The organism is Microbacterium sp. SL75, from assembly GCF_026625865.1.
Classification (GTDB): domain Bacteria; phylum Actinomycetota; class Actinomycetes; order Actinomycetales; family Microbacteriaceae; genus Microbacterium.
The window spans coordinates 1,250,243-1,363,396 of sequence record NZ_CP113067.1 but is presented as its reverse complement, the minus strand read 5'-3'; the positions used below and the strand labels follow the sequence as shown (position 1 = coordinate 1,363,396).

Here is a 113,154-nt window from a genome sequence, read left to right as displayed (position 1 = left end):
GTCCTCGATGCCGACGGGCAGAAGATCCCGGTGGTGACGGTGCGGTTCGCGAGCAACGGATCGGGAATGTTCGTCGGCGGCGTGTACGGCCTGACGACGGCCCGCGCGCTCACCTTCGACACGGAATCGCGGCTGACGAACCTGTCGTTCGCGGAAGGCACCCTCACTCCCGCGTTCTCGCGGGGCACCACCGCGTATACGCTGGACGTCCCCTCCGACACCACCCAGGTAACGTTCGACGCCGATCCGGCCGTGCCCAGCGGTCTGGTGAAAGTCGGGGACATCCTGATCGACGACACGAAGCCGCGCACGGTGACGCTCAACGCATCGGGCGACACTCAGGTGGCGGTGAACTCCTTCGCGCAGGATCACACGACGTCGACCTCGTACGTGGTCACCGTCAAGAAGGCCGTGGCCCCCAGCCCGACGCCGGAACCGACCCAGACGCCGACGCCGACCACCACTGCCGTGCCGACGTCGACGCCGACGGTCGCGCCGACCGGGGGTACCGGCGGTGGTGCCACCTCGGCACCGGGCGGCCCGTCCACCAGCGGACAGCGGACGGCCTCGGCATCAACGTCGTCGGTCGAGCGAGGCGGCACGGTCACGGTGACCGTTCGCGGCCTTGCGTCCGGTGAGCAGGTGACGGCCGTGCTGCGCAGCGACCCCATCACGATCACGGGCATCCCCGCGGCGGATGCCACGGGCCGGGTGTCGTTCCCCGTCGTCATTCCCGAGAACCTCGCCGTCGGTGGGCACACGATCACCGTGACGGGAGCCGATGGGACGACCGTCGCCGTTCTCCCGGTGCAGGTTTACGCGAAGGGCACGCTCGCGGCCACCGGGGCGCAGGCCCCCCTCGGTGCGGCGCTCCTCGCCTTCTCCCTGCTGATCGCAGGGGCGGGAGTCTGGGCGCTGCGGCGTCCGCGCCGTCGAGCCTGACGGTGATCACGATGATGGCAGGGCGCCCCAGCGGGTCGTCCTGCCATCATCGTCTGCCGCCTTCTGACAAGGCATCATACGTAGTACTATTGAGTCCTATCCTGTTCGGCCCCGCGGCCACTCTCAGAAGGACCCCGATGACGTGGCCTCTCGACCCCCTCTCTCGGGCACGACGTGCTCGATCTCTCCCCTGGAGAGGTCGGCGCTCCGCCGATCCGCAACTACCCGTCGCTCGGGTGCGCTGGATCTGAACCCTCCCATCCCGACACACCAAGGAGAAGCCATGCGCGCAGCCGCATACACCGGAGACGGAGTCGTCTCGGTCACCGAGGTCACCCCGGTCGAACCGCGCCCCGATGAGGTCGTCATCGATGTCGCCTTCGTGGGGGTGTGCGGTACCGACCTGCACATCATCCACGGGTCGATGGACGCACGAGTGTCGCGCCCGTTGGTCTTCGGGCACGAGATGAGCGGGACCATCCGCCAGCTCGGCTCCGCGGTCACGGGATGGTCCGTCGGAGACAAGGTCACCGTCATGCCCCTCGACTGGGACGGCACGTGTCCCGCGTGCCGCAACGGCAACCAGCACATCTGCCAGAACCTCGATTTCATCGGCATCGACTCCCCCGGCGCCCTGCAGCAGACGTGGACCGTGCCGGCATCCACTCTCGTGCCCCTCCCCGCGAGCCTGTCTCTGCGCACCGCGGCCCTCATCGAACCCGTGGCCGTGGCCGTGCACGACGTGCGCCGCTCCGAACTGCGCGCCGGCGACCGCGCCGTCATCATCGGCGGCGGCCCCATCGGCGTGCTCATCGCCTCCGTTGCCCGTCAGGCCGGCGCCGAGGTGGCGGTGCTCGAACTCGATCCCGCTCGTCGTGAACTCATCGAGCGTCTCGGCTTCGTCACCGTCGACCCGAGTGCGCTCGACGCCACCGCCTGGGTGGAAGAGTGGACCGGCGGCGCCGGCGCAGACGTGGTCTTCGAGGTGTCGGGCGCTGCGGCCGCGGTGCGTTCCGCGACGGGCCTCGCGCGGGTACGCGGCACGATCGTCATCGTCGCCATTCACCCCACCCCGCGCGAGATCGACCTGCAGCGCGTCTTCTGGCGCGAGCTCCGCCTCCTCGGCGCCCGCGTGTACCAGCGCATCGACTTCGAACGGGCCATCGAGCTTCTCGACTCGGATGCCATCGATGTCGAGGCCGTGATCACCTCGGTGTACCCGCTGCCCGACGTGACCTCGGCCCTTGCCGAGCTGAAGAGCGGTAAAGCGCTGAAGGTCCTCATCGACGTGCAGGCCGACGCATGAGCGCCTCCCCCTTCGACCTGACCGGACGCACCGCGGTCGTCACCGGAGCCTCCCGCGGGATCGGTCTCGGCATGGCCGAGGCTCTGGCCGCGGCCGGCGCCGACGTCATCGCCGTGGCATCCTCGCCCCTGCCGGAAGGAAGCGCTGTCGAGCGCGCGGTGACCGCGCACGGACGTCGCTTCGTCGGACGCCATGCCGACTTCGCCGACCTCGACGCCGTCGCTGCCCTCGGCGACGAGCTCGCCGGCCTCGACGTCGACATCCTGGTGAACAACGCCGGCACGATCGAGCGTGCCCCCGCGGTCGAGCACCCGCTCGAGTCGTGGAAGCGCGTGATCGATGTCGACCTCACGAGCCACTTCGTGCTCACGCAGAAGGTGGCGGCGCCCATGCTCGCGCGCCGCGACGGCCGTGTCATCTTCACCGCTAGCCTGCTGAGCTTCCAGGGCGGCATCACCGTTCCGGGCTACGCCGCCGCGAAGTCCGGAATCGCCGGCCTCACCCGAGCCCTGAGCAACGAGTGGATCGGTCAGGGGGTGACGGTCAATGCGATCGCCCCGGGCTACATCGCCACCGACAACACGCAGGCGCTGCAGGACGATCCGGATCGCTCGCGCAGCATCCTGGAGCGGATCCCGGCCGGCCGGTGGGGGCGCGCCGAAGACCTGGGCGGTGCCACGGTATTCCTCGCCTCGGCCGCCGCCGCCTACGTCTCCGGCATCATCCTTCCGGTCGACGGCGGGTGGCTCGCCCGATGACGCTCACGCTCGACGGGGTGGGCATCGTCCCGGTGCTCACCGCCCCCACCGTTTCGGCCGCGGTCGCGGCGGGTCGCGCTCTCGCGCGCGGCGGCATCACGTGCGTCGAGATGACCCTGCGCACGGCCGCCGGGCTCGAGGCCATCGCGGCGTTGTCACGCGAGACCGACCTGCTGGTGGGAGCCGGAACCGTGCTATCACGGAGCCAGGTCGAGGCGGTCGCAGCCGCCGGGGCGCGCTTCGTGGTGAGCCCCGGGTTCGACCAGGACGTGGTGGATGCCACCCGCGCCGCCGGCATGGCGTCGCTGCCGGGGGTGGCGACGGCGACGGAGATCCAGCGGGCCGTTGCCGCCGGCATCGACACGCTGAAGTTCTTCCCGGCCGACCGGCTCGGCGGTCTCGCCACCATCCGCGCCCTGGCCGCTCCGTTCACGGGCGTCCGGTTCGTACCGAGCGGCGGCGTGGGCGACGGCAACGCCGCGGAGTACCTCGCCCATCCGGCCATCGCGGCGGTCAGCGGCTCGTGGATCGTTCCGAACGACGCGGTGGCGGCAGAAGACGTGGACCGCATCGAGAGCCTGACGGCCGCCGCGGTCGCCGCCCTCGTGGCATCCGGTCTTCCGGCCCCCCGACGGATCGCCTGAAGCGTCAGAGGCCGTAGACGCGCGCCGCCGTTCCCCCGAGGACAGCGGCGCGTTCTGCGTCATCGAGGGATGCCAGCGCCTCGTTGACCGCGTCCCAGGCTCGCGCGTAGCCGCCGGCGAGCAGCACGACCGGCCAATCGCCGCCGTAGAGGAGGCGGTCGGGCCCGAAGAGCTCCAGGGCGTCGTGGATGAACGGCGCGACCTGCTCCGGCGTCCAGGAGTCGAGGGGACCGACCGCGGACGACAGCCCCGACACCTTCGCGGTGCTACGGGGATCGGCTGCGATGTCGGCGAGCACGGCACGCCATTCCCGCCGGGCCTGCGTGGTGCCGCCGACGGGGGGTTTGCCGAGGTGGTCGACGACGACCCGTAGCCCCGAGGTCGCCTCCATCAGGACGACCACGTCGGCGAGTTCGTCGTGCGTCGAGGTGACGACGTCCAGTGGCATACCCACAGCCGCGACGGCGGCGACATTCGCCCGCTGGTGCTCGCCGAGGATCCAGCCTCGCACGCCTTTGACGTGCATGAGGTTGCGCAGGCCAACCACGACGGGCTCCGATCGCAGTTGGTCGAACTGCGCCCCGAAGGCGGCGGGCTCGGCGCCGAGATCGGCCCAGGCGACGACGCCGCGCACACGGGCATGGCGGCGCGCCTCCTCGAGCATGTTCTGCGTATCGACCGCGGTGTCGGCCGCCTGCACGAGGACGACGGCGTCGATCCCCCGCGCATCGAGCGTGGGGGTGAGGTCGTCGAGGGTCATCGTGCGATGGAGCTGGGGCACCGACGCGTCGGGCCAGTCGTAGCCGCCGCGCGCCAGGTCCCACACGTGCACATGGGAGTCGATGATCATCATGCGCTCTCGTGGTCGGCGGCGGCGAGCGAGGCGGCACGCTCGTCGAGACGCTCCCACAGCTCTGCGGGGATCTCGACCTGGGCGCGCTCGACGCCGCTCGTGACGTGCTGGACAGTTCGCGCCCCGAGCACGACCGAGCGAACCGCCGGGTGCCGCAGAGCGAACTGCACGGCGGCGTCGGGGAGTGTCACGCCGTACTCGCGGCAGAGGGCGGCCATGTCGCGGGCGCCCTCGATGAGCGCCTCCGGCGCCTGCGAGTAGTCGAAGCGCGCGTCGGTGGGCACATCGGGCGAGCTGAGGAGCCCTGAGTTGTACACGCCCGCGGCGACGATGGCGACATCGTGCTCCACCGCCAGGGGCAGCAGCTCGCGCTCGGCTGTGCGGTCGAGGAGCGTGTAGCGGCCGGCGAGCATCACGACGTCGATGTCGCACTCACGGATGAACGCGGCGGGCATCTCGGCCTGGTTCATCCCCACGCCGATCGCGCCGAGCACGCCTTCCTCGCGCAGCTCGCGCAGCGCCTCGATGCCCGTCGTGGATGCGGCATCCCAATGCTCGTCAGGATCGTGCAGGTACGCGATGTCGATCCGGTCGACGCCGAGACGTTCCAGACTCTCGTGGATCGACCGTCGCACGCCGTCGCGGCTGAAATCCCAGACCCGCTTGGTGGTCGCCGGCACGATGAAGCCGTCGTCGTCGAGCTGTCCCTCGCCCTCGGGGTTGTCCACGAGCAGACGACCGGCTTTCGTCGACAGCACGTATTCGTCGCGCGGACGTCCGCGCAGCGCAGCGCCCATCCGGCGCTCCGAGAGGCCCAGTCCGTAGTGCGGAGCGGTGTCGAAGTACCGGATGCCGCGCTCCCACGCCGCATCCACCGCGGCGGCGCTCTCTTCGTCGGTGGTCTCTCGGAACAGGTTGCCGAACTGGGCACCGCCGACGCCGAGAGTCGTGAGGGGCAGGCCGATCAGGCGCGATGCGGTCATGGGAACTCCTTCGTTGAGAAAATCATACGTAGTATGTCTGGCATGGCAAAGGTGCAGAGAGTCGGGTCGGTCATCGGACTCCGTGAGTCCGCGGTCGAGGAGTACGAGCGGTATCATCGGGAGGTGTGGCCCGAGGTCCTCGCCGCGATCTCGGGGGCCGGCATCCGGAACTACTCGATCTATCGCTTCGGGACGCTGTTGTTCTCGTACTGGGAGTACGAGGGCGATGACTACGAAGGCGACCTCGCGGCCATCGACCGCGTTCCCGAGTGCGTTCGGTGGAACGATCTCATGGCGACGCTGCAGGTTCCCGTCGACGGCGCCCAGCCTCGGTCGTGGCTTCCCCTCCCCGAGGTGTTCCACCTCGACTGAGCGGCGGCGGCGTCAGGGGTGGAGGTGGTGGTCGCCGTCGGGGAGTCGGCGGCGGCGCCAGGACCCGAGGATGTGCTCCTCCATGGCGACACGCGCCGCGACGGGGTCGCCGGCATCCATCGCGTCGAACACCCGCTCGTGCTCGGCGAGGGTCAACTCGATGGCGTCGGCCGGGTTGTTGCCCTCCCAGCGCAGGGACTGACGCGGACGGACGAAGAACGAGCGTGCGATCGTGCCCGCGATGCGGTTGCGACTCGCCGCCATCGTCGACAAGTGGAAGAGCATGTCCGACTCGAGGAAGGCGGCATTGTCGCTCTGCCTGCCGCGCATGTCTTCGAGGTGGCCGCGGATGACGAGCAACGACTCGGGGCTCGCGCTCTTGGCGACCTCGCTCGCCATCATCCCCTCGAGAGCGGCACGGACGACGCTGACCTCATCGAGCACACCCAGAGACTCGTCATGACGAACCAGGGCATCGAAGACGTCCGGATCGAGGACGTTCCAGTCGTTGAAGTGACGCACCTGGGTTCCCCGACCCTGAGCGACGACCACGAGACCCTTTTCTTGGATTCGTTTGATGCACTCCCGAATGACTGTCCGGCTGACGCCGAACTCCTCGCACAGGGCCTGCTCCGGAGGGAGGAACTCTCCCACCCCGACCACGCCCGTCACGATCATCTCGACCATCTCATCGAGGACGCGCACGCCGATCCGGTCGATCTGACCCCGCTTCGGGTTCGCAAGGTGCGCGTCGAAGGGGGCGGAAGGCATGGTCAGCACTCTACTCCGGCCCTGCCCCCCGGGGCGGGAGGCGCACACCCAACTCCAGTCCCGCCCGGCTGTCTCGAACGTGCGGGCCGCTTTCGCCACCCCAGACGTAGGGTGCGGACCCGTCGAGCACGGAAGCGTCGAGGCTGACGCCACCGCCTGGCTCGTCGCCGAGCACGAGACCGCCGTCGGCGATCTCGTAGTCCAGTCGCACACCCGTAGGAACCCGTAGCGAGGTGACCTCGGTCAGAAGATGGTTGGGTAGGGCCGTCGCCGCGTTCGCGACGGCGGGGTTCGAGGTCATGCCGATGGGGCTGACCGGCAGATCCCGGGCATGGGCGGCGACCGCCACCCGCAGAGCGTGGGTGATCCCCCACACCGCCGACGACTGGACGATGTCCACCGCCTGCGCGTCGAACAGGTTGCGATACTGCTCGAGTCCGGTGAGGTTCTCGCCGGTCGCGACCGCGGGAGCGATGCTGTCACGCAACCGGCGCAAGCCCTGGGCGTCCCAGCGCCGCAGCGGCTCCTCGATCCAGGCGAGCTCGACCGACTCTTGTAGACGCTGGATGTACCGCACGGCCTGCGGAAGGTTCCACGACTCGTTGGCGTCGAGCATGACCAGTGGCTCGTCGGTCGCACGGCCGAGGAGGTCGCGCACGAGCGCCAGGCGCTCGGCATCGTGGCTCACATCGCGGCCACCCTTCAGCTTCGCCGCCGTGAAACCACGGTCGCTCATCTCGGAGTAGTACTCAGTGAGTCCGTCGCTATCGAGCGCGATGTCCAGGCCCGACGCGTACCCGGGCACGTGGCGACTACGCCCGCCGAGAAGACGCCAAAGCGGTTGACCCGCCTCTTTCGCCTTGATGTCCCAGAACGCGGAGTCCAGAGCACCGATTCCGCCGAATACGGCACCGCCGTGCCCATTTTTGAACATGCGGGCGATCATGCGGTCGTACAGCGATGCCGTCGCGCGGGGATCCTCCCCCTCCACGGCTTCGAAGAGTTGAGGGATGCCATCGTGCATCCCGCAACCGATGCCCTCGATGCCCTCGTCGGTCTCGACGACGACGAGGGGAAGCGCCGTCAGACCCGACGTGATGAATCCGTTGACGTCGCCGACAGGTCGACCCCAGTCGAGGGTGGTGTTGATCAGTCGGTAGCCGGTGATCTTCATGGCTGGGCCTCTTTCATCCCGGGTGACGGGGTCATTCCTTCGTTCCCCCCGCGGTCATGCCCTCGACGAGGAAGCTCTGGGAGAAGAGGAAGACGATGAGGATGGGCGCGACCGAGACAAGAGTTGCCAGGGCCATGACAGGCAGATCGAGCGTGACGGACGCGGCCGAGGTGGGGTTGAACAACGGCACGTTGGACAGCAGCTCCGCAAGTCCCACTTGGATGGGAGCCTTGCGTCCCGGCTCCATGACGAAGGGAAGGAAGTAGTTGTTCCAGTTGCCGACGAGGTTGAAGAAGCCCACGAGCGCGATCACCGGCGTCGCAAGGGGAAGCGCGACCGAGCGGAACACCCGCAGCTCTGTCGCTCCGTCGATGCGTGCGGCGTTCAAGAGATCCTGCGAGACGCTGGTCGTGAAGTAGATGTAGGTCAGGTACACGCCGAACGGGAAGAACGAGAACGGCAGGATCACCGCCCACGGGGTGCCGACGAGCTTGAGAGCGCTCATCTCGAGGAACACCGGCAGCACCAGGGCCGTGGTGGGGATGAGCATCACCACGAGGGTCACGATGAGCAGCAGCCCGCGTCCGCGGAACCTCGTCATCGCCAGGGCGTAGCCCGCCGGGATCGTCACGAGTAGCGTGAGCACGAGGGCGACGCCGGAGTAAAGGGCCGCGTTCGCGGTCCACTGCCAGATGACGCCGTTCTGGAACTCCGACAGACGCGCCCAGTTGTCGGCGATGGTGGCGAAGGAGCCGAAGCTGAACGGCGGCTGACCGGTCAGCTCCGTGGCGGACTTCGTCGGCGCCAACAGCAGCCACACGATCGGCAGGCCGAACACCAGGACGAAGAACAGGATGATGACGGTGACCAGGGCGCGGCCGAGGAACCGGGCCGGGGTCAGCGCGCGCTTAGTCGCGTTCAAAGAGTCCTCCTCGGAAGACGAAGAAGGCGGCCAAGCCCGCAGCGACGACGAGCAGCAGCAGCGAGATCGCGGCCGAACCGTTGAAGTCGTTCTGACGGAACGCGTAAAGATAAGCCACCTGATTGAGCGAATAGTCCAGGCCGACGACGCCCTTGCTGGCCTGCGAGAGCACCCGCGGCTCGACGAAGAGCTGCGTACCTGCCGCGAGGGACATGACGGCCATGTAAGAGATCCACTTGCGCAGCAGGGGGATCTGAATGTGCCAGGCCGTGGCGAGCGGGCCCGCCCCGTCGATGCGGGCAGCCTCCATCACCTCGACGCTGATGTTGTTGAGGGCGCCGTACATGATGACGATCCAGCCACCCGCACCGGCCCAGAAGGCGATGATGGTGAAGACGACCGGGAGGTTACCCTCGTTGCCGACGACGTCGACGAAGGTGTTGAACCCCATCGCACGCAACAGGCCGCTGACGGGGCTGACGGTCGGGTCGAGCATGAACAGCCAGAGCAGCACGCTCGAGGCGCCGGCGAGGGCGCCAGGGATGTAGAAGATGAAGCGCGCGGCCGACGACAGCCAGCGCACGCGGATCGCGTGCACGATGACGGCGAGGATCACGACGATGATGACGAGGCTCGTGAGCCAAATCGCGACGAAGACGGCGACGTGGCCCACCGCCGGCAGGAAACGGTAGTCGGTGACCACTCGCTGGAAGTTCTCGAACCAAACGAAGGCGCCGTCGCGGGTGAACGCCAGGAAGGCGGCGTAGAGCGTCGGGAAGACGCCGAAGGCCAGGAGCAGGAGGACGTAGCCGCTGATCATCACATAGGCGAACGTCGACTGAGCTCGGCGGAGGGAGAGCATGATCACTCCATTCGGGGAGAGGGGCTGGCCGCAGCTGCTTCGCCGCTGCGGCCAGCCCGGGTGGGGGGGTCGGACGGACGTTACTTGCCGACCGTGTAGCCCTGCACCTGCGCCTGGTTGTCCATCTCGGTCTTCCACGCGTCTTCCACGCTGGCGACCGTCTTGCCTGCGGTGATGGCGGGGAGGACGACCTTCGAGTACGCGGCCTCGATGCTGAAGCTCGGGTAGCCCCAGCCCTGCCACACCGACTTGGCGGCGGCCGAGATGCTGCCGGTGAAGTCACCGGTGTAGAAGTTGCTCGCGGCCTGCTTCTTCAGCCACGCATCCGCAGCCGACTGGTAGGCGGGCAGTCCGGAGGCGAGCTCGACCGCCGAGTCGGAGCTCGTGACGAACTCGAGGAACTGCTTCACCGCGTCGAGGTTCTTCGAGTGGCTCGAGGCGTACCAGACACCGCCGCCGACGTTCCCGGTGACCGCATCGCCATCGGACCACGTCAGAGGCGCGCCCACGCCGATCGTGCCAGCGGTGTAGTTGAGGCCCTCGGGGTTCTCGAACAGCGCACCCGCGTACCACGCCGGCCCGGGGATGCCGAGCATCTTGTCCTTGTACTTCGACACGAAGTCGGTCCCGAAGACACTGTCGGTGACGAGCGTGCCGTTGGCCAGCATGTGGTCGATCAGGTCCGTGACCTTCTTCGAGTCCGCGGCGGAGAAGTCCGACGTGAAGGTGTCACCCTCGACCTGGAAGATCGGGGCCTCACCACCCCAGTAGTAGACGTACGGCGCCTGGAACGAGTCGCCGACGGAGCCGAGGATGTACCCGGGGTGCTCGGCGGCGAGCTTGTCGCTGAGCGACTTGTAGTCTTCCCACGTCTTCGGCACGGTGTAGCCGAACTGGTCGAACAGCGTCTGGTTGTACCAGAACACAGCGGGTGCGAGGTCATTGCGGAGACCGTAGACGGTGTCATCGACGGTCATCGGGGTGAGGGCGCCGTCGGTGAAACCGTCGAGGAAGGATTGGTCGAAGTAGCCTTTGTTCAGCGGCGCGGCGAATGCCTGCACGCCGTTGTTCTCCTTGGACGCCCACGCGGTGTCGTTCTGCTGCGTCGAGAACACGACGTCGGGCCAGCCCTCGCCGGACTGGTCGAAGAGGGCGACCTTCTGCTGGAAGGACCCGGAGCCGCTGGCTCCACCGTCGTATGTCTCGATGTTGAGCTTGACGTCGGGGTTGGCCTGCTCGAACGCCTTCGCGAGGGGCTCTCGCGACGAGTCGACCCATACGGTGATGGCGCTGGAGGCGTCCTGCTCGGCGGCGGTGAAGCCGTACTGGTTGTTGGTGTCGCCTCCACCGGTCGTGCCGGGGCTGCACGCGCTCAGCGCGAGAGCCGAGACGACCGCCAGTCCACCGGCGAGGGCGATACGGCGACGAGCGCCGGAAATTTGCTGCGGCATTGCGAAACTCCTGTCTTCTTCGACGAGGTCGGGTGACCGTACGCTAGCATAGAACATACGTCATATGTTTGGTCAAACGTTCTAGATCACGAAATGACAACGGCATCCACAAGGGAGTGAAGACATGGCATCCGTGCTGACTTTCGGCGAGACTATGGGCCTCGTCCGCGGAAATGAACTCGGCGGCTGGGAGACTCTATCCCGAGCAACGGTCGGGATCGGCGGAGCAGACAGCAACGTCGCCATCGGCCTCAGCCGCCTCGGAGTGTCGTGCACCTGGGTGGGTCGGGTGGGCGATGACGCCCTCGGCCGTCGGGTGGAGCGCGAGATCCGCGCCGAGGGTGTCCGCACCCGCGCGATCGTGGACTCGACCCGTCCCACCGGGCTCATGCTGAAAGAACGGCGCACGCCCCTGCACAGCAGGGTGTCGTTCTACCGAGCCGGCAGCGCAGGCAGCGCGCTCGCGCCGAACGACGTGCAGGACGAAGACGTCGCGGCGGCGTCGCTCGTTCTGGTGAACGGCGTCACGGCATCGCTGTCGGAATCCGCGCGCGATACCGCACTGTCCGTCGTCGACCGCGCGCGTCGACTCGGCGTGCCCGTGGCTTTCGACGTCAACCACCGTCCCTCGCTGTGGCGCGACGCGGACCCCCGCCCGCTGTATCGCGAGATCGCTCGCTCGAGCGACATCGTCTTCGCGGGAGACGACGAGGCCCGTCTCCTGCTCGATAGCACTGAGGAGAGCCCCGTCGCGCTGGCCGCCGCCCTCGCGGCACTGGGCCCGCGGCAGGCCATCGTCAAAAGCGGAGCCGCAGGTGCCGTCGCCGTCGAGGACTCCGTCGTCGTCTCTGCCCCGGCGGTGCGCATCGATCCGGTCGACACCGTCGGCGCCGGCGACGCTTTCGTGGCCGGTTTTCTCGCGGGTCTGCTCGACGGTGCCGATCCGACGGGCAGACTGAACCTCGCCGTCCGTTGCGGCGCCTTCGCCTGCCTGGGCCCGGGCGACTGGGAGAGCGCACCGCGACGAGCCGATCTCGCCCTGTTCGACGCCGCGGACCCGGTCCAGCGCTGAGTATTCCTCGCCGCGGCGCTTCGGGTCGCACGTGCGCCCGCGACAGCGGCGAGTGGCGCGACCGACCGGTTCGAAAGGCGACGCACTCGCTCGCGGTCAGTGCGCTCTACCCTGGAGGCGTGCGCACTCGACTGATGTCCGCGGCCCTCGCCGCCTCCGCCCTGCTCCTGCTCGCCGGCTGCGCCGGGGGCACCACGTCCGCGCCCGCCCCCGCGGCGAGCGCGTCGAGCACGAGCGCCGCCTCGGGCGACTGCTCGTACCCGACGTCGGGGCAGCCGTCCGCGGACGTCACCCCGCCGGCCGCGGGCACCGAACGCCCCACGGGGAACGTCGAAGCGACGCTCGAGACCTCCGCCGGAGCCATCCCGATCACCCTGAACGGCGAGCGCACGCCGTGCACGGTCGAAAGCTTCGTCTCGCTCGCGCAGCAGCAGTACTTCACCACCACCGAATGCCACCGCCTCACCACGCAGGGCATCTTCGTGCTGCAGTGCGGCGACCCGACCGGCACGGGCCTCGGCGGCCCCGGCTACCGGTTCGACGACGAGCTCGACGGCACCGAGACGTACCCGGCCGGCACCGTCGCGATGGCGAACGCCGGCCCCGGGACGAACGGGTCGCAGTTCTTCCTCGTCTACGCCGACACGAAGCTGCAGCCCGACTACACGGTCTTCGGCACCATGTCGCCGGAGGGACTCGAGGTCGTCAAGAAGATCGCCGCGGCGGGCACGGCCGGCGGCGCGTCCGACGGCGCTCCCGCGACTCCGGTCACGATCACCGGCGTCACGATCGGCTGATCGCCTCGCGAGCGCGAGCGTCCGGCGCGGCCCCGGCGAGAGCCCTCGACCACAGCGCGGACATCTCATCGGCCACGAGCCCGGATGCCACGAGCACACCGCCGCCGCGGGGGAAGAGCGACGGGCGGCCGTCTTCGTCGCGCACCTCGGCCCCGGCCTCGTGAGCGATGAGCACTGCGGCGAGGTGATCGATCGGGCTGAAGCGATGCACTAGAGCGGCGCATCCGCGGCCGGCGGCCGGCCCGAGGAGCGTCAGTGTTCCCGAACCCATGACGCGCAGCGTGCAGAACGCCGCCGTGAGAGAGTGCGCGACGCCGTCCATCCCGGGCCAGGGCTCGTGGCCCGCGAGCTCGGTGCCGACCACTCCCCCGCGCAGCCCCGCCCGTTCGGGCACGCGCAGCGAAATGCCATCGCGGCGTGCGCCCCGCCCGGCGACCGCATCGAACACGGCGTCCTGCCAGGGCTCTGCCACGACGCCGACGAGCGGGCGATCATCGACGGCGAGGGCGAGCGAGAAGGCGGTCCACGGAACGCCGTTGGCGAGATTGGTCGTTCCAGCGACCGGATCGAGATACCAGGTCGGCACACCGGTCTTCGCGCTGCCCCCGTACTCCTCCCCGACGAACGCGTGGTGGGGGAAGCGCGCGAGCACGACCTCGCGCACACGTCTTTCTATGGCACGGTCGAGCTCGGTGACAAGGTCAGCCGGGTGGGCCTTCGTGTGCACCGAGGTCACCCGGTACGCGCGCGTCTCGTCGATCGCCCATCGCGCGAGTTCCACGGCCAGTTCGTGGGCCGCCGAGAGTTACGAGGGTGTCATCGGTTCGGCTCCTTGTCGATGGATGCCGAGCGCGCGACGATCATCGCCTGCAGGCGATCGAGGCGGTTGGTGGTGATGGTGTCGATCCCGAGGTCGAGCGCCCGGGTGAGATCGCCCTCGTCATCGATCGTCCACGCCGTGACCGGCAGTCCCAGGTCGTGGACGGTCTCGACGAACCGGTGATCGACGATCGGGAACGGCGCGTTGACGAGCACCGGGGACAGCTCCGCGAGGTGGGCAGCGGTGGGCGGCTCCTCCTGCCCCCAGGGCAGCCAGATGCGTGCGTCGGCATCGATCTCGCGCAGAACGCGCATGGCGGTGAGGTGACCGCACCAGTCGACGACGACGCCTGTTGCCGCGACGACCGCGTGGGCGGGCGCGGCCGGGTGGGCGGCATCCATGTCGATCACCAGCCGACTGGTGCCGGCGGCGAACAGGGGCAGTACCTCGGCGAGCAGGGGTGGCCGGTGGTCGGGCTCGACGAGGGCGAGGAGCTCGGCGGTGCGGACGCTCTCGATCTCGCGCGGATCGCCCCACAGCCGCTCGAGCGTGGGGTCGTGCAGCACGACCACGTCGCCGTCGGCGGTGAGGCGCACGTCGATCTCGACGACCGCCGCGCCCTTGGCGAGCGCCGACCGCACCGCCGGCAGGGTGTTCTCGCGCAGGACGCCCGAGTCCCCGCGATGGGCGCAGGCGCGCGCCGTCACCGTGTCACCCGGTCGACGAGCAGACCGTCGCGGTACACCAGGGCGGAGGCGACCGAGGCGTACTCGATCGCCCCGACCGCGGGCGGCGGCCCGGGCACGAAGGCGTCGAGGGTCGCATCGTCGCGGCGCACGCGCACGCGATGGAAGGGGCCGTGCGGCACGACGCGCTCCACGCGCGATACCCAACCCGTGAAGGAGTGGACGTGCTGACCCATCAACGCGAGGCGGCGATCCTCGAACGGCTCGAAGCCGTCGGAAGCGTGACCGTCGACGAGCTGTCACGTCTGCTCGACGTGAGCGGCACGACCATCCGTCGCGATCTGGAACGTCTCGAGCTGGGTGCGCGCCTGCGCCGCGTTCACGGCGGGGCGACCGTCGCCCGCACCCGCGCACCGGGCGGGGGCGGCGAGCTCGACGACGACACTCGCGAGAAAGAGGCCATCGCGCGCGCCACGGCGGGACTGATCGCCGACGGCCAGGTGGTGCTGCTCGACATCGGGATCACCACGATGCGACTGGCGCGGCACCTGCGTGGGCGACCGGTCACGGTCATCACGAACAGCCTGGCCGTGCTCGACGCCCTGCGCGACGACGACGTCGTGACGCTGATCCTGCTGGGCGGCATGCTCGGCGCCAAGACACGGACGCTGATCGGCCCGCTCACCGAAGAGGCGCTCGCCCGGGTGCACGCCGATGTCGCCGTAATCAGTAGCGCCGGGGTCAAGCCCGAGGGCGCCGTCGTGACCGACCTGACGCACGAGGCCAGCATCAAGGGCCGCATGCGCGAAGCCGCCGACCGGTCGATCCTCGTCGCGAACGCGACGAAGTTCCCCGGCACCGGCTCGTACCGAATCGCCTCGATCGCCGACTTCGACGCCGTCGTGACGACCGCTCAGGCCGATTCGAGGGCGCTCGCGACAGCGGCACGCGCCGGGGTCGAGGACGTGCGGGTCTGATCCGCCGGTGTCGCCCCCGCCCGGGAGCGAACCGTCGGCTGTCTCGCGGGCGGCCGAGCCCCGGCACCGTGCTCGCTCCACGATTCATCGGCCCGACGGGCGCGGCGCCGACCGGTCCGCGCCGTCTCACGCGTCGGCCGCGTCAGCCGTCGTAACGCTGCAGCCAGTCGAGCGCGAGCTGCCGACTGGCCTCGGCGGCGGCGGTCAGGGTGCCGTTGGTGTCGCCGGCGCCGTGCTCCAGGCCCGGGTATGCGACGTAGCGGTTTACGATGCCGCGTTCGGTCAGCAGATCCGCGAAGTCGCGGGTGCGATCGGCGAGCACGAGGTGGTCGCGAGTGCCCTGGTAGATCAGGGTGGGCGGGGAGTCCGCCGTGATGTGGGTCGCCGAGTCGGTGAAGCGGTAGCGGTCGGGGTACTGCGCGGGAGTGCCTCCGACGTACCACTGCTCGACCTGACGGGCGATCGCGGTGGCATCCCCGATCCCGGTGAGATCGACGGCGGGGTACCCCGCGACCACGGCGCGCACGGTGGGGAGCGGTGTCCCGGGCGGGGAACAGCTCGACGTGAGGGAACCGTCCGCCGACATGTACGCGGCGTTGACGGCGAGGTTGCCGCCGGACGAAAGTCCCAGCGTGGCGATGCGGTCGGGATCGAGGTGCTCTGCGCGTCCGTCACCGGCGATCCAGGCCAGGGAGCAGCCGATGTCGGCGACCTGCGTGTCCCACGCGTGAAAGGTCGACGAAGCGAGACGGTAGTCGACGTCGAGCACGGCGTAACCGTGCTCGGGGAGGAAGCCCGTGTACGCGTTCGGCCCACGGGTGCCGGTCGAGAACCCGCCGCCGTGGATCGAGACCACGACGGGCCACCCCGCCTGCGGAGCCGTGCCCGAGGGGAGGTACAGATCGGCCTGGAGCGTGGTCGTGTCCGCCGTGCCGAGCGTGACCGTGCGGCTCGGGCCACTGCCGAGACCGGTGAACGGCAGCGCGGGAAGCAGCGGGCTCACCCCGACCCCGAGCGAGCCGATCGAGGCGACCAGCAGCGCCGTGGTGGTGACGACACCGACCGTGCCGGCGGTTCCGCTGACGGTCAGCCAGAACGGGAGGTGCCGGATGCCGCGACGCGACCGCCAGAGGGTGACCGCGCAGGCGAGACCGACGACCGCGACCACGAGGTTCCAGATGCCGAGCGTGTCACGCAACAGCCCGATCAGGAGCACGACGAACTGCGTCACCTCCGTCTGGAGGATCCACATGGTCCACGACACCGGGACGATCGCCAGCAGCTGCGCCACGACCGTGTAGCCGATCGTCAGCACGGCGAGGAGGGTCAGGATGACACGGGCCGTGCGGGACCGCACTCCCTGGTGGCGGGGGGTCTTCACCTTGACAACATAACAGAACGATACGGTACCGTTCCATGAACTGCGGTGATCGTTAGAGTGGATGCGTGAACCAGGCGGTGAAGATCCGGGGAGCCGCACGGCCCCGCGCGGCAACGAGCGATGCGATCCGCGACGCCTGCGTGGCCGAGCTGACCGAACGCGGGTACCACGCGCTATCGATGGAGAGCGTCGCGAGACGCGCCGGCGTGGGGAAGGGCGCCCTCTACCGTCGATGGCCCGACCGCGCCGCGATGGTGGTGGCCGTCGTCGAAGAGATCACGCGCATCCTCCGGCCCGAGCTGGCCTTCGACGCCGACGACCTCGAGAGCGACCTGACGCTGTTCGCCGCATCGGTCGATCGGTGGTTGCACGACCCTCGCATCATCGCCGACCTGGTCTCGGTGGGAGTGCGCGACGCCGACCTCTCGGCATCCCTCACCGCCGCGGTCGTGGCGGTGCTCGGCCCTACGCGGGAAGCCCTGTGCGAGCGGGCCGCGCGACGCGGCGATCCCGATCCCGCCGATGCGATGGCCGACATCACGGGCGCTGTCTTCTGGCGGCGCGCGGTGATGCATCACAATCTGACCGACGACGACATGGCACGGCTCGCGCGGCGTGCCGCACAGGGCGCGACCGGGTCGCGAGTCGACTGACCCCGCGCCGCCCGGCACGTCAGCCTCGAGAACGAGAAGAGCGCCCCTACCTTCGCCCGCGGTTCTTGGAGAGCCGCGGCGCGGCCGGACGTCGGGGCTCGGCATCCGTCCCCAATAGAATCGAGGGCATGTCCAAGGTCTTGCAGTCCCTTCCCGTCGGCGAGCGCGTCGGCATCGCCTTCTCGGGAGGTCTTGACACCTCGGTAGCCGTCGCGTGGATGCGCGACAAGGGCGCCATCCCCTGCACGTACACCGGCGACCTCGGTCAGTACGACGAGGACGACATCGCCTCGATCCCCGGTCGCGCCACGCAGTACGGTGCCGAGGTCTCGCGTCTCGTCGACTGCAAGACGGCACTGGTCGAAGAGGGCTTCGTCGCCCTGGCGTGCGGCGCGTTCCACATCCGCTCGGGCGGACGCACGTACTTCAACACCACGCCGCTCGGTCGCGCCGTCACGGGCACGCTGCTCGTGCGCGCGATGAAAGAAGACGGCGTCGACATCTGGGGCGACGGCTCCACGTACAAGGGCAACGACATCGAGCGGTTCTACCGCTACGGCCTTCTCGCCAACCCCGCCCTGCGCATCTACAAGCCGTGGCTCGACGCCGACTTCGTCACCGAGCTCGGCGGCCGCAAAGAGATGAGCGAGTGGCTCGTCGCCCACGACTTCCCCTACCGCGACAGCGTCGAGAAGGCCTATTCGACGGATGCCAACATCTGGGGCGCCACGCACGAGGCCAAGACCCTCGAGCACCTCGACGTCTCGCTCGAGATCGTCGAGCCCATCATGGGCGTGCGCTTCTGGGACCCCGCGGTCGAGATCGAGACCGAAGACGTCACGGTCGAGTTCGAAGCGGGTCGCCCGGTCGCCATCAACGGCACGCGCTTCGCCGATCCCGTCGAGCTCGTGCGCGAGGCGAACACGATCGGTGGTCGCCACGGCCTGGGCATGAGCGACCAGATCGAGAACCGCATCATCGAGGCCAAGTCGCGCGGTATCTACGAAGCTCCCGGCATGGCGCTGCTGTTCCTGACCTACGAGCGGCTGGTCAACAGCATCCTGAACGAAGACACCCTCGCCACGTACCACGAGCAGGGGCGGCGCCTCGGTCGCCTCATGTACGAGGGTCGCTGGCTCGAGCCGCAGTCGCTCATGCTGCGCGAGTCGATCCAGAAGTGGGTCGGTTCGACGATCACCGGTTCGGTCACCGTGCGCCTGCGCCGCGGTGAGGACTACACGATCCTCGACACCGTGGCATCCGGAATGTCGTACTCGCCCGAGAAGCTCTCGATGGAGCGCGTCGGCGACGCCGCCTTCGGTCCCGTGGACCGCATCGGTCAGCTCACCATGCGCAACCTCGACATCGCCGACTCGCGCGCGCGTCTCGAGCAGTACGCCGCGATGGGCCTGCTGGGCGGTCCCACGGGTGAGCTCGTGGGCGATGTCGCCGCCGGTGGCGCGCAGGGCATCATCGAGTCGGCCGCCCCGCTCGACGCGGCCGGCGAGCGCCTGGCCGAGGCGACGGATGCCGCGGGCGAGGCCGCCGCGTTCGACTCCGGCACCGACTGACACGCACCACCTCGACGGAGCCCGCGACGCCTCGGCGCCGCGGGCTCCGTCGTTCTCGGCCGTCCCCTTCCGACACACAGCGAGCGAGGGACCACGATGCGGAGCACAGGGCCGCACCCGTGAGCGAGAGCCGACGACGATAAGTTGCACACACGCGTGCACTTTCGGCGTACACTTGCCTCCGTGAGCACCCCCACCCGCCGCGACGCCGTCGAGAACCGCGCCGGCATCCTCGACGCCGCCACGGCCGCCATCGGCCACGACCCGCGCGCCTCGATCGACACGATCGCCCGCCGCGCCGGCCTCTCGCGCCGCGCCCTGTACGGCCACTTCGACGACCGCAACGCCATCGTGCGCGAGGTCATCGCCGCCGGAGCGACCCGCTTCAACGCCATCGCCGATCGCGTCGACGACGCCGACTCCCGCGTCGCGCTCGCGCGCCTGGCATCCGAGCTCTGGCGCGAAGCCGCTCACGTGCAGGCCGCGGCCGCCCTCGCCCTCGACGACGCGCACCTCGCCGAGACCTCCGACGCTCTCGCACCGCTGCGGCGTCGCATCGACGGGATCGTGCGCCGGGGGCAGGAGGCCGGAGAACTTCGGACCGATCTTCCCGCGGCCACCCTCGCGCGCCTTCTCGAAGAGACCGGCCGCATGGTCGTGTCGCGGGTGGATGCCGGTTCGTCGACGGCCCGCTCGATCGCGGTATGCGCGGTCCTCAGCATCGCGGGACTCTCGTGGACCGAAGCCCGCACCCTGCTGGAGCAGCACCCCGACCTGGAGGCGCAGTGAGAGTCGTCCTGAACGCCGTCGCGAAGGGCCGCGCGCACAGTGCCCTTCCGGAGACGTCGACCTCGTACGAGACCGGCCGCGCGACCCTGGTCGTCGCCGAGACCGAGCAGCGCCCCACGGTGCTGGGCCTCGTGGCATCCGGTCGCATGAAGGTCGACAGCGGCACCGTGACCCTCGACGGTCGCTCCGACTCCTCGGGCATCCGCCGCCGGGTCGCGCTCGTCGATGCCCCCGTGGTCTCGGAACCCGAGTCGAACGTCACCGTCACCGGGGTCGTCGCCGAGGAGCTGATGTTCGCCGGCCACGCCCCGAATCCGTTCTCCGCCGCGCGCTGGCTCGAGGGCATCGGGCTCGAGTCGCTCGCGAACGTGGCCATCGGCAACGTCGAGCCCGCAGCCCGGGTGCGCCTGCTGCTCGAACTCGCAGCCCTCCGCAAAGACGTCGAGGGGCTCGTCCTGGTCGCCCCCGACCGCCACGGCGGCGAACCGCTCGCCTGGTGGCGTATCGCCGAGGAGTTCGCCGAGCGCGGGTACGCCGTGCTCGTGGTCGCGGGCCACGCCTCGAAGACCATGATCGACGCCCTCGACGAGACGGTGGAGGCCGCCCGATGAAGATCCCGCAGATGATCACGGCGGAGCTGCGCCGCCTCACCTCGACCCGCATGTCGGTGATCGCCCTCATCGCGTTGCTCGCGGTCCCCATCCTGTACGGCGGCCTCTACCTCTGGGCCAACCAAGACCCCTACGGCAATCTGTCGAACGTCCCCGTCGCCCTCGTGGTCGACGACCAGGGGGCCGACGTCAACGGTCAGCAGCGCAATCTCGGCGACGAGGCCGCCGAGCAATTGCTCGACAGCGACACCTTCGAGTGGCACCGCGTGTCGCCCGACCAGGCCGACGCCGGCCTGCAGGCGGGCGACTTCGACTTCGTCGTGACCCTGCCGGCCGACTTCACCGAGGCCGTCGCCTCGCTCTCGAGCTCGACGCCCCGTCAGGCCGACATCGAACTGCGCACGAACGACGCCAACAACTACCTCGCCTCCACGATCGGCACCCAGGCCGTGGCCCGCATCCAGTCGTCGGTGGCGAAGAAGGTCGTCGACGAGGCCGGTCTGACGCTGCTCGACGCCCTGAACACCATCCGGGTGAAGCTCGTGGATGCCACGAACGGGGCGACCCAACTCGTCGACGGTCTCGCGAGCGCGAAGAACGGCTCGTCGCAGCTCTCGACCGGCTCGACCACCCTCGCCGAGGGCGCCGCGAAGCTGGCCGACGGCAACGCGCAGTTGTCGGCGGGCGCGAATCAGCTGCGCGACGGAACCGCACAGCTGCGCGACGGCTCCGCCCGCGTCGCCGACGGCGCCCAGCAGGTGGCCGGAGGCGTCGACCGCCTGGACGCGGCGGCCCGCCAGGTCGGCTCCGTCGCCGGCGACGCGGCGTCGCAGCTCCCCCAGGCGCGCACCGACATCGCCAAGGCCCTGGCCGACGCGGGGCTCGACCAGGCCCGCATCGACCAGATCCTCACGCGTCTCGACCCCGTCGGAGAGCGCCTCACGGCCGCCAACTCGCGCGTGCAAGACACGGTCACGCAGATCGACCAGCTCGACGACGGCGCCCGCCAGGTCGCCTCGGGAAGCGCCACCCTGGCCACCGGTGCCGCCAGCGCCGCCGACGGCGCCTCGACGCTGGCCGACGGCGCCGCGACCGCGGCATCCGGAGCCTCCCAGCTCCGCGACGGATCCGCTCAGCTCCGCGACGGCGCGACCCAGCTCGACGATGGCATCGCCCAGCTCTCGACGGGTGCGACGCAGCTGCGCGACGGCCTCGCGGCGGGTGTGAACCAGATCCCGGACTCCGATCAGGCCACTCGCCAGGCGCAGGCCTCGGCCATCTCTGACCCCGTCGCGGTCGGCTCGACCTCGGTCACCAAGGCGCAGAACTACGGCGCGGGGCTGGCCCCGTTCTTCGCCGCCCTGGCCGGATGGATCGGCATCTACGCGCTGTTCCTCATCGTGAAGCCGGTGTCGAAGCGCGCGGTCACGGCGCTGCGTTCGCCCTTCCGCGTGACTCTCGCGGGCTGGCTCACGCCCGCGGGGCTCGGCGCCCTGCAGATGGTGGGACTGTTCACGATCCTCGCCTTCGCGTTGCAGTTCTCGTTCGCGAACCCCTGGGCGGCCCTCGGCATCCTGCTGTTCGCCTCGGCGACGTACGCGGCGATCGTTCTCGCGCTGAACGTCTGGCTCGGGTCGGTGGGGCAGTTCCTCGGACTCGTGCTGATGGTGTTGCAGCTCGTCACCGCCGGAGGCACGTTCCCGTGGCAGACCCTGCCCGAGCCCCTCGCCGCCCTGCACCACGTGCTGCCGATGGGATACGTCGTGGATGCCATGCGGCAGGTCATGTACGGCGGAGACGTCTCGCGAGTCGGCCAAGACCTGCTGGTGCTCGGCGCGTGGATGGTCGGCGGCGTGCTGATCGCGGCGATCGGCGTCACGCGGATGACGCACCACCGCACGCTGCGCGACCTGCAGCCGAGCCTCATCGGCTGACGCGTCTCGCGAACCCGTCGCGGGGCACGCCATGTGACGCCGGGACCACCTGCCTCCCCCCGGCGCCCGAGCTCACACCGGAAGCCTCACCTCGAACACCGTCCGCCCCGGCCGACTCTCCACCGAGATCGACCCGCGGTGGGCGGTGACGATGGCCTCCGCGATCGACAGTCCGAGGCCCGTGCTCCCGGCATCGCGGTTGCGGGAGTCGTCGCCGCGTGCGAAGCGGTCGAACAGCCGCCGGGCGACGCCCGGATCGATCCCCGGGCCGGTGTCGGTCACGCGCAGCACGGCTTCCGCACCTTCGCGCACGAGCGACAACGTCACCGTCGTGCCCGCCGGCGTGTGCGTCTGCGCGTTGCGGAGCAGGTTCGCGACGACCTGTCGCAGGCGGTTCTCGTCGCCCGTGACCGAGATGAGGTCGTCGTCTGCGACATCGAGACGCCACTCGTGCGTCGCATCCGCCGCCTGCGCATCGCTCACGGCGTCGACGGCGAGCAGGGTCAGCTCGACCTCTTCGCGTCTCAGGGGCTGGCCGGCATCCAGTCTCGCCAGAAGCAGAAGGTCGTCGACGAGGGATGCCATGCGCTCGGCCTCCGACTCGATCCGGTCGAACGAGCGGGCCTGGGTCGGCGTCATGGGTGCGTCCTCGCCGAGCGAGAGCTGCGCGTAACCGCGGATGCTCGCCAGGGGCGTGCGCAGCTCGTGGCTCGCATCGGCGATGAAGCGTCGCAGCTGGTCCTCGCTGTGCTGCCGCGCCACGAGGGAGGACTGCACGTGCCCGAGCAGGTCGTTCAGCGACGAGCCGACGCGTCCCACCTCGTTGTCGACGCGGGTGTCCGCCGGAGCGACCCGATCGGGGATGTCGACCGCGCCCGCGCTGAGCGACAGGGTCGACACGCGCTGCGCGACCGCGGCGACACGGTCGAGCGGTCGCAGGCTCCGCCGCACGAAGAGCGACAGCCCCAGGATCGCGACGATCAGCGTGACGGCTGACACCGCGACGAGGATGACGGTCAGCGCCGAGGTGGTCGCGGTGACATCCGCCTGGGAGCTGCCGACGAACACGGTCGCACCGTCGTTCTCGGCCGCGGCGACGCGGAACGCCCCGAGGTCGCCCCCGAGGTCGACGGTCGTCGGGGTCCGGTCGGTCGGCACCGCCGATCGCAGCAGCGCGACCTGTTCGTCCGTCAGCGCGACCACCGTGCCATCCGAGCGTGTGTAACTCGAGACGAGGACCCCGCCCGCACCGTCGACCACCGCTTGCAGGGTGCCGATGCGCGGCGCCGGGGCACCGGCATCCCGCTGAGGGGGACGCTCCCCGCCGAAGGGCCCGCCCGAGCCGTCGCGCCCCACGGCGAACGACAGACCCTCGCGCACCTGCTGGTCGAGCCGGTCGAGCGTGAAGGAGCGCAGTGCCACGACGGTGGCGACACTCATCACCAAGAAGGCGAGGCCGACGAGCACGCTCGTCCCCACGACGAGGGTGCGCCGCAGCGTCCATCGAACGCGCATCAGACGGTCTTGATCGAGTACCCCACACCGCGCACGGTGTGGATCAGCGGGTCGCCGAGAGTGTCGATCTTCTTGCGCAGGTACGAGATGTAGATCTCGACCACGCTGCCGTTCCCGCCGAAGTCGTAGCTCCACACCTGGTCGAGGATCTGCGCCTTGCTGAGCACGCGTCGCGGGTTCTGCATGAGGTAGCGGAGCAGGTCGAACTCTCTCGCGGTGAGCTTGATCGGGATGCCGCCGCGCTCGACCTCGTACGACTCCTCGTCGAGCGTGAGGTCTCCGACGCGCAGCCGCGGATCGGCGTCGGCGACGACCGCGACGTGACGGCGGGCCATTCCCCGCAGCCGCACGACGACCTCTTCGAGGTTGAAGGGCTTGGTGACGTAGTCGTCGGCCCCGGCCGAGATGCCCGCGATCCGGTCCTCCACCGCGTCTTTCGCCGTGAGGAACAGCACGGGAGCGTCGTTGCCCGCGGCGCGGATACGGGTCAGCAGCTCCATGCCGTCGAGCCCCGGCATCATGATGTCGAGAACGAGCAGGTCGGGGCCGAACTCCCGGATCGTGCCGAGCGCTTCCTGACCGTTCGCGGCGGTGCGGGCGTCCCACCCCTCGTTCTCGAGCGCCATCCGCAGCAGGTCGCTGAGGTTGGCCTCGTCGTCGACGATCAGGGCCCGGACGGGGGAGCCGTCGGGGCGGGTGAGGGGCGCGGGACGGGATGCCATGACAGCCAGCATGCACGCTTCGAGACGCCGTCGTCGCGCGACATATCTCCTTCATAGGAACGGTGAGGCAGCGGTGAGGGTGCCGTTCTTACGGTCGACGCAACGGCCGCACCCCGCGTCCGGAAGGAGAAGCATGTACGGCACCTACCTGCGGCGCGAACTCGCCGGCCGAAAGAAACAGACCGTGATCGTCGCGGTCGGGCTCGCGATCGCGATCGCCCTCGTCATCGTCGTGAACGCCCTCTCTGCGGGCGTCCGAGATGCCCAGTCGCAGGCGCTGTCGTCGGTGTACGGAGTGGGCACCGACCTCACGGTGACCGGCGCGCAGTCCGAGCCGGGCCAGGGCGGCGGCTCGCGCTTCGACTTCGGCGCCGGCGAGGGAGCGAGCGCCGACGGCACCACCACCCTCAGCCAGTCGCGGCTGATGACCGACATGCGCCGCGGCACGCTCGACGCCACCGCCGTCTCCACGGTCTCGAGCCTCGAGGGGGTGTCGGCCGCCACCGGTGCACTGGCACTGACCAACACGACCTTCTCGGGCCAGGTCCCCGATCGCAGCGCGCAGTCGGGCACCGGATCCGGCCCGGGGCAGGGCACGGGTGGAATGGGCGCTCCTCCTGCGGGCGGACCGGGTGGCGACGGCGGCAGCGCCTTCGGCGTCGACTCCTTCAGCGTTCTCGGCGTGGACCCCGCGGCATCCGTCGGCCCGCTCTCCTCGGTCACCGTGGCCGAGGGCCGCGCGCTCACCTCGGCCGACGCCGGCACCGACGTCGCTGTCGTCGACGCGACCTACGCGGCGAGCGCCGGGCTCTCCGTCGGCGGCACGGTCGAGGTCGCGGGCACGGCGATGCAGGTCGTCGGGATCGTCGCTTCCGCTTCGGCTGACGCCGACACCGCGGCGAACGTCTACCTCCCCCTCGATGTCGCACAGACCCTCGCCGGCACGGGCGATGTCGTCTCGACGGTGTACGTGCAGGCCGCGTCGGCGGATGCCATCGACGCCGTGCAGAGCGAGATCGCGGCCGCGCTGCCCGAGGCCACCGTCAGCTCGCAGTCAGAGCTCGCCTCGAGCGTCTCGGGATCGCTTTCGAGCGCATCGACCATGATCACGAACCTCGGCACCTGGCTGTCGGTCGTCGTGCTGCTGGTCGCCCTCGCCCTGGCGGTGCTCTTCACCATCTCGGGCGTCGCGCGGCGCACCCGCGAGTTCGGAACGCTCAAGGCGATCGGCTGGTCGAACGGCCGCATCGTGCGTCAGGTCGCGGGCGAGTCCCTCGTGCAGGGACTGATCGGCGGGGCCGTGGGACTGCTCTTGGGTCTCGGCGGCATCCTGCTCATCGACGTCATCGCGCCCACGATCTCGGTGGCCGCGGAGACGACCGGTCCCGGCGGCCAGGGCGGACCCGGGGGCCCAGGCCCCGGCGGCTTCGGCCAGGCCGCGGCCCAGGCCACCGACATCGTGCTCAGTGCTCCCGTCACCCCGGTGGTCGTGGTCGCGGCGGTGGGGATCGCCGTTCTCGGCGGGGTCCTCGCCGGAGCCTTCGGCGGATGGCGAGCCGCTCGCCTCAGCCCCGCCGCCGCCCTCAGATCCGTCGCGTGAGCGGCATCCCCCATCTTTCGAAAGAGACATCATGACCCTCACCGCTCCCCCCTCCGTGGCCACGGCCTACCGACTCGACGGCGTCACCCGCACCTACCGACAACGCGATCGCACGGTGCAGGCACTGGCCGGAGTCGACCTCGAGATCACCGTGGGCGACTTCGTCACCATCCAGGGACCGACCGGCGGCGGCAAGTCGACGCTGCTGCAGATGCTCGGGGCCCTCGACCGGCCCTCGAGCGGGTCGATCGTGCTGGGCGAGCTCGACATCGCGCGGGCGTCGAACGCGCAGCTGGCGAAGCTGCGCGCCGAAGAGATCGGGTTCGTGTTCCAGGGGTTCAACCTCATCCCGACGCTGACCGCAGCTGAGAACGTCGACATGGGCCTCGAGCCCCTCGGGCTGGGCCGCGACGAGCGCCGCGGCCGGGTGACGGCGGCCCTGACCCGCGTGGGCCTCGCCGACCGCGCCGATCACCGCCCCGGGGAGCTCTCGGGCGGTCAGCAGCAGCGCGTCGCGATCGCCCGGGCCGTCGCGAAGCGGCCCCGCGTGCTGCTCGCCGACGAGCCCACCGGAAACCTCGACGAACGCATGCGCGACGAGATCCTCGACGTGCTGCAGGAGCTCAACGCAGAGGGGCTGACCCTGGTCGTGGTCACCCACGACTCCGCCGTCGCTCGCCGAGCCCGCCGTCGCTTGCGCCTGGCCCAGGGCACCGTGACCGACATCACGCGGGGCTGAGAGCCCCGCACCGCGCGAGGGGCCGAGAATCGTGGCCGGGACAGTGCCTCGACGATGATTACCGGCCCCTCATGCGCGGGCAGCGCGTCAAGGGGAGCGGGCCAGAACCCCGCGGCGGCCTACAGTCGGATTCACGCCGACAGGAGGGATGCCATGGCCGCCCGCAACACGCGTCTGATGCGCTGCACGCCCGACGACCTCTTCGCCGTCCTCTCCGACGGCTGGCTCTACCCCGTGTGGGTCGTGGGAGCCGCGCGGATGCGCGACGTCGACGAACAGTGGCCGCGCGAAGGATCGCGCATCCATCACTCGCTGGGCGTGTGGCCCGTGATGATCCACGATCAGACCGAGATCGTGGAGTGGGATCCCCCTCGTCTACTGCGACTGAGGCCGGAGGCCGGCATCCTGGGGCGAGGAGTCATCCGCATCGACGCCCGCCCCCACGGCGACGGCACGGCGGTGACCATTGTCGAGGAGCCGGTGTCGGGAGCCGCATCGTTCCTGCCCCGCGCCCTGTGGAAGCCGATGCTCGTCGCACGCAACCACGAATGCCTCAACCGCTTGGCGTTCCTGGCCGAGGGGCGGCGCGAGGAGCGCGAAGCACGCGAGCTCGACCACCGCACCGAGACACCCGACCCCGCCGAGGGCGTCGCCTCACCGCAAGCCCAGCAAGACGTCCGCGAGGCCGGGATCTGAGCGGGACTCAGCTCTCGGGGCGGGACTCCGCCCCGGTCGAGCCGGGCTGCTCCGTGCTGTGGTGCAGTTCGTCGATGTAGAGGTTCTCTTCATCGGTCGTCCGGTTGCGGTAGGCCGCCCGCCCGACCATGTGCGCGGCGAGGGGTGCCGTCGCGAACTGGATGAGCACGATCGGGATGCCGAAAGCGAGCGCCTCCCACGTGCCCGTCGCCAGCGCGACCGCAGAGACGATGAGAAGCACGCCGAGCACCTGCGGCTTGGTCGCCGCGTGCAGGCGCGTGGGCACATCGCGCCACCGCAGAAGGCCGATGGTCGCGGTGAGGCAGAGGATCGCACCGAGGAGCACGAGCACGAGCGCCACGGTGTCGAGAACGCCGTCGAGGGTCATCTCGGGTTCTCCTTCCGCGCGACGAAGCGGGCCACGGCGATCGAGCCGAACACGCCCACGGCCGCGATGATCAGCATCGCGGGCAGCGAGCGCGTGTGGTGATTGATGACCATGTCGGCGCCCAGGATGCAGAGCACCTCGGTGAGCAGCACGTCGGCGGCGACCGCACGGTCGAGGATCGACGGACCGATCACGAGACGGATCAGCGCCAGCACCGCGGCGACGGCGAAGACGACGAGGATGACCACGACGAGGATGTTCACAGTAGCGTCCTCCCATCGCGCGGCGTCTCGGCCCCATGGCGGGCGTCGACGTCCGCCTCGGCGATCTTGGCGCGCAGCTCCTGCAGCTCTTCCTTCGAGCCCACGGCACGCGTGATGCGGGCTTCCCACCCGAGCACGACGCGGCGCTGGTGCTCGGCATCCGCGTCGCTGCGCACCCCGATGGTGTGCAGGAACAGCGTGCGCTTCTCGCGATCGACGTCGACGATGAGCGAGCCCGGGATGAGCGATGCCGTGACGGCGGTGTGCGCCATGATCACATCGTCGTCTACCCGAAGGGGCACGGCGATGATGGCCGCACCGGGCTGCCGCCGAAAATCGAGCACCTGCCACGCGACGATGAGGGAGCCCTTGATGACGGCGCCAAGGAAGGTGACGACGAAGACGAGGCCGTACCAGAGGTTGATGCGACCCGACAGCTCGACGGGAGGAAGGCGGAAGACGCGGGTGACGAAGACCGCCATGACGAGACCCGTGAGGAAGGCGAGCCAGGTGAACTGGCCCCACAGCAGCATCCACAGCGCGACCAGCCAGACCAGGAACGGAAGCTGGTGCAGGAAGAGCGACACCTGCGAACGGCGGGACGGGTTCATCTTTGACCCGCCTGTTCCTGGACCTGGACGAGGCTGACCCCGTCGGTGATGTCGACGCCCGCCCGCAAGCACATGTCGAGCAGCGGTCCGGCGAACACGGTGAGCGACACGGTGACGGCCACCATGCCGACGGTGGCGAGCGTCATGATCTTCGGCGTCGTGCGCCGCTCGGTCGAGATGGCGGCGGCGGGCGCGTTGCCGAGGTAGGCGATGCGCTCGGTCGTCTCGGCCGAGTCGTCGTCTTCGCGCCAGAACGAGAGGTTCCACGCGCGCATGAGCGCGTACAGCGTGAGGATCGAGGTCACGATACCGCCGACGATCAGGACCATCATCACGGGTGTTCCCACCTGAGCCGCGGCGTCGAACAGCGCGTACTTGCCGATGAAGCCCGAGAACGGAGGCAGGCCGCCCAGGTTGATCGCCGGGATGAAGTAGAGCACCGCCAGCAGTGGCGCCGCGCGCATCAGGCCCTTCACCTTCAGGATCGAGGTACTCCCCGCCCGGCGCTCGATGAGGCCCACCGCGAGGAACAGCGTCGTCTGCACGATGATGTGGTGGACGATGTAGTAGATCGTGGCGCCCACCGCGAGCGGCGTGTTGATCGCCAGACCGAAGATCATGTACCCGATGTGGCTCACCAGCGTGAACGACAGGATGCGCTTGAGCTCGGCCTGCGCGACCGCCCCCAGGATGCCGACGATCATCGTCGACAGCGCGACCATCATCAGCAGGAAGTTGAGGTCGTTGTCGACGAACAGCTGTGTCTCGGTGCGGATGATCGCGTAGACGCCGACCTTGGTCAGTAGGCCCGCGAACACCGCCGTCACCGGCGCGGGAGCCGTCGGGTACGAGTCGGGCAGCCAGAACGACAGCGGGAAGACCGCCGCCTTGATCGCGAAGGCGAGCAGCAGCATGAGGTGCAGGATCGTCTGCGTGTCCTGGGGCAGCAGCGACATCCGCTCGCTGATCTGGACCATGTTGACCGTGCCGAGCGCGCCGTAGACCATCGCGATCGCGGCGAGGAAGAGGATTGACGACACCAGCGACACGACGATGTAGACGACGCCGGTGCGGATGCGCGATTCGGTGCCGCCCAGGGTGATGAGCACGTACGAGGCGACGAGAAGGATCTCGAAACCGACGTACAGGTTGAACAGGTCTCCGGCGATGAAGGCGTTGAAGATGCCCGCGCCGAGGATCAGGTACGCCGGGTAGAAGATCGAGACCGGGGTGTCCTCGTCGTTGTCGGCCGCGCCCTGGCCGATCGAGAACAGCAGGACCGCGAGGAGGACGATGCTCGTGACGACCACCAGCAGGGCCGCGAGCACGTCGACGTAGAGCACGATGCCGAACGGGATGTCCCACGCGGCGATCGCCACCGCGATGGGCCCGCTCGTGTCGACGGTGACGAGCAGGACCGCACCCAGCACGAGGACGGCCGCGAGGGAGGCGACCGACACGACGATCTGCGTCTTCTTGCGTCGTCCGAAGATGAGGTTGATCGCGGCACCGATGAGCGGAATGCCGACGAGCAGGGGCACGAGGGCGCTCACGAGCGATCACCGTCCTGGGGGTCGCGGGGGGCGTCGAGCGGCGGCTCCGATTCACGCGACACCGCGACCCGGTCGACCGGAGCGTCGTCGACCAGCTGCGAGAGATCGCCCTGGTGCAGCACGCGGATGGGCGAGGCCACATCGCCGACGAAGTCGGTGGTGACGTCTTCGTCGTCGGAACGGGCCTCTTCGTCCATCGCGTCTTCGGGCTCGTCGGCCGCGCGGGTGCGCAGAGCCACGTCATCGGCGTCGTCGATGACCGTGTCGGCCTGACCGAGCTGCCAGGAGCGGTAGATGAGGGCGAGCAGGAACGCCGAGATGCCGAACGTGATGACGATCGCGGTGAGCGTCAGGGCCTGGGGCAGCGCGTCGGACATGTCCGCGGCATCCGTCTGCCCGCCGTCGTAGAAGGGGGCCCGGCCGGGCGCGCCCATGACGATGAGGAGCAGGAGGTTGGCGGCGTTGCCGAGCAGCAGGAAGCCGATCAGCACGCGGGTCAGGCTGCGCTCGAGCATCGCGTACACACCGCACGCGAAGAGCACGGCCATGACGATGACGAGAACGAAGGAAATGGTCATGAGGGCGCCATCTCCGCATCTTCCGGGTGCTGCGACTGCCGGTCGACCTCGGCGCCGAGGCTGCGGAGCACGTCGAGCACCAGACCGATCACCACGAGGTAGACGCCCACGTCGAAGATCGTGCTGGTGACGAACTCCCAGTGCCCGATGATCGGCAGCTCACCCTCGAAGGTGAAGCTCTGCAGCGGCGCGAACCCGAACACCATCGGCACCAGGGCGCACAGCACGGCGATCGCCATGCCCGCACCGAGCAGGCGTCCCGCGTCGGTCGGCGCGGCGGCGCCGAGCTCCCAACGTCCGCCGGCGATGTAGCGCATGACCAGGCCCATTCCCGCGACCAGGCCTCCGGCGAAGCCACCGCCGGGCAGGTTGTGGCCGGCGAAGAGCAGGTACAGCGACACGATCATGATCGAGTGGAACAGCACCCGGATGATGATCTCGAGCAGGATCGAACGATTCTCGGGCTGCACCTTCGAGCCCGAGATCAGCCACGCGCGCGGGGCGCCGGTCTCGCCCACGCGTCGAGCGCGCACGCCGCTGTCGGTCTCGACGAGGGGGCGACGGCGGCCCAGCCCGACGCGAGAGCGCGCGGTGCCCGATCGGCGCGCGAGGTTGTCGCTGCGGTTGGTGATGAAGACGAGGGATGCCACGCCGGTGGCGGCGAGGACCAGCACCGAGAGCTCGCCCATCGTGTCCCAGCCGCGCAGGTCGACCAACGCAACGTTGACGACGTTGCGTCCGTGGCCGATCTCGTAGGCGAGGGGCGGCCACTCGAGGGAGATGGGGAGGTCTTGACGTGCTCCGGTCGCCACGATCGCGACGAGGGCCATGGTGAGCCCCACGCCCGCGCCGAGGATCGCTCGGGCGATCGGGGCCACCGACTCGTTCTGCTCCCCCATGCGGGCGGGGAGGCGCCGCAGCACCAGCGCGAACACGACGAGGGTCACGGTTTCGATGAGCACCTGGGTCAGCGCGAGATCGGGGGCGCCGCTGGTCGCGAAGAGCACCACCATCCCGAGCCCCGTCACCGAGACGAGCGCGACCCCGGTGTAGCGCTTTCGGGCGCGGACGGCCAAGATGCCGGCGGCGATCATGACAGGTGCCGAGATCAGCTGCGCGGGAGACTGCCAGGCGTCGAGCTGCGCGCGCCACTCGCGCGAGGCCAGTAGGGCCGTGCCCTCGGCGACCACGAGCACCACGAAGATCGTGCCGACGTAGAACGGCAACGAACCGCGCTGGAAGCGGGCGGTCACCCACTCCGAGGTGTGGTCGATCGCGCGGAGGGTGCCGTTGTACGCGTCGTTGGCCGTGAAGGGCAGCACACGAGGACGCTTGTGCAGCTGTGTCTTGCGCACCACCCAGAACACGCCCGCGCCCAGCGCCAGGGTGCCGAGCGAGATGAACAGCGCCGGCTCGAGCCCGTGCCAGAGGGCGAGGTGGTACGGATACTCGGGCGAATCGACCCCGGCCGTCGCCTCGGGGAGTCCGTCGGCGTAGGGAGCGAGCCAGTGGTCGACGATCGGCGCGAGGAACCCGAGGGCCAGCGTGGTCGCCGACAGCAGCACGGGAGCCGACAAGAACCCGATGGGCGGGTCCGGCCACTCGGTCGTCTCGACGTCGCGCTTGGTCCCGTACGCACCCCAGAGGAATCGGATGCCGTAGGCCGCCGTGAGCGCGGAGCCCAGGACGATGCCGATCAGGGCGACGATCCCCCACACCGCTCCCCCCTCGGCCTCGTGCAGCAGAGCGGTCAGCGCCGTCTCTTTCGCGACGAATCCGAGGGTGGGGATCACACCCGCCATGGAGAAGATCGCGACGAACGACGCCGTGGCCATGACCGGCGCCTGGCGGCCGAGGCCGGAGAGCTGGCCGATGTCACGCGTGTTGAGCTGGCGGTCGATGACACCGACGACGAGGAAGAGGCACGACTTGAACAGGGCGTGGCTGAGCAGGAGCGCGACGCCGGCGAGAGCGGCATCTCTCGTTCCGTATCCCAGCATCACCGTGAGAAAGCCCAGCTGGCTCACCGTGCCGAAGGCGAGGATGCGCTTGAGGTCGCGTTCGCGCAGCGCCTGGAAGCCACCGAGCAACATGGTGAAGACCCCGAGCGCGATGAGGGTCGGTCGCCAGAACGGGGTGTCGGCGAACCCGGGAGCGAGACGGGCGATCAGGTAGATGCCGGCCTTCACCATGGCCGCAGCGTGCAGGTACGCGCTGACCGGGGTGGGCGCGGCCATAGCGCCGGGGAGCCAGAAGTGGAACGGGAAGATCGCGGACTTGCTCAGGGCGCCGACCAGCAGCAGCAGGACCGCGATGTCGACGACCGCGCCCGTGGGAGGGTCGGCGAGGATCGCCGACAGGCTGGACGTGCCCGACTGGACCACCATGAGCACCACGCCGATGAGCATGACGAGCCCGCCGAGGGTCGTGACGAGCAGCGCCTGCAGCGCGGCACGGCGACTCGCGGAACGGCTGTGGTAGTAGCCGATCAGCAGGTACGACAGGACGCTCGTGGCCTCCCACAGCATCACCAGGACGACGAGATCGTCGGTGAGGACCAAGCCGTACATCGCACCGGCGAACCCGAGCAGGACCGCCGAGAACTGCCCCACGCCCCGCGTCTTGCCGCGGAAGTACCAGCGGCAGTAGAGCATGACGAGCGCCCCGACGCCGGTGACCACCAGGGTGAGGAGCCACCCCAGCACATCCATGCGCATCGACAGCGACACGTTCAACGCGGGGATCCACCGGTATTCCTCGAAAGGAATATCGCCCGAGAAGACCGCGGGGGCAAGGACCACGGCGTGGGCGAAGGCAAGGGCGGGGAGCACCGCGGCAACGTAGAACGCGCGGGCGCCGATGCGCGAGACGAGCCACGGCAGAAGAAGGGGGACGGCCGCGAAGGCGCCGAGGAAGATCAGCACGGTCGGGCCTCCTCGGGGTCGACGGGCGGATGCCCGGGCTCTCGGGGTGTCGTGACTATTCTATGCGGAGCATGAGAGTCCCAGCATCCGCGGCGTCATGTGGTACGCGGCGGGCCGGTCGTCGTTCCCTCTCGGAAGGCGCACCGCAGGTCGAGCCCTGAGGGCGTCTCGTCCTCGAGCATCGCCGCCACGGCCTCACCGGCAGCGCGGCCCTTCGCGGTGGCGGGCTGCACCAGGGTGGTCAGCACGTGCGGGGCGAGGCCGTCGACGACGACCCCGTCGAACCCGGTTACGCTCACGTCGTCGGGCACTCGCAGACCCGCTTCCTCGGCGGCGCGGATGACCCCGGCCGCGAGCAGGTCGCTCTGGGCGATGACCGCCGTCGGGCGGTGGTCGGGATCGGCGAAGATCGCTCGACCGGCGATGCTCCCCTCGTCGATCGAGCTGGTGGCGGCGGCCACGGCGGGAGCGTCGGGGAACACCTCCCGGGCCCCGGCCAGCCGGTCGGCGGTGACGTCGACCCGGACGACGGCTTCGTCGGAGATCCAGCCGCGGCGCCGAGCCGTGTCGGTGGGCAGGGTGACGATCACGACGTCTCGGTGACCGAGCGCCTCGAGGTGGCGCGCGGCCTCGCGCTGCGCTTCGGTGTTGTCGAGCAGCACCTGGGGCACGCCCTCGCCCGCATCGCCCTCGACCACGACGACCGGGATGCCGCGGCCCTTCACGATCTCGAGGGAGTCGCGCATGCGCGGGCTGCAGCCGATCAGCACCGCGGCGTCGATGGGAGCGGTGTGCAGCGAGGGTTCGCTCACCGTCTCGCCGTCGTCGCGAAGCAGCAGCAGCGCCGCCCCCAGGCGAGAGACGCCGTCGGCCAGACCGTCCATCATGTGGGTCGTGACCGGGTCGAGGAACGCCGTACCGAGGTGCTGGTCGAAGACCACGCCCACGATGCCGGAGCGTCCGCGACGAAGGGACGCGGCGCGCGGATCGGGCCCGGTGTACCCGAGGCTCTCGGCCGCCGCGAGCACTCGCGCGCGGGTCGCCTGCGAGGTCGGCGTCTTGCCGCTGAAGACGACGGACGCGGTCGACGCCGAGACGCCGGCCTCTCGGGCGACGTCGCTGATGGTCGCGCGACGGTTGCTCACGGGCCGATCGTACTCGCCGACGCGGGCGTCGCCGAATCGATTCGATGCGTGTCGAATCGATTCGGTACAGTGGCCGCATGCACTCGACGCTCACCCGGTCCCAGCTCGTCCGCTGGCACATCGCGATCTGCGCCATCTTCCTCGCGAGCGGGCTGAGCATCTCGACGTGGGCGTCGCGGGTGCCCGCCATCCGCGAATCGCTCGGCATCGAGAACTCCGGCGTCGGGCTGCTCCTGCTCGGCATGGGCGTGGCATCCATCATCGGTCTCTCGATCGCGCCGGCTGTCATGGCCCGCATCGGCGCGCGCACCGGCATGCTCGTCGCCCTGCTGCTCGTAGGCATCGGCCTCATGATCATCGGCTTCGGGGCCGACTCGCTGCAGTTGTTCGGGGTCGCCCTCGTGGGCCTCGCCCTGTTCGGGTTCGGCAACGGCACGGTCGACGTGATGATGAACGTCGAGGGAGCAGCGCTCGAGAAGGCCACCCGGCGCACGATCATGCCGCTGCTGCACGCCTTCTTCAGCTTCGGCACCGTCATCGGCGCGGGTCTGGGATTCGTCGCCGTCAGCCTGGGCATCCCCGTGGTCGCGCACTGCGCGGCGATGGGCGTGGTCATCATGGTGGTGGCCTTCGTGTCGGTGGCCAACGTGCCGCGGGCCGAGGTAGCGATGGACGCCCCCGCCGCCGAGGAGCGCGCCCACTGGCGCGAGCGTCTCGCCGTCTCGCTGCAGGCCTGGCGCGAGCCGCGCACGTACACGCTCGGGGTGATCATGCTGGGCATGGCGTTCGCCGAAGGCAGCGCCAACGACTGGCTCCCCTCGGCCGTGGTCTACGGCCACGGAGCCCCCGAAGAGGCAGGTCCTGCGGTGCTCGCGGTATTCTCGGTCGCCATGACCGTGGGCCGCATCGCCGGGGGCCCCGTCGTCGACCGCCTCGGCCGTGTGCTCGTGCTGCGGGTGCTCGCCGGCACCGCCGCCGCGGGTCTGTTGCTGTTCATCCTCGCGCCCTACGGTCCCCTCGTCTTCGTGGGTGCGGCTCTGTGGGGCCTCGGTGCCTCGCTCGGGTTCCCGATCGGCATGTCGGCCGCCGCCGACGACCCCGCCAAGGCCGCCTCCCGCGTGGCCGCCGCGGCGACCATCGGCTACGTGGCGTTCCTGTGCGGCCCCCCGATCCTCGGGTGGATCGGCGACCACATCGGTCTGCTCAACACGCTGCTCATCGTGGTCGGGCTCATCGTGGCATCCGGTCTCTTCTCGGGCGCGGCCAAGCCGCTCGCCGTCGAGAACGAGCGGGCCGCAGAGCCGGCGCGGCGCGATTAGGCGCCACGGCCCCCAGCGGTCGCTGCTGCGTCGATGACTCCGGCCGCCTCGACGCGCATCCCGCCGTCGCGACGACGGTGCGGAACCCTCGGGGTGACGCGACCCGTCGGACGAGCTACCCGGGGGCGGCGGCGCACCGCAGCCACGGCACGGTCTCTCTCGACGGCGGTGTGACGATCGTCTCGAGTTGCGACAATGGAGTCGTGCGCCTCGTCATTGCTCGTTGCTCCGTCGACTACACCGGTCGCCTGAAGACACATCTGCCCCTCGCGACCCGACTCATCATGGTCAAGGCCGACGGTACGGTCGCGTTCCATCGCGACGTCCAACACGCGCCCCTGAACTGGATGAGCCCGCCGTGCTCGCTCACCCTCGAGCAGCCCGACGAGGCCGACATCGAAGACGGCGTGATCGAACGCTGGCGCGTGACGCACGCGAAGAGCGGCGACGCACTGCTGGTGCGCATCCACGAGGTCATGCACGACACCGCCCACGACCTGGGCCTCGACCCCGGGCTCATCAAGGACGGCGTCGAGGCCGATCTGCAGCGCCTGCTCGCCGAGCAGGTGTCGGTGGTGGGTGAGAACCTCACGCTCGTGCGCCGTGAGTACCCCACCGCGATCGGCCCGGTCGATCTGCTGCTGCGCAATGACGACGGCCACGGCACCGTCGCGATCGAGGTCAAGCGTCGCGGCGACATCGACGGCGTCGAGCAGCTCACCCGCTACCTCGAGCTGCTCAACCGCGATCCTCTGCTCGCCCCGGTCACCGGCGTCTACGCCGCGCAAGAGATCAAGCCCCAAGCGCGCGTGCTCGCCACCGACCGCGGCATCCGGTGCCTCGTCCTCGATTACGACGAGATGAAGGGCGTGCAGTCGGGCGCCCCGCGGCTCTTCTGACGCGGCGAGCGCCGCGCGCGGGCAGCGCCGGTAGCGTGGACGCATGCCTGCACGCTCTCCCTTCTCCTGCGTCCTGTGGGACGTCGACGGAACCCTCGTCGACGCATCGGAGGGCATCCTCCGCCGGTTGACGATCACACTCGAGCACTTCGGACGCACGCCCCCCGTGCGGGGAGAGCTGTCGCACTGGATCGGTCCGCCGATGTTCGAGTCGTTCCAGGTGAACGTGGGGATGACTCCTGAGCAGGCCACCGAAGCCGTCACCTTCTACCGCGGGCTGAACAAGAGCGAGGGCTACACGGTGAGCGCGCGCCTGTACCCGGGCGTCGAACAGCTGGTGCACGACCTGCACGCGGCGGGCATTCCGCAGTCGACGGCGAGCTCCAAGCCCGAAGTACAGGTGGTCGCCCTCATGGACCACTTCGGCCTCGCTCCATCACTCGAGGCCATGGTCGGAGCCACCCTCGACGAGCGCACCCTGAGCACGAAGGCCGACGTCGTGCGCGAGGCGCTGCGCCGTCTCGAAGCCGCCGGGGCCGACACCTCGCGCCCCATCCTCATCGGCGATCGACACCACGACGTCGAGGGAGGGGCGGATGCCGGGGTGCCGGTGATCTTCGTCCGGTGGGGCTTCAGTTGGCCCCACGAGGCGGACGGCGCCCAGGCTGCCGTCGACGAGATCGACGAACTGCGTGCTCTTCTGCTGATCGACGACTCGTCGGGACCGGGCACCTCCGTCGGTGTTTGAACTCGAGGGGGTTGCCCCCGCGACGATCGCCCTGCTGGCGGCCGCACTCACCGTGGCGGCCATCGTCATCGCCGTGCGGCTCTCGCGCAGATCGCCCCGTGCTCGCGCCGCGGCCGCCCAGTCCGTGAGCGATGCCGCCGAGGCGCTGCTTCGCCTCGACGACGCCGTCATCGAACTGGAGCTGGCCTTCCGGGCCGCGGACGCGGTAGATGCCATCGACGAACCGACCGAGCTCCGCCGCGCCCGGGCCGCCGCCCTTCGCACGCGCGATCGCGGGTTCGCCGACGTCTCGCGCCTCGAGACCGACACCGGTCTCGCTGTCCGGCGACGCGACGAGGCCCGCCGGTTACGCGCCCAGCTGGACGACCAGAGCGAACGCGTCGCTCGCACCCGCACGCAGCTCGAGGAGTGGGCCCGCACGCACCGGAGCGCGGCCGCGCTCCTGGCCGCCGCCCGCGGCCGCCGCGCACGACTGATCGAAACGACGGGCGATCCCGAGCCGCTCCTCATCGTGCTGCGCGAACGTTTCGCCCCCGAAGACCGCGACGATGCCGAGGCGGCCGGGCGGGCGGCATCCGACGCGCTCCGCGACGCCGACGACGCCATCGAGCGCGCCGCCTCCGAGCCGGACGGCCGCCACCTCTTGGACGCCTGCGCCGCCCTCGCCCGCGCCGAAAGACAGCTGCGCGCCGTCGAGGACGCGCACCGGGTCGCGATGCAGGCCGCCGAGAACGCGGCGACCGAGATCACCGCGGCGCGAGCCGAGATCGCGGCAGCGACGCAACTGGCGTCTCGCCGGCCCGGCGAAGCGGCACCCGACGCCGCTGAGCGCTTGGACGCCGCCGCACGAGACCTCGAAGCCGCGGCGACCGACACGGCCCGGCGACCCCGGCGCGCCATCGCCATCGTGGCCCGGGTACGCGAGCGAAGAGACGAAGCGCTGAGCGAGGCGATGACCCCGCGGCAACGCCTCGAAGCCGCACGCGCCGCTCTGCCGGGAACCCTGGCCTGCGCCCGCGCCGCCCTCGCCGTCGCCGACGCGCGCGACTCCGAGGCCCCGATCGCCGATCGCCTCCGGCTCGAAGACGCCCGCCGTCACCTCGCCGCCGCCCGCGCGGCGACCGATGCCGAGCAGGCTCTCGCCCACGCACGCGCCGCGTGGCACTCGGTGTCCCGACCGAGCTGACCACCGACCCCGGTCCGCCGTCGCGCGACCCCCGTGCCCTATCGTGAGCGGCATGGGGCAGAACACGATGCGCCGACGGGTGCCGCAGCTCGCGCGCCGCCTGCCGGCCACGATCATGCTGGTCGGCATCCTGCTCGCCACAGGCGTCGCGACCGGCGCGCTCTGGCAGCCGTTCACCGCCTCCGACGCCTTCGACACGCTTGCGTACGGCCTGCCCGCCCTCGAAGCCGGCCGGTGGTGGACGCCGATCACCGGCACCTTCGTGATCAGCGCACCGTGGCTGTACCTCATCGGCCTCCCGACCCTCGTCGGGATGGGGTTCCTCGAGGTCCGTCGCGGCACGCGCGTCGCGAGTGCGTACTTCGCCGTGGGCCAGCTGTTCTCGATCTTCGCCGCGTCCCTCTTCCTGTGGCTCACGGCCTTCTTGTCGTGGCCTTGGGCGCAGGCACAGGCGATGACGCTCGATGTGGGTCCCTCCGGCGGTGTCTTCGCCTGCGTGGCGGCGGCGCTCGCGCTCCTGCCCTCCCCGTGGCGCCTTCGCGCGTGGACGGTCCTCATCGCGGGTCTCGCCCTCACCTTCCTCTACTACGGCTCGCTCCCCGATCTCGAGCGCGTCCTCGCCGTCGCCCTCGTGCTGGGAGTCGACAGGTCGCTGCGCCCGCAGCGCGTGAGCGTACGCGAACAACGCCTGATCGCCTTCGTCGTGCTGTGCGCCCTCGGGGCGTTCGAGATCCTCGGCTATCTCGCCCCGATGACCGGTCCGTTCGGCTCGTCGGCGGCGACCTCGGGATCGTGGGTCGACGTCGCGGTCAATACGCTCGTCGTCCTCGTGGTCGCCACAGCCCTCCGCCGCGGTCGACGATGGGCCTGGGTCGTGGTGATGCTCTACAGCGCGCTGAACCTCCTGTTGGTTCTTCTGCTCTTCGGCGTCCTGCTCCTGGAGGGTCTCACCCAGATCGAAGCGGATCTGGATGCCGACTTCACCAGCGTCCTGGCCTCCTCGGCGCTGTGGCTCGTGGCATCCGTCTACTTCTTCCTGGTGCGGGCAGCCTTCCGTGCCCGTCCGCGCGCAGCGCTCGGCGACTCCCCCGCCCCGTCGGTCGCTGAGGTGAAGAACGAACTGCACACGAGCGGCGGAGGCACGCTGTCGTGGATGACGACGTGGGAGGGCTTGTCGTACGCGCGCTTCGGCCGCGGCCTCGTCGCGTACCAGCGTCGCTCCGGCGTCGCGCTCGTCCTGGGCGACCCGCTCGGGCCCGTCGGCACCCGCGCTCAGACCGTCCGCTCGTTCATCGAGGCGGCCGAGGCCGCGGGGCTCGCACCGTGCTTCTTCAGCGCGGGCGAGGCGACGGCCGATGCCGTCCCGGACGGATGGCGACGCATCGTCGTGGCCGATGACACGGTGGTCGATCTGCCCGGCCTGCAGTTCACCGGCAAGGCCTGGGGCGCGGTGCGCACCTCGCTCAATCGCGGCGAGCGCGAGGGCATGACCTTCCGCCTCTCGAGGCTCAGCGACGAGACGTGGGGGGTGCGACAGCAACTGCGTGCGATCTCGGAGAGCTGGGTCGGAGACAAGGGCCTGCCCGAGATGGGGTTCACCCTCGGCACCCTGCACGAAGCGGCCGATCCCGAGGTGCGTATCGCCCTTGCGGTCTCACCGCAGGGCGATGTGGACGGCTTCCTGTCGTGGCTGCCGATCTACGGCGAGGACGGGATCCGCGGCTGGACGCTCGACCTGATGCGCCGCCGCGACGGCGGCTTCGGGCCGGTCATGGAGTACCTCATCGGCGCATCCGCCCGCGAGTTCTCCGCCGAAGGAGCCCAGGTCATGTCCCTGTCCGGCGCCCCGCTGGCCCACGAGTATCCGGCGGATGCCGGCGCGATCGCCGACCTGCAGGACCGCATGGCCGCGATGCTCGAGCCCGTCTACGGCTTCGCCTCGTTGCACCGGTTCAAGCAGAAGTTCCACCCGCGCTACGAGACGATGTACCTGCTCTTCCGCGACGAGGCCGATCTCACGCGAATCGGTGCCGCCCTGACGCGGGCGTTCCTTCCGCACGCGACGCTGGGGCAGTTCGCCGCCGCGGGCGTCGACCTCGTGCGTCACGAACACTGAAGGCCCCGGCCGACACGCGGAACGCGCACGACCGGGGCCGGACCGACCGGAGCCGGTGGAGGATCAGAGGGGGCGGATGTTCTCCGCCTGCAGGCCCTTGGGGCCCTGGGCGACCTCGAACTCGACACGCTGGTTCTCTTCGAGCGAGCGGTAGCCGCCCGACTGGATCGCGCTGTAGTGCGCGAAGACGTCCTGGCTGCCGTCATCGGGCGCGATGAAGCCGAAGCCCTTTTCCGAGTTGAACCACTTGACCGTGCCCTGCGTGCTCATTCGTTCTGCCGTTTTCCGCTTGAGCCGGCGCCGAGCGCGCCGGTCTGTGCCCCCACGGTAACCGCCGGGGTCTGTTCTCGCACGGGTCCGTGACACAAACGTTGCGAGGCGCGAGATACGCGGAAACACGCCGTAAGCCCATACGACGCCCGGGCTGAGCAAGGCTCGAAGCCCGGGCGTCGACGGATCCCCCCGGATATGTCACGCGAGGCGTGACGGCGATCACTTTACCGGCGCGGGGGCCCGCGCGCGACACGAAAACGAAGAATCAGCAAGTTCTTCCCATGTGCTGTGGTAACCGGAGGCCCTAAAATCCGGCTGATGGATAGTCGTCGGCGTGCTTCCGCCCTCGTCGACGAGGCCTACCGGGCCCTCGGCGAGGCGATCGTCGATGGTCGACTCCAGGCCGGCGACCGCCTGCGCGACGTCGAACTGGCAACCCTGATGGGGATCTCCCGCACCCCTGTGCGCGAGGCACTCCAGCGGCTCGAGCGGATCGGACTCGTCGAGGTCGCGGCCAACAGGTACACCCGGGTTGCGGCCCTCACCGACCGTGCCCGCCACGACATGCGCGAGTACGCCGCGCACACCATCGCGGCCGCGATGCACGTCGCCCTTCCCCGATGCACCGATGAGGAGCTCCTCGACACCGCACGCTTCGTCGAAGAGATGCGTTCCGCCGAATCTTCGGAGCAGTACGTGCGTGCGGTCATGGATCTGGCCTCGCACCTCGTGGACGTTTCACGCAATGTCGTCTTCCAGAAGACCTTCCTGCAGCTCGATCTCGTCCTCCGCCGCAACCTCGAGGGGTGGACGAGCGTCTCCGACGGCACCCGCGAGACGCTCTTCCGCCATTTCCACGACCAGGTCGCGCGCCGCGACACCAATGGCGCCACGTGGACGTTCCTCGCCCTGCACGGTTTCGCCTGACCGCACAAGAGCCGCGACCGACTCCGCCCGCGCCCGTTAGCGTGACGCCATGCCCCACATCGAGCTGCGAGACCTTGGAAACCACGATCGGGATGCCGCTTTCCAGGCGGTGTCGGCGAGCACCTCCGCGTGGCCCCGAGCGGCGTTCGCGGATCGCGAGACCTTCGACGCATGGGCGGCGGACGACAAGGTCGACGCGCACGTCGTCGTCGAGGACGGCTCCGTGGTCGGGGTCGCCGCGGCGCTCGACGTCGACGGCGACCGCGAGATCCTCCTCGCCGTCTCTCCCTCCGCGCACGGCGACGCTCCCACCGAAGCCCTGGGTCTGCTCACGGCCCGCGAGGCGGAACGCCCCCTCTACGCGTGCGTGTCCGCCGACGACGAACCCTCGCACGCCGTCCTCGCCCGCATCGGTTTCGTCGAGCACGGGCGCGACGGCGACGACGTGGTCTACGTGCTGCCGCCGACGTTAGAGTGACGCGGTGCCGACGAGTGACGAAGATTCGAACCCCCGGATGGTGGATGCCGAGAGCTTCACCCGCGTCCTGAACCGTCCCCGGGCGATGGTGGCCTTCGTCGCCATCGTGTTCCTCGTCACCGTCGTCCAGGCGCTGTCCGACCCTCTCTCCGCCGTCCTCCAGGGCGACATCGTCTGGGATTACCGCATCCCGTTCGGTGTGGTGATCGCGCTCGTGATCGCCGGGTGCGCCGCGCAGAGCGCCTTCCTGCTCCTGTCCGCCCGGGTCCCCCTCGTCGCCGTGCTGGGGACGACTGCCTGCTACCTCGCTCTGGTCGCCGGGCTCGAGGTCCCGCGCTGGCTCGGCGCCCTCCCCCTCGTCGTCGGCGTGGCCGTGTTCTTCCTCGCCGCCCAGAGGCGCGCCGCGGCGGCCATCGGGTGGACGCTCGCGGTGATCGGCGTAGCCGTCGGCATCCTGTCCCTCTGGTCGACGTCCACCGGGGCGCCGCCCGCCGTCGCGTGGAGCTTCGTCCTGAGTTCCGGGCTCGCCTTCGCCGCCCCCGTGGCCGGTGCCGCAGCGCTCGGAATCTGGTGGGCTCGGCGCATGAACAGACTGCGGCGAGCGCGCGCAGAACTCGCCGCCGCCGCAGCCGAGCACGAGGCCGAGCTCGAGAGGGCGCGCATGCGCGAGCGGGCGCGCATCGCCCAAGAGCTGCACGACGTCGCCGGTCAGCATCTCGCCGGTCTCCTCTCCCTGGCTGACGCGGCGGTCGACATCGACGTGCTCGACGCCGATCAGGCCGCCGCCCTCATCGCCGAGATGCGCGCAGAGGGCCGTTTCGCCTCAGCCAGCCTCTATGCGGCGCTGCGCGACCTGCGCGCCGAGAGCGACGCGCGCGCCGAACCGACCCTCGACCTCCGCTTTCTCGACGAGCTGCTCGACTACTGGTCGTCGCGGGGGATGCACGTGGTCGCCCGCGTCCACGCGGCCGTCGACGACCTCCCCGCGATGGTCTCTACGACCGCCTACCGCGTCGTCCAGGAAGCCCTGACCAACGCCTGCAAGCACGCCCCCGGCGCGCCCGTGTCGGTCGACGTGCGCGTCTCGCCGACATCGATCAGAGTGGCCGTCGGCAACGAGGCCGGCCGGGCCTCCGCGCCCTCCGATCTCCCCGCCGGACTCGGGTGGGGCCTCACGGGAATGGCCGAGCGCGTCGACCTCCTGCACGGTTCCCTCACCGCGGGCCCCGTCTCGACGGGCGGATGGGCGGTCATCATGGAGGCACCTCTGACGGCCTACGAGCCCACGACCCCCCTTCTGACGCCGTGACGACGGCCGGCAACGACATCCGGGTCCTGATCGTCGACGACAACCGCACCGTGCGCCGCGGCATCCGGCTCCGGCTCGAGAACGCCACGGGCATTCGCGTCGCGGGCGAGGCATCCAACGGCCGCGACGCCGTGGTGCTCGCCCACGCGGAGCGCGCCGATGTCGTGCTCATGGACCTGCACATGCCCGGCATGAACGGAATCGAGGCCACGCGCCTGATCACGGCGGACGAGCAGGGCGGATGCCGCGTGATCCTGCTCACGAGCGAGGTCTCCGACGCGTTCGTCGTCGACGCCATCGAGGCCGGCGCGAGCGGCTACCTGCTGAAGGGGCACGACAGCGATCAGCTGCTGCCGGTCATCCGCGGGGCGGCGGCCGGAACGGCCACGATCTCTCCCCGCGTCGCCCCGAGACTGATCCGCGAACTGCGCGAAGCGCGCAGCGCTCCCGCCGAGCCGGAGCAGGTGGCTCTGCTGACGGCCGCGGAACGCAGGGTCGTGGGGTTGCTCAGCAGCGGAGTCACCTCGACCGACGACATCGCGAAGAGACTGAGCGTCTCAGTGAACACGGTCCGCAGTCAGACCGCCTCGGCGCTGCGCAAGCTGGATCTCGACGACCGCACACAGCTCGCCCTCTGGGGAGTGCGCAACGGGCTTCCACGCCCCCGGTCGTAGTCCGATCGGATGAAATCGCCGGACCCCTTCCCCTCCGCCACGTGTGCCCGGGCCGGCCGCGGCGAGCGCCCGATGTCGATCGGGGGCACACTGAGGGCACAGCGTGAGGGGACTCCGCTGCCGCATTCCGCGCGGGGTCGAACTTGTTGGGGGCGGCCCCGCGCGGCTCGCGGCGATCGTTGACCTCGCGGCGATGCCGTGTTGGGGTGGAGCGATGACGAGCGAATGGGCGTGGAGCATCTTCACCGTCGTCGGCGCGATCCTGTGGTTCTGGTCGATCCGGCTGACACTGCGGGCCTACCGCGACGAACGCCTGCCGATGTGGGCGAATCCCCGCAATGCTCCGGGTCGCGCCGTCGCGGCCCGTGCCTTCGGGACGGGCCTCGCGATGTTCGGGGCCGGTATGACAACGGGCGCCGTCGACACGGGGCCCTGGACCGCCGCGGTCCTGGCGGGTGCGTTCTTCGCCGTTGTTTTCGTCGCCCCCTACGCGATCTCGGTCGCCGTCCACAATTCCCGTGTGGACCGAGGTGTCACTGCGGCGTGAGCGTCGCGACGATGGGGCGGTGATCAGTGCCCGCGTCGTCGAAACCGTCGAGGACGGCGAAGCCGTTCACCCTCCACGCCGAGCCGACCAGCACATGATCGATCGGCGCGGCGAGGCCGACGGGCAGCCGCACGGGCCAGGTTCCCGCGGCGGCCGAACCCGCTTCGGCGGCGGCATCACGGCATCCGCCGATCGTCGCCCCGTCAACGCCGAGACCGGCGAAATGATCGACCGTGGAGTTGAGATCGCCCGCGACGATGACGTCGCTGTCGGTGCACCTGTCCGCGATCCATCCGAGGCCGAGCTCCCAGCGATCGGTGACGCCCGGCAGGGGTGGCATGGGGTGGGCCGCGACGAGGATCGGACCCGAGCCGTCGACCGACCTCCACACCCCGCTCGGCAGGCCGACAGTGGAACCCGCGTCGGCGTCGAGCTCGTACTCACCGAGAGCGCGGGAGATCAGAATCGAGGTGGGGATGACCTCGCCGTCCGGTGCCGCCGCGACCGTGTCGTGCGCCATCGAGATGCCCTCGCGATCCAGGATGCCGGCTACCTCGGCCGCCGCGACCGCATCGGTCTCGGGGAGGCTGACGACGTCGGCACCGGTCTCCCGAACCATCCGGGCGATGGTCTCGGGCGTGACCGAACCGCCGTACGTGTTCCAGGCGGCGATCGTGAGCTCACCCGGCTGCACGGGCGCTCCCCCGCCGCGAGCGAGCAGCACCGCCCCGTTGCCCACGGACGCCATGGCGAGCGCGATCGAGAGGGCGGCGGCCACTCCCCATCGCCGACGCCAGACCGCGACGCCTGCGACCAGCAGGGCGGCGACCCCGAAGCCCAGAGCGAGCAATGCGCGCAGCGAGATCGCGTTGGCCACGAGAGGCAGGCGATGGATGCCGACCCCCTGCGGCCACACCACGACAAACGCCGCCACCGATCCCCCCGCGAGAGCGAGGAGGAAAGGGAAGCGGCGGTGTTTCGGCATCCCGCCCAGTAAAGCGGGTGACGGCCGAAGACGCGGAAAGGCCCGGGGCGCGGTCCAATCGCCCCGGGCCTTTCGCTGCGAGGTTAGCGCGCGGCGCGACGACCCACGATGAGGCCGTAGATGAGCAGAACGATGATCGAACCACCGATCGCGAGCAGCCACGTCTGGATCGAGAAGAAGTCCTGCAGCGGAGCGTTGAAGAGCAGACCACCCAGGAACCCGCCGAGCAGAGCGCCCACGACGCCGAGCAGCAGCGTGATGAACCAGCCGCCACCCTGCTTGCCGGGGAGGATCAGCTTGGCGATGGCGCCGGCGATGAGGCCGAGGAGAAGAAATCCGAAGAATCCCATGATGTGTTCCTTTCGCGAGTGTGAACCGATGCCCGCTCGAGGCGGGACTCTCGTTGCATCCAGCTTCCTCTCAGGAACGAGATTCAGGGGGTGGGTTGCGTAAGACGCGCATTTCTGGTGCAGTCGCGCGTCCGCGCGAACGGCGTCGTCCGGCCGGCGATCGACCGAGCACGGGATGCGAGACTGGGAGAGGCCGGCGCGCCCCGTCCCGACCGGAGGACGCCCCATGAGCAGCACCACCCGACCGAATGGTTCACCGTCTCTCGGAACGACGCAACGGGACCGCGACCGTTCCGTTCGCCGACGAGAGCGTGCCGAGGTCGCTCTGATCGCCCTCTGCTGGGTCTCCGTCGTCGTCGCCGTGATGCTGTTCCTGGGGTCCGGGCGACCCGCGCAGGTGACCGATCTCGCGAGCGCGGTCACGGCCGCGGGGATCGTGACGGGCCTCATCGGCACCGACCTGCTGCTGCTCATGCTCGTGCTCGCCGCCCGCATCCCCTGGGTGGACCGCACCTTCGGGCAAGACGCCGCGATGAGGTTGCACCGCCGCCTCGGCAAGCCCGCGGTGTACCTCGTCCTGGGCCACGGCGCGCTGCTCACCGTGGGCTACTCTCTCCGAGACGGTCTGTCGCTCTGGCACCAGACGCTGTCCCTCTATTCGGGGGCCGACATGCTCCTGGCGCTGCTCGGCAGCTGCCTCCTGGTGCTCGTCGTCGTGACCTCTCTCGTCGTCGTGCGTCTCCGACTCGCCTACGAAGCCTGGCACGCGATCCATCTCGTCAGCTATGCCGCCGTTCTGGTGGCGGTGCCTCATCAGCTCTCAGCCGGCCAGGTTCTCTCCGGCAGTACGCCGCAGAGCGTGTACTGGATCTGCCTCTACGTTCTGGCGTTCGGCTCGATCGCGTGGTTCCGTTTCGCCGCCCCGCTGCTCGCCACGGAAGAGCACCAGCTTCGCGTCGCCGGCGTCGAGACCCTCGCCCCGGACGTCTTCTCGATCCATCTCTCCGGCCGCGGCCTGTCGCGGCTGAGCGCCCGAGGTGGGCAGTACGCGAACTGGCGCTTCTGGAGTCGCGGCACGTGGTGGCACGCGCACCCGATCTCGTTCTCCGCGGTGCCGACCGACACGAGCGCCCGCCTCACCGTCCGCGCGCTCGGCCGCGGAACGGAGCGTCTCGCTCAGCTGCGGCCCGGAACGAAGGTCTCCGTCGCGGGCCCGTACGGGATCTTCACGGATGCCGCCCGCACTGCCCCGCGCCTGGCCGTCGTCGCCGCCGGGATCGGCGTCACCCCCGCACGTGCGCTGCTCGAAGACACCGGACTGCGCCCGGGCGAGGCGACGGTCGTTCTGCGTGCGACCGACCGCTCGCAGACCTTCCTCTGGGACGAGACGAGCAGCCTCGTCCAGGACGCCGGCGGCGCGGTCATCGAGATGATCGGCAGCCGGCCCGCCGAGGAATCGTCGTGGATGCCGCTCGAGGCGATCGAGCGAGGGGCGACCATCGCCTCGGTCTTCCCCGAGCTGCAGGCGTCGGACCTCTTCGTCTGCGGGCCCGCAGAGTGGGCGGATCTGGTCGTCCGCGACGCGAGGGCCGCGGGCGTGAAAGACCAGCAGATCCACGTCGAGAGATTCGTGTGATCGTCACGCCCCGAACGTGCAAGAAGGGCCCCGGAGTAAATCCGAGGCCCTTCTTCGTTGTGTGCGCGAGGGGGGACTTGAACCCCCACGCCCTTGCGGGCACTGGCACCTGAAGCCAGCGCGTCTACCTATTCCGCCACTCGCGCGTTGCGCGGCATTGAGGATGCCACGCGACCAACTTCCCGAGAATATCACGGCGGCCACCAGGTCACGAAACGCGGCTCCGAAGCCCGCGTCCATGACCTCCCCAGCCGCGCTGACTACGATGTGCCTACTGGTCTGCCTGCCTGAAGGAGTCTCGTGGGGCTACTCGACAGTTTTGAGAAGGGTCTCGAACGCGCCGTCAACGGTGCGTTCGCCAAGACCTTCCGCAGTGGCATCCAGCCGGTGGAGATCGCGTCCGCTCTGCGCAGCGAACTCGACAAGAAGGCCGTCGTCGTCACGCGTGAGCGCATCCTCGCGCCGAACACCTTCGCGGTGCGCCTCTCCCCCGCCGACGACGAGAAGATGAGCGCGCTCGGCTCGACCCTGGTCGCCGAGCTCGACACCCTGGTCAAGAAGCACGCCCGCACGCAGGGCTACTCGTTCGCCGGCCCCGTCGCCATCTCGATCGAGCGCGACGGCTCCCTGTCCACGGGCACGCTGCGCGTGGACTCGCAGACCACCGAGGGCCAGGTCGCCTGGCGCGGAGTCGTCGACATCGACGGCACCCGTCACCCGCTGACATCCGCCCGCACGGTGATCGGTCGTGGCAGCGACGCCGACATCACGATCCCCGATGCCGGGACGAGCCGCAAGCACGTCGAGATCCTGTGGGACGGCGAGCGCGCCATGGTGCGCGACCTCGGTTCCACCAACGGCACGACCCTGAACGGTCGCAAGGTCTCCGAGGCCGCTCTTCCGCCCGATTCGACGATCTCGATCGGACGCACCAATATCGTGTTCCGTGTGGTCGCTCAGGCCCAGCCGCCGCGACGCTCTTCGGCGTCCGACGCCACGAGCATCTTCGACGTCCGGGAACGGGGACCCCTTTCATGAGTCAGCTGACTCTCCTCCTTCTGCAGGGCGGGTTCCTCGTCCTGCTGTGGTTCTTCGTGTTCGGCGTCGTGTACTCGCTGCGCGCCGACCTCTTCGGCGTCAAGGTGCGCAAGCTCCCCGAGCCCTCGGCATCCGCTGCCCCGGCGGCAGCCGCTCCCACCTCCTCGCCCGACGCGGTGACCACGCAGGTCAAGCGTCCCGCCGCTCCCACCCCCGCGCCCGCCGGGGGGCTCGCGACCACGTCGGCGGTCTCGCGCATCGTCATCACGAGCGGCCCCAAAGCCGGGCTCGAGCTGCCGCTGGGCACCGAGCCGCTGACGATCGGCCGCTCCAGCGAGTCGGGTCTCGTCATCCGCGACGACTACACCTCCAGCCATCACGCCCGCCTCGTGCTGTGGGGGGAGCAGTGGATGCTGCAAGACCTCGATTCGACGAACGGCACCTCGCACGACGGCGTCCGCGTGGCAGCGCCGGTACAGGTCAAGGTGGGTGCTCCGATCAAGGTCGGCGCCACGACGTTCGAGTTGAGGAAGTAACCCTCCCCCATGGTCTTCCAGGGCTCGAGCGCCGCCATCTCCCACACGGGCAAGGTGCGCTCCAACAATCAGGACTCCGGCTACGCCGGGTCCAACCTCTTCGTGGTCGCCGACGGCATGGGCGGTCACGCGGGCGGTGACGTCGCCTCGAGCCTGGCGATCGGCCGTCTGACCGAGCTCGACCAGCCCTTCGGCTCCCCCGCCCAGGCCGAGCACGCCATCCGTGATTCCCTCGCCGACACGGCAGCGGAGCTCATCGACACCGTGGCGCGCCGCCCGGAGCTGGCCGGCATGGGCACCACGGTGAGTGCTCTGGTCATGGTCGACGATTACGCCGTCATCGGCCACATCGGCGACTCGCGCATCTACCTGTACCGGGACGACACGCTCACGCAGATCACGGCCGACCACACCTTCGTGCAGCGCCTGGTCGACTCCGGTCGCATCACGCCCGAAGAGGCGCGGTACCACCCCCGTCGATCGGTGCTGATGCGGGTGCTCGGCGACATGGATCCCGATCCCGAGATCGACAGCTTCATCATGCCGACGCAGGACGGCGACCGCTGGCTCCTGTGCTCCGATGGTCTCTCGGGCGTCGTCGACGACGCGCACACGGCGAAGACCCTCGCTCTCGGACTGCCCCCCGCTCGGACCGCCGACGCTCTGCTCAAGCAGGCTCTCGATGGCGGTGCGCCCGACAACGTCACCGTCGTCCTCGTCGACGTCGGCGGGCAGCACCCGGTCTTCATCGGCACCCCGACCATCGTCGGCTCCGCCTCGAACCCCAGCGGAGTGGTCGTCCCCGCGGCGCGCCCCGGCCGATCCGGCTGGCTCCACCACGCCCGTCAGGTCGCGAACGAGCCGACGCATTTCGAGCCGGCGGCCGAGTTCCTCGAGGAGCTCATCGAAGAGGACCGCCGTCGTGCCCGCCGACGCCGTTTCGGCTGGCTCGCCGCCCTGATCCTCGTCCTCGCCGCCATCGGCGTCGGCCTGTTCGCCGGGTACAACTGGACGCAGACCCTCTACTATGTCGGCGCCGACAGCGACTCGGTCGTGATCTATCGCGGTATCCAGCAGTCCATCGGCCCGATCTCGCTGTCGACGGTCTACCAGGACACGAACATCCCGCTGGACGGACTGTCCGACTTCGATCGGCAGACCGTCAAAGCCACCATCTCGGCCCCGTCGCTCGGAGACGCCGAGAAGATCGTCGAACGCCTGCGTCCCGCGGCGGAGGGAAGCGGATGACCGATCAGAAGCTCACCCGATCCGGTGACTCCGTGTCCACCGACACGGCCGTCATGCGCGCGCTGAAGAAGATCCGCGTCCCCGCCAAGCAGCGCAATCGCGAGCTCGGTCTGCTCCTGTTCGCGATCATCGTCTACGGCGGCGCCGTCGTGCTGGTCCAGCTCGGCGTGAACAACACGGTCGAGACCGGCTACCTCACCATCGCGGCGATCCCCGCTGTGCTCGCCCTCGTGATGCACGTGGTGCTGCGCCTGCGCGCCCGCGACGCCGACCCCTTCGTGCTGCCGATCGCCACCGTCCTCACCGGTCTCGGCATCGCGATGATCTACCGCATCGACCTCGCCGAGAAGGCGAGCGGGTGGGATGCCACGGGCAACCGCCAGATCGCCTGGGCGGCCATCGCGATGGTCGCAGCCCTCGCCGTGCTGATCTTCGTCCGCAACTACCGCGTGCTGTTCCGGTACACCTACCTCTTCGGCCTCGTGGGCATCCTGCTCCTGCTGCTGCCGTTCGTGCCGGGCCTCGGCACCGACCAGAACGCCGACGTGTGGGTGTCGCTCGGCTTCGTGTCGTTCCAGCCGGGCGAGCTGGCCAAGATCTGCCTGGCGATCTTCTTCGCCGGGTACCTCGTGCGCACGCGGGAGAGCCTCACCTCGACCGGCACGCGCTTCCTCTTCATGACCTGGCCGCGCGCTCGCGAACTCGGCCCGGTGCTGATCATCTGGCTCGTCTCGCTCGGCATCATCGTGCTCCAGCGCGACCTCGGCACGGGCTTGCTGATCTTCGGCATGTTCGTGGCGATGCTCTACGTCGCCACCGGCAAGACGAGCTGGGTGCTGATCGGCCTCGTGCTGGTCGCGAGCGGTGCGTTCCTGGCATCCCGAGTCCTCCCCTACGTCAACGGCCGCTTCGCCAACTGGCTGAGCGCCTTCGACCCCGAGGTCATCAACCGCGACGGCGGCAGCTACCAGCTCGTGCAGGGTATCTTCGGCCTCGCGCACGGCGGCCTGTTCGGCACCGGGCTCGGCCAGGGTCGTCCCTACATCACCCCGCTGTCGCAGAGCGACTACATCGTGCCGAGCCTCGGCGAGGAGCTCGGCCTGGTCGGCCTGTTCGCGATCCTCGCGCTCTACATGGTGTTCACCAGCCGCGGCATCCGCATCGGCCTGGCCGGTCAGGACGACTTCGGCAAGCTGCTCGCCACGGGCTTCTCGTTCACCATCGCCCTGCAGGTGTTCATCATGGTCGGCGGCGTCACCCGCGTGATCCCGCTGACCGGCCTCACGACCCCGTTCCTCGCGGCCGGCGGCTCGTCGCTGATCGCGAACTGGATCATCGTGGCGTTCCTTCTGCGCATCTCCGACGCGGTACGCAGCCGCCCCCGGGTGGTGATCGGTTGATGAACCGCCCGTTCACCGCCGTCGACGCCCCGATCCTGGAGGAGGCACCGTGACCAAAGAGCTCCGACGCCTCAGCATCGTGATGCTGGCGATGTTCCTGGCCCTGTTCGCCTCGACGAGCATCATCCAGGTCGCTCAGGCCAACTCGCTGACCAACACCACGGGAAACACCCGCGCGCTCTACGACTCGTACCAGATCCAGCGTGGATCGATCATCGCCGGCGGCACCGCGATCGCTTCGTCCGTGCCCTCCGACGACGTCTACAGCTGGCAGCGTCAGTACACGGATGCCGCGATGTGGGCTCCCGTGACCGGCTACATGAACCCCGTGCTCGACGCGAAGACCCAGATCGAATCCGCTGAGAACAGCGTGCTCAGCGGGTCCGACTCGAACCAGTTCTTTTCCCGCATCGACCGGGCCATCACCGGTCAGGCCCCACGCGGCTCGAACGTCGAGCTCTCGCTTGACCCGAACGTGCAAAAGGCCGCCTGGGACGCGATGGGTGATCTCCAGGGCGCCGTCGTCGCGATCGAGCCGTCGACCGGCCGCATCCTCGCCATGGTCTCCAAGCCCAGCTACGACACCAACACGCTCGCCTCGCACGACACAGATGCCGTGAACGCGGCGTACGACCAGCTCGTGGCCCACACCTCGAAGCCTCTGGACAACCGTGCCATCGGGGGCAACCTCAACCCCCCGGGCTCGACCTTCAAGCTCGTCGTGGCCTCTGCCGCCCTGGCATCCGGTCGCTACACGCCCGACTCGACGTTCCCGAACCTCGCCGCGTACACGCTGCCCCAGTCGACGAACGTCGTCAGCAACGCCGGCGGCGGCACCTGCGGCGGGGGCGACACCGTGACGATCGCAACCGCTCTGCGGCTGAGCTGCAACATCCCCATGGCCGAGCTCGCCGTCGAACTCGGCGACGATACCATCCGCGCCGAGGCCGAGAAGTACGGATTCAACAAGTCGTTCAGCATGCCGCTCGAGTCCACCGCCTCCACCTACCCGGCTTCGCCGAACGCCCCGCAGACCGCGCTCAGCGGCTTCGGCCAGGGCGACGTGCGCGCGACGCCCCTGCAGATGGCGATGGTCTCGGCCGGCATCGCCAACGGCGGCGTCGTGATGAACCCGCGCATGGTCGACCGCGTGATCGAGCCGAACCTGTCGGTCAAGGGCGAGGCGAGCAGCAGTGAGTTCGGGCGGGCTCTCGAACCCTCGATCGCCGCGCAGATGGTCACCATGATGACGGCGAACGTCCAGGACGGCGCAGCATCGAATGCAAGAATAGACGGGGTCGCAGTGGCGGGTAAGACCGGCACGGCGGAGAACGATTCCCGTCCCTACACTCTCTGGTTCACCGGCTTCGCACCGGCGGACGACCCCAAGGTCGCCGTCGCCGTGGTCGTCGAAAACGGTGGAGGCCAGGGGCAGAACGGGAGCGGCAACGAGATCGCCGCCCCGATAGCGAAGAAGGTCATGGAGGCGGTGCTGGGTAAATGAGACCGACGCAAGGTGTGACCTTCGGAGGACGCTACGAGCTCGATTCGCGAATCGCGATCGGCGGTATGGGCGAGGTCTGGGAGGCGACGGATCACGTCATCGGACGAACCGTCGCGATCAAGATCCTCAAAGACGAGTACATGGGCGACCCGGGCTTCCTCGAGCGCTTCCGCGCCGAGGCCCGCCACGCCGCCCTCGTCAACCACGAAGGCATCGCCAGCGTGTTCGACTACGGCGAGGAGGACGGCAGCGCCTTCCTCGTGATGGAACTCGTCCCGGGCGAAGCCCTGTCGACGATCCTCGAGCGCGACGGCTCTCTCTCGACCGACAAGACTCTCGACATCGTCGCCCAGACGGCCGCAGCCCTCCAGGCGGCGCACGCCGCGGGTCTCGTCCACCGCGACATCAAGCCGGGCAACCTGCTCATCACGCCCGATGGCCGCGTGAAGATCACCGACTTCGGCATCGCGCGCATCGCCGATCAGGTGCCGCTCACCGCGACCGGCCAGGTGATGGGCACGGTGCAGTACCTCTCGCCCGAGCAGGCGTCCGGTCACCCGGCGTCGCCGGCCACCGACACGTACTCGCTCGGAATCGTCGCCTACGAATCCCTCGCCGGCAAGCGCCCCTTCACGGGCGAGTCGCAGGTCGCGATCGCGATGGCGCAGATCAACGAGCAGCCCGCTCCGCTCCCGCCCACCGTGGCGCAGCCGGTGCAGAATCTCGTGATGGCGATGATCGCCAAGAAGCCCGACGACCGTCCGGCCTCCTCTGCCGCCGTCTCGCGCGCCGCCACGGCCCTGCGTCGCGGCGACCTCGCCGCGGCCGCCGCGGCCGTCCCGGCGATCGCGACGGGCGCTGCCTTCGCCGACGACGCGACGCAACTGCTCACGGCCGGCGGACAGACCTCCGCCACCACGCGCCTCATGCCCGCCTCCGCGGCCGCGACCTCTCTCCTCACCGAGGAGCACACCGAAGAAGACCCCGCGCCGCAGAAGAAGAAGCGCAGCCCCTGGACGTGGCCGCTGGTCGCGCTCATCGCGCTGCTGGCTCTGGTTCTGATCGGCACGCTCTTCACGCTGCTGTCGAATCAGGGCGATCCGGACGCCGTTCCGGCGAGCCCCTCGGCCTCCGCCTCGACCCCGGTACCTCGCCCGTCGTCGCCCTCGCCTGCCCCGTCGCCCTCGAACACTCTCGTCGACGTCGACGCTCTCAACCTCATCGGCAAGACCTGCGATGAGGCCCGGGAGCTTCTGCGCGACGCGAACCTCGGCGCCACCTGCGCCACCGGCAACGCCGCAGCGAGCGCCGATCAGGTCGGCAAGATCTACGTGGTCGACCCGACCGGACGCAACCCGCAGGGCACCAACATCGAGGTCACGGTCTACGGCGAGGAGACACCGCTCTCCACGCCCGGCACTCCGACCCTGCCCGGTACCTCGGTCACGGCCGGCAGCGACATCCAGATCTCGTGGCAGCAGTACTCCTGCCCCTCGGGAACCGGATCGGTCACGTCGTACAACTTCACCGCGACCAACGGCACCTTCGACACCAACGGTCAGTCGACCGCGTCGTTCGCGCCCGACGCGCGTAACGCCAAGCTGACGGTCAGCAACGCCCCCGGTCAGACCCTCCGCGTGACGTACACCGTCAGCTGCTCGGGTACCGACCGGACGGCCGGCCCCTCGGGCGAGGCCTCCGCGACGATCTCGGGCGGCAGCTCGGCATCGCCGACGGCGACGCCCGCGGCCGTTCCGACCGTCAAGCCCTGATCCCCCATCCCCCACGCCAGGAGCTCCACCCGTGACCACTGAGACGCGCGTCCTTTCCGGGCGCTACCGCGTCGACGACCTCATCGGTCGCGGCGGTATGGCCAGCGTCTACCGCGGGTACGACCAGACACTCGGCCGCACGGTCGCGATCAAGGTCCTGAAGGCCGACCTGGCCGGCGATGCGGCATTCCGCACGCGCTTCCGTCTCGAGGCGCAGGCGGCCTCGCGCATGGCTCACCCGACGATCGTCCGTGTGTTCGACGCGGGCGAAGACGTCGAGACCGGGGAGGACGGCCACGAGCGTCCGGTGCCGTACATCGTCATGGAGCTCGTACACGGTCGCCTGCTCAAGGACGTCATCGCCGCAGGCCCCGTCCCCACCGACGACGCCCTGCGATACGTCGATGGCATCCTGGAGGCTCTCGAGTACTCGCACCGCGCCGGTGTCGTCCACCGCGACATCAAGCCCGGCAACGTCATGATCACCGACTCCGGTCGTGTGAAGGTCATGGACTTCGGCATCGCCCGCGCGGTGTCCGACTCGTCGTCGACGGTCGCCGAGACCACGGCGATCGTCGGGACCGCGGCGTACTTCTCGCCCGAGCAGGCCAAGGGCGAGTCCGTCGACGCGCGCGCCGACCTGTACTCCACCGGCGTGGTGCTCTACGAGCTGCTCACGGGGCGCACGCCGTTCCGCGGCGAGACCCCGGTGGCCGTGGCCTACCAGCACGTCAGCGAGGCCCCCGTCCCGCCGAGCGAGATCGTCGAGACGGTTCCTCGGGCTCTGGATGCCATCGTGCTCCGCGCCCTGGCCAAAGATCCGTTCCAGCGTCCGCAGGACGCCGCGAGCTTCCGCGAAGCACTCGACGAGACGGTCGACGGCAAGGGACCCACGAAGCGCCAGATGTCGGCGCTGTCCAACGAGCTGTACGGACCCAACCCGCGTCAGGCGGCCGAGACGGCCCGCTCGTTGCGACAGCTCAGCACCGACACGACGATGCGTCGCACCCAACCCGGTCCTCCGGTGGCCTGGATCTGGGCCGGCGTCACCGTCCTCGCGGTGCTGCTGGTGGCGGTGCTCATCTGGGTCATGCAGATCCAACCGAGCGACGACGTCCCCACCAGTGCCTACACGGTTCCCGACGTCGTCGACATGTCGTACGACCGTGCCGTCGAGACACTCGAAGCTCAGCAGCTGACCACCAGCCGTGTGAACGAGTCCGATGAGAAGGTCGCTGCCGGAAACGTCGTGAGCACGGTCCCCGAGGCCGGAACCAACGTCACCTCGGGTCAACGGATCACGGTGTACGTCTCCACCGGCCCCGATACGGCGAAGGTGCCGACGCTCGACGGGATCACCGAGAGCGAGGCGCGTACGTCCCTGCAGAAGGCCGGTCTCACGGTCGGTTCGATACGACGCCAGGACGACCCCGCCCTGGCCGCGGGAACGATCATCTCGTCGAGCGTCCAATCGGGCTCCGAGGTCGCGAAGGGCACCACGGTCAACCTCGTGGTCGCGAGCGGTCAGGTCGTGATCGTGGACTACACCGGCTACACCCTCGAGGCTGCGCAGCGCGAGTTGGAGTCCGACTCGAAGCAGCTGACGGTGAAGACTCAGCAGGATCCCGGATGCAAGGCGGCTACGCCCCCGACGGTCAAGACGCAGTCGCTGGCCCCGGGCGAGGTCCCCGTGCACAGCGAGATCACGCTGACGGTGTGCGCGGGTTCCTGACCCCGCGGGGGTGAAGCAGCAAGCCGCGCGCGGCGGCTCCCGGTAGCCCGGCGTTCTCGAGCCAGCGGCCGAGCAGAAGGTGGCCGCCTTCGGTGAGCACGCTCTCGGGGTGGAACTGCACCCCCTCGATCGGCGCGGTTCGGTGGCGTACACCCATCACCACGCCGCTGTCCGTCTGCGCGGTGATCTTGAGCTCGGCCGGGAGCGAGTCCGGCTCGACCGCGAGGGAGTGATACCTCGTGGCGACGAATCCCGCGGGGAGGTCCTCGAAGACGCCCTGGCCTCGATGCCGGATGACGCTCGTGATCCCGTGCAACAGCTCTGGCGCATGCCCCACACGGGCACCGAAAGCCGCCGCGATGGCCTGATGACCGAGGCAGACCCCGAGCAGGGGGATGCCGGCGCCGAACGCCGCGCGGACCACGGCGATGGAGTGCCCGGCGTCGTCAGGGTGCCCTGGCCCCGGGGAGACGAGGATCGCGTCCGCGTCCCTCGCCGCGCGCCCGGGTAGCCCAGACTCTCGCGAATCGAGGAGGACGGTCTCGGCGCCCAGGTCGCGAAGGTAGCCGGCGAGGGTATGGACGAAGCTATCGCGATTGTCGACGACGACGACGCGCCAGGGCCTCACTCGACCGTGACCTCCTGGGGGTAGACGAGGTCGCTCACCCAGGGGAAGACGTAGAAGAACAGGCCGTAGAGCACTACCGCGACCAGCACCAGGAGGATCAACAAGCGCACCCACCAGGGACCGGGGAGGACGCGCCACAGGGCTCCGTACATCAGGATGCTCCAGAGGTCAGGGACGCCGGCGGACCGGCGTCGGTCCGCGGGGTGAAGGACTCGAAGACGCCGTAGCCGATCGCACGCTCCGAGAAGCCGTAGCGCGGGCTGCAGGTGGTCATGGTGATGAGGCGGTCCGTCGCCTCGATCTGCGGCTGCTGCGGCGTGGGCAGCAGGACATTCACACCGTCGGGGCGCACGTACTCGATGTTTCGGAAGCGGTAGGTGAACCAGCCAACCTCGGTCTCGACGACGATGGCGTCACCGATACGCAGCGAAGGAAGGTCGGCGAAGGGCGCGCCGTGGCTGCCGCGGTGGCCGGCGATGGCGAAGTTGCCCACCTGTCCGGGCATCGCGGTGTCGGGGTAGTGGCCGAGACCGATCGGGTCGAGCGTGCGCGAGGAGCTGACTCCTCCGGCCACGGTGAAGTGGTAGTCGGGTCCGAGACGCGGAATGTAGACCACGCCGAAGCGTTCCGCGTCTCCCGGCTGCTCCAGGGCGGGCGGGTCCGCGGTGGGCGGTGCTGCCGGCCGCGCCGGAGTCGTCGTGGTGGCAGAGGGGGCGGGCGGCGGAGGATCGGCGTTCCATTGCTCGCTGAGCTCTTTGCCCTGATCCTTGAACTGCGCGCCGATGATGGCGTCGCCGATCCAGAGCTGCCACACGACGAAGAGGAGCACGAGGACGCCGGCGGTGACCAACACATCGCCGATCACCCCGATGACGGACACCCGGCGACGCGGCGCGCTCCCGCGCCGTGATCCCCGACGGGTCTGCGGCTGGTCGACGGTCTGCACGGGGGCAGTCTAGTTCCGCGGGATCACGCGTGCCTGACCGTTAGACTGTCCCGCATGGCTCGAATTGGCAAAGGCGAAGACCCGATCGCTGAGCGCAACGAAGGCGGATCGGCTCCGAACCCCGTGTGGTTCCTGCCCATCATGATCGGCCTCATGCTCATCGGCCTCGTGTGGGTGCTGGTGTTCTATCTCAGCAACTCGCAGTTCCCGATCCCGGGTATCGGTCCGTGGAACCTCGTCATCGGCTTCGGCATCGCCTTCGTCGGGTTCCTCATGACCACGAAGTGGCGCTGACTTACACACGTGTAATTCATCCCCACCTGTGGACGGGGCTGTGGATAACTCTCAGACGTAGAAGAGAGCCGGGATTGCCAGCAGGGCGATCAGCAGAACGCTGAACCCGACCAGCAGACCGATCTGCAGGCGCTTCTGCGCCGCCGCACGGGTGCGTGCATAGATCAGCCCCACTCCCGCTCCGGTGACGAGACCGCCGAGGTGGGCCTGCCACGAGATGCCCACCGCCGCGAGGGATCCGGCGAAGTCGCCCGACCCGATGGCACCGATGGCCGCGATCACGAACGGCCAGGCGAAGTTGATGGCGATGAGCAGGGCGATGACGCGGATGTCCGCCCCGATGTGCCTTCCGATCACCAGGAGGGCACCGAACAACGCGAAGATCGCGCCCGAGGCACCGACCGTGGACACGCCGGGGGCGAGGAGCGCGACCGCAACGGATCCGCCCAGCGCGCCGATCAGATAGAGCGCGAGAAAACGACCGCGGCCGAGCAGGGGCTCGAGGCTGCGCCCGATGAACCAGAGCGCGAGCATGTTCAGGCCCACGTGGAAGAAGCCGCTGTGGACGAGGGCGACCGTCAGCAGGCGCCACGGCTCCAGCACACCCAGTTGCGGCACGAGGTAGAGGCTGTTGAACGCAAGCAGGTTTCGCACGACCCCGCCCACACCGGGGATCAGACCGATGACGTAGGCGAGTCCGGTGACGGCGATGATGCCCAGCGTCATCTGCGGTCTGCCGGACGCGACCAACGACACGGGACGCGATGCCCAGCGACGCTGGGCCTTCTTCTGAGCAGGGGTTTGCGAGGCGCGCTGCTGCGCCATGCACTCGGGGCAGATGACTCCGACGGCGGCGGGTGTACGACACTCCGAGCACACGGTGCGCATGCACCGCTGACACAGCACGAAGCTCTGCCGGTCGGGATGCCGATAACAGAAGTTGTCGCTGTTACGACGGAACTCGTCAGTTGTGGACACCCGCCGCCGCCTGGAAGGTCAGACCGAGACGACGTCGACCGACTGGAGCACGACGGGCTCGATCGGGCGGTCGCCCGCAGCGGTGGGAACGGCGGCGATCTTGTCGACGACGGCCTTCGAGGCCTCGTCGGCCACCTCACCGAAGATGGTGTGCTTGCCCTGGAGCCACGGAGTCGGGTCGGTCGTGATGAAGAACTGCGATCCGTTGGTGCCCTCGGGCTGGCCGGTGATGGCGTTGCGGCGCAGACCGGCGTTGGCCATGGCGAGCTTGTAGGGCTGGGTGAAGTCCAGCTCGGGGCTGATCTCGTCGTTGAAGTTGTATCCCGGTCCACCGATGCCCTGACCGAGCGGGTCGCCGCCCTGGATCATGAAGTTGGGGATGATCCGGTGGAAGATGACGTCCTTGTAGAGAGGGCCCTCGCCCTTGGCGCCCGTCGCCGGGTTCGTCCACTCCTGGGTTCCGTCGGAGAGTCCGACGAAGTTGCGGACGGTACGCGGAGCGTGGTCGCCGAACAGGTTGACGACGATGTCGCCGTGGTTGGTGTGCAGGGTCGCTACGGCGGTGTGGTTGGCCATGGGTACATTCTCTCAGAGTTATCTGCAAGGGTCGGCGGTGCCGGCGACCCGTTCTGGCAAGATGAACGAACGTACATCCCATCGACAGGGAGGATGAGCCGTGGGCCTCAGCCGCAAGAGCAAGAAGGAACTGCGCAAGCTCCAGAAGCACGCCGCAAAGGTGTGGGAGTCGCAGCAGGTGCTGCTGGGCGAGAGCGGGAAGGTCGCTCGAGAAGCCGGCCACCAGCTCGGTCGCTTCAGCCGCGAAGATCTCGTCCCCGCCGTGCAGGACGGGTACAACAAGTACGCCGCTCCGTACGTCGACAAGAGCGTGAAGTACAGCAATCGCTTCCTCAGCCACAAGGTCGTTCCCGCGGCCGGTGCCGTCGTCGGCGGAGCGATGTCGGTGTGGGACGCCGCGGGTGACACCCGTGACCGCCTCGCGAAGGGCCGTGGTTTCGAGCTCGACACGCACAAGTACGCCAAGCGCGCCGAGAAGTACGGCAAGCAGGCGTCGAAGCGTCTCGCCAAGAAGCTTCCCTCGCAGCACGACGGCATCGGTGCCGGTGGCGTCATCGCCATCATCCTCGGTGTGGTCGCCGCTGCGGGCGTCGCCTACGCCGCGTGGCAGACGCTGCGCGCTGACGATGAGCTGTGGGTGGCGGACGACCCGCTGCGCGCACCCGACGCGTGAGCGATCCCACCATCAGAGTCCGAGAGGCCGCGCGAGAGCGCGGCCTCTCGGTCGATGTGCGTGAGCGTCCGGCGGCGTCGAGCCTCGACGAGGCGGCCGAGCTCCTCGGCATCCCCTCTGCATCCATTGTGAAGACGCTGGTCGTCAAGCGGTCCGACGACACGTACCTGTTCGCTCTCGTGCCCGGTGACCGTGCCATCTCTTGGCCGAAGCTGCGTGCGGTGGTCGGGGTCAACAAGCTGCGCCTCCCGGAGCCCGAGCTGGCCCTCGCCGCCACCGGCTACGAGCGAGGCACCATCGTCCCCATCGGCAGCACGACCGACTGGCCGGTCTTCGCCGACGAACGCATCGTGGGCACGCGCATCGCCATGGGGGCCGGAGCGCACGGTTACAGCGTGTTCGTCGAGGCCGATGAGCTCATCGCCTCTTACGGCGCAACCGTCGCCGACATCACGGTGGAGCGCGCCTGACGCTCAGGAGCCGAGGAGGCCTGCCATCCGCAGGGCTACGTCGACGAGCTGAACACGTCGAAGCTTCCGCGTGGCCGCGAGGGTGAACCACTCGGCCCTGTCGGTCGATCCGTCGGTCTCGAATCTCAGCCGGCCACCCACGACGCGTGCGCGGTAGACGATCCGCAACGCGTGCAGCGGACCCGTGGCTCCGCCCGCGAGCCGAGCTTCGGCCGGAATCACCCGAGAATGGATGCCGAGCAGGTCGTCGACGACGACGCGGAACCCCGTTTCTTCGCGCACTTCGCGGCGCACCGCGTGGACGGGGTCTTCACCGTCCTCGAGGCCCCCGCCGGGAAGGGTCCACGCCCCTCGCCGGCCGTCTATCCAGTGGGCGAGCAGCACACGGTCGTCGGCGTCGGTGACGACGGCGTACGCGGCCACGCGCATGTCCATGACCAGACTCTAGCGAGGGTGCTCACCCGCGTGTCGGAGTTGACGGTGAGGGACCGGTACCCGCCACGATGGTGCCATGCATACAGCGCTCTCGACGACGACGCCGGATATCTCGCGCCGCGATCTGACTCTGGATCTCGCCCGCGTCACGGCCGTGTGCTTCGTGGTCATCGTGCACTTGCTGCAGGTCGGGGTGGGGTGGGGCCCCGCCGGCTCCCTCGTCACCTCACGGCCCGCAGAGATGCAGCCCTGGTTCGATACCGCGACCTGGTTCGGACAGATCATGCCGCTCTTCTTCGTCGTCGGCGGATTCGCTTCCGCGGCGGGGTGGGCGACGTGGACGGCCCGCGGCGGTGATGCCCTCGGCTTCGTGCGTTCGCGGACGTTGCGGCTGGCGCAACCGGCCCTGCCCCTGTTCCTCTTCGTCGCGGTCGTCCTGGTCGCCGCCACCGCCATCGGGGTCGATCCGTCGCTGGTCGCCGCCGCCGTCGTCGGAGTCGGGATGCCGCTGTGGTTCCTGGCCGCATACCTGTTGTGCCAGGCGGTGGTCCCCCTCGCCGCTCAGTGGCATGCGCGGGCCCCTCGGGGAACCCTCGCGGTGCTTCTGACCGCAGTCGTGGCGGTGGACGCCCTACGGTTCCTCTCCGGGGTGGAGGAACTGGGCTACCTCAATCTCCTGTTCGTCTGGCCCCTCATCCAGCAGCTGGGATTCTGGTACCGCGACGGGTGGTTCGATCGCCGCTCGGCGGTATCTCTCCTCGCCCTCGCGACCGCCTGCTACCTCGTGGTCGGCGCCGTGGTCGTGTGGGGGCCCTACTCCGACAACATGCTGGCGAATCTCAACCCGCCCACTCTTCCCCTCGTGCTGTTCGGTCTCGCTCAGGCGTGTCTGCTGCGTCTGGCGAAGCCCGCGCTCACCGCGCTCATGCGCACGCGCCTCGCGCAGGGGGTGGTGTTCGCGGTCGGATCCCGCCTGATGACGGTGTACCTGTGGCACCTGCCCGTCATCCTCATCATCTCGGGGATCGCCCTGCTCATCCCCGGCGCAGCTCCCGCACCCGCGAGTCCGCAGTGGTGGGCGACGCGCCCCCTGGTCTTCCTGGCGACGGCGATCGTGCTCGGGTTGCTCTCGCTGATCCTGATCCGATTCGAGGCGCTGGGCGACCTTCCGCCGGCACCGGGATCGGTCATCCTGGCGATCGCGTGGTTCTGCGCATTCCTCCCGCCCTTCGCCGTGACGCTGCAGGGGATGAACACGGTCCTCGCGGTCGGCGGAGCGGTCCTGTACACGGCATCCGTCGTTCTGCTCCGAAGAGGGCGGCGACGACGCGCCTCGTGAGAGCGACGGCGGAAAAGAAGAAGAGCCGGTCCCGATGGACCGGCTCTTCTTTCTCGATTGTGGAGCCTAGGAGATTCGAACTCCTGACATCCTGCTTGCAAAGCAGGCGCTCTACCAGCTGAGCTAAGGCCCCGCGAGGGAAGGGGTGGGGCTACCAGGACTTGAACCTGGGACCTCTTCATTATCAGTGAAGCGCTCTAACCGCCTGAGCTATAGCCCCGTCTCGCTGACGTGATGTCAACCTCGAAGACTTTACCGGACTCGCGAGGTTTTGACGAATCGACGTCAGTTCGAGGTGAACCCGACGAGAAGGCCGCCGGTGACCTTGACCGCCAGGTTGTAGATGCCCGCCATCACGGCGCCCAGCACCGTGACGATGACGAGGTTCAAGATGGCGATGATGGCCGCGAACGCCATCACCTGGGGAAGGCCGACGTACTGGGACAGGGTCGCACCACCGTCGGTAAAGCTGGTGAAGAACTCATCGAGCTTCGTCAGCAGTGTCGCCGAGACAACGAGGTAGATCAGGAAGTACGAGACCACCGTGACGATGGCCAGGGCGACCGCCGCCAGGAACGACAGCTTCACCGCCGACCAGAAGTCGATGTACACCAGGCGCAGTCGGACCTGCTTGGCGGGGGTCTTGTGAGTCGACTTCTTGGCGAGCTTGTCGGCTACCGTGCTCATGCGTCAGTACTTTCCTCGGGGGTCTCGGAGGAGGAGGCGTCGGCCTCGTCCGCGGGGGAAGCGGCGGGCTCCGTGGTCGTCTCCGTCGTCTCGGTCAGGTTCCGCTCTGCGTTTCGGGCGATGGCGATGATCCTGTCATCACCTCCGGCTCGTGCGAACACGACACCCATGGTGTCGCGCCCCTTGGCGGGGACCTCGGCCACGGCAGAGCGTACCACCTTGCCGCTGGCAAGAACCACGAGGACCTCGTCGCCCTCCGACACCATCATTCCGCCCGCGAGAACGCCGCGATCATCGGTCAGACGAGCCACCTTGATGCCCAGACCACCACGGTTCTGCATGCGGTACTCGGTGACCGCGGTGCGCTTGGCGTATCCGCCCTCGGTCACGACGAAGACGAATTCGTCGTCCTTCGCCACCGATGCCGAGAGCAGGCTGTCCCCCTCGCGGAAGTCCATACCCTTTACGCCTGAGGTCGACCGACCCATCGGTCGCAGCGCACTGTCGGTGGCGGAGAACCGCAACGACTGTCCGAGGCGGCTGATGAGCAGGATGTCATCGCCCTCGTCGACCAACATGGCGCTGACCAGCTCGTCCGCACCGCCCTGTTCGGCCTCGTCGCCCTCTTCCGCGACCTGGCCGCGGAGCTTGATGGCGATCACACCGCCCTGTCGGTTGGTGTCGTACTCGTCGAGGCGGGTCTTCTTGACGAGACCGTTGCGGGTCGCGAGCACGAGGTACGTCGCGACGTTGTAGTCGCGGATGTCGAGGATCTGCGCAATCTCCTCATCGGGCTGAAGGGCGAGCAGGTTCGCGACGTGCTGACCCTTGGCATCCCGGCCGGCCTCGGGGACCTCGTAGGCCTTCGAGCGGTACACGCGACCCTTGTTCGTGAAGAACAACAGCCAGTGGTGCGTCGTGGTGACGAAGAAGTGCTCGACCACGTCGTCTGCGCGCAGCTGCGCGCCCTTCACACCCTTGCCGCCGCGATGCTGCGAGCGGTAGTTGTCGCTGCGTGTGCGCTTGATATAGCCGTCGCGGGTGACCGTGACGACCATCTCCTCTTCGGCGATGAGGTCTTCGATCGAGACGTCGCCGTCGAATCCGTGCAGGATTTCGGTGCGACGGTCGTCGCCGAAGCGATCGGTGATCGCCGTGAGCTCGTCGCGGATGATGGTGCGCTGACGGGCGGGGGTGGCGAGGATGTCGTTGTAGTCCGCGATCCGCGCCTCGAGCTCGGTGGCCTCGTCGACGATCTTCTGACGCTCGAGGGCCGCGAGTCGACGCAGCTGCATGTCGAGGATGGCCTGCGCCTGGATGTCGTCGATGTCGAGAAGCTTCTGCAGGCCCTCGTTGGCATCCTGAGCCGTCGGCGACCGACGGATGAGCGCGATGACGTCGTCGAGCGCGTCGAGCGCCTTCAGATAGCCGCGCAGGATGTGCATGCGCTCCTCGGCCTTGCGGAGGCGGTACTGCGTGCGACGCACGATGACCTCGACCTGGTGGTCGATCCACAGGCTGATGAAGCCGTCGAGAGACAGGGTGCGGGGCACGCCGTCGACGATCGCGAGCATGTTCGCGCCGAAGTTCTCCTGCAGCTGCGTGTGCTTGTACAGGTTGTTCAGCACGACCTTCGCGACGGCGTCGCGCTTGAGCACGACGACCAAGCGCTGACCGGTGCGCCCCGAACTCTCGTCGCGGATGTCGGCGACGCCCGTGATCTTGCCCTCGCGAGCGAGGTCGCCGATCTTGACGGCGACGTTGTCGGGGTTCACCTGGTAGGGCAGCTCGGTGATCACGAGGCACGTGCGGCCCTGGATCTCCTCGATGTTGACGACGGCCCGCATCGTGATCGAGCCTCGGCCGGTGCGGTAGGCGTCCTTGATGCCGCGGGTGCCGAGGATCTGCGCACGCGTCGGGAAGTCGGGGCCGGGAATGCGCTCCATCAGCGCTTCGAGCAGCTCCTCGCGCGTGGCATCCGGGTTCTCGAGGGCCCAGAGGGCACCGGACGAGACCTCGCGCAGGTTGTGCGGGGGGATGTTCGTGGCCATGCCGACCGCGATGCCGACCGAACCGTTGACGAGCAGGTTCGGGAAGCGCGCGGGAAGGACCGTCGGTTCCTGGGTCTGACCGTCGTAGTTGTCCTGGAAGTCGACGGTCTCTTCTTCGATGTCGCGCACCATCTCGAGCGCGAGAGGAGCCATCTTGGTCTCGGTGTATCGGGGCGCGGCCGCACCCTGGTTGCCGGGCGAACCGAAGTTGCCCTGACCGAGAGCGAGGGGGTAGCGCAGAGACCACGGCTGCACGAGGCGCACGAGGGCGTCGTAGATGGGGGCGTCACCGTGCGGGTGGTAGTGACCCATCACCTCGCCGACCACACGGGCGCACTTCGAGAACGACTTGTCGGGACGGAAACCGCCGTCGTACATGCCGTAGATCACACGGCGGTGCACGGGCTTGAGGCCGTCACGCACATCGGGCAGAGCGCGCCCGACGATGACGCTCATCGCGTAGTCGAGATAACTCCGCTGCATCTCGAGTTGGAGGTCGACCTGGTCGATCTTCCCGTGGTCGTGCGCCGGCTCGCCGCGGACGTCGTCGGATTCGGGCGTGATGTCGTCAGCCATGTCTTCTCAGTTCCGTGATGAATGCGTCGTGCGAGATCAGATGTCGAGGAAGCGGACGTCTTTGGCGTTGCGCTGGATGAAGCTGCGTCGCGACTCGACGTCCTCGCCCATGAGCACCGAGAAGATCTCGTCGGCTGCGGCGGCGTCGTCGATCGTGACCTGCTTCAGCGTGCGCGTCTGCGGGTCCATCGTGGTCTCCCACAGCTCGTGATCGTTCATCTCGCCGAGACCCTTGTAGCGCTGGATGCCGTTGTCCTTGGGGATGCGGCGACCGGAGGCCTGTCCGTCGATCAGCATCGCGTCGCGCTCGCGGTCGCTGTACGCGTACTCGTGGGGGTGGTTCGACCACTTCAGTCGGTACAGCGGCGGCTGAGCGAGGTAGACGTAGCCGGCCTCGATGAGCCCGCGCATGTAGCGGAACAACAACGTGAGCAACAGCGTCGTGATGTGCTGACCGTCGACGTCGGCATCGGCCATCAACACGATCTTGTGATACCGCGCCTTGGCCATGTCGAAGTCTTCGCCGATGCCCGTGCCGAAGGCCTGGATCATGGCCTGGACTTCCTTGTTGCCCAGGGCGCGGTCGAGACGCGCGCGCTCGACGTTCAGGATCTTGCCGCGCAGCGCCAGGATTGCCTGCGTGTGCGGATCGCGACCCTGCACCGCGGAGCCACCGGCCGAGTCACCCTCGACGAGGAAGATCTCGCTGATCGAGGGATCCTTCGAGGTGCAGTCCTTCAGCTTGTCGGGCATCGCGGCCGACTCGAACACGCTCTTACGGCGAGCGGTCTCGCGTGCCTTGCGCGCGGCGAGGCGCGCGGTCGCGGCGTCGATCGCCTTGCGGATGATGTTCTTGGCCTGACCCGGATTGCGGTCGAACCAATCGCCGAGCTTGTCGCCCACGACCTTCTGCACGTAGGCGCGCGCCTCGGTGTTTCCGAGTTTGGTCTTGGTCTGACCCTCGAACTGCGGTTCCGACAGCTTGACCGAAATGACCGCGGTGAGACCCTCGCGGATGTCGTCGCCGGTGAGGTTGTCGTCCTTCTCTTTGAGGAGGTTGTTCGCGCGGGCGTAACGGTTCACGAGCGTCGTCAGCGCGGCGCGGAAACCCTCTTCGTGAGTGCCGCCTTCGTGGGTGTTGATCGTGTTCGCGTAGGTGAAGACGTTCTCGGTGTATGCGGTCGTCCACTGCATCGCGAGCTCGAGGGCGATCTTTCGATCGGTGTCCTCGGACTCGACCTCGATGATCTCGTCGTTGATCACGTCGGCCTTGCGCACGCGGTTGAGGTGCTCGACGTAGTCGACGAGCCCACGCTCGTAGAGGAACGTGTCGTGACGGGCTTCGGTGACCTCTTCGCCCGGTTCGCCCTCCGTGATGACGGACTGCGGACGCTCGTCGCGCAGGCTGATGCGCAGGCCCTTGTTGAGGAAGGCCATCTGCTGGAAGCGCGTGCGCAGGGTGTCGTAGTCGAAGTCGATGGTGTCGAAGATCGTGGCATCCGGCCAGAAGGTGATCGTCGTTCCCGTCTCGTCGCTCTCTTCGTCCTTCGAGAGCGGAGCGAGCGGCACACCGCCGTCGCGGAACGACTGACGCCACACGTGCCCCTGGCGCCGGACCTCGACCTCGAGGCGCGTGGAGAGGGCGTTCACGACCGACGAGCCGACACCGTGCAGACCGCCCGAGACGGCGTAGCCGCCCCCGCCGAACTTTCCGCCGGCGTGCAGCACGGTGAGCACGACCTCGACGGTGGACTTGCCCTCGGTGCGGTGCATGTCGACCGGGATGCCGCGGCCGTTGTCGACCACGCGCACGGCGCCGTCACCGAGGATCGTGACCTGGATCGTGTCGCAGTAGCCGGCCAGCGCCTCGTCGACGGAGTTGTCGACGATCTCTTGCACGAGGTGGTGCAGACCGCGCTCACCCGTGGAGCCGATGTACATACCGGGACGCTTGCGAACGGCCTCGAGGCCCTCGAGCACCTGGATGGCGTCCGCCCCGTACTCGTTGGGAACCTTCTTCGCCGCGGCGGGGACTTCGGGTTCCTCGGAAACGCTGTCGGGGTTTTCGGACGTCATAGGTACGCGCGCTCCAGATCGATTCGTCGGAACTCCCATCCTATCGCGGAAGGGCTCTCGAAATGGCTTGTACGCCCCTACGCGGGGATAAATCGCGTCGAGCCGGGATCGACCATGACTCAGCCGTAGGTATCGCGCGGACCGCGGCCTGGAACGGCTCTGGGCCCCCATTTCCAAGAGGGGACGTCCGGGCCTACGAACCGGATCGCCTCGACACCGGCCTCGGGGAAGCGCCGGAGGATCTCCGACAGGATCTGCGCGCGCATGAACTGCAACTGCTTGGCCCACGCCGTCGAATCGGCCTGAACGGTGAGCGTTCCGTTCTCGAGGGCCACCGGGCGCGTGTGCGCCGCAGTGTCGGCTCCGGCTACCTGATCCCACGTGCGCACGAGGTCCTCGCGCGAGAGTTGGGGCTCCCACCCCGCCGACTGGGTCAGCGCCGAGATCACATCGCCCAGACCGCGCGGGTCGCGGCCCGGGCTGAAGGGAGCGTTCTCGCCGTCGTCCGCCCGACGACGACGCTTCTTCTTGCGGTACGGAGAGGGCTCGAGCCCACGAAGCCGCAAGTAGGTCGACATCGTTTCGGGGATCTCGGCGTCGTCACTCACCGCGGGGCTCCTCGATGCGGCCCGCCTCGACGCGGACGACGTGTGCCCGCAAGACATCGGGCACATCTTCTTCGACGGCCGAGGTGACGATGACCTGCTCGTAGCCACCGGCCAGCTCGGCCAGTCGGGTGCGGCGGCCGGCGTCGAGCTCGGCGAACACGTCGTCGAGGATGAGAACCGGGTCGCCCAGACGCGACTCGGCGCGGAGGAGTTCGGCGGATGCCAGGCGCAGAGCGAGCGCGACCGACCACGACTCTCCGTGCGAGGCGTAGCCCTTGACCGGCAGACCCCGAACGCGCAGCACCAGATCGTCGCGGTGCGGGCCCACGAGGGTCAGACCGCGCTCGAGCTCAGCCGAACGCTTCGCCGCGAGGGCTGCTCGGAACTGATCGGCCAGAGGCTCGCTCGATCGCGCGCCGTCGACGGCATCCCCCTCTTCGGGGTCGCCGCCGCCCACGGAGAGCGCCCACGACAGCCGCGGTTCGTGGTCGGCGCCGGCGATCGCTGCATAGGCCGTGGCCACGGGATCGGAGAGGTCGGATGCCAGCGCGCTTCGCGCCTCGATCACCTCGGTGCCCAGGGTGACGAGCTTGTCGTCCCAGACGTCGAGAGTGCTCAGCGCCTCGCCGCGGAGTCCCCGAGCGCGCGCCGACTTCAACAGGGCGCTGCGCTGGCGGAGCACGCGATCGTAGTCGCCGAGCACTCCGGCCATGCGCGGGGTGCGCTGGACGATGAGCTGATCGGCGAACCGGCGGCGGGCGGAGGGGTCGCCTCGCACGATCTGCAGGTCTTCGGGGGCGAAGAGGACCACCTGTGCGTACCGGGGGAGCTCGGAAGTGCGGACGTTGACGCCGTTGACGCGGGCCTTGTTCGTGCCCTGGCGGTTCAGCTGCAGCTCGAGCAGGACGCTGCGCTCACCGTGGGCGAGCCGGGCGCGGACGATCGCGGCATCCGTCCCGTCTTTCACGAGAGGGGCGTCGTTGGAGACGCGGTGCGAGCCGAGAGTCGCAAGATACGCCACCGCCTCGACCAGGTTCGTCTTGCCCTGGCCGTTGCGGCCGACGAACACGTTCGCCCCCGGGGAGAGCATGACATCGGCTTCCGCGTAATTGCGGAAGTCCTTCAGTCCGAGCTGCTCCACGATCACCGAGTCAGACTACCCGCCGCCTCCGACACGGCAGCGTGGGTTGCCGCTCAGCGCAACAGCAGGTTGGGCTGCAGGAGGTACTTGAACGTCCCCTCGCCGCCCTTCTCGACCGACGTCTGCGGGGTGACCAGCACGGGGCTGAGCTTGTTCGCGTTGTCGCTCGAGGTGAAGGTGATGCGCGTGAACTCGCTGCGGACGGCACCGAGCGATTCGATGAGGTACTGCGGATTCAGGCCGAGAGTGACCTCGTCGCCCACGAGCGTCGCGTCGACCGACTCGGTCGCGCGCGCCTGCTCGGTACCGGCCGCGTCCATCGAGACGCCGTCGGGGCCGAAGGTGAAACGCAGCGGCGCGGAGCGATCGAGCACGAGGGCCACGCGACGGACCGCTTCGACGAGCTCGGCGGTGTTGACCACGCTGTGGTGTTCGGTCTGCGCGGGGAAGAGCCGGCGCACGGGCGGGAAGTTGCCCTTGATGAGCAACGACGTGACGGTCTTGTTGCCCGACGAGAAAGCGATGATCTCGCGGTCGCCCGAGCCCGAGAAGGCGATGGAGATGTCGCCGCTGTGAGCGAAGGTCTTGCCGACTTCCTGCAGCGTACGCGCGGGCACGAGAGCGGAAGTGGTCTCATCGGATGCCACGGCTCCGCCATCCCACGGGATCTCGCGGAGCGCGACGCGGTAGCGGTCGGTTGCGACCAGGCTCAAGCGGGTGCCGGAGACCTCGAGCTGCACGCCGGTGAGGACGGGGGTCACGTCGTCGCGCGAGGCCGCGAACGCGACCTGTGCGATCGCCGTGGCGAACTCGTCCGCGGGAACGAGACCGGACTCGCCCGTGACCTCGGGGATGGCCGGGTACTCCTGCACGGGCATGGAGGCGAGGGTGAAGCGCGCGGAGCCGCAGGTCAGCAGGATGCCACCGTCGTCGTCGACCGTGATCTGGATCGGAGCGTTGGGCAGACGGCTCGCAATGTCGCTGAGGAGTCGGCCGTGCACCAGGATCGTGCCGGGCTCGTCGACGGTCGCCTCGATCGTCGTGCGCGCCGAAGCCTCGTAATCGAAGGCGGCCAGGGTCAGTCCCTGTTCGTTGGCCTCGATGAGCACACCGGCCAGGATCGGCTGCGGGTTTCGCTGGGGCAGGAGCTTGACCACGAACGAGACGGCTTCGCTGAACACATCGCGATTGACGTGGAACTTCACGGGTGCTCCCTTGACGGCGGGTATGGCTTACCCATGCTAGTGCCCCCTTGCGGTGACGCCCGCCGAGCGACGTCCCCACGGCAAGGTCATCGAATCTCTCTTAACAAAGAACTTGGATCTTCATCTTGTTAACAGCTGTGGAGAGTGTGGATAACTCGCGACACGCTTGTTAACAGCAGGGAACCAGGGGTCTGTTAACTGTGGACGAGCTGCGGAGAGCCTGTCGAGTTAACACCGGTCGTCGCGACGACCTCCCCCTGCTCCTCCACAGCGTTAACGCCTCAGTGCACAGATCATCCCGAGGAAAATCGAGTTATCCACAGGTTTTCCACACTGTGTAGAACCACCCCGGAAACACCCCGTGAGAGACGCTCCACGCCCGGTCAGAGGCAGAAAAAGCGAAGGGGCCCGAGCCACCGGTGGTGGTCGGGCCCCTTCGGGAGACAGGCGCTCAGCGCATGCGGCCGAGCTGGCTGGTGATCTCCGAAACCTGATTGAAGATCGATCGACGCTCCTTCATGAGGTCGCTGATCTTCTTGTACGCGTACATCACGGTCGTGTGATCGCGGTTCCCGAACAGCTGCCCGATCTTGGGGAGCGAGAGGCTCGTGCGCTCACGGCAGAGGTACATCGCGATCTGACGCGCGGTGGCCACCGCCTGCGAGCGGCTCGAACCGTAGAGGTCGTCGACCGACAGCTTGAAGTACTGCGCGGTCGCCGTGATGATGTCCGTCGGCGAGATCACGTTCGCGTCGTCCTGGTCGATGATGTCGCGAAGGACCGTCTGGGCGAGCGACATGTCGAGCGTCGAGCGATTCAGACTGGCGAACGCGGAGACACGGATGAGGGCGCCCTCGAGCTCGCGGATGTTCGACGAGACGACCGTGGCGATGTATTCGAGCACGTCGTCGGGAATGAGAAGTCGTTCGCTCTGCGCCTTCTTACGGAGGATCGCGATGCGCGTCTCGAGGTCGGGCGCCTGGACGTCGGTGATCAGACCCCACTCGAAGCGGCTGCGCATGCGGTCTTCGAAGCCGGTCAGCTGTTTCGGCGGCAGGTCGCTCGTGATGACCACCTGCTTGTCGTGGTCGTGCAGCGTGTTGAACGTGTGGAAGAAGGCTTCCTGCGTTTCGGCACGGCCCTGCAGGAACTGGATGTCGTCGATCAGCAGGATGTCGACGTCGCGATAGCGCGCCTGGAAAGCCGAGCCCCGGTTGTTGGCGATCGAGTTGATGAAGTCGTTCGTGAACTCTTCGCTCGAGACGTAGCGGACCCGGATGCCGGCGTACATGCTCGCGGCGTAGTCGCCGATCGCATGCAGGAGGTGGGTCTTGCCGAGTCCCGAGTCGCCGTAGATGAAGAGCGGGTTGTACGCCTTGGCCGGCGCTTCGGCGACAGCGACCGCCGCGGCGTGCGCGAAACGGTTGGACTGGCCGATGACGAAGTTGTCGAAGGTGTACTTCGGGTTGAGGCGGGTGTCGTTCCGTGACGCCGGGACGATCGGCTCGGGAGCCTGCTCGTTGATGGTCGAGAGCGCGGGTGCCGCCTGCGGGCGCTCTTCCCGCGGAGCGGCGGAGGAGCTGCGCTGCGTCTCGATCACATCGGGGTTCACGACGACGCGGAACGTGCCGATCTGAGGATCTTCTCCCTGCACGTGGGCGAGTGCCTCGAGGATCGGCGTGCGCATGCGCTTGTTGAACTGGGCTGCCGTGAGGTCGTTCGGCACGTCGAGATAGAGGGTGCCCCCCATGACGCCCTGCGGAACGGCGAGGTTCAGGAAGCCGTGCAGCTGCGGGGTGACGCGGTCGTCGGTGAGAAGCTGGTCCAACACGGATGACCAGACGGGTACATCCGGTGCTTCGTGCAGAGACATAGCCCCTCCGGGGTCTTGACGCGACGGGTGATCGACGTGTCGCGTCGAACCTGTGGATAACTTCCGGGGCCACGCTAGTTCGAGGCCCTGTCGGAGCAAAATCCACTGTAGGACGCGGCCGCGTGTCTTTTCCACGCTTGTGTACAACGCCTGGGGATAATGGGCGGTCGCGTTCTCGGTTTGAGTTAACGCCGCGCTCGACGTAGCCTTAGTCGGTTGACTTATGCCTATACGGCAGTCCCGACCCCCGTCCCCGGCAGAAGAGCATCGGGCGACATCACCTCCGGAGTGACCCATGAGCAAGCGCACCTTCCAGCCCAACAACCGCCGCCGCGCCAAGAAGCACGGCTTCCGCGCCCGCATGCGTACGCGTGCCGGCCGTGGCATCCTGGCCGCACGTCGCGCCAAGGGCCGCACCGAGCTCTCGGCCTGACGGACCCGGTGCTCGCGAAGCCGAACCGACTCACCCGCGGATCGGACTACAAAGCCACGGTCCGACGGGGCACTCGCTGTGCCGGAGCGCACACCGTGACCTACGTCGGAACCTCGGCTGAGACCGATTCGCCCCGGTTCGGCTTCATCGTGAGTCGACAGGTCGGCTCCGCAGTCACCCGCAACACCATTCGCCGCCGCCTCAAGGCGGTGTGCGCCGAGGCGCTCCCGTCTGTTCGCGGGGGCGCCTCGATTGTCATCCGTGCGCTGCCCTCGGCCGCGACCGTCGACTATCCGACGCTCCGCGCCGAAGTGGTGCGATGCCTCGAACGAAAAGCATCGGTATGAGTGCCTCGACTCTCCCGACCTCGTCTACGGGGGCCGGTCGGCTCACGGCCGACGGTGTCATGGCATCCATCCCGCTCCTCCCCCGCAATGCGGGGCTGGCGCTGTTGCACGCGTATCGAGCGACGATCTCGCACGTCTACGGCGACGTGTGCAAGTACTACCCGTCCTGCTCCGCCTATTCGGTGGGTGCCGTGCAGCAGCATGGACTCGTGAAGGGCATCGCGTTCACCGCGGCCCGTCTCGCACGCTGTCATCCCTGGGCTCAGGGTGGCATCGACGACGCCCGTCCTCATCGGGCCTTCCGCCACGAACTCACTCGGCACGGATTCGTCGTGCCCTCCCGAAAGGACTGATCGTGCAATTCGATCTCATTGGGACCATCCTCTGGCCACTGAAATGGGTGGTCGAACTCGTGCTGGTGGGGTGGCACGCCCTTTTCACCGCGTTGGGCATGGCTCCCGCGGCCGGCCTCACCTGGGTTCTGTCGATCGTGGGCCTCGTGCTCATCGTGCGCGCCGCCCTGATCCCGCTCTTCGTGAAGCAGATCAAGAGCCAGCGCAAGATGATGGAGATCGCTCCCGAGCTGCGCAAGGTGCAGGAGAAGTACAAGGGCAAGCGCGACCAGCTGTCCCGCGAGGCGATGAGCCGCGAGACCATGGCGCTGTACAAGAAGCACGGGACGACGCCGGTTTCGAGCTGCCTGCCCCTCCTCGTGCAGATGCCGATCTTCTTCGCGCTGTTCAGCGTGCTGAACGACGTGTCGAAGCACGCCGCCAGCGGTATCGGCGGTGTGGGTCTGCTGACTCCCGAACTGACGACCGAGTTCTACGACGCGCGCCTGTTCGATGTGGCATCCATGCACGTCAACCTGGTCACCGCATGGGGGCAGGCCGATGGCCAGGTCACCGTCGCGATTCTGCTGACGCTCGTCGTGCTCATGATCGGCTCGCAGTTCTTCACGCAGCTGCAGATCATCTCGAAGAACCTGTCGCCCGAGGCCAAGACCGGTCAGGCGTACCAGATGCAGAAGATCATGCTCTACATCCTGCCGCTGGCGTTCATCTTCTCGGGTGTGTTCTTCCCGCTCGGTGTCGTCATCTACTGGTTCGTGAGCAACCTGTGGACGATGGTTCAGCAGTTCGTGGTCATCCGCGAGATGCCGACTCCCGGTTCCGACGCCGCGAAGGCTCGCGAGGAGCGCCTGGCGCGCAAGGGCAAGGCCATCGATTCGTCGGGCAAGGTCGTTCCCATCGAGAAGTACCGCGCTGAGCAGCAGCGACTGCTCGAAGAGACCGAGAAGGCTCGTGCGGCCCAGCCGAAGCGCCAGCAGCCGGTGGGCAAGCAGCGCGCGAAGAAGCAGCAGCAGTCCACGAAGAACACCGGCGCTGCGGGTGGACCCGCTGGCAACGCCGGTTCCGCACCCGCCTCCTGAGAACCGGAGATCACGATGACGACGTCCGATCAGATCGCACCCGAGCAGACTGCCGCCACCGAGGAACAGCTCGAGCAGGAAGGCGACATCGCCGCCGACTACCTCGAGGGCCTTCTCGACATCGCCGATATCGACGGTGACCTCGCCATGGACGTGCGCGCAGGACGCGCCTACGTCTCTGTCGAGGCCGAGGATGCGGCGGCTCTGTCGACCCTCTCGCACCCCGACACGGTGCAGGCTCTTCAGGAGCTCACGCGTCTCGCGGTGCAGAATGCGACGGGCCGGTTCTCACGGCTCATCCTCGATATCGGTGGATCCCGGGACGCGCGCCAGCGTCAGCTCGAGAACCTTGTCGATCGGGCGATCGCTCGCCTCGACGAGGGTGCATCTCAGGCATCGCTCCCGGCGATGTCGAGCTACGAGCGCAAGCTGGTGCACGACATCGCGGCCGATCGCGGTTTCTCGTCCGAGTCGTTCGGTGAGGGCGCCGATCGTCACACCGTGCTCCGCCGCGGCTGAGCCTCAGGATGCCGGAACAGCTCGAAAGCGAGCCGAGTGCTGCATCGACGCTCTTCGGTGTGAATCTCGAGAAGGCTCGTCGCTTCACCGAGAATCTCGCGGTCCACGGCGAGGAACGTGGGCTCATCGGCCCGCTCGAGGTGCCGCGACTGTGGACGCGTCACATTCTGAACAGCGCTATCGCGGCGCCGTTCTTCGAGGGTCGCGCCGTCGACGTGGGCTCTGGTGCCGGCCTGCCCGGGCTCGTGCTCGCCATCGCCCGACCGGACGTCGAGTGGACGCTCATCGAGCCCATGGAGCGCCGTACGGCGTGGTTGTCGGAGCAGGTGGCCGAGCTCGAATTGGAGAACGTCACCGTCGCGCGTATGCGCGGCGAGGAGTGGGCTGAGGGTCGAGTGTTCGACGTCGCGACAGCCCGTGCGGTGAGCGCTCTGCGGACCCTTTTGCCGTTCACCGCTCCCCTGGTGCGTCCCGGCGGTCGTCTGGTCTTTCTCAAGGGTGCCAATGTCGGTGCCGAGGTCGAGGCCGCCTCGAAGCAGGTGCGCAAGTACGGCCTCAGCGATGTTTCTGTCGAAGTCGTCGGCGAGGGTGTCCTCGAGGAGCCGACGCGGGTCTTTCTCGCCACCGTCAGTCGTTGACCTTCCAGTTCGCCATTCACCTCAGCGAGCGGCATCGGCTCATGCTGTTTCCTATGTAATTCCTATGGATACTTGCCCTCTCGCCTCACCGGCGGCCTGACTTCAGCCGGCTGTCTCGTCCGTGTCGTGTGCGTTCGCGCCACGAGTAGACGCAGGTGAATGACGGTCGAAGTCTTGCTCGCGGATCGCCTGGGGTTCCGCGGTGTTCTCGTTTTATCGGTGTCCCAGGTTCCGGTGACAGCCGTCCGATAATGCCAGGTTCACACCTCTGCCATAGGACGAACAGTTGCGATAGGTCCCGCCAGGCGATCCCGCACCGGTAACGGTAGATGATCGCCTCGACCATCAGCCTCGCGTCGGAGAACTTCCGCCCCGGCCGACCGGTGGGACGGGGAAGCATGTCCTCAATCGACGACCACAGAGCATCCGAAAGCACGTGAGTCCGCGATATCAGCCGAGCGTCTCAGACATCCCCAACGGATCGCGGTGGGCTCGCCCCGTCAGCGACACGTCACGCCCGCCACTACTGGTTGCTGAGGGCGATCCGGTTACCCTCGCTGTCAGCCAGCTCTGCAACAATTAGGCCGTCGGCGACTTCTGTAACGGGGTACAGCACCGATCCACCGAGCTTTTGCGCCCTCGCTACCACTGCTTCGACGTCGTCCACCGACACGTAGACGCGAGTGCCATCGATGGATGGAACGTACGATTCGCCCTGCATCAAAGCGATAACCGCGCCCGCTGCGTCCGAATCGTCATCGAGGATGCAACACTGATGACCGTCAAGGACCGTCCGCCGCACCGAGGCACCGAAGAGACCGCGGTAGAAGCGTTCCGCACGTTCCAAATCCTCTGCCGGGATCTCAACGTACGTCGCTCGTACGTGAACCCTGGTCATGCCCACGACCATAGTGGAAGCAACCAGACCCTGGCAGAGCGTGATCGCGCGGAGGCGCCCACCCGATGCCGCACCGCGGAACGTGTATTAGACACGCCCTAGTCGTCAACCGGTTCCTCTGCCGCCGTCGCGGAGAGAGCGGCCACCACGCCACGGCGATCTGTGTGCCATTGTGCGTGGCGGCCTCTTCGCGGCGCCGCAAATCGTTCGCAGCCGGCAGCGACTTCGGGAGCGAGGCGCAGGCGCGCGATTGGCATGAGGCGCGGCGACCCGTCGCGCGTCCTCGGAGTGAGTCGCTGGGCCATTAGACCCACTCGGGTAGATCGGCTCAAGCATCTCCGTGGGTGAGGGAACGGGCCATTGACCGGTTTGGCGACGATTCGTATGGGGCAGGCGAGTCTCCCCCCCCGGTAGCAGCAGCCTGGCTCGGACTCGGAGGCTATCGGTGGTCGACGGCGGGGATTGCGATACTGCGGCGAAGCGGGCTCCCCCCCGGCCCGCGGTCGGTCGGACTTTCCGATGCTCCGGTGTCGTTTGGTGTCACGTTAAGTGGTTCGTACGTATGGCAGTGGCCGCTAGGTGGTAGCACTGCGGAAGTGGCGAGGTGCCGCCATGTGTGGTGCAGGGTCACTGGCGCGCGATGATCTGGCCCGACGTATCCGGGAGACCGTCGGGGTGCTTGAGGCGCGCAAGGTGTTTCACGTGAAACGTCAGCTGAAGTTGATTGGATTTGAGAGGTGAAATGTAGATGGCGGGGTTGTCCGTCTTTGAAGTTTGGCCGAAGGAAGGTTCTGCGCCATCCCTGACCGTTCGCTCAATCCGTTCCGGTGCTTGGCTTTTACATCGACTTTCTGTACTGACTGCAAGGGGAAGAGCTGATCAGGCAGCCCCGCCCCCTCGCGCCGTTTCACGTGAAACATTGGCAGCGCCGTACCTGGGTAGCGGGAATCTGGAGTGCCTCGTTCGTGGGGTCGAGTCACGGTGAGGAAGGAGACCTGTGATCGCGAGCAGTGTCACCGACGGTGCATTGCAACGCTACGGGCGGTGGCCCGTCGCCCCTCCCCCGCCAGGTTGTCGCCTAGTTCACCGTGCCACAACTCATCGGAGATGTTTCACGTGAAACAGGCCATGTGACCAGCGCAGTGGGCTCGTGAAACCGAGGACCCCAGCGTGTGCCGTGACGCGCGTGGGGTTAGTGCGCGGAGCTGATGTTAGGGAGGCTCGAGCGCCATCGGATTCCGTTCCGAGAGCTGCCGCTCGTGCTGGCTCAGGAGAGACGCGTCACGGGGCAGAAAGAAGATGCCGAGGCTGCTGCAAGCGATCACATCGAACGAGCTGCGCGGTGGTGAGACGAGTTCGACATGCTGCTCGGTTGCCCTTGGAGGGATGGCGTCCGGTTATCGATCGGGGACGGCTGTGGCACTCCCCTGCAGGCGCCCGTGAGCGGTCGGATGGCCAGACAGTCGGCAAAGGTATGCACGTTCTGACGGGGTGTTCCGTAGGTGGGGCGCTTGCATTCTCGCGCAAGGCCCCGTTGGCAAAGGCGGGTGGGCGTATTGCCGGGAATCACCGCGAGAATAGACGTGTGAGTGGACTGCCGGCATGCGCTGGTGACGACGCGAGATTTCCGTGTGGCTACCCCGGCTGTCGCTCCTGCGCCGCCGCCAAAGGGACGCGCTCCCAGCCACGATCTCGCTGGCACGCAGAACCTGACCCGGCAACCGCTGCGAGTCTGACTTTGCTTTGGGGGTCCAGCGTCACAGTTCCGACCGCGGGGCCGTTACAGAAGGGTGGGCGTCGCTGCGTCCTCCCCTGCGCACCGAGGGTTGATGGGTGAGCCGAGCGCGCATGTGTGGAGTGAACAGCTGGGCGCGGACGGTTGGTCACTCGCTCGCCGCGGGTTGGCGCGACCGGTGAGCGGGAGTGGGCGAGTGCGGCAAAACAATCAATCACTGACGAAGAGGTATCGCCTCCCTGTCTCGCTCGCCTACGCCCGTGCCAACTCGGTCCCCAGTCGATCCAATGCAGCGCTGGGACTGGTCCCTGATCTCACAGCGCGCTTTAGCTGAGGGGTGCGCGCGCGAGCTGCGCAGTCATGCAGACCCTCCGGCCACCGGCTCGTGGGATCGCGCTAAGACGCACTACCTCGCATCTTGAAGCGACCGTGAGCGCGCCACCACTGAACGATCCGACTTTGTCTCGGTGTGACGTTGGTGCGCGGCGAACCTTCCGGGGTCGCGTCCCTGAGGTGTGGACACGCGCTGAGCCCGCTCGCACCTTCGCTGGCGGGTTTCACGTGAAACACAATCGCTAGCCCCGACGGTTGAACGTAGCCGGCTGAAGCGTAGCCAGCTGACCCAGCACGGAGCTCGCGTCGGCAGAAGCCTGGACGGCCCCCCCCGACGATTCTCGTCACGGTCGCGGATGGCGGGAAACGATGGAGAAGCAAGCCGGACCCAGTGTTTCACGTGAAACATGACGACACCGTGCGGCAGGAAATCGCGCGAAGAACGGATGCCGTGCACCCGAGTGACCCTCATGAGCTCGCGAGACGAGGACCCCGGGACTGATGGGCGGACGTGTAGCGGTGAAGAGTCCGGGATCTCTAGTCCCCGCGCCTGCCATCACACACCGGGCGCGCGGGTAGACTGGGCGAGTTGCTGACGGAGAGGTGCGTTTCACGTGAAACAGTCCGATGAGGCGCCCGCGTCGTCTTCGTTCGACGACTCTCCGATCGCACGAGAGATCGCGAATCTCTCCGCCCGTCGACGGACTCTCGAAGAGACGTCCGTTGAGCTGTCGGGTCGTACGCGTGTGTTCACGGTGTCGAATCAGAAGGGCGGGGTCGGTAAGACCACGACGGCTGTTAACATCGCGGCGGCGCTGGTGTCGGTCGGAGCTCGTGTTCTGGTCGTCGACCTCGATCCCCAGGGCAACGCGTCGACGGCACTCGGCGTTGCGCATAGTGCCGATACTCCGAGCGTGTACGACGTGCTCATAGATGAGTTCCCTCTCGCGGACATCATTCAGACCAGCCCGGAGTCCCCCAACCTCTTGTGCGCACCCAGCACGATCCACCTCGCCGGCGCCGAGATCGAGCTCGTGTCGCAGGTCGCGCGAGAGCATCGCCTCCGCGGAGCACTACGTGATTACCTCGATCGCGATGAAAATCGTCTCGACTTCGTGATCATCGATTGCCCCCCATCTCTCGGGCTCCTGACCATCAACGCTTTCACGGCCGCCGACGAGGTTCTGATTCCCATCCAGTGCGAGTACTACGCGCTCGAGGGACTCAGTCAGCTACTCGGTAGCGTGCAGATGATCCAGAAGCATCTGAACCCGGGCTTACATGTCTCGACCATTCTGTTGACGATGTACGACGGACGAACCCGGTTGGCGCAACAGGTCGCCGAAGAAGTCCGCTCGCACTTCACGGACGAAGTCTTGAACACCGTCATCCCCCGCTCGGTACGCGTCTCAGAGGCTCCGAGTTTCGGACAGACCGTCATCGCGTACGATGGCCAGTCAGCGGGCGCCATTGCCTACCGCGAGGCCGCGGTGGAGATCGTCGCTCGCGACACCACGAAGAAGGGTTCCTGATGGCCAAGAGGACCGGTCTGGGCCGCGGTATCGGCGCCCTCATCCCCACCATGGAGCCGTCGGAGGCGCGTCCCGTCGATGTGTTCTTCCCCGACGGGAACGTCAAGGGCAAGGACGCCACCGTTGAGACCGTCGGCGATCAGACGTCCGACTCGTCCCTCGTCACGGTGCCCGGTGCGCGCCTCGTCCACATCGACCCGAAGTCGATCGTTCCCAACCCGCGCCAACCACGTACGCACTTCGACGCCGACGATCTGGCGGAGCTCATCCACTCCGTCCGTGAGTTCGGAGTTCTGCAGCCCGTTGTCGTGCGGGACAAGGGCGACGGCACCTACGAGCTCATCATGGGTGAGCGCCGTACTCGAGCGTCTCGCGAGGCGGGGCTCGAGACGATCCCGGCTGTGGTGCGCGAGACCGAGGATGAGTACCTCCTCCGCGATGCCCTCTTGGAGAACCTCCACCGGTCGCAGCTCAATCCGCTGGAAGAAGCTTCCGCCTACCAGCAGTTGCTGGAGGACTTCGGCATCACGCAGGAGGAGCTCGCGACGCGAATCGGTCGCTCCCGCCCGCAGATCAGCAATACCATCCGTCTGCTGAAGCTGCCGGTGCCCGTGCAGCAACGCGTCGCTGCGGGTGTCCTGAGCGCTGGGCACGCTCGTGCCATCCTTTCGCTGGATGACCCCAAAGAAATGCAGAAGCTCGCCGACAAGATCGTCAACGAGGATCTCTCGGTGCGGGCGGCCGAAGCTGCGGCCAAGATGCCCGGCGTTGCACCCGTGCGCCAGAAGCCCCGGGCCGGGTCGCAGCAACTGGGTCTGGACGCCATCGCCGACAGGCTCGGTGATCGCTTCGATACCAAGGTGCGGGTCTCGCTGAGTGCAAAAAAAGGCCAGATCAGCATTGATTTTGCAAGCATTCAAGACCTCAATCGCATTCTCTCCACGTGGGGCGAAGAGGGCTACACGGGCTGAGCGCTCGCTCGGGTGCTTCTCTCGCGGTCAGCGAACGGGTTCCGAGGCCCGATGTCAGCGGCCCGACGTACGCTGGAACGGTGACAGCGAACGACGACAACCCGCGCCGTCGCGCTAGCCTCGAGCTTCTGCGCGCGGAGGCCTCCGACGAACTCGCGGTTTTGATCCACGAGCGCCTGCGCGGGGGTGAAGACCCGTGGGACTTCATGGAAGACCTACCGAGTGTCGACGAGCTGGTCGTGCTCATTCTGCGGGCTGACAACATCTCGGAGAACGGCGGCGTCCGACCCACCCGCGCACGCAACTACCGTGTGCTCCGGCAGATCGCTCTCGACTACCCCGCACTCACGAAGGCTGTGTGGCGCATCCTGGGCGATGAAGAGCCGCACCGGCGCTGGGATGCCAGCGCCCGTCTCGACGCCTCCTGAGGGGCCTCAGGCGCCCGTGGGGACCGCACCCATCATCTGACCCACGAGGACGTGCTCCGCACTTCCAGGAGTCCTGGCATCCGATCTCGTCCGAGGGTGATCGCGCGGTGACCCGCAACGGTGAGAGTGTCGTGTCTCGCCGTCTGAACGCTCGGTGCCGCTGCTAGAGGTGTTCCGGCGCCCCCCGGGCCCTTCTTCGACAACCCTGTACCCGTAACGCAAACGTCCCCGGCACCAGAAGGCGCCGGGGACGTTCAAACGAGAGATCTCAGCCGAGGAAGGCGGCGAGATCCTGCTCGAGCGCGTACTTGGGCTTCGCACCGATGATGGTCGTCTTGACCTCGCCGCCCTGGAAGACCTTCATCGCGGGGATCGAGGTGATCTGGTACTTCATCGCGAGGTCGGGGTTCTCATCGACGTTGAGCTTGAGAACGGTGATCTTGCCCGCGTTCTCGTTCTGGATCTCGTCGAGCACGGGGGCGACCATGCGACACGGTCCGCACCACTCGGCCCAGAAGTCCACGAGAACGGGTCCGTCGGCCTGCAGGACGTCCTGCTCGAACGTTGCGGAGGTCGTCGCCTTGGCAGTCATTGCATTTCTCCTTAGATGAAAGCGTCAGTTGGTGAAAACGCCGGTGAGCTTGGTTTTGTTCCTCAGACGACCGCGGCGTCGGGGAGGCCCTCGATGGGGCTCTCGGCGACGGCGGGCTCGCCGGCCTCACCGCGCGCGGCGAGGAAGTGCTCCACGTCGAGTGCGGCGACGGTGCCACTGCCCGCGGCCGTGATGGCCTGACGGTAGGTCGGGTCGATGACGTCGCCGGCGGCGAAGACACCCTCGACCGACGTGCGCGACGAACGGCCGTCGACCCAGATGGTGCCCTGGTCGGTCAGCTGCAGCTTGTCGTGGACGAGGTGCGTGCGGGGGTCGTTTCCGATCGCGACGAACAGGCCGTCCAGCGGCAGCTCGCGCGTGGAGTCGTCGACGGTCGAGCGCAGGCGCACGCCGTTGACGGCCTCGTCGCCGAGGATCTCGTCGACGGCGCTGTTCCAGATGAACTCGATCTTCGGGTTTGCGAACGCGCGCTCCTGCATGATCTTCGAGGCGCGGAGGGAGTCCTTGCGGTGGATGATGTAGACCTTCGACGCGAACTTCGTCAGGAAGTTGGCCTCTTCCATCGCGGAGTCGCCACCGCCGACCACGGCGATGGTGCGGTCACGGAAGAAGAAGCCGTCGCAGGTGGCGCACCACGAGACGCCGCGGCCGGACAGGCGGTCCTCGCCCTCGAGGCCGAGCTTGCGATAGGCCGACCCGGTGGCGTAGATGACAGAGACGGCCTCTTCGACCTTGCCGCTACCGAGGGTGATCTTCTTGACTGGGCCGTCGAGCTCGAGCGATACGACGTCGTCGTACAGGACCTGGGCGCCGAAGCGGTCGGCCTGCGCCTGCATCTTGGCCATGAGGTCGGGACCCTGGATGCCGTCGGGGAACCCGGGGAAGTTCTCGACCTCGGTCGTGTTCATGAGATCGCCGCCGGCTTCGACGGAACTCGCGACGACGAGGGGCTCGAGGTTGGCTCGGGCAGCGTAGATGGCGGCCGTGTATCCGGCCGGGCCCGATCCGATGATGATGACGTGACGCACGTTTGCGCCTTCCTCTCGTTGATTCCGTCGGATGAAACCCATGGTAGCCGCGGGGTATTCCGCAGCCCCCGGGGCTAGCGCTTGGGGAGGAACCGCCGACCGAGCGCGAGCGCCGGGGCGAGTTCGGGGGTGCGGAAGAGGGCCAGGATGCCGATGTACACGGCGAGGACGACCATGCCCAGCACCGCGGCACCGGCGATTCCCGCCGGGACGCTGCTCGTCATCCATCCCTCGGGTCCGCCCAGAAGGATCAGGGCTCCCCATCCGGCGGCCGCCGCGGGGATCGCGGCCAGGGCGAAACGCCCGAGCGCCGGGAGCCAGGAACCGGTGCCGATTCCCGAAAGCCGACGGCGCAGCAGGAACGTCGCCACGATCACCTGCACGATGCTCGCGAACGACTGAGTAAGGGCCACCCCGGCGGCGAGCTCCGACCGGTCGATGACCGCGCCTGCCGCGATGGCGCCGCCCGCGACGAGCGCACACTGCAGCAGCGTGAAGAAGAAGGGGGTGCGCGTGTCGTTGTAGGCGTAGAACGTGCGCTGTACGACGAACAGCACGGCGAGGGGCACGAGGCAGACCAGGAAGCACCAGAGCACGGGTGCGGCGGCGAGGGCCTGTTCGGGACTCTTCGTGAAGATCCGGCTCGCGGGAACGGCGGCCACGGCGAGGGCGGCGGTGGCCGCCACGATGAAGAACCCGAGCGTGCGGATACTGCGTGTGATGTCTGCCCGTACCTCGTCGTCTCGTCCCGCGGCGGCGTGTTCGCTGAGCTGCGTGAAGTAGGGCGTCCCGATCGAGAGCACGATGATCGAGTACGGCAGCATGAACAGCAGCCAGGCGTTCTGCGAGGCGAAGATGGCGGGGTCGTCGCCGGATGCACCCGAGAGCACATTGGACTGCACGATGCCCGCGAGCTGGCCGGCGACGACCATCAGGAATGTCCAGCCGGCGAGCCGGCTGATGTGCCGGAGCCCCACACCTTTCCAGCGGAAATCGGGTCGGAGCGTCAGGCCCGCTCGTCGCCAGAAGAACATCAGGACAGCCGTTTGAACGACGATTCCGCCCGTGGCGGTGGCCGCGAGGAGGGCGATCATCGACGGCGTCCAGGCGTCTACGTTCTCTTGAGGCCCACCGAACAGCAGGACGAACGCTCCGAATCCGGCGATCGAGACGATGTTGTTGACGATCGGCGCCCACGTGTACGGGCCGAAGACGCGGCGAGCGTTGAGGATCTCCCCCAGCAGTGCGTACAGGCCGTAGAAGAAGATCTGCGGCAGACACCAGTAGGCGAAAGCGGTCGAGAGGGCCAGCTGGTCGTCGGTGAACTTGCCCGCGTAGACATGCACCAGAAGAGGCGCCGCGATCATGGCGAGAGCGGTGGCGCCCAGCAGTCCGACGGTTCCGAGCGTGAACAGCTTCGAGATGAAGGCTTGTCCCCCGTCGGCGTGCGCGGCGGCCTTGACGATCTGCGGGACGACGACGGCCGTCAACAGGCCGGTCGAGATGATCGCGTAGATGTTGTTCGGCAGCTGGTTGGCGACCGCGAAAGCGTCACCCGCGCTGCTGATCGACCCGATGGCCGCGACGAGCACGACCGTGCGCAGCACGCCACTGACGCGGGACACGATGGTCCCGGCTCCGATGAGCACGCTGGCTCGGCCGATGCTGCTCACGGGCGTGTCTCCTGCTCGGTGTCCGACGCGATCGCGCGGGGTGTCTGCTCGTCGGTCTCGTTGTCGTCGGCGTCCTCCGCGGGGCTGCGGCCGTCGGCATCCGAATCTTTCAACCCGATCCCATCGACGGACTCGTCGTCGTTCGGGGCTTTCGGCGAGGCCTCCTCGGCACGCAGCCGGCGTCGACGGGCGATGGTGCGGATCACCCCGAGGCTCAGGAAGCCGACGATCAGCGCGATGACGACCACGATGCCGATGTTCTCCCACTCGGCGCGCACCTCGACGTCGACGGCCTGGGGCGAGCCGATCGGTACGCCCGTGGGGCTGTAGAGCTGGAGGTCGACGCTGACCTCTCCGTTGGCGATGCGGGCTTCGACGGGGACCTCGACGCGGGTGTTGGCGGAGGCCTGGGCGTCGATGGTCGTGTGATCCTGCACGCGCAGGCGCACGTCGTTGGTGCGCACCGCCATGACGACCGTGACCGGCCAGGGCAGATCGTTGCGGACCCACGGGCGCAGGGGGGCGCTGGAGCTCACCAGCCGGAAGTCGGACGACAGGATGCCGACGGAGTCGAGCGTCGTGCGCGTCGCGGCGCGGTGATCGGAGACGGCCTGACGGGCGGCATCCCCCGTCCAGGACACGTTCGTGACCTGGAGGAGCTCGGCGCGTTCGCGGCCGGTGAGGAGCTCGGGCTGATCGAGGATCGAGGCGAAGCGGTCGATGCTCTGCTCGTCGCCGAGCAGATCGCGGACCTCGTCGACCCGAGCCGTGTCGATGGTGGGGGCGCTGAGGGAGACCTCGGATGCCGGGAGGGCCACCACCGCGCGCAGAGTCGATGCGGTGAAGCCCGGGGCGGTCGCCGCGAGGCCGAGGGTCGCGCGGAGGCTGACGCGAGAGCGATCGGTGCCCCGGTCGAGGACGGCCAGGACCGGCTGATCGCCGGTGGCGGCGCGCGCGATGGAGAGGTACGCCTGGGCGGCCGCGAGCGAGGCGCCGCGGCGGGTGCTGTCGTTCTGCCCGGCCGCGTCGGCGAGGGCGCGCGAGACCTCGGCGTCGTAGACGGGCGTGGATACCCCTCCGACGCGGGCGGAGGCCTGACGACCGCCTCCCGAGACGCTCGTGGACGGGACGAGGACGTGGGCGGGGTCGTCGGCGCTGCCGAGGGTGCCGAGGGCGGCGACGGTGTCCGAACCCGCGGATCCGGTGGCGGGCCAGTAGACGTTGGGGGTGGCGACCCCGATGTCGAGCAGCGTCGACAGCGACGGGAACGTCGGCTGACCCGGTGTCGAGCTCGCAGCCGGTGCGGGGGTCGATACCGCCGAGACGGCCGGAGCCGGCTGCACGAAGTCGGCTGCGGCCATGTAGTTCTGCAGCGACGTGGGCGTCAGCGGGGCCGTCAGACCGGCGTGCAGCTGGGCCGCGACATCGGAGTCGCCGAACTGCAGGGCGAACCGGTCGTTGGGCAGGGCCAGCAGTCGCTGCAGCCACGACACCGCGGTGGGCGGGGCCGCCGAGCCCAGCACGCGGATCGCGGCGGGGATGGCGGGGTCGACGGCCAGGGTCGCGGCGGTGCCGTCGACCGCGTCGAGCTGCGCCGACAGAGCGCCGTCGACGGCCGTGAGCTCGGCCAGCTCGTTCGCCGTCAGCAGCCCTCGGGTGAGGGGCGCCGCGGTGATCGGCACGACGAGCGCGATCGGCGTCTGCGCGCCGGCCTCGGCGGGGACGACGACCACGCTGGGGGCGCTCAGCCCCGCACTGGTCGCCAGCACGGGGTAGACCCCCGCCCCGCGGTTGGCGAGAGCCGGATCGGTGCCCGGTGCCGTGAGCGTCGTGGTCGACTGGGCGCCGGAGGCGGTGGCATCCAGTGTTCCCACGGCGATCTGCTGAAGAGCGATACCCGAGGCATCACCGCTGAGCCAGCGGTCGATCGACGCGTCGTCGGCGAGGGGGGCGGACCCGAGGGAGAGGGTGACGGGCCCGGCGGTCGCGGGCGAGGTGCCGGCCGCGACGGTGACGACGACCGACAGGGCATCTCCAGGGCGCAGGATGCCGTTCGCCGAGGGCGCCGCGGTGAGCACCGACGGAGAGGTCGAGGCCGACGGCGACGGGCTGGGCGTGGCCGCGGAGGCGGAGGCGGCGGTGGCCGGGAGTGCGATGCCCGCGACGAGGGCCCCGGCGGCCAGGGTCGCCAGGAGCCGGCGCGTGAGGGAGCGCCGCGGCACGGGTGCGCCCGAAGGCTGGGAGGTCACGGTCATACGAGCGTCGGCGGAACGAGGGGGCCTCGCACCGCCTGCGAGTCTAGGCCCGCGTACCTACAAGCCCCCCGATAGCCTCGCGCAGACGATTGAATGGACCGGTGCTTCCCGAACCCGATCCCCAGCTGTGCCAGGCCCTCGCCGACGACCTTCGCGCGGCGGATTATACCAGTGCGGCCCTCCGCGACGCGTGGGGGGTGCAGGCCGACGACGCCGTCGCCCGCGGGCTCCGCCGCCCCGCCACTCGGGCGCTGGGCGAGCGCGGTGACGCCCTCGCGGTGCTGGGGCGCCTGTGGGGTCTCGGGCTGCCGGTACCCCGCGGAGACGCCGAAGCGGCCCTCCCCACCCTCCGTGTGGACGGGGCGGCGGCTCTCGGGCTGTTGGAGATCTCGGGGGATGCCGTGACCCCCGCCGCGCTCGTGCGGCCCCAGGCCTTCGCCGACGACGAGGGCGAGGTCGAGTGGTGGATCGCCAGCGACCTCGACGAGGCTGCTCTCGAGGGTCCTCTCCCCGAGGACCACGTGCTGGGCGTGGGCGGAGCGTCGCAGACCCTCGCGCGCCTCCAGCTCACCCGTCGAGCGCGCACGGCCCTCGACATCGGCACCGGCTGCGGCATCCAGGCCCTCCGCCTTCGCCGGCTCGTCGACCACGTCGTCGCGACCGACATCTCCGAGCGCGCCCTGCGCTTCACCCGGCTCAACGCCCTCGTGAACGGTGTGGACGGGATCGAGACCCGCCGGGGATCGCTGTTCGATCCCGTCGCCGGCGAGACCTTCGACCGGGTGGCATCCAATCCCCCGTTCGTCATCACACCGCGTGTCGCCGGGGTTCCCGCGTACGAGTACCGCGACGGCGGAATGGAGGGCGACTCGCTCGTCGCCGCGGTCATCTCGGGCATCGGTGAGCACCTCGCACCCGGCGCCGTGGCGCAATCGCTCGGCAACTGGGAGTACCGCTGGGGCGAGTCGGGGCTCGATCGCGTGCGCGGATGGGTCGGACCGTCGCTCGACGCGTGGGTCATCGAGCGCGAGGTGCTCGACCCCCTCGCCTACGCCGAGCTGTGGGTGCGCGACGGCGGTACGGTGCCCGGGACCCCCGCCTACGCGCGGCTCATCGACGCGTGGCTCGAGGACTTCGCGAGTCGCGGGGTGACGGGTGTCGGGTTCGGGTACGTGCTGTTGCGCAGACCTCTCGCCGGTGGACCCACGCTCGCGCGCTACGAGCGCGTCTCGGGTGGCGGGGAATCGGCCTTCGGGCCGCACCTGTCGGCATCCCTCGCCGCGCACGACCGCGCTGCGCTGCTCGACGACGAGGGTTTGGCGGCGAGCGTGCTGCGCGTCGCCCCCGACGTCACCGAGGCACGCCACCACCGTCCGGGCGAGGAGGACCCCTCTGTCATCGAACTGCGTCAGGGCGGTGGCTTCGCACGAACGCTCGAGGTCGACCCGGGGCTCGCGGCCCTCGTCGGCGCATGCGACGGCGACCTGGCGGTGGGCGCTCTCATCGATGCGATCGCCCAATTGATGGAGGTGGATGCCGAAGCCCTGCGCGCGGATCTGCTGCCGCGCGTGCGCGAGTTGCTGGTGACGGGGTTCGTGGGCTTCGCAGACGACTGATCCACCGCCCCTCACTCGGTGGCGTCCAGCGGCCCCGGATAGGCTCGAAGGCATGCTGAACATGGCTGAGGGTCTCGCGCGCCTCGAGGAGCTCGCCGCGCATCCCGTGGTCGCCGAACTCTCCCGCGTCTTCGCCGACGCCGGTCGCGACCTGGCGATCGTGGGGGGTCCCGTGCGCGATGCCCTGCTGGGCCGCGTCACCCACGACTTCGACTTCACGACCGACGCCCGCCCCGACGAGATCCTCGCGCTGGTGAAGCCCGTCTCGTCGGTGCAATGGGACGTGGGTCGGGCCTTCGGCACGATCGGTGCCCGGGTGAAGGGCGAGCAGGTCGAGATCACCACGTATCGCGCCGACAGCTACGACGGGGTCACCCGCAAGCCCACCGTCGCGTTCGGCGACACCCTCGAGGCCGACCTCAGTCGTCGTGATTTCACGGTCAACGCGATGGCGCTGCGGGTTCCCGCCCGCACGCTCGTCGACCCCACCGGCGGCGTCGAAGACCTGGTCGCGGGGCGCCTGCGCACCCCCATCGACCCGGCCGTGAGCTTCGGCGATGACCCGTTGCGCATGCTGCGCGGGGCTCGCTTCTCGTCGCAGCTCGACTTCTCCGTCGACCCCGACACCCTCGATGCCATCCGCGAGCTGCGCGGTTCGCTGCAGATCGTCAGTCCCGAGCGGGTACAGGCCGAACTCGTGCGACTCATGCAGACCGAAGACCCGGTCCGCGGCATCCGGGTGCTCGTCGAAACCGGTCTGATCGAGGAGTTCTTGCCCGAGGTGCCGGCGCTGCGCCTCGAGGTCGATGAGCACCACCACCACAAGGACGTCTACGAGCACTCGTTGACGGTGCTGCGCCAGGCCATCGCGCTCGAGAAGCAACGACACCCGGATGCCGCGCCCGACGTGCCCCTGCGCCTGGCAGCGCTGCTGCACGACATCGGCAAGCCCGCCACCCGACGACTCGAGGCGGGCGGCGGTGTGACCTTCCACCACCACGACATCAAGGGCGCGCGCATGGCGCGCAAGCGCCTGCAGGCCCTGCGCTTCGACGCCGCGACCACGACCGTCGTCTCGCGCCTCGTCGAGCTGCACCTGCGGTTCTTCGGCTACGCCGAGGGGGCGTGGACGGATGCCGCGGTCCGCCGCTATGTGCGCGACGCGGGCGATGAGCTCGAGCGTCTGCACATCCTCACGCGTGCCGACGTGACCACCCGCAACAAGCGGAAGGCCCAGCGCCTGGCATCCGCGTACGACGACATCGAGGCCCGCATCGCGGCGCTCCGCGAGCAGGAGGAGATCGACTCGATCCGCCCCGAGCTCGACGGCAACCGCATTCAAGAGGTTCTCGGGTTGAAGCCGGGTCGCGAGGTGGGCGAGGCGTATCGCTTCCTGCTCGACCTGCGACTCGACGAGGGCGTGCTCGGCGAGGACGAGGCCGAGAAGCGCCTGCGGGAGTGGTGGGCGGCGCGGGGCTGAAGCCGCGTTGGGGGTTTTCGCCGGTGGGCGGGACCGTCGCGCGGAGTTCGTCGGTGACACGCCGACGGTGACGGACCGCCGGCGGCGGGTCGGTCGCGCGGTCCGCGCGACGGTACGGGCCGCGGGGCACTCGTCCGTTCCTCTGGGATTGACGGCGTTTTCCGGGCGTCGGGGACGGTTTCCCTCGGCAGGCTGGAGCGATGGATGCCACGAGCTACGTGTTCCATGCGCGGGTGTCTCGCGGAGGGGACGTCGACGCTCCTCCCGCTGAGCGATCTGGCCAAGATCGCCCCCGAGGCTCACCGAGACGCCCTCGCGAAGTACGACGACACCGCGCAGCGGCAGCGGCTGCGCGACACCGTCATTCCCGGCCTCGACCGGACGTGGACAGAGGTCGTCTTCCTCTCCCCCGTCCACCCGCATGCGATCTGGCAGGCGTGGCTCGAGATCCGGGGTCGTCGTCGGCCGCCGGCGGAGTTCTGGGCCATTCCGGCCGCCGATCTCCCCGAGGGCAGCGTCGTGGTGGACCGCACGCTCACCGCCACGGGCGATCCGATCGACCCGCGTGAGGTCCTGCCGTTCGATCGCGCGTCCCATCGAGCGGCTCTGACGACGACCCGGCAGAATCGCGCCTGGCTCGAGGAATGCGCGCGTCGAGGGGTGAGCGGGGCGTGGTTTCATGGCATCCCGCATGTCCTGGCTCCGGGGTCCGTCCCGCTCGACCGCGCTCGTGTCGTGTCCTGGGAGGTCGCGCCGTAGCGGGGTGTCTTTCGTGCACCGGGGCGCTCGCTGACCGCCCCAGTGCACGGACTGCGCCCCGGTCGATTCGACCCTCCCGATCGCGGACCACCCGACCTACACTGGGACCCACCTCCGTCACCGCCGATGGGAGTCCCGTGCCCTCTCCATGGTCGCGACCGGCCGTTTCCCCCGAGACCTCGGGGCTGCTGATCGCGCGTGCTCACGACGAGCTCCTCGCCGGCAATGACGACCGGCGCCTCGATGACGTGCGGCCCCTCGTGCAGGATTCGTGGCGGAGGTCGCTGGCATCCCTCGTCGGGCCCGAAGGTCTTCCGCCGCTCGATCTGCCCAGCGGTGAGCTGGAGGCGTACCGCCGCGCTCACCCGCTCGCGGGGGTCATGGACATGGTTCGCTCGTTGCTCCTGCCCGGCACCGCGGAGGAATCAGGAGTGGTCGTGGCGGTGGGCGACGCCGCGGGCCGCCTGCTGTGGGTCGAGGGCGATCGTCATATCCGCGCCCTGACCGGCGATATGGGGTTCGTGGCAGGGGCGAACTGGGCGGAGGATGCCGTGGGCACCTCGGCCCCGGGCACGGCCCTGACTCTCGACAGGTCGGTGCAGATCCGTGGCGCGGAGCACTTCAACCGGCTCGTGCAGCCCTGGTCGTGTACCGCGGCTCCCGTGCACGACCCCGAGACGCACCGACTGCTCGGCGTGATCGACGTCACCGGAGGACCCGAGGCCGTGACGCCCCAGGCTCATCTGCTGGTGGATGCCACGGCTCGCGCGATCGAGAGCGAGCTGCTCGTGGCGCGGCTGCGCGCGCAGCAGGCTCCTCCCCCGCGTCGACCCACGCCGGCGCGAGCCCTGCTGCGCATCCTGGGTCGAGACCGTGCCCTGCTGGAGGTCGGCGGCGCGTCCGTCGAACTCAGCGCGCGGCACGCGGAGATCCTGCTACTGCTCGCCGTCCACCGCGAGGGTCTGTCCGCCGAGGCACTGAGTGAGGCGGTGTACGGCCACGCTGCCGTCGAGACGCTGCGGCCCGAAATGGTGAGGCTGCGGCGCGTGCTCGCCCCGATGGCGCCGCGCCTCGTCCCCACCTCGCGGCCCTACCGGCTTCCCGTGGGCCTCGAAACGGACGCGCAGCACGTGCTGTCGCTGCTCGATCGCGGGGCGCACCGGGTGGCGCTCGCGGCGTATGCGGGCTCGGTGCTCCCCGACTCCGAGGCTCCGGGGGTGGTCGAGGTGCGTGAGTCGGTGCGCTCGACGCTGCGTGAGGCGCTGATCGCCGAAGCGGGGGTGGATGTGCTTCTCGCCTACGCCGAGACCGCCGACGCGCGCGACGACGAGGAGGTGCTGCGCTTGTGTTTGAAGCTGGTGCCCGCCCGCTCACCCAAACGCGCGGGTCTCGTGGCTCGGCTGGCGAGCCTCGAAAGCGCGTGACACTCCGTGCTCCCCCGCGCCACCAGGGGATTTGCTGAGAGCCTCCCCGATGTCGGAGGCCCTCGTTACGCTGACCGTATGGACGAAAAAGCTCTCGACATCTTCTCGGCAGCTCGCGCCCGTCGCGACGTGGGGCGCATCCGCGAGGCACTCGCCGAGGTCAAGGCGGGCGACGTCGCCCGCGTCATCGTCCGCTCGCCCCGCTACGGGCTCTACGCGCTCGAGGGCACTGTGCGCATCGGCGTCGGCGGGCAGCCGCTCGTCGGCGACGTCATCCTCGCCACGAGCGCCGAGATCCAGCGCATCGACCTCGGCATCGAGGCCCCGCAGCCCGCGCTCGAGGCCGACGTGGTCGACCCCTCGACCCTTCCCCACGGCACCCCCGTGCGGGTGACCTTCGTCACCCCGACCCACCAGACCTTCGCGCTGACGGGTCCTATCACGGCCGGCAACGACCGCTTCCTCCTCGTCGGCAGCTGGATCGTCGCCGACGACCGCGCGATCGCGCCACGCGTGCAGAGCATCGAGCGCCTCGACGACGTCGACCTGCACGAGGTCAACGTGCCTCCGCTGCGTTCGGTGCTGGCCGACGCCGACGCCTAGTCTTCGACGCGCAGAACGGATGCCACGGCCTCGGGGTCGTGGCATCCGTCGTTTCGCGGGGTGCGGTGAGGTCGCGAGATCACGTGATCTCGCCGACATCACCCGTCTTGTCGTGTGTTTTTGTCCAGGTCACGTGATCTCGCGCCCTCCGCGGCCACGACGACCCCGTGCAACCCGATGCAACCTCTCCCGGCGTACCGTCGGCGCATCGCCGCCCGAAGCCGACGCGGCGACTCATGACCGTCGAAGGAGACACGCATGACCATCGTCGAAGAAGGCGTCTCGAGCGTCTACGCCGCTCCCGGAACCCGTGGGGCCGTCGCCGAGTACCGTTCGCGGTACGGGCACTACATCGGCGGCGAGTGGGTCGAACCGCACAGCGGCGAGTACTTCGAGAACATCACCCCCGTCACCGGCAAGCCGTTCTGCGAGGTCGCTCGCGGCGACGCGCACGACATCGACCGCGCGGTCGAGGCGGGGTGGAAGGCGTTCGCCTCGTGGAAGAAGACCACCCCGGCCGAGCGCAGCGTCATCCTGAACAAGATCGCCGATCGGATCGAAGAGAACCTCGAGAAGATCGCCGTCGCCGAGACGTGGGAGAACGGCAAGCCGGTACGTGAGACGCTCGCGGCCGACATCCCCCTGACCGTCGACCACTTCCGCTACTTCGCCGGTGTGCTGCGGGCGCAGGAGGGATCGCTCAGCCAGCTCGACGAGAACACCGTGGCTTACCACTTCAACGAGCCGCTGGGTGTGGTGGGTCAGATCATCCCGTGGAACTTCCCGATCCTCATGGCCGCGTGGAAGCTGGCCCCGGCCCTCGCCGCGGGCAACTGCGTCGTGATCAAGCCGGCCGAGCAGACCCCGGCATCTCTCCTGTTCCTCTTCGACATCATCGGCGACCTCCTGCCGGCGGGTGTCGTGAACATCGTGAACGGCTTCGGCATCGAGGCGGGAGCACCGCTCGCCCAGCACAAGCGGATCCGCAAGATCGCCTTCACCGGCGAGACCACGACCGGCCGCCTGATCATGCAGTACGCCTCGCAGAACCTCATCCCCGTCACGCTCGAGCTCGGAGGCAAGAGCCCCAATGTCTTCTTCGAAGACGTCGCTCTGCACAACGACGACGCCTATTACGACAAGGCGCTCGAGGGTTTCACGATGTTCGCGCTGAACCAGGGCGAGGTGTGCACGTGCCCCTCGCGCTCGCTGATCCAGCGGTCGATCTACGACCAGTTCCTCGGCGACGGCCTCGAGCGCGTCAAGATAGTGCGCCAGGGCAACCCGCTCGACCCCGAGACGATGATCGGCGCGCAGGCCTCGAACGACCAGCTCGAGAAGATCCTGTCGTACATCGACATCGGCAAGCAGGGCGGTGCGAAGCTGCTCACGGGCGGGGAGCGGGTCGACCTCGGCGGCGACCTGTCGGGCGGGTATTACGTCGCGCCGACCGTGTTCGAGGGCACGAACGACATGCGGATCTTTCAGGAGGAGATCTTCGGGCCGGTGCTGTCGGTCACGTCGTTCGACGACTTCGACGACGCGATCTCGATCGCCAACGACACGCTGTACGGCCTGGGCGCCGGTGTCTGGAGCCGCAGCGGCGACACCGCCTATCGCGCGGGCCGGGCCATCGAGGCCGGGCGCGTCTGGACGAACACGTACCACCAGTACCCCGCGCACGCGGCGTTCGGTGGGTACAAGCAGTCGGGCATCGGCCGCGAGAACCACCTCAAGATGCTCGACCACTACCAGCAGACGAAGAACCTGCTCGTGTCGTACGCCGACGGGGCGATGGGCTTCTTCTGAGCCGCCGTGTGCTCCCCATGTCCCACTTTCGGTTGTCTGCCGAGCGTTTGAGCAGCCGAAAGTGGGACATCGTCTGAAAGGAACGGGACATGGACCAGCTGTCTCGCGTCGATGTGACGGATGCCGCGGCCGCGCTGCTGCGCGAGCTGACGGCGAAGCACGGGCCGCTGATGTTCCATCAGTCCGGTGGGTGCTGCGATGGCAGCTCCCCCATGTGTTACCCCGTGGGCATGTTCCTCACCGGTCCTAGCGACGTGCACCTCGGCGACCTCGACGTCGGCATGGGCGACCTGATCGAGGTCTACATGTCGGAGTCTCAGTTCGAGTACTGGAAGTTCACGCACCTGACGATCGACGTCGTTCCGGGGCGCGGCGCCGGCTTCTCGGTCGAAGGACCGACGGGCATGCGATTCCTCATTCGGTCGCGGATGCTGACGGAGGAAGAGGCGGTGGCGTTCGGATGATGCGCAGGTGAGGCGAGGTCAACGAATCGCATTACTCACGGTTCTATGCGCGGGTATACGGGCGTACACAAGTGCTCAGTCGTGGCGCGATCTCGCCAGAAGTCTTGCTCGGGGGTGACGGCTGATTTCGGATGGTCGTAGTCGGATCACCGGCCCTGCCCGGTGCAGCCAACGGGCGGGACCGACCGATGGTTCTAAGTGCGCCGTGCGTCCGGGATCTTGTTGATGGCGGATTCCCACCATTGCTTCAGTTGCGGGCGAATGCGGGCGTCCAAGTGGACGTCCGGCTGGCCTGCGAGCAGACGGGGGCGGTCGAGCACCATCGCACGGTTGGACATGCTGTAGATACGCCCATATGTCCAGTCGCTTCGTCGACCACCGAGACGCCACGGTAGTGCAACTGCACGAATGATCGGTGACTGCCAGTGAAGGAGGTTGTCCCAAGCAGATATCGACGGATCTCCGAGCTTCGACTTCCAGTTCTGCCCCGCAGCGCACTGGATCAGAACGATCAGACTCGCCTCATGGGTATCGTCGAATGTCATGATAGCGACGACGTCAAGGGTTCGATCATTGTCGACTGGCTCTACTTTGCGCTTGAGTGAATCGACTGGCACCTCTAGCTCCTTGGCGAGCCTTTTCACTCGCTTCTTGATCTGCGTCGGCCACTCTTGCTCCCGTGGCCATCCGAATCTTTGCGAGCGCCCGAAAATGCCTCGTGTCGCGGCTTCGACTACTTTTTCCATCAGCATGCCGCTATGAGTATCGGGCTTCAGTGCATCCTTGAGTTCCGAGAAGTGGTGTCCTAGATCGGAAACAAGCAAGAACGCGTAGCTGTCCGGCTCCGCTTCTGGACGGGCCGACAGCAGGTCGGTGGTTACTTGAAATGGATATCCATCTGTTAGCTGGGTTTCGCGTCGTCGGCATTCGGCGAGGATGTCGTCGGCAAGCCGTTCCAGGGAATCGTCGAGAGCTTCGTCAGATGCCGATCCGATTTCGTCGACGTCCTCGCCGAAGGACTCGCCTGGTGCTGCAACGAGGCCGCTGACTTGAATTTCCTCCATTACTTCCGATTTGGAGACTACGCCGTCAGATACGAGCACGGACGCTTCCAGCCAATCGGCGAGTCTTGGCAGATCCTCGGCACTGCACCCAGGCGGAATCGCTAACACTTATTTCTCACCTTGAAGGGCGAGGAGCGACCTGATCTGCTTCATATAACGATATGCCTCGGCGGCGGCATCACGAACTGCCGGATCGTCCACGTGTTCGCTGAGGAGCGGAACTACGTCTGCGAGTAAATAGGATGCTTTCCAGAGCGCCCCAGCGATTGATTCGCTTTCACCACCCGATCGCGACCACGCCTTTTCGAACTTTGGTTCCTCCGCATTTTGTAGATATCGTACGGCGGTCGGACTGAGGAGGATCTTGCTCCACTTAGTGAGTTCTCGTGACTCAGGTAGGACTCTGGCCTGAGAGTCAGTGCCGAAGGTCCACTTCACAAAATCTTTGTAAGCGTCCTTCTTATGCTCGGGAACGGGGGCGAGGTTTTCAAAGGGTTCGCTCGCCGGATTCAACTCCAAGAATGATCGAACGCCTTCAGTTTGGAGCGCACGAAGCAGTACGCCGAATGCATTGCTCATCTGCTCGTAGCCGTCGATATCCCATTCCTGAGCCTGCTCGACAAGCTGGTAAGCGAGATGATGACGCGCCATATGGGCTGGGTAGCTCCCAAGCTTTTCAGCGAGTTCCAGGTAGGACGCACCTTTCGAGGCGAGTCTCGCGATGTAACTCGCCTTCTCCAGCGCCGGCCATGGAAGCACTCCCGTGACGTGTCGAAACCCGATATACGCGGACACCTCCGGGTCATCACGGTCTGGGTAGACGCGCACACTCAACGACTTGATCTCGTCGCGGACAGCTGGCCTGAGTGAACCTGCGAGCTGCTTCCAGCGAGCCTGCTTGGTCGGGGGCGCGAGAGAAGGGTCCAGCAGGAGCTTCACGGCCGTCAGTCGACGGTTGCCTTCGACGACCAGGTAGGCCCCGTCCTCCTTGACCGTGATAAGAGGGTCCTGCTCCAGCCAACCCGCAACGGTGATCGACTCTGCGACCTCCTCCACCTTGAATCGATCGAGCATGATCTTCACGATGGCTGCCTCGCTGCTACCCTCTTCTTCCTTGCGTAGGCGCGGATTGAACGGATCCAGGCGCAGCTCTGTCAGGGAGTCGAGTGTTCGAGTCTCGAAGTTCGGCACCGCCGCTCCAATTCGCATGGCCCGCGTCTAGGCGGGGTAAGTTGGTCTCCGGCTACCGTATCCTGTTGGCTTCGGGCGCCGCCGTCCTGTGAACAACCTCATCCGCTTGGGTTGCTGTCCCGCCACGATGAGAGTTGACATGCACTGGCGTTTTTGATGAGCTCGGGAGGAAGTCTGGAGTTCTGAGCGTGTCAAGAAGTGTTCTCTCGCTATTTTCCGGTGCCGGTGGCATGGACATCGGCCTTGCCCGCGCTGGTTACGAACACGTTGGACTGATCGAGATCGGCCGCTTGCAACGAGAAACGATCGCGTCAAACACTGACTGGCCTCTCCTCGGCCACGGAGACGTTAACGAACTCGCATTGAGCCTCAAGCCACGTGACCTCGGCCTCACACGAGGTGACCTGGGGCTGCTCGCGGGCGGCCCCCCATGTCAACCGTTCTCAATGGCTGCTCAGTGGGCGGCGCAAGGACGGCGCGGGATGCTCGACGCGCGCGCTCAGACGGTGGTGAGCACTCTCAAGCTGGTTCGTACTTTCCTCCCCCACGCTGTGCTGTTCGAGAACGTGAGTGGGTTTGTGCGCGGCCCCCGATCGGCGATGGCATTCCTCGAAGAAGAGTTCTCGAGAATCAACAGCGAAGAGGGCACGGGGTATCGCCTGCACGTAGAGGTCCTCAATGCCGCGGATTACGGCGTCCCCCAGAATCGACGGCGAGCCATAGTCGTCGCCTTGCGGGATGGCAGCAGCTTCGCGTGGCCGACTGCGACTCACGGGGAGAGCCCGCGAACCGCGTGGGATGCGCTCTGGGATGTGCGTCCTACCGATCCGCCTGTCGCGCGGGGTAAGTGGACAGAACTACTTCCGCTTATTCCAGAGGGGAGGAACTATCTGTGGCTGACGAGCCGCGGCGGCGGTCCTGAGTTGTTCGGCTACCGCACGAAGTACTGGAACTTCCTGCTGAAGCTTGCACACGATCAGCCATCGTGGACCTTGCCGGCATCGCCTGGGCCTTCGACGGGTCCTTTTCACTGGGAGAATAGGCCCCTAGCTGTCGAGGAGCAGCTCAGAATTCAGGGCTTCCCCGACGGGTGGCGTATCGCTGGCAACCATCGTGAGCAGACCGTTCAGGTGGGAAATGCGACGCCAGCGCTGCTCGCTGAAGTACTGGGAATGTCTGTCCGGCAGGCCGTCGAAAGTGTGGAGCACCGCGCTCCATCTCTGCTCCGTCGGGTTGCTGCCGAAACCCGACGCCCACGAGAACCTCTTACAAGGGTTCCGGGGCGATTCGTTAGCCTCGTGGGTGCAAAGTCTGCTCACGCCGGTGAGGGGTTAGGCCCGTCCGGAAAGCTTCGTCCGGGGTCAGATCGTTCCAGCGAGACGATTTGACATCACTCCAGCTCGAAGAGCGGAACACCCGGCTTCGTCGCGTCGACACCCGGCCCGGGCGGTAATCCGTCAGCACGGTGCCATGAGAGGTCATCGAAGGTGAAGGTCGAGTTGTTCTCAAAGAAGACTGCTACACGGAGGATTAGGTGTACACGTCCCTTGACGCCCACCCGGCCAAAAGTCGATCCACGCTCTAATTGCCACTCTGGTTCAATTCGAGACCGGTCACTCAGTTCCGCGACGAAATCGACTACCTCCCCGATGTGATACTCGCCGATTGATGCACCATCTCCCACCGGCTGTGTCGACACCCGATTCCAATTACCCGCCCACTCGACCTCCGTGACGCGGAAGAAGTACGGTGCGGTATCGAACCCAACTGCCTCGGCGGGCGGCATTAGTTCGCCCTGCATGTCGGACGCGAGGAAGTAACTGACGAAAGCCTCATCCCGGGCGAGATGCACAGCTTCCGCGATCGAACCAGCGCCCCACGGCACGTGGGCGAGGAGCCACGGGGTGAGGTCACGCACGAGTTCGATGCTTCCGGGAAGCCCGGAGATCTCCTGCGCGAGAGAAGATGCGAGGCGGCCCTCACCGTCGCTGAACGCGCGGTCGGCAGAGACAAGGACTACGTCCGCCCCCTTTCGAGCTAGTTCCAGCGCGCTCTCCCAGACCAGAGCATCGCGATAGCCGCCTCCCTTATCGTCGAACGGAGGACGGCGGTTCACGGCGCGAGAAACTAGTGAGGCATGGTCTACCTTCGGCCACGGGAGCAGACTGAAACCAAGCTGCTCATCCCAGCGCTCTTGCACGAAGGCCCGATAATCGAGGGGCGTCGAATCTGCGACTGTTGTCGCGACGCCGAGTCGATGTAGATCCGCGACACCCCGCTCGAGCTTTGCTCGTGCGTCAATCGACTCTCGGGCGTGATGCGCGACAAGCTCCTCAAGTACAGAGGCCGGGATGGCGACGCTGTTGATTGTTTTCGAGATCGCGTGCGCGAGGATCTGAGAGGTCATCCCTCGGAACATCCAGTCTCGGCGAAGTTCGGTGGTATCGAGAACGAGCGTCTTCACGAGCTGACAGTAGCTCGCCGAGTACTAGTTGGCGCGCAGCATCTGAGATCGATCTCGTTCCTCTGCCAATTGGCGTCACCGCGAGCGGCGCCGTCTACAGCCACCCCCGCTCCACCGCCACCCGCACGGCATCCGCCCGATTCCGCCCGCCGGTCTTGCCGATCGCGCTCGAGAGGTGGTTCTTGACCGTGCCCTCCGACAGGTGCACGGTCCGGGCGATGTCAGCGATCGATCCGCCGTCGCGCGCCGCGGCGAGCACGTCGGTCTCGCGTTCGGTCAGCGGTGAGTCGCCCTGGACGAGCGACTCCGCCGCGAGCTGCGGATCGACCACGCGTAGCCCCTGCGACACCCGCCGCACAGCATCGGCGAGCTCGGCCGCGGGGGTGTCTTTCACCACGAACCCCGAGGCTCCTGCCTGCATGGCCCGCGCCAGGTACCCGGGGCGTCCGAAGGTCGTGACGATGAGGGCGCGGCATCCGGGAACCTTCGACCGCAATTCAGCGGCCGCGGCGATCCCGTCGATTCCCGGCATCTCGATGTCGAGCAGGGCGACGGTGGCCCCCGACGTCCTTGCCGCCTCGACCACATGGTCACCGCGACCCACCTGGGCGACGACCTCGATGTCGGATTCGAGTCCCAGCAGGGCGGCGAGGGCCCCGCGGACGAGAGCTTGATCGTCGGCGATGAGCAGTCGGATCACCAGGCCACCTTCACTCTGAATCCTCCGAGGTCGCTGCGGCCGATCGTCAACCGTGCCCCCGAACTCTCGACACGTTCCCGAAGCCCGGTCAGACCCGAACCGGTGGATGCCGTGGACGCCGGGCCGCAACCGTCGTCGGCGACCTCGATGGAGCGGTTGTCGAGTCGCACGCGGCAGGCGTTCGCTCCGGAATGGCGGACCACGTTGGTCACGGCTTCTCGAACGACCCAGCCGGCGAGTTCACGCCGGTCGGCGGGAACCTGGTCGGTGGAGCCGGGGAGGTCGGCGGACACTCCCGCGCTCTCGAGCGCCGCTCGCGCCGCGGCGAGCTCGCCGCTGATGCTCACGCCCCGGTAACCGTGGACCGTCGCCCGCACGTCGGCCAGCGCTCCCCGCGACAGCTCCTCGATCTGGCCGATCTCGTCACGGGCGGCCGGGGAGCCGGCATCCATCAGTCGTCCCGCCAACTCGGCCTTGACGGTGATCACGGTGAGCGAGTGTCCGAGGATGTCGTGTACATCGCGGGCGACCCGTCCGCGTTCGCGCTCGGCGGCGAGTTCGGCGATCTGCTCCTGCGCGTCGCGAAGACGCTCGAGGGTCGAGATGTTCTCGACGAAGCTGAACATCATGATCGAGATCGAGAGGATGATCGCCGAGTTTACGACGTTCGACAACGCGTCGGCGCCCATCGCCTCGCCGACGACGAACGACAGAGCGCTGAGGGCCGGGACGAACAGCCAGGTCGTCCGTCGGCCCATCGCCGAGACGGCGAACGCGACGCCGACGAACGTCCACATCCAACGGATGTCGGCGCCGAGCCACGGCAGCAGCGCGAGGCTGAGTGCGAACAGCACCACGGTCGGCGCCACCCGGCGCAGGCGCGACGCGGTGACACGGGCGTAGGGAACGGTCGCCATGAACGCGGCCGCGAACAGGACCACGATCGCGGTGCCGACGAGGTGACCCGCGACGCTCGGCCCCTCCCACAGTTCGACGAGCACGGGAAAGGTCCAGATCAACGAGATCGACGCCCCGATGAACCAGCCGCGTCGGAACGGACGGCGGCCCGGAACGCGGGTGCGTTCCGGGCCGGTCGTCGTGCTCACGTCGTTCACCCTAGGCGCGTCAGCCGCGACGCGTGTCGCGACGGAAGAAGTACACGGTTCCGGCGACGAACACCGCGAGCCAGACCACCGCGTTGATCAGGGCGCCGAGATCGAATCCGTCACCGGTGAGGGGCGAACGGGCGAGCTCGCCGATGCCGTACACCGGCGTCAGCTTGCCAATGACCTGGAGAAAGTCGGGCATCGAAGACAGCGGAAAGAACAGACCGCCGAGGAACGACAGCAGCACCACCGCGAGGCTCGTGATCTGCGCCGCGTTCTCGCCCGGCACCATGTACCCGACCATGAGACCGAGCGTCGTGAAGACGGCGCCGGCGAGCACCCAGGCCGCCAGGCCCGTGACGATCCATTGCGCCGGGGCGAGCTGAACACCGGCGCCGGCGGCGACCGCGTACGTCGCGATCACGGCGATGAGGCCGAACATCATGCCCGCGAGCATCTTCACCACGACGTTCGCGACGGGGTTGAGGGGCGTGAGCCGCAGCTGGCGCGACCAACCCTGCGCGCGCTCGACCGCGACCGATGCCCCGGTCTGGGTCGCCGACATCATGGTTCCGTACATCGCCATCGAGACCATGATGTACGCGGCCACCGACACTCCCCCGGCCGCCAGCGGGGTGTCCGTGAGCGGCACGTCCAGCGTCTGGAACCCCACGATGAAGAACATCAGCACGGGGAACGCGACGGTGAAGAGGATGCTCCGAGGATTCCGCAGCTTGCGCACCAGTTCGATGCGCAGATAGGTCAGGGTGAAGCCGCCGAAGGCGGGGACCGGGCGGTCGAGGGCGATGGCGGTCATCGAAGTGATCCATTCAAGGCGAGGTCGGATGCCGAGGGCTCGGCGGTGAGCGTCAAGAAGACGCTCTCGAGGTTCTGCGCGGTGATCTCCAGATCACGCGCCGTGGTCGTGCTGAGCAGGTGCCGGGCGAGGGCGTCGGAGTCCCGCGTGCGCACCGAGACGCGCTCGCCGTTGGCCTCGACCGAGTCGACGCCGGGCAGCGCCGCGAGCGCCGTGAGGTCGGCATCCGGAAGCGTCGCCTGAACCACACGACCCGAGACGAGGTTCTTGATCTCGGTGGTGCTGCCGTCGGCGACGATCTGACCGCCCCGCATGAGAATGATGCGGTCGGCGTACTCGTCGGCCTCGTCGAGGTAGTGCGTGGCGAACATCACGGTCCGTCCGCGCGCGGCATCCGCTCGAATCGCGCTCCAGAAAGAGCGGCGCGCTTCGACATCCATGCCGGTGGTCGGTTCGTCGAGGATCAGCAGGGCCGGGTCGCTCACCAGCGCCATCGCGAAGCGCAGTCGCTGCTGCTCGCCGCCCGAGCACAGTCCCACCTTGCGTCGTGCCAGATTCCGGATGCCGGCACGCTCGAGCGCCTCGTCGACGGGACGTTTCTCGGCGAACAGGCTCGCCGTGAGCTCGACGGTTTCGCGCACGGTCAGGTCTTTCAACAGTCCGCCCGACTGGAGCACGGCCGAGACGAGACCGCGGGCGACGGCGCCGCGAGCGGTGTGACCGAAAACCTCGATGCTGCCGGCGTCGGGAATGGTCAGTCCCAGGATCATGTCGATCGTGGTGGTCTTACCCGCGCCGTTCGGGCCGAGGAAGGCCACGATCTCGCCCGGTCGGACGGTGAGGTCGACGCCGCGCACGGCGTGGACGGAGCCGAAGCTCTTGACGACGCCCCGCGCGTTGATCGCGGCGGAGGTGGGGGTGGAGGAGGTCATGTGTTCATGCTGGCCTCGGGTGGTCCGCGGCACATCCGTCGCCCGTCACCATTCGGGGGTGACGTTCGTCATGGGTGGGTGACCGGGTGAACTTCGCCCGGGTTGCGGGCGGGATCTGTGGATAACTTCGGAGGCCCTCCGCCGAGTTCGTCTACCTTGCCGGCATGCGCGAGATCTCGGTTGACTCAGAGAGACTGCGTCGCACGGCACAGGTCGTCGACGTCACCGTCCAGCGCGCCGAGAGCGAGACCGCGGTCCCCGACTCCCGCAACCTCGGTCACGCCGAACTGGGCGCGGCCGTGGGCGACTTCGTCCAGGCGCTGACCGGCGGGTGGACCGAAGCGGTCGCGCAGTCGGACGACGTGGCATCCGGTCTTCGGAACTCCGCCGAGATGTACGAGGCGGCGGGTGCCAAGGCCGACGCGACCGTGAAGGCGCTCAAGGAGGGGCTGTGAGCGGTCTGGGCGCGGCGTCGGTGGCTCAGGACCTGGTTCCGGGTTCGGTTGATGCGGCGTACGAGGCCGCTCATCTCGCGTCGGGACGAAGCCGTGTGGCGGGGACGACGGCCGAGGAACTTCGGTGGCTGCGCGAAATCGACGGCTGGAGCGGTGAGGGAGCTGACGCGTATGCCGCCCGTATGGCGGCCGTGGCGCAGCGGTGGACGGAGATCGGCGACGGGGCGGCTTCGATCGTCGAGCCGATGCGGACCTACGCCCTGGCGCTGCGTAGGGCGCAGACCCTCGCGGCGGAGGCGATCGAAGGGTGGGCGTTCTCGGAGTCACTGGCGGAGGACGCCGCCGACGGAGTCCCGTTCGCCTCCTTCGCTCGGGGGTGGCCGGTCTTCGCGACCGACGCTCGACACCGCGGCCCTGCCCCGACGACCCGCACGGAAGCGAGAGCACGCGCCGAGGCGATGCTCGCGGACGCCCGCGCCGATGTGCGCGCAGCGGGTACCGTCGCGGCCGCGGCGGTCCGCGCCGCGATCGACGCGGGGCGGGCGCGCGGCACGACGTGGGCCGCTGTTGGCGCGCAACTCGGCGTGGCCACACTGACGTGGGACCGTGTGCTGTCGGTCCTGCGCTCGCTCGACGGTGCCGCGCTCGCCGCGCTGCTGCATGCCCGGCCCGACCTGGTCACCCGGCTGTCGCAGATCGCCCCGAGCGAGGTGGCGCCCTGGTGGCGCGAGCTGAACGCTTCGCAGCAGAACGCGCTGATCGCGACGGCCCCCGGCGTGATCGGCAATCTCGGTGGAGTCGCCTACGCCGCCCGCGACCGGGCGAACCGCATCGTGCTCGCCCAGGCTCTGGAGGAAGCGCGGAACAGTCCGTTGGATGACGCGGAGCAGGTGGCGGCTTTGGAGGCGCTGGATCGTGCGTCGAAGGGCAACACGCTCGTCTCACTGGTGCTGGACCGGCCGCCGTTGGCGCAAGTGGCGGTGGGGGATTTGGATGCCGCGGAGCATGTGAGCTTCATCGTTCCCGGCATGAACACGACGGTGGGGAACGATATGGAAACCTACGTATCAGCCGCCGCAAAACTGAGGTGGGAACAGTTTCTGGCGTCGGGTACCCCCATGAATGAGATCGCGGTCGTCGCCTGGCTTGGCTATCACCCGCCAGTGAGTGATCCTCTCTGGCGGGCCCCCGAGGTCGTTGCCGATACCCGAGCCGAAGTAGGAGCAACGGCTCTCTCCCACGATTTGGGCGCCATGAAGGCTTTGCATGAACTCAATAGCGGAAAATCGACTATCTCAGTCATCGCGCATTCCTACGGAACCGACGTCAGCACTCTCGCGCTCGAGCGCGCCGACGCCGACCACCTCGTGCTTCTCGGGTCGGCCGGAGTCAGTGACGAGATTGAATCGGTGAAGGATCTGAGGGTTCCGGGCGGTGGAGTGTATGCAACGCAAGCAATGAACGATGGGTGGGCACCAGTGGGCCAGGGACTCTCGGGGAGGACTGACCCGACCACGGACTCGTTCGGAGCACACGCTTTCTGGTCGGAACACGCTCGCTTGAACGGCGAGCGGTTTGATGGCGTACACAGCCACGGGCCAATCGGCGCCGGGCCGCAGAGTCCCAGCTATCTCGACTCCGGTTCGGTCACTCTCCGCTATGCCGCAATGGCTTCCATCGGCCTGGGTGAGGACATACCGGAGGGTGGCGATAGCCTCGCCAGGCGTGCCGCGAGCGGAGGCATAAACACACGTTTCTACATCGACCCGCGACCGCTCCGAGATGCCCAATGAGGCTCAGGAGAAGTCTCGCGAGCCTGATTGCGTTGTCACTTATGACGACGGGGTGTGTGCCGACAAAAGACGGTGAGGGGAATGGGATGACTACCCGGGCAGTCGAGGAGCGCGCCGAACAGATCCTGCGCGCAACCAAGGACGTTCTCGGAGAGTCCGGGTGGACTCCGCACCCGACTTGGGTGGGATGCGATGCGCAGGGGAGAGGACTAGTCCAGCTTCTCTTCTTCGTAGAACGTCTCAAACCCATGGAAGGTGATCTGGGGGCCCTTTCTGAGAAAGTTGCCGAGAAGTGGGCGGGGCTTGGACTCGTCGCCCGCGCCCAGCCCGTCTCAGACAGGCCCGGGACGTATGTCGTTTCTGATCCACCCTTCCTGCAGGGGGCGAAGCAAGATGGAACCCTCACTCAGCTGCAGTTCAGCGCCACGTTCTCAGGGCTCCAGGTGTTGAGTCCCTGCGTGGAGGGCGATCTCGCTCAATTGAACTCCCCCCAGCCGACCCTCACGCCACCTTCGTCGCCCTGATCGGTTAGCTCAGCGGCATGACGGACGGTTGCTCGCTCAAGGGGAACCGTCACGTGACCCGGCGGAGCCTCCGCGGCGCGCTGAGCATGGCAGCGATTCCTGAGTCGGGACGGACGAGAGCTCGAAGAGTTGGATCGGGAGCGTTTACAAATGAAGCGCCTAGTAATCGCGTGTGTGCTCACTTTCGTGTTCATGTCCGTCAGCGCGTGCTCCGCCGGTTCGCCGAGCAGAGGGGCTGAAGAGGTGACTCCCGACGAGGTGAAAGAGACCGTGCTTGGTTACTACGCGGACGTACGCGCTGCCCTCGGCGATGACGCGTGGAGCGAGGAGCTCTTGGGGGACATGTCAGCTGGATGGTCACCGAGATGACGTCCAATGGACGTTCGCCGCCCAGCGTTTCATCGAACTGCCCATGACTCCCAAGTCCTACGGTGAGCAGATTGCTGCCGCTTGGACCGACCGCGGTCTCGAGCCATCAGCCGGGGAGGATGAAGGTTCCACGGAGGGCAGCTATCTCGTATCTGACCCGCCGTTTCTTGCTGGCAGCCGTTCGGACGGTGGATTTACGCAAATCTCCATTGATCCGCGCTCTGCGCTTTTTCGCGCGACGTCTGCATGCATCCCCGGTCGTCTCGCGGATATGGAACCGCCGCAGGGCTGAGACGAGCGTGCGGGAATCGCAATTCGCACCGCTAGGACGCGACCCTCACGCCACCTTCGTCGCCCTGATCGTGTAGCTCAGCGGCACGACCGACGGCTGCTCGGTCAACGCGAACTCGCCGTCGGAGCGCGGGGTCATGCGGCCGGGAAGCGCCTCCCACGGCACGCTGTCGTGCTCGACCAGCGTGTCGAGACGCAGGCCGCGCTCGAGCAGTGCCGTGACGATCTCGCCGAGACCGTGGTTCCACTCGTACGTCCGCGTCGATTTCAGGGGCGCGGCCACCTCGACGTAGGTGCTGTCGTCGTTCCACTCGAGCGGAGTGGCCTGCTCGAAGTAGGGGAACGCGAGGGACAGCCCTGGCAGATCCTCGTTCATCGCCCACAGGACGGGGTGCCCCTCGCGGATGTGCAGCGTGCCGCCCGGAGCGAGCAGGTCGGCGACGACCCCCGCCCACTCGGTGATTGACGGCAGCCAGCACAGGGCACCGATCCCCGTGTAGACGAGGTCGAACTCTCCGCGGGGCAGGGCGTTCGCGGCATCCCGCACATCCGACCGGACGAAATCGACCTCGACGCCCGCCTCGGCGGCAAGCCGGCGGGCCTCGACGACCGCGTTTTCGGAGAAGTCGAGTCCGGTCACCTTGGCGCCGAGTCGGGCCAGGGAAAGAGTGTCGGTGCCGATGTGGCACTGCAGGTGCACCGTTCGCTTTCCCGCGATGTCGCCCAGCAGCGGCCGGTCGAAACGCACCACGTCCGACAATGCTTCGGTGTCGTCGATGTAGCGTGCGATTCCGTATCCTGAGCCATCCCGGGCAGCGTGCAGCGTCGCGCGCTCGTCCCAGTTGGCGCGGTTGGCGTCGATGTAGTCGGAGGTCATGGCATCCCCTTTCCGAGAGACGAGCCTAGGGATGCCGCGACCCGGTGTCGCTTCGTGACGCGGAGTGGGCGCGATGTCGGGGGTGCGGGTTAGCCTGGCGGCATGTCGGGCAAGGTCTATGTCATCCACGAAAATCCCCAGTGGATCCCGCCGTTCGCGGCGGCATTCGAGGCAGAAGGGGTGCCGTTCGAGGAGTGGCTCCTCACCGACGGGTCGATCGACCTCGCGGTCGAGCCTCCCGAGGGCGTGTTCTGGTCGCGTCTGAGCGCATCGGCGCACACGCGCGATCACGCGCACAGCAAGGAGTTCGGTCGCGCCGTTCTCCGCTGGCTGGCGTCGTGGGGTCGAACCGTGATCAACGGCGCAGACGTTCTGGAGCTCGAGGTCAGCAAGGTCGCTCAGCATGCGGCTCTGCGGCACGCAGGCATAGACGTTCCGCGCACGGTCGCCGTGTTCGGCACCGACGACCTCGTTGCCAAGGCACGCGACTTCGGTGCGCCCTTCATCAGCAAGCACAATCAGGGCGGCAAGGGCCTCGGCGTGCGGCGCTGGGATTCGGTCGACGAGTTCGCTGCGTGGGTCGGCAGCTCCGACTTCGAGCCCTCGCCCGACGGCATCACGCTGCTGCAGGAGCTGCTGGTCGCCCAGGCCCCGTTCATCACGCGCGCCGAGTTCGTCGCCGGCGAATTCGTCTACGCCGTGCGGGTCGACACCAGCGCGGGCAGCTTCGAGCTGTGCCCCGCCGAGGCGTGCGCGGTTCCGGGTGCCGACGGAGTCGAGCCCGAGCCGCTGTTCCGCCGTCGCGACGACGTCGATCCCGTCCTGATCGATCGCTTCCTCGCCTTTCTCGCGGCCGAGGGCGTCGGTATCGCCGGTATCGAGTTCATCGAGACGCGCGACGGCCGCACCGTGACCTACGACGTGAACACGAACACGAACTACAACCCCGACGTCGAGGCCACCGCGCCTCGCTCCGGACCGCGCGAGATCGCTCGCTGGCTCGGCTCGCTGCTCCCGCAGGAAGTGGTCGGTTCGCGTGGCTGAGGCCGCTCCCCCGCACTCCGAGTGGGACGGCTTCGGCTTCGCCACGCGGCAGGTGCACGCGGGCGAGATCGAAGACCTCACGCACGGCTCGCGCATCACGCCGGTGCACCTGTCGGCGGCCTACCGATTCGACTCCTTCCAGGAGGCGACCGATCGGTTCGCCGGCGCCGATCTGGGCCACCTGTACTCGCGGAACGCGAACCCGACCAACCAGGTAGCGGAAGCCCGCCTGGCTTCCCTCGAGGGCGGGTCGGGCGCGATCGTCGTCGGCTCGGGCCAGGCGGCGATCACTATCGCCCTGTTGGGTCTCGCGGGCAGCGGCGAGCACATCGTCTCGACCGCGAGCATCTACAGCGGCACCCGCGTGCTCTTCGCCCGCACGTTCGCCCGCATGGGCGTGACCGTCGAGTACGTCTGGGACCCCACCGACGAAGCGGAGTGGGACGCGCTCATCCGTCCCGAGACCAAAGCGATCTTCACCGAGACCCTCCCGAACCCCAAGAATGACGTCGTCGACATCGACGCCGTCGCCCGGGTCGCGCGGCGCCACGGCATCCCTCTCGTGGTCGACAACACCATCGCGACGCCGTTCCTCATCCGCCCCATCGAGCACGGGGCCGACATCGTCGTGCACTCGGCGACGAAGTTCCTCTCTGGCCACGGGGCGAACCTCGCCGGCGCCGTGGTCGACGGCGGCACCTTCGACTGGGTGGCATCCGACCGCTCCTACCCCGCCCTCACCGACACCGCGATCGCCGGTCACGCCTCGTTCGTCGAAGCGTTCGGGCCGCGTGCGTTCGAGCTGTCACTGCGGTTCGGCATCGCGAACGACACCGGCCCCGCGCTCTCGCCACTGAACGGTTTTCTGCTGCAGCAGGGCATGGAGACGCTGTCGGTGCGCATGCGCCAGCACCTCGCCACGGCCCGCACGATCGCCGAGTGGCTCGAGGATCATGCGGCGGTCGAGAGCGTGGACTACGCCGGACTCCCGTCTCACCCGCAGCACGCGCTCGCCGTGCGCGACTACGACGGTCTCTCGGGCTCGGTGTTCTCGTTCACCGTGCGTGGCGGGCGTCCCGCCGCGGAGCGCTTCTTCGACGCCCTACGCCTCTTCAGTCGCATGACGAACATCGGTGACACCCGGTCGATGGCGCTCCACCCCGCGACGACCACTCACCTGGGCTTCACGCAAGAGACGCGCGACCGCCTCGGCATCGGCGACGGCCTCATCCGCCTGTCGATCGGCCTCGAAGATGCGGAAGACCTCATCGCCGATCTCGAGCAGGCTCTTCGCGCCGTGGCGTAGAGCGCACGGTCGCGCGGGTGACGGCATCCATCCGTCTGTCCCGTTGAGTGTCCAAAACACCCGGAGAGTTTCGGAATCCGTCCGGGTTTCTTGGACACTCAACAGGCGTGCGGCCATCCCAGGCGGTGCCCTTTCCCCTTGAGTGTCCGAAACACCCCGCGAAGGCGTCGGCGCGCTCGGGGTCTTTTGGACACTCACATGCCCGGCGGCCTGGTGCCGGCCCGGCGTGCCGACGCACGGGCGCGCCGACGCATTGCCGCGCCGACGTGCGGGGGCGGCGTGCCAACCCACGGGGTGCGGGCGTGTCGGCATCGCCCGCCGAGCAAAGCCCGGGCAGGGACGGCACCTCCACCGGGTTGAATGTCCAAAACACCCGGAGGTTTTTCGAATCCGTCCGGGTGTTTTGGACACTCAACAGGGGGTGCGCAGACCCGGGTCCGGCCCACGCCAGGCCCCGCCCGACTTGCGCCGGACGTTTGCGCCGTAACGCCCCCGCGTCAGGCGTCGCGCTGCGCCTCGAGCCGGCGCACGCGCGGGATCACCTCGGCGGCGAACCGCTGCATCTCGGGAAGATGCGGCGAGAACTGCAGCAGCAGCGTCGAGACGCCGACGTTCGCGAACTCCACGATGCGCTCGGCGACCTGGTCGGGCGTGCCGACGAGGTTCGGCCGCAGGCCGCGGTTCGACACCGAGTACTCCTTGAGGTCGACCTGGGTGTCCAGCTTCGACTTGCTCACGAAGTCCTGGTACGAGCCGTAGGCCGCTCCCCCGCGCACGTCGGTGATGCGGTCGATCTCGGCCTGCGCCTCGTCTTCGGTGTCGCGCACCACGGCATACGCCGCCATGCCGAAGGCCTCGAACGGCGTCGCTCCGGCCTCGGCGCGTCGGCGGCGCATGTCGGCGACTTTCGTCTCGAGCTCCTCGAGGGTTCCGCC

110 protein-coding genes and 3 tRNA genes (2 of these 113 only partly in view) are annotated in these 113,154 nt (G+C 68.3%); 59 read left to right on the top strand and 54 right to left on the bottom strand.

Translation table 11 applies throughout. The annotated features are described in order from the left end of the window. From OVA17_RS06300 to OVA17_RS06285, 4 genes are all read left to right on the top strand, one after another. Positions 1-942: the 3' end of a DUF6805 domain-containing protein gene (locus OVA17_RS06300; RefSeq protein WP_267788919.1), read on the top strand. The gene continues 3,726 nt to the left of window position 1, outside the view; only the last 942 of its 4,668 coding nucleotides appear in the window; its start codon lies beyond the left edge, outside the window; the stop codon is at positions 940-942. Between the two features lie 283 nt (positions 943-1,225). After that, positions 1,226-2,248 carry a zinc-dependent alcohol dehydrogenase gene (locus OVA17_RS06295; RefSeq protein ID WP_267788918.1) on the top strand — a complete coding sequence of 341 codons (1,023 nt, stop codon included), beginning with the start codon at positions 1,226-1,228 and terminating at the stop codon, positions 2,246-2,248. After that, positions 2,245-3,006, top strand: a complete 762-nt coding sequence (locus OVA17_RS06290) for an SDR family oxidoreductase (RefSeq protein ID WP_267788917.1) — start codon at positions 2,245-2,247, stop codon at positions 3,004-3,006. The genes OVA17_RS06295 and OVA17_RS06290 overlap by 4 nt, the downstream gene beginning before the upstream one ends. Next, on the top strand, positions 3,003-3,650 hold the full coding sequence (locus OVA17_RS06285; RefSeq protein ID WP_267788915.1) for a bifunctional 4-hydroxy-2-oxoglutarate aldolase/2-dehydro-3-deoxy-phosphogluconate aldolase: 648 nt from the start codon (positions 3,003-3,005) through the stop codon (positions 3,648-3,650). The genes OVA17_RS06290 and OVA17_RS06285 overlap by 4 nt, the downstream gene beginning before the upstream one ends. Positions 3,651-3,654: 4 nt before the next feature. Here the strand turns inward: OVA17_RS06285 and OVA17_RS06280 are convergent, their stop codons facing one another. Further along, complete coding sequence (locus tag OVA17_RS06280; RefSeq protein ID WP_267788913.1) at positions 3,655-4,503, bottom strand: amidohydrolase family protein; 849 nt, start codon at positions 4,501-4,503, stop codon at positions 3,655-3,657. After that, complete coding sequence (locus tag OVA17_RS06275; protein WP_267788911.1) at positions 4,500-5,486, bottom strand: aldo/keto reductase; 987 nt, start codon at positions 5,484-5,486, stop codon at positions 4,500-4,502. Before OVA17_RS06275 ends, OVA17_RS06280 begins: the two co-directional genes overlap by 4 nt. Positions 5,487-5,528: 42 nt before the next feature. On the opposite strand from OVA17_RS06275, the gene OVA17_RS06270 reads away from it, so the two are divergent. Beyond that, entirely contained in the window at positions 5,529-5,858 is a 330-nt protein-coding gene (locus tag OVA17_RS06270) for an L-rhamnose mutarotase (protein WP_267788910.1), read from the top strand. A gap of 12 nt (positions 5,859-5,870) precedes the next feature. Here the strand turns inward: OVA17_RS06270 and OVA17_RS06265 are convergent, their stop codons facing one another. From OVA17_RS06265 to OVA17_RS06245, 5 genes are all read right to left on the bottom strand, one after another. Beyond that, on the bottom strand, positions 5,871-6,629 hold the full coding sequence (locus OVA17_RS06265) for a FadR/GntR family transcriptional regulator (RefSeq protein ID WP_267788909.1): 759 nt from the start codon (positions 6,627-6,629) through the stop codon (positions 5,871-5,873). Between the two features lie 10 nt (positions 6,630-6,639). Beyond that, complete coding sequence (locus tag OVA17_RS06260; protein WP_267788908.1) at positions 6,640-7,803, bottom strand: mandelate racemase/muconate lactonizing enzyme family protein; 1,164 nt, start codon at positions 7,801-7,803, stop codon at positions 6,640-6,642. Positions 7,804-7,834: 31 nt separating this feature from the next. Then, positions 7,835-8,725 carry a carbohydrate ABC transporter permease gene (locus OVA17_RS06255; protein WP_267788907.1) on the bottom strand — a complete coding sequence of 297 codons (891 nt, stop codon included), beginning with the start codon at positions 8,723-8,725 and terminating at the stop codon, positions 7,835-7,837. After that, a complete protein-coding gene (locus OVA17_RS06250) occupies positions 8,712-9,587 on the bottom strand; it encodes a carbohydrate ABC transporter permease (RefSeq protein ID WP_267788905.1) in 876 nt (291 codons plus the stop codon). Before OVA17_RS06250 ends, OVA17_RS06255 begins: the two co-directional genes overlap by 14 nt. An 80-nt stretch (positions 9,588-9,667) precedes the next feature. Beyond that, entirely contained in the window at positions 9,668-11,038 is a 1,371-nt protein-coding gene (locus tag OVA17_RS06245) for an ABC transporter substrate-binding protein (RefSeq protein WP_267788904.1), read from the bottom strand. A 124-nt stretch (positions 11,039-11,162) separates the two neighbouring features. Between OVA17_RS06245 and OVA17_RS06240 the strand changes: the two genes are divergently transcribed. Together OVA17_RS06240 and OVA17_RS06235 are read left to right on the top strand one after the other, a co-directional pair. Further along, on the top strand, positions 11,163-12,110 hold the full coding sequence (locus OVA17_RS06240; RefSeq protein ID WP_267788903.1) for a sugar kinase: 948 nt from the start codon (positions 11,163-11,165) through the stop codon (positions 12,108-12,110). Positions 12,111-12,229: 119 nt separating this feature from the next. After that, positions 12,230-12,907: a peptidylprolyl isomerase gene (locus OVA17_RS06235; protein ID WP_267788901.1), complete on the top strand. Its 678-nt coding sequence runs from the start codon at positions 12,230-12,232 to the stop codon at positions 12,905-12,907. Here the strand turns inward: OVA17_RS06235 and OVA17_RS06230 are convergent. Genes OVA17_RS06230 through OVA17_RS06220 form a run of 3 tightly spaced genes read right to left on the bottom strand, consistent with a single transcriptional unit; the run spans position 12,894 to position 14,649 of the window. Further along, positions 12,894-13,688: an inositol monophosphatase family protein gene (locus tag OVA17_RS06230; RefSeq protein ID WP_267788899.1), complete on the bottom strand. Its 795-nt coding sequence runs from the start codon at positions 13,686-13,688 to the stop codon at positions 12,894-12,896. The two genes, OVA17_RS06235 and OVA17_RS06230, sit on opposite strands and share 14 nt — an antisense overlap. A 35-nt stretch (positions 13,689-13,723) precedes the next feature. Next, positions 13,724-14,434: a glycerophosphodiester phosphodiesterase gene (locus OVA17_RS06225; RefSeq protein ID WP_267788897.1), complete on the bottom strand. Its 711-nt coding sequence runs from the start codon at positions 14,432-14,434 to the stop codon at positions 13,724-13,726. Beyond that, complete coding sequence (locus OVA17_RS06220; protein WP_267788896.1) at positions 14,431-14,649, bottom strand: hypothetical protein; 219 nt, start codon at positions 14,647-14,649, stop codon at positions 14,431-14,433. Before OVA17_RS06220 ends, OVA17_RS06225 begins: the two co-directional genes overlap by 4 nt. Here OVA17_RS06220 and OVA17_RS06215 point away from each other — a divergent pair. After that, on the top strand, positions 14,638-15,390 hold the full coding sequence (locus OVA17_RS06215) for a DeoR/GlpR family DNA-binding transcription regulator (protein WP_267788895.1): 753 nt from the start codon (positions 14,638-14,640) through the stop codon (positions 15,388-15,390). The genes OVA17_RS06220 and OVA17_RS06215 overlap by 12 nt on opposite strands. A gap of 142 nt (positions 15,391-15,532) precedes the next feature. On the opposite strand, the gene OVA17_RS06210 is transcribed toward OVA17_RS06215, so the two are convergent. Continuing rightward, positions 15,533-16,771, bottom strand: a complete 1,239-nt coding sequence (locus tag OVA17_RS06210; RefSeq protein ID WP_267788894.1) for an alpha/beta hydrolase — start codon at positions 16,769-16,771, stop codon at positions 15,533-15,535. 65 nt (positions 16,772-16,836) lie between these two features. On the opposite strand from OVA17_RS06210, the gene OVA17_RS06205 reads away from it, so the two are divergent. The 5 genes from OVA17_RS06205 to OVA17_RS06185 all read left to right on the top strand — a co-directional run bounded on the left by OVA17_RS06205 (position 16,837) and on the right by OVA17_RS06185 (position 22,329). Continuing rightward, a complete protein-coding gene (locus tag OVA17_RS06205; protein WP_267788892.1) occupies positions 16,837-17,424 on the top strand; it encodes a TetR/AcrR family transcriptional regulator in 588 nt (195 codons plus the stop codon). A 128-nt stretch (positions 17,425-17,552) separates the two neighbouring features. Then, positions 17,553-18,995, top strand: coding sequence for an argininosuccinate synthase (gene argG, locus OVA17_RS06200; RefSeq protein WP_210075656.1), 1,443 nt, complete (start codon positions 17,553-17,555; stop codon positions 18,993-18,995). Between the two features lie 183 nt (positions 18,996-19,178). Further along, complete coding sequence (locus tag OVA17_RS06195) at positions 19,179-19,784, top strand: TetR/AcrR family transcriptional regulator (protein WP_267788890.1); 606 nt, start codon at positions 19,179-19,181, stop codon at positions 19,782-19,784. Further along, on the top strand, positions 19,781-20,395 hold the full coding sequence (locus OVA17_RS06190; RefSeq protein ID WP_210075652.1) for a hypothetical protein: 615 nt from the start codon (positions 19,781-19,783) through the stop codon (positions 20,393-20,395). The genes OVA17_RS06195 and OVA17_RS06190 overlap by 4 nt, the downstream gene beginning before the upstream one ends. Beyond that, positions 20,392-22,329 (top strand): YhgE/Pip domain-containing protein, encoded by a 1,938-nt coding sequence (locus OVA17_RS06185; RefSeq protein ID WP_267788887.1) that lies wholly within the window; start codon positions 20,392-20,394, stop codon positions 22,327-22,329. Before OVA17_RS06190 ends, OVA17_RS06185 begins: the two co-directional genes overlap by 4 nt. Before the next feature lie 72 nt (positions 22,330-22,401). Here the strand turns inward: OVA17_RS06185 and OVA17_RS06180 are convergent, their stop codons facing one another. Next, positions 22,402-23,844 carry a sensor histidine kinase gene (locus tag OVA17_RS06180; protein ID WP_267788885.1) on the bottom strand — a complete coding sequence of 481 codons (1,443 nt, stop codon included), beginning with the start codon at positions 23,842-23,844 and terminating at the stop codon, positions 22,402-22,404. Beyond that, entirely contained in the window at positions 23,844-24,566 is a 723-nt protein-coding gene (locus OVA17_RS06175) for a response regulator transcription factor (protein WP_267788883.1), read from the bottom strand. The genes OVA17_RS06180 and OVA17_RS06175 overlap by 1 nt, the downstream gene beginning before the upstream one ends. A 133-nt stretch (positions 24,567-24,699) precedes the next feature. On the opposite strand from OVA17_RS06175, the gene OVA17_RS06170 reads away from it, so the two are divergent. The 3 genes from OVA17_RS06170 (at position 24,700) to OVA17_RS06160 (ending at position 27,601) form a co-directional block, all read left to right on the top strand. Beyond that, complete coding sequence (locus tag OVA17_RS06170) at positions 24,700-26,166, top strand: ABC transporter permease (protein WP_267788881.1); 1,467 nt, start codon at positions 24,700-24,702, stop codon at positions 26,164-26,166. 31 nt (positions 26,167-26,197) lie between these two features. Continuing rightward, positions 26,198-26,905 carry an ABC transporter ATP-binding protein gene (locus tag OVA17_RS06165; RefSeq protein WP_267788880.1) on the top strand — a complete coding sequence of 236 codons (708 nt, stop codon included), beginning with the start codon at positions 26,198-26,200 and terminating at the stop codon, positions 26,903-26,905. A 153-nt stretch (positions 26,906-27,058) separates the two neighbouring features. Then, positions 27,059-27,601, top strand: coding sequence for an SRPBCC family protein (locus OVA17_RS06160; protein WP_267788879.1), 543 nt, complete (start codon positions 27,059-27,061; stop codon positions 27,599-27,601). Between the two features lie 7 nt (positions 27,602-27,608). Here OVA17_RS06160 and mnhG read toward each other — a convergent pair whose 3' ends face one another. The 7 genes from mnhG to OVA17_RS06125 all read right to left on the bottom strand — a co-directional run bounded on the left by mnhG (position 27,609) and on the right by OVA17_RS06125 (position 35,063). Continuing rightward, entirely contained in the window at positions 27,609-27,989 is a 381-nt protein-coding gene (gene mnhG, locus OVA17_RS06155) for a monovalent cation/H(+) antiporter subunit G (protein ID WP_115916374.1), read from the bottom strand. Beyond that, positions 27,986-28,252, bottom strand: coding sequence for a monovalent cation/H+ antiporter complex subunit F (locus tag OVA17_RS06150; protein WP_103207366.1), 267 nt, complete (start codon positions 28,250-28,252; stop codon positions 27,986-27,988). Before OVA17_RS06150 ends, mnhG begins: the two co-directional genes overlap by 4 nt. Then, the gene (locus tag OVA17_RS06145) at positions 28,249-28,863 is read right to left on the bottom strand and encodes a Na+/H+ antiporter subunit E (protein ID WP_267788876.1); all 615 of its coding nucleotides are present in this window, start codon (positions 28,861-28,863) and stop codon (positions 28,249-28,251) included. The genes OVA17_RS06150 and OVA17_RS06145 overlap by 4 nt, the downstream gene beginning before the upstream one ends. Next, positions 28,860-30,416, bottom strand: coding sequence for a Na+/H+ antiporter subunit D (locus tag OVA17_RS06140; RefSeq protein ID WP_115916378.1), 1,557 nt, complete (start codon positions 30,414-30,416; stop codon positions 28,860-28,862). Before OVA17_RS06140 ends, OVA17_RS06145 begins: the two co-directional genes overlap by 4 nt. After that, positions 30,413-30,994: a Na(+)/H(+) antiporter subunit C gene (locus tag OVA17_RS06135; RefSeq protein ID WP_210075632.1), complete on the bottom strand. Its 582-nt coding sequence runs from the start codon at positions 30,992-30,994 to the stop codon at positions 30,413-30,415. The genes OVA17_RS06140 and OVA17_RS06135 overlap by 4 nt, the downstream gene beginning before the upstream one ends. Then, positions 30,991-33,918: a Na+/H+ antiporter subunit A gene (locus OVA17_RS06130; RefSeq protein WP_267788873.1), complete on the bottom strand. Its 2,928-nt coding sequence runs from the start codon at positions 33,916-33,918 to the stop codon at positions 30,991-30,993. The genes OVA17_RS06135 and OVA17_RS06130 overlap by 4 nt, the downstream gene beginning before the upstream one ends. A gap of 95 nt (positions 33,919-34,013) precedes the next feature. Then, positions 34,014-35,063 (bottom strand): LacI family DNA-binding transcriptional regulator, encoded by a 1,050-nt coding sequence (locus OVA17_RS06125; RefSeq protein WP_267788872.1) that lies wholly within the window; start codon positions 35,061-35,063, stop codon positions 34,014-34,016. Between the two features lie 77 nt (positions 35,064-35,140). Between OVA17_RS06125 and OVA17_RS06120 the strand changes: the two genes are divergently transcribed. From OVA17_RS06120 to OVA17_RS06100, 5 genes are all read left to right on the top strand, one after another. Further along, the gene (locus OVA17_RS06120; RefSeq protein WP_267788871.1) at positions 35,141-36,382 is read left to right on the top strand and encodes an MFS transporter; all 1,242 of its coding nucleotides are present in this window, start codon (positions 35,141-35,143) and stop codon (positions 36,380-36,382) included. Between the two features lie 203 nt (positions 36,383-36,585). Continuing rightward, positions 36,586-37,281, top strand: coding sequence for an endonuclease NucS (gene nucS, locus OVA17_RS06115; RefSeq protein WP_103208530.1), 696 nt, complete (start codon positions 36,586-36,588; stop codon positions 37,279-37,281). Positions 37,282-37,324: 43 nt separating this feature from the next. Continuing rightward, the gene (locus tag OVA17_RS06110) at positions 37,325-38,029 is read left to right on the top strand and encodes an HAD hydrolase-like protein (protein ID WP_267788869.1); all 705 of its coding nucleotides are present in this window, start codon (positions 37,325-37,327) and stop codon (positions 38,027-38,029) included. Next, positions 38,022-39,215, top strand: coding sequence for a hypothetical protein (locus OVA17_RS06105; protein WP_267788867.1), 1,194 nt, complete (start codon positions 38,022-38,024; stop codon positions 39,213-39,215). Before OVA17_RS06110 ends, OVA17_RS06105 begins: the two co-directional genes overlap by 8 nt. 52 nt (positions 39,216-39,267) lie before the next feature. Continuing rightward, the gene (locus OVA17_RS06100; RefSeq protein ID WP_267788865.1) at positions 39,268-41,331 is read left to right on the top strand and encodes a bifunctional lysylphosphatidylglycerol flippase/synthetase MprF; all 2,064 of its coding nucleotides are present in this window, start codon (positions 39,268-39,270) and stop codon (positions 41,329-41,331) included. A gap of 63 nt (positions 41,332-41,394) precedes the next feature. Here OVA17_RS06100 and OVA17_RS06095 read toward each other — a convergent pair whose 3' ends face one another. Further along, on the bottom strand, positions 41,395-41,601 hold the full coding sequence (locus tag OVA17_RS06095) for a cold-shock protein (protein ID WP_056225145.1): 207 nt from the start codon (positions 41,599-41,601) through the stop codon (positions 41,395-41,397). Positions 41,602-41,922: 321 nt separating this feature from the next. Here OVA17_RS06095 and OVA17_RS06090 point away from each other — a divergent pair, with 321 nt between their 5' ends. The 5 genes from OVA17_RS06090 (at position 41,923) to OVA17_RS06070 (ending at position 45,539) form a co-directional block, all read left to right on the top strand. Beyond that, on the top strand, positions 41,923-42,531 hold the full coding sequence (locus OVA17_RS06090) for a GntR family transcriptional regulator (protein WP_267788863.1): 609 nt from the start codon (positions 41,923-41,925) through the stop codon (positions 42,529-42,531). A 49-nt stretch (positions 42,532-42,580) separates the two neighbouring features. Next, positions 42,581-43,009, top strand: coding sequence for a GNAT family N-acetyltransferase (locus OVA17_RS06085; protein ID WP_267788862.1), 429 nt, complete (start codon positions 42,581-42,583; stop codon positions 43,007-43,009). 4 nt (positions 43,010-43,013) lie between these two features. Further along, complete coding sequence (locus OVA17_RS06080) at positions 43,014-44,318, top strand: sensor histidine kinase (protein ID WP_267788861.1); 1,305 nt, start codon at positions 43,014-43,016, stop codon at positions 44,316-44,318. Then, entirely contained in the window at positions 44,315-44,992 is a 678-nt protein-coding gene (locus tag OVA17_RS06075) for a response regulator (RefSeq protein WP_267788860.1), read from the top strand. The genes OVA17_RS06080 and OVA17_RS06075 overlap by 4 nt, the downstream gene beginning before the upstream one ends. A 214-nt stretch (positions 44,993-45,206) precedes the next feature. Further along, positions 45,207-45,539 carry a hypothetical protein gene (locus OVA17_RS06070; protein ID WP_267788859.1) on the top strand — a complete coding sequence of 111 codons (333 nt, stop codon included), beginning with the start codon at positions 45,207-45,209 and terminating at the stop codon, positions 45,537-45,539. Here the strand turns inward: OVA17_RS06070 and OVA17_RS06065 are convergent. Both OVA17_RS06065 and OVA17_RS06060 read right to left on the bottom strand, forming a co-directional pair. Continuing rightward, complete coding sequence (locus tag OVA17_RS06065) at positions 45,526-46,524, bottom strand: endonuclease/exonuclease/phosphatase family protein (RefSeq protein ID WP_267788857.1); 999 nt, start codon at positions 46,522-46,524, stop codon at positions 45,526-45,528. The genes OVA17_RS06070 and OVA17_RS06065 overlap by 14 nt on opposite strands. An 83-nt stretch (positions 46,525-46,607) precedes the next feature. Further along, on the bottom strand, positions 46,608-46,874 hold the full coding sequence (locus OVA17_RS06060) for a GlsB/YeaQ/YmgE family stress response membrane protein (RefSeq protein ID WP_210075605.1): 267 nt from the start codon (positions 46,872-46,874) through the stop codon (positions 46,608-46,610). A gap of 226 nt (positions 46,875-47,100) precedes the next feature. Between OVA17_RS06060 and OVA17_RS06055 the strand changes: the two genes are divergently transcribed. Beyond that, the gene (locus tag OVA17_RS06055) at positions 47,101-48,510 is read left to right on the top strand and encodes a ferric reductase-like transmembrane domain-containing protein (RefSeq protein WP_267788856.1); all 1,410 of its coding nucleotides are present in this window, start codon (positions 47,101-47,103) and stop codon (positions 48,508-48,510) included. A gap of 62 nt (positions 48,511-48,572) precedes the next feature. Here OVA17_RS06055 and OVA17_RS06050 read toward each other — a convergent pair. Then, positions 48,573-48,656: transfer RNA gene (locus OVA17_RS06050), tRNA-Leu, on the bottom strand. A 154-nt stretch (positions 48,657-48,810) separates the two neighbouring features. Between OVA17_RS06050 and OVA17_RS06045 the strand changes: the two genes are divergently transcribed. The 7 genes from OVA17_RS06045 to pknB are packed head-to-tail and all read left to right on the top strand — an operon-like array spanning position 48,811 to position 57,740. Next, positions 48,811-49,548, top strand: a complete 738-nt coding sequence (locus OVA17_RS06045) for an FhaA domain-containing protein (RefSeq protein WP_267788854.1) — start codon at positions 48,811-48,813, stop codon at positions 49,546-49,548. Then, complete coding sequence (locus tag OVA17_RS06040) at positions 49,545-50,084, top strand: FHA domain-containing protein FhaB/FipA (protein WP_267788852.1); 540 nt, start codon at positions 49,545-49,547, stop codon at positions 50,082-50,084. The genes OVA17_RS06045 and OVA17_RS06040 overlap by 4 nt, the downstream gene beginning before the upstream one ends. 9 nt (positions 50,085-50,093) lie before the next feature. Next, entirely contained in the window at positions 50,094-51,332 is a 1,239-nt protein-coding gene (locus OVA17_RS06035; protein ID WP_210075575.1) for a PP2C family protein-serine/threonine phosphatase, read from the top strand. After that, positions 51,329-52,732, top strand: coding sequence for an FtsW/RodA/SpoVE family cell cycle protein (locus tag OVA17_RS06030; RefSeq protein WP_267788851.1), 1,404 nt, complete (start codon positions 51,329-51,331; stop codon positions 52,730-52,732). Before OVA17_RS06035 ends, OVA17_RS06030 begins: the two co-directional genes overlap by 4 nt. Positions 52,733-52,781: 49 nt before the next feature. Further along, entirely contained in the window at positions 52,782-54,236 is a 1,455-nt protein-coding gene (locus OVA17_RS06025) for a peptidoglycan D,D-transpeptidase FtsI family protein (protein ID WP_267788850.1), read from the top strand. After that, positions 54,233-56,008 carry a protein kinase domain-containing protein gene (locus OVA17_RS06020; protein WP_267788848.1) on the top strand — a complete coding sequence of 592 codons (1,776 nt, stop codon included), beginning with the start codon at positions 54,233-54,235 and terminating at the stop codon, positions 56,006-56,008. The genes OVA17_RS06025 and OVA17_RS06020 overlap by 4 nt, the downstream gene beginning before the upstream one ends. 31 nt (positions 56,009-56,039) lie before the next feature. Further along, entirely contained in the window at positions 56,040-57,740 is a 1,701-nt protein-coding gene (gene pknB, locus OVA17_RS06015) for a Stk1 family PASTA domain-containing Ser/Thr kinase (RefSeq protein ID WP_267788846.1), read from the top strand. Here pknB and OVA17_RS06010 read toward each other — a convergent pair. From OVA17_RS06010 to OVA17_RS06000, 3 genes are read right to left on the bottom strand one after another with little or no spacing between them, the layout of a single operon-like run. Then, positions 57,712-58,368 carry an anthranilate synthase component II gene (locus OVA17_RS06010; protein ID WP_267788845.1) on the bottom strand — a complete coding sequence of 219 codons (657 nt, stop codon included), beginning with the start codon at positions 58,366-58,368 and terminating at the stop codon, positions 57,712-57,714. The genes pknB and OVA17_RS06010 overlap by 29 nt on opposite strands. Then, positions 58,365-58,520: a hypothetical protein gene (locus tag OVA17_RS06005; protein ID WP_267788844.1), complete on the bottom strand. Its 156-nt coding sequence runs from the start codon at positions 58,518-58,520 to the stop codon at positions 58,365-58,367. The genes OVA17_RS06010 and OVA17_RS06005 overlap by 4 nt, the downstream gene beginning before the upstream one ends. Then, the gene (locus OVA17_RS06000; protein ID WP_267788843.1) at positions 58,520-59,314 is read right to left on the bottom strand and encodes a class E sortase; all 795 of its coding nucleotides are present in this window, start codon (positions 59,312-59,314) and stop codon (positions 58,520-58,522) included. The genes OVA17_RS06005 and OVA17_RS06000 overlap by 1 nt, the downstream gene beginning before the upstream one ends. A 54-nt stretch (positions 59,315-59,368) precedes the next feature. On the opposite strand from OVA17_RS06000, the gene OVA17_RS05995 reads away from it, so the two are divergent. Beyond that, on the top strand, positions 59,369-59,608 hold the full coding sequence (locus OVA17_RS05995; protein WP_210075563.1) for a cell division protein CrgA: 240 nt from the start codon (positions 59,369-59,371) through the stop codon (positions 59,606-59,608). Between the two features lie 51 nt (positions 59,609-59,659). Here the strand turns inward: OVA17_RS05995 and OVA17_RS05990 are convergent, their stop codons facing one another. Together OVA17_RS05990 and OVA17_RS05985 are read right to left on the bottom strand one after the other, a co-directional pair. After that, positions 59,660-60,334, bottom strand: coding sequence for a rhomboid family intramembrane serine protease (locus OVA17_RS05990; protein WP_324289921.1), 675 nt, complete (start codon positions 60,332-60,334; stop codon positions 59,660-59,662). Between the two features lie 270 nt (positions 60,335-60,604). Further along, positions 60,605-61,162 carry a peptidylprolyl isomerase gene (locus OVA17_RS05985; protein WP_210075561.1) on the bottom strand — a complete coding sequence of 186 codons (558 nt, stop codon included), beginning with the start codon at positions 61,160-61,162 and terminating at the stop codon, positions 60,605-60,607. Between the two features lie 100 nt (positions 61,163-61,262). Between OVA17_RS05985 and OVA17_RS05980 the strand changes: the two genes are divergently transcribed. Further along, on the top strand, positions 61,263-61,835 hold the full coding sequence (locus tag OVA17_RS05980) for a hypothetical protein (protein ID WP_056225083.1): 573 nt from the start codon (positions 61,263-61,265) through the stop codon (positions 61,833-61,835). Beyond that, positions 61,832-62,305 (top strand): aminoacyl-tRNA deacylase, encoded by a 474-nt coding sequence (locus OVA17_RS05975; RefSeq protein WP_210075559.1) that lies wholly within the window; start codon positions 61,832-61,834, stop codon positions 62,303-62,305. The genes OVA17_RS05980 and OVA17_RS05975 overlap by 4 nt, the downstream gene beginning before the upstream one ends. Before the next feature lie 3 nt (positions 62,306-62,308). On the opposite strand, the gene OVA17_RS05970 is transcribed toward OVA17_RS05975, so the two are convergent. Further along, complete coding sequence (locus OVA17_RS05970; protein ID WP_267788839.1) at positions 62,309-62,740, bottom strand: NUDIX hydrolase; 432 nt, start codon at positions 62,738-62,740, stop codon at positions 62,309-62,311. Between the two features lie 76 nt (positions 62,741-62,816). Here OVA17_RS05970 and OVA17_RS05965 point away from each other — a divergent pair, with 76 nt between their 5' ends. After that, complete coding sequence (locus OVA17_RS05965) at positions 62,817-64,079, top strand: acyltransferase family protein (protein ID WP_267788838.1); 1,263 nt, start codon at positions 62,817-62,819, stop codon at positions 64,077-64,079. Positions 64,080-64,139: 60 nt separating this feature from the next. On the opposite strand, the gene OVA17_RS05960 is transcribed toward OVA17_RS05965, so the two are convergent. From OVA17_RS05960 to dnaA, 9 genes are all read right to left on the bottom strand, one after another. Then, positions 64,140-64,212, bottom strand: a tRNA-Ala gene (locus tag OVA17_RS05960). 13 nt (positions 64,213-64,225) lie between these two features. After that, positions 64,226-64,299, bottom strand: a tRNA-Ile gene (locus OVA17_RS05955). Between the two features lie 65 nt (positions 64,300-64,364). Next, positions 64,365-64,766, bottom strand: coding sequence for a DUF3566 domain-containing protein (locus OVA17_RS05950; RefSeq protein WP_103207439.1), 402 nt, complete (start codon positions 64,764-64,766; stop codon positions 64,365-64,367). Continuing rightward, on the bottom strand, positions 64,763-67,393 hold the full coding sequence (gene gyrA / locus OVA17_RS05945) for a DNA gyrase subunit A (protein WP_267788836.1): 2,631 nt from the start codon (positions 67,391-67,393) through the stop codon (positions 64,763-64,765). The genes OVA17_RS05950 and gyrA overlap by 4 nt, the downstream gene beginning before the upstream one ends. 36 nt (positions 67,394-67,429) lie before the next feature. Then, positions 67,430-69,469 carry a DNA topoisomerase (ATP-hydrolyzing) subunit B gene (gene gyrB / locus OVA17_RS05940; RefSeq protein WP_267788834.1) on the bottom strand — a complete coding sequence of 680 codons (2,040 nt, stop codon included), beginning with the start codon at positions 69,467-69,469 and terminating at the stop codon, positions 67,430-67,432. A gap of 119 nt (positions 69,470-69,588) precedes the next feature. Further along, positions 69,589-70,077, bottom strand: a complete 489-nt coding sequence (locus OVA17_RS05935; RefSeq protein ID WP_246078171.1) for a DUF721 domain-containing protein — start codon at positions 70,075-70,077, stop codon at positions 69,589-69,591. Then, positions 70,070-71,224: a DNA replication/repair protein RecF gene (gene recF, locus OVA17_RS05930; protein WP_267788833.1), complete on the bottom strand. Its 1,155-nt coding sequence runs from the start codon at positions 71,222-71,224 to the stop codon at positions 70,070-70,072. Before recF ends, OVA17_RS05935 begins: the two co-directional genes overlap by 8 nt. 47 nt (positions 71,225-71,271) lie before the next feature. Next, entirely contained in the window at positions 71,272-72,423 is a 1,152-nt protein-coding gene (dnaN, locus tag OVA17_RS05925) for a DNA polymerase III subunit beta (protein ID WP_141377057.1), read from the bottom strand. A gap of 451 nt (positions 72,424-72,874) precedes the next feature. Next, positions 72,875-74,296: a chromosomal replication initiator protein DnaA gene (dnaA, locus tag OVA17_RS05920; protein WP_267788831.1), complete on the bottom strand. Its 1,422-nt coding sequence runs from the start codon at positions 74,294-74,296 to the stop codon at positions 72,875-72,877. Between the two features lie 295 nt (positions 74,297-74,591). Here dnaA and rpmH point away from each other — a divergent pair, with 295 nt between their 5' ends. The 6 genes from rpmH to rsmG are packed head-to-tail and all read left to right on the top strand — an operon-like array spanning position 74,592 to position 77,665. Further along, the gene (gene rpmH / locus OVA17_RS05915) at positions 74,592-74,729 is read left to right on the top strand and encodes a 50S ribosomal protein L34 (protein ID WP_013584598.1); all 138 of its coding nucleotides are present in this window, start codon (positions 74,592-74,594) and stop codon (positions 74,727-74,729) included. A gap of 8 nt (positions 74,730-74,737) precedes the next feature. Continuing rightward, positions 74,738-75,076 carry a ribonuclease P protein component gene (rnpA, locus tag OVA17_RS05910; RefSeq protein ID WP_115916435.1) on the top strand — a complete coding sequence of 113 codons (339 nt, stop codon included), beginning with the start codon at positions 74,738-74,740 and terminating at the stop codon, positions 75,074-75,076. Next, on the top strand, positions 75,073-75,429 hold the full coding sequence (yidD, locus tag OVA17_RS05905) for a membrane protein insertion efficiency factor YidD (protein ID WP_267788814.1): 357 nt from the start codon (positions 75,073-75,075) through the stop codon (positions 75,427-75,429). The genes rnpA and yidD overlap by 4 nt, the downstream gene beginning before the upstream one ends. Positions 75,430-75,431: 2 nt before the next feature. After that, positions 75,432-76,508 carry a membrane protein insertase YidC gene (yidC, locus tag OVA17_RS05900; RefSeq protein ID WP_267788812.1) on the top strand — a complete coding sequence of 359 codons (1,077 nt, stop codon included), beginning with the start codon at positions 75,432-75,434 and terminating at the stop codon, positions 76,506-76,508. Positions 76,509-76,523: 15 nt separating this feature from the next. Beyond that, positions 76,524-77,027, top strand: coding sequence for a protein jag (locus OVA17_RS05895; RefSeq protein ID WP_210075538.1), 504 nt, complete (start codon positions 76,524-76,526; stop codon positions 77,025-77,027). A gap of 8 nt (positions 77,028-77,035) precedes the next feature. Continuing rightward, positions 77,036-77,665 carry a 16S rRNA (guanine(527)-N(7))-methyltransferase RsmG gene (gene rsmG / locus OVA17_RS05890; protein WP_210075536.1) on the top strand — a complete coding sequence of 210 codons (630 nt, stop codon included), beginning with the start codon at positions 77,036-77,038 and terminating at the stop codon, positions 77,663-77,665. Between the two features lie 85 nt (positions 77,666-77,750). On the opposite strand, the gene OVA17_RS16415 is transcribed toward rsmG, so the two are convergent. Together OVA17_RS16415 and OVA17_RS05880 are read right to left on the bottom strand one after the other, a co-directional pair. Continuing rightward, entirely contained in the window at positions 77,751-78,101 is a 351-nt protein-coding gene (locus tag OVA17_RS16415) for a transposase (RefSeq protein WP_420712430.1), read from the bottom strand. A gap of 87 nt (positions 78,102-78,188) precedes the next feature. After that, complete coding sequence (locus OVA17_RS05880) at positions 78,189-78,563, bottom strand: VOC family protein (RefSeq protein WP_267788809.1); 375 nt, start codon at positions 78,561-78,563, stop codon at positions 78,189-78,191. 2,682 nt (positions 78,564-81,245) lie between these two features. Here OVA17_RS05880 and OVA17_RS05875 point away from each other — a divergent pair. The 3 genes from OVA17_RS05875 (at position 81,246) to OVA17_RS05865 (ending at position 83,562) form a co-directional block, all read left to right on the top strand. Further along, positions 81,246-82,163 (top strand): ParA family protein, encoded by a 918-nt coding sequence (locus tag OVA17_RS05875; RefSeq protein ID WP_324289919.1) that lies wholly within the window; start codon positions 81,246-81,248, stop codon positions 82,161-82,163. Next, positions 82,163-83,134, top strand: a complete 972-nt coding sequence (locus OVA17_RS05870) for a ParB/RepB/Spo0J family partition protein (RefSeq protein WP_267788808.1) — start codon at positions 82,163-82,165, stop codon at positions 83,132-83,134. Before OVA17_RS05875 ends, OVA17_RS05870 begins: the two co-directional genes overlap by 1 nt. A gap of 80 nt (positions 83,135-83,214) precedes the next feature. Next, positions 83,215-83,562, top strand: coding sequence for a tryptophan synthase subunit alpha (locus OVA17_RS05865; protein WP_210075527.1), 348 nt, complete (start codon positions 83,215-83,217; stop codon positions 83,560-83,562). Between the two features lie 268 nt (positions 83,563-83,830). On the opposite strand, the gene trxA is transcribed toward OVA17_RS05865, so the two are convergent. The 4 genes from trxA to OVA17_RS05845 all read right to left on the bottom strand — a co-directional run bounded on the left by trxA (position 83,831) and on the right by OVA17_RS05845 (position 89,125). Beyond that, positions 83,831-84,154, bottom strand: coding sequence for a thioredoxin (trxA, locus tag OVA17_RS05860; RefSeq protein ID WP_056225032.1), 324 nt, complete (start codon positions 84,152-84,154; stop codon positions 83,831-83,833). 62 nt (positions 84,155-84,216) lie between these two features. Then, a complete protein-coding gene (trxB, locus tag OVA17_RS05855) occupies positions 84,217-85,203 on the bottom strand; it encodes a thioredoxin-disulfide reductase (RefSeq protein ID WP_267788807.1) in 987 nt (328 codons plus the stop codon). 74 nt (positions 85,204-85,277) lie between these two features. Beyond that, the gene (gene murJ / locus OVA17_RS05850; protein ID WP_267788806.1) at positions 85,278-86,876 is read right to left on the bottom strand and encodes a murein biosynthesis integral membrane protein MurJ; all 1,599 of its coding nucleotides are present in this window, start codon (positions 86,874-86,876) and stop codon (positions 85,278-85,280) included. After that, positions 86,873-89,125 (bottom strand): DUF6049 family protein, encoded by a 2,253-nt coding sequence (locus OVA17_RS05845; RefSeq protein WP_267788804.1) that lies wholly within the window; start codon positions 89,123-89,125, stop codon positions 86,873-86,875. Before OVA17_RS05845 ends, murJ begins: the two co-directional genes overlap by 4 nt. A gap of 107 nt (positions 89,126-89,232) precedes the next feature. On the opposite strand from OVA17_RS05845, the gene OVA17_RS05840 reads away from it, so the two are divergent. From OVA17_RS05840 to OVA17_RS05810, 7 genes are all read left to right on the top strand, one after another. After that, a complete protein-coding gene (locus OVA17_RS05840) occupies positions 89,233-90,747 on the top strand; it encodes a DUF7059 domain-containing protein (RefSeq protein ID WP_267788802.1) in 1,515 nt (504 codons plus the stop codon). Between the two features lie 52 nt (positions 90,748-90,799). Then, positions 90,800-92,227 carry a CCA tRNA nucleotidyltransferase gene (locus tag OVA17_RS05835; RefSeq protein WP_267788800.1) on the top strand — a complete coding sequence of 476 codons (1,428 nt, stop codon included), beginning with the start codon at positions 90,800-90,802 and terminating at the stop codon, positions 92,225-92,227. 225 nt (positions 92,228-92,452) lie between these two features. Next, positions 92,453-92,986, top strand: coding sequence for a hypothetical protein (locus OVA17_RS05830; protein ID WP_267788799.1), 534 nt, complete (start codon positions 92,453-92,455; stop codon positions 92,984-92,986). A gap of 137 nt (positions 92,987-93,123) precedes the next feature. After that, positions 93,124-94,410 carry a helix-turn-helix domain-containing protein gene (locus OVA17_RS05825; RefSeq protein WP_267788798.1) on the top strand — a complete coding sequence of 429 codons (1,287 nt, stop codon included), beginning with the start codon at positions 93,124-93,126 and terminating at the stop codon, positions 94,408-94,410. 78 nt (positions 94,411-94,488) lie between these two features. Beyond that, positions 94,489-95,013: a hypothetical protein gene (locus OVA17_RS05820; protein ID WP_141377083.1), complete on the top strand. Its 525-nt coding sequence runs from the start codon at positions 94,489-94,491 to the stop codon at positions 95,011-95,013. Between the two features lie 258 nt (positions 95,014-95,271). Next, entirely contained in the window at positions 95,272-96,822 is a 1,551-nt protein-coding gene (locus OVA17_RS05815) for an aldehyde dehydrogenase family protein (protein ID WP_267788797.1), read from the top strand. Positions 96,823-96,911: 89 nt separating this feature from the next. After that, positions 96,912-97,286 carry a DUF779 domain-containing protein gene (locus tag OVA17_RS05810; RefSeq protein WP_267788796.1) on the top strand — a complete coding sequence of 125 codons (375 nt, stop codon included), beginning with the start codon at positions 96,912-96,914 and terminating at the stop codon, positions 97,284-97,286. 194 nt (positions 97,287-97,480) lie between these two features. Here OVA17_RS05810 and OVA17_RS05805 read toward each other — a convergent pair whose 3' ends face one another. Both OVA17_RS05805 and OVA17_RS05800 read right to left on the bottom strand, forming a co-directional pair. Next, positions 97,481-98,458, bottom strand: coding sequence for a hypothetical protein (locus tag OVA17_RS05805; protein WP_267788794.1), 978 nt, complete (start codon positions 98,456-98,458; stop codon positions 97,481-97,483). After that, entirely contained in the window at positions 98,459-99,541 is a 1,083-nt protein-coding gene (locus tag OVA17_RS05800; protein ID WP_267788792.1) for a ParB/RepB/Spo0J family partition protein, read from the bottom strand. A gap of 188 nt (positions 99,542-99,729) precedes the next feature. Between OVA17_RS05800 and OVA17_RS05795 the strand changes: the two genes are divergently transcribed. Further along, positions 99,730-100,929, top strand: a complete 1,200-nt coding sequence (locus OVA17_RS05795; protein WP_267788791.1) for a DNA cytosine methyltransferase — start codon at positions 99,730-99,732, stop codon at positions 100,927-100,929. A 2-nt stretch (positions 100,930-100,931) separates the two neighbouring features. Here the strand turns inward: OVA17_RS05795 and OVA17_RS05790 are convergent, their stop codons facing one another. The 5 genes from OVA17_RS05790 to OVA17_RS05770 form a co-directional block, all read right to left on the bottom strand. Continuing rightward, positions 100,932-102,005 (bottom strand): PIN domain-containing protein, encoded by a 1,074-nt coding sequence (locus OVA17_RS05790; RefSeq protein ID WP_267788790.1) that lies wholly within the window; start codon positions 102,003-102,005, stop codon positions 100,932-100,934. A 94-nt stretch (positions 102,006-102,099) separates the two neighbouring features. Then, the gene (locus OVA17_RS05785; RefSeq protein WP_267788788.1) at positions 102,100-102,705 is read right to left on the bottom strand and encodes a response regulator transcription factor; all 606 of its coding nucleotides are present in this window, start codon (positions 102,703-102,705) and stop codon (positions 102,100-102,102) included. Further along, positions 102,702-103,811 carry a sensor histidine kinase gene (locus OVA17_RS05780; protein ID WP_267788787.1) on the bottom strand — a complete coding sequence of 370 codons (1,110 nt, stop codon included), beginning with the start codon at positions 103,809-103,811 and terminating at the stop codon, positions 102,702-102,704. The genes OVA17_RS05785 and OVA17_RS05780 overlap by 4 nt, the downstream gene beginning before the upstream one ends. 19 nt (positions 103,812-103,830) lie before the next feature. After that, positions 103,831-104,628: an ABC transporter permease gene (locus tag OVA17_RS05775; RefSeq protein ID WP_141377097.1), complete on the bottom strand. Its 798-nt coding sequence runs from the start codon at positions 104,626-104,628 to the stop codon at positions 103,831-103,833. Then, positions 104,625-105,560, bottom strand: a complete 936-nt coding sequence (locus OVA17_RS05770) for an ABC transporter ATP-binding protein (RefSeq protein ID WP_267788785.1) — start codon at positions 105,558-105,560, stop codon at positions 104,625-104,627. The genes OVA17_RS05775 and OVA17_RS05770 overlap by 4 nt, the downstream gene beginning before the upstream one ends. Before the next feature lie 164 nt (positions 105,561-105,724). Between OVA17_RS05770 and OVA17_RS05765 the strand changes: the two genes are divergently transcribed. Both OVA17_RS05765 and OVA17_RS05760 read left to right on the top strand, forming a co-directional pair. Continuing rightward, positions 105,725-106,015 (top strand): type VII secretion target, encoded by a 291-nt coding sequence (locus tag OVA17_RS05765; RefSeq protein WP_267788784.1) that lies wholly within the window; start codon positions 105,725-105,727, stop codon positions 106,013-106,015. Beyond that, positions 106,012-107,808 carry an alpha/beta hydrolase gene (locus OVA17_RS05760; RefSeq protein ID WP_267788783.1) on the top strand — a complete coding sequence of 599 codons (1,797 nt, stop codon included), beginning with the start codon at positions 106,012-106,014 and terminating at the stop codon, positions 107,806-107,808. Before OVA17_RS05765 ends, OVA17_RS05760 begins: the two co-directional genes overlap by 4 nt. Positions 107,809-109,038: 1,230 nt before the next feature. On the opposite strand, the gene OVA17_RS05755 is transcribed toward OVA17_RS05760, so the two are convergent. Then, entirely contained in the window at positions 109,039-109,869 is an 831-nt protein-coding gene (locus OVA17_RS05755) for a class I SAM-dependent methyltransferase (protein ID WP_267788781.1), read from the bottom strand. 102 nt (positions 109,870-109,971) lie between these two features. Between OVA17_RS05755 and OVA17_RS05750 the strand changes: the two genes are divergently transcribed. Together OVA17_RS05750 and OVA17_RS05745 are read left to right on the top strand one after the other, a co-directional pair. After that, complete coding sequence (locus tag OVA17_RS05750) at positions 109,972-110,913, top strand: ATP-grasp domain-containing protein (RefSeq protein WP_267788779.1); 942 nt, start codon at positions 109,972-109,974, stop codon at positions 110,911-110,913. Next, on the top strand, positions 110,906-112,219 hold the full coding sequence (locus OVA17_RS05745; RefSeq protein WP_267788777.1) for an O-acetylhomoserine aminocarboxypropyltransferase/cysteine synthase family protein: 1,314 nt from the start codon (positions 110,906-110,908) through the stop codon (positions 112,217-112,219). Before OVA17_RS05750 ends, OVA17_RS05745 begins: the two co-directional genes overlap by 8 nt. A 497-nt stretch (positions 112,220-112,716) precedes the next feature. Here OVA17_RS05745 and OVA17_RS05740 read toward each other — a convergent pair whose 3' ends face one another. Beyond that, a protein-coding gene (locus OVA17_RS05740) for an LLM class flavin-dependent oxidoreductase (RefSeq protein ID WP_267788776.1) crosses the window boundary here: on the bottom strand, positions 112,717-113,154 show its final stretch. 624 nt of this gene lie beyond the right edge of the window; 438 of the gene's 1,062 nt are visible here — the last part of the coding sequence; the start codon falls outside the window, past its right edge; its stop codon occupies positions 112,717-112,719.

What these genes read in the sequence shown, in the direction of transcription:
- OVA17_RS06295 (WP_267788918.1), top strand. Translation starts at nt 1,226, where the DNA reads ATGCGCGCAGCCGCATACACCGGAGACGGAGTCGTCTCGGTCACCGAG.
- OVA17_RS06290 (WP_267788917.1), top strand. Translation starts at nt 2,245, where the DNA reads ATGAGCGCCTCCCCCTTCGACCTGACCGGACGCACCGCGGTCGTCACC.
- OVA17_RS06285 (WP_267788915.1), top strand. Translation starts at nt 3,003, where the DNA reads ATGACGCTCACGCTCGACGGGGTGGGCATCGTCCCGGTGCTCACCGCC.
- OVA17_RS06280 (WP_267788913.1), bottom strand. Translation starts at nt 4,503, where the DNA reads ATGATGATCATCGACTCCCATGTGCACGTGTGGGACCTGGCGCGCGGC.
- OVA17_RS06275 (WP_267788911.1), bottom strand. Translation starts at nt 5,486, where the DNA reads ATGACCGCATCGCGCCTGATCGGCCTGCCCCTCACGACTCTCGGCGTC.
- OVA17_RS06270 (WP_267788910.1), top strand. Translation starts at nt 5,529, where the DNA reads ATGGCAAAGGTGCAGAGAGTCGGGTCGGTCATCGGACTCCGTGAGTCC.
- OVA17_RS06265 (WP_267788909.1), bottom strand. Translation starts at nt 6,629, where the DNA reads ATGCCTTCCGCCCCCTTCGACGCGCACCTTGCGAACCCGAAGCGGGGT.
- OVA17_RS06260 (WP_267788908.1), bottom strand. Translation starts at nt 7,803, where the DNA reads ATGAAGATCACCGGCTACCGACTGATCAACACCACCCTCGACTGGGGT.
- OVA17_RS06250 (WP_267788905.1), bottom strand. Translation starts at nt 9,587, where the DNA reads ATGCTCTCCCTCCGCCGAGCTCAGTCGACGTTCGCCTATGTGATGATC.
- OVA17_RS06245 (WP_267788904.1), bottom strand. Translation starts at nt 11,038, where the DNA reads ATGCCGCAGCAAATTTCCGGCGCTCGTCGCCGTATCGCCCTCGCCGGT.
- OVA17_RS06240 (WP_267788903.1), top strand. Translation starts at nt 11,163, where the DNA reads ATGGCATCCGTGCTGACTTTCGGCGAGACTATGGGCCTCGTCCGCGGA.
- OVA17_RS06220 (WP_267788896.1), bottom strand. Translation starts at nt 14,649, where the DNA reads ATGGGTCAGCACGTCCACTCCTTCACGGGTTGGGTATCGCGCGTGGAG.
- argG (WP_210075656.1), top strand. Translation starts at nt 17,553, where the DNA reads ATGTCCAAGGTCTTGCAGTCCCTTCCCGTCGGCGAGCGCGTCGGCATC.
- OVA17_RS06185 (WP_267788887.1), top strand. Translation starts at nt 20,392, where the DNA reads ATGAAGATCCCGCAGATGATCACGGCGGAGCTGCGCCGCCTCACCTCG.
- OVA17_RS06180 (WP_267788885.1), bottom strand. Translation starts at nt 23,844, where the DNA reads ATGCGCGTTCGATGGACGCTGCGGCGCACCCTCGTCGTGGGGACGAGC.
- OVA17_RS06175 (WP_267788883.1), bottom strand. Translation starts at nt 24,566, where the DNA reads ATGGCATCCCGTCCCGCGCCCCTCACCCGCCCCGACGGCTCCCCCGTC.
- OVA17_RS06170 (WP_267788881.1), top strand. Translation starts at nt 24,700, where the DNA reads ATGTACGGCACCTACCTGCGGCGCGAACTCGCCGGCCGAAAGAAACAG.
- OVA17_RS06165 (WP_267788880.1), top strand. Translation starts at nt 26,198, where the DNA reads ATGACCCTCACCGCTCCCCCCTCCGTGGCCACGGCCTACCGACTCGAC.
- OVA17_RS06160 (WP_267788879.1), top strand. Translation starts at nt 27,059, where the DNA reads ATGGCCGCCCGCAACACGCGTCTGATGCGCTGCACGCCCGACGACCTC.
- mnhG (WP_115916374.1), bottom strand. Translation starts at nt 27,989, where the DNA reads ATGACCCTCGACGGCGTTCTCGACACCGTGGCGCTCGTGCTCGTGCTC.
- OVA17_RS06145 (WP_267788876.1), bottom strand. Translation starts at nt 28,863, where the DNA reads ATGAACCCGTCCCGCCGTTCGCAGGTGTCGCTCTTCCTGCACCAGCTT.
- OVA17_RS06135 (WP_210075632.1), bottom strand. Translation starts at nt 30,994, where the DNA reads ATGACCATTTCCTTCGTTCTCGTCATCGTCATGGCCGTGCTCTTCGCG.
- OVA17_RS06120 (WP_267788871.1), top strand. Translation starts at nt 35,141, where the DNA reads ATGCACTCGACGCTCACCCGGTCCCAGCTCGTCCGCTGGCACATCGCG.
- OVA17_RS06110 (WP_267788869.1), top strand. Translation starts at nt 37,325, where the DNA reads ATGCCTGCACGCTCTCCCTTCTCCTGCGTCCTGTGGGACGTCGACGGA.
- OVA17_RS06100 (WP_267788865.1), top strand. Translation starts at nt 39,268, where the DNA reads ATGGGGCAGAACACGATGCGCCGACGGGTGCCGCAGCTCGCGCGCCGC.
- OVA17_RS06095 (WP_056225145.1), bottom strand. Translation starts at nt 41,601, where the DNA reads ATGAGCACGCAGGGCACGGTCAAGTGGTTCAACTCGGAAAAGGGCTTC.
- OVA17_RS06090 (WP_267788863.1), top strand. Translation starts at nt 41,923, where the DNA reads ATGGATAGTCGTCGGCGTGCTTCCGCCCTCGTCGACGAGGCCTACCGG.
- OVA17_RS06085 (WP_267788862.1), top strand. Translation starts at nt 42,581, where the DNA reads ATGCCCCACATCGAGCTGCGAGACCTTGGAAACCACGATCGGGATGCC.
- OVA17_RS06070 (WP_267788859.1), top strand. Translation starts at nt 45,207, where the DNA reads ATGACGAGCGAATGGGCGTGGAGCATCTTCACCGTCGTCGGCGCGATC.
- OVA17_RS06065 (WP_267788857.1), bottom strand. Translation starts at nt 46,524, where the DNA reads ATGCCGAAACACCGCCGCTTCCCTTTCCTCCTCGCTCTCGCGGGGGGA.
- OVA17_RS06060 (WP_210075605.1), bottom strand. Translation starts at nt 46,874, where the DNA reads ATGGGATTCTTCGGATTTCTTCTCCTCGGCCTCATCGCCGGCGCCATC.
- OVA17_RS06055 (WP_267788856.1), top strand. Translation starts at nt 47,101, where the DNA reads ATGAGCAGCACCACCCGACCGAATGGTTCACCGTCTCTCGGAACGACG.
- OVA17_RS06040 (WP_267788852.1), top strand. Translation starts at nt 49,545, where the DNA reads ATGAGTCAGCTGACTCTCCTCCTTCTGCAGGGCGGGTTCCTCGTCCTG.
- OVA17_RS06035 (WP_210075575.1), top strand. Translation starts at nt 50,094, where the DNA reads ATGGTCTTCCAGGGCTCGAGCGCCGCCATCTCCCACACGGGCAAGGTG.
- OVA17_RS06030 (WP_267788851.1), top strand. Translation starts at nt 51,329, where the DNA reads ATGACCGATCAGAAGCTCACCCGATCCGGTGACTCCGTGTCCACCGAC.
- OVA17_RS06020 (WP_267788848.1), top strand. Translation starts at nt 54,233, where the DNA reads ATGAGACCGACGCAAGGTGTGACCTTCGGAGGACGCTACGAGCTCGAT.
- OVA17_RS06005 (WP_267788844.1), bottom strand. Translation starts at nt 58,520, where the DNA reads ATGTACGGAGCCCTGTGGCGCGTCCTCCCCGGTCCCTGGTGGGTGCGC.
- OVA17_RS05995 (WP_210075563.1), top strand. Translation starts at nt 59,369, where the DNA reads ATGGCTCGAATTGGCAAAGGCGAAGACCCGATCGCTGAGCGCAACGAA.
- OVA17_RS05990 (WP_324289921.1), bottom strand. Translation starts at nt 60,334, where the DNA reads ATGACGCTGGGCATCATCGCCGTCACCGGACTCGCCTACGTCATCGGT.
- OVA17_RS05985 (WP_210075561.1), bottom strand. Translation starts at nt 61,162, where the DNA reads ATGGCCAACCACACCGCCGTAGCGACCCTGCACACCAACCACGGCGAC.
- OVA17_RS05970 (WP_267788839.1), bottom strand. Translation starts at nt 62,740, where the DNA reads ATGGACATGCGCGTGGCCGCGTACGCCGTCGTCACCGACGCCGACGAC.
- OVA17_RS05965 (WP_267788838.1), top strand. Translation starts at nt 62,817, where the DNA reads ATGCATACAGCGCTCTCGACGACGACGCCGGATATCTCGCGCCGCGAT.
- OVA17_RS05950 (WP_103207439.1), bottom strand. Translation starts at nt 64,766, where the DNA reads ATGAGCACGGTAGCCGACAAGCTCGCCAAGAAGTCGACTCACAAGACC.
- gyrA (WP_267788836.1), bottom strand. Translation starts at nt 67,393, where the DNA reads ATGGCTGACGACATCACGCCCGAATCCGACGACGTCCGCGGCGAGCCG.
- gyrB (WP_267788834.1), bottom strand. Translation starts at nt 69,469, where the DNA reads ATGACGTCCGAAAACCCCGACAGCGTTTCCGAGGAACCCGAAGTCCCC.
- dnaA (WP_267788831.1), bottom strand. Translation starts at nt 74,296, where the DNA reads ATGTCTCTGCACGAAGCACCGGATGTACCCGTCTGGTCATCCGTGTTG.
- rpmH (WP_013584598.1), top strand. Translation starts at nt 74,592, where the DNA reads ATGAGCAAGCGCACCTTCCAGCCCAACAACCGCCGCCGCGCCAAGAAG.
- yidD (WP_267788814.1), top strand. Translation starts at nt 75,073, where the DNA reads ATGAGTGCCTCGACTCTCCCGACCTCGTCTACGGGGGCCGGTCGGCTC.
- OVA17_RS05895 (WP_210075538.1), top strand. Translation starts at nt 76,524, where the DNA reads ATGACGACGTCCGATCAGATCGCACCCGAGCAGACTGCCGCCACCGAG.
- rsmG (WP_210075536.1), top strand. Translation starts at nt 77,036, where the DNA reads ATGCCGGAACAGCTCGAAAGCGAGCCGAGTGCTGCATCGACGCTCTTC.
- OVA17_RS05880 (WP_267788809.1), bottom strand. Translation starts at nt 78,563, where the DNA reads ATGACCAGGGTTCACGTACGAGCGACGTACGTTGAGATCCCGGCAGAG.
- OVA17_RS05870 (WP_267788808.1), top strand. Translation starts at nt 82,163, where the DNA reads ATGGCCAAGAGGACCGGTCTGGGCCGCGGTATCGGCGCCCTCATCCCC.
- trxA (WP_056225032.1), bottom strand. Translation starts at nt 84,154, where the DNA reads ATGACTGCCAAGGCGACGACCTCCGCAACGTTCGAGCAGGACGTCCTG.
- OVA17_RS05835 (WP_267788800.1), top strand. Translation starts at nt 90,800, where the DNA reads ATGCTGAACATGGCTGAGGGTCTCGCGCGCCTCGAGGAGCTCGCCGCG.
- OVA17_RS05830 (WP_267788799.1), top strand. Translation starts at nt 92,453, where the DNA reads ATGCGCGGGTGTCTCGCGGAGGGGACGTCGACGCTCCTCCCGCTGAGC.
- OVA17_RS05820 (WP_141377083.1), top strand. Translation starts at nt 94,489, where the DNA reads ATGGACGAAAAAGCTCTCGACATCTTCTCGGCAGCTCGCGCCCGTCGC.
- OVA17_RS05815 (WP_267788797.1), top strand. Translation starts at nt 95,272, where the DNA reads ATGACCATCGTCGAAGAAGGCGTCTCGAGCGTCTACGCCGCTCCCGGA.
- OVA17_RS05810 (WP_267788796.1), top strand. Translation starts at nt 96,912, where the DNA reads ATGGACCAGCTGTCTCGCGTCGATGTGACGGATGCCGCGGCCGCGCTG.
- OVA17_RS05775 (WP_141377097.1), bottom strand. Translation starts at nt 104,628, where the DNA reads ATGACCGCCATCGCCCTCGACCGCCCGGTCCCCGCCTTCGGCGGCTTC.
- OVA17_RS05770 (WP_267788785.1), bottom strand. Translation starts at nt 105,560, where the DNA reads ATGACCTCCTCCACCCCCACCTCCGCCGCGATCAACGCGCGGGGCGTC.
- OVA17_RS05765 (WP_267788784.1), top strand. Translation starts at nt 105,725, where the DNA reads ATGCGCGAGATCTCGGTTGACTCAGAGAGACTGCGTCGCACGGCACAG.
- OVA17_RS05755 (WP_267788781.1), bottom strand. Translation starts at nt 109,869, where the DNA reads ATGACCTCCGACTACATCGACGCCAACCGCGCCAACTGGGACGAGCGC.
- OVA17_RS05750 (WP_267788779.1), top strand. Translation starts at nt 109,972, where the DNA reads ATGTCGGGCAAGGTCTATGTCATCCACGAAAATCCCCAGTGGATCCCG.